93 protein-coding genes, 7 tRNA genes and 1 pseudogene are annotated in these 98,673 nt (G+C 71.7%); 27 read left to right on the forward strand and 74 right to left on the reverse strand.

Annotated features, from left to right (window positions below):
• Window positions 1-93: 93 nt before the first annotated feature.
• From nusB to ACFVYX_RS32385, 15 genes are all read right to left on the reverse strand, one after another.
• Complete coding sequence (gene nusB, locus ACFVYX_RS32315; RefSeq protein WP_030204495.1) at window positions 94-531, reverse strand: transcription antitermination factor NusB; 438 nt, start codon at window positions 529-531, stop codon at window positions 94-96.
• Window positions 532-533: 2 nt separating this feature from the next.
• Window positions 534-1,100 (reverse strand): elongation factor P, encoded by a 567-nt coding sequence (efp, locus tag ACFVYX_RS32320; protein ID WP_073818654.1) that lies wholly within the window; start codon window positions 1,098-1,100, stop codon window positions 534-536.
• A 49-nt stretch (window positions 1,101-1,149) separates the two neighbouring features.
• Window positions 1,150-2,262: an aminopeptidase P family protein gene (locus ACFVYX_RS32325; protein ID WP_389685043.1), complete on the reverse strand. Its 1,113-nt coding sequence runs from the start codon at window positions 2,260-2,262 to the stop codon at window positions 1,150-1,152.
• Window positions 2,263-2,331: 69 nt separating this feature from the next.
• Window positions 2,332-3,261, reverse strand: coding sequence for an AAA family ATPase (locus tag ACFVYX_RS32330; RefSeq protein ID WP_389685044.1), 930 nt, complete (start codon window positions 3,259-3,261; stop codon window positions 2,332-2,334).
• Window positions 3,262-3,690: 429 nt separating this feature from the next.
• The gene (aroQ, locus tag ACFVYX_RS32335; RefSeq protein ID WP_389685045.1) at window positions 3,691-4,137 is read right to left on the reverse strand and encodes a type II 3-dehydroquinate dehydratase; all 447 of its coding nucleotides are present in this window, start codon (window positions 4,135-4,137) and stop codon (window positions 3,691-3,693) included.
• A complete protein-coding gene (gene aroB, locus ACFVYX_RS32340; protein ID WP_389685046.1) occupies window positions 4,134-5,231 on the reverse strand; it encodes a 3-dehydroquinate synthase in 1,098 nt (365 codons plus the stop codon). Before aroB ends, aroQ begins: the two co-directional genes overlap by 4 nt.
• Entirely contained in the window at window positions 5,228-5,749 is a 522-nt protein-coding gene (locus ACFVYX_RS32345) for a shikimate kinase (RefSeq protein ID WP_389685047.1), read from the reverse strand. The genes aroB and ACFVYX_RS32345 overlap by 4 nt, the downstream gene beginning before the upstream one ends.
• Window positions 5,746-6,930: a chorismate synthase gene (gene aroC, locus ACFVYX_RS32350; RefSeq protein WP_389685048.1), complete on the reverse strand. Its 1,185-nt coding sequence runs from the start codon at window positions 6,928-6,930 to the stop codon at window positions 5,746-5,748. The genes ACFVYX_RS32345 and aroC overlap by 4 nt, the downstream gene beginning before the upstream one ends.
• 113 nt (window positions 6,931-7,043) lie before the next feature.
• Entirely contained in the window at window positions 7,044-7,313 is a 270-nt protein-coding gene (locus tag ACFVYX_RS32355) for a hypothetical protein (RefSeq protein ID WP_389685049.1), read from the reverse strand.
• A gap of 58 nt (window positions 7,314-7,371) precedes the next feature.
• Window positions 7,372-8,199: a shikimate dehydrogenase gene (locus ACFVYX_RS32360; protein ID WP_389685050.1), complete on the reverse strand. Its 828-nt coding sequence runs from the start codon at window positions 8,197-8,199 to the stop codon at window positions 7,372-7,374.
• Window positions 8,196-9,977 carry an endolytic transglycosylase MltG gene (mltG, locus tag ACFVYX_RS32365; RefSeq protein WP_389685051.1) on the reverse strand — a complete coding sequence of 594 codons (1,782 nt, stop codon included), beginning with the start codon at window positions 9,975-9,977 and terminating at the stop codon, window positions 8,196-8,198. Before mltG ends, ACFVYX_RS32360 begins: the two co-directional genes overlap by 4 nt.
• Window positions 9,978-10,079: 102 nt before the next feature.
• Window positions 10,080-10,544 (reverse strand): Holliday junction resolvase RuvX, encoded by a 465-nt coding sequence (ruvX, locus tag ACFVYX_RS32370; protein ID WP_389685122.1) that lies wholly within the window; start codon window positions 10,542-10,544, stop codon window positions 10,080-10,082.
• A 2-nt stretch (window positions 10,545-10,546) separates the two neighbouring features.
• Window positions 10,547-13,216 carry an alanine--tRNA ligase gene (gene alaS, locus ACFVYX_RS32375; RefSeq protein WP_389685052.1) on the reverse strand — a complete coding sequence of 890 codons (2,670 nt, stop codon included), beginning with the start codon at window positions 13,214-13,216 and terminating at the stop codon, window positions 10,547-10,549.
• Window positions 13,216-13,563 (reverse strand): DUF6167 family protein, encoded by a 348-nt coding sequence (locus ACFVYX_RS32380; RefSeq protein ID WP_389685053.1) that lies wholly within the window; start codon window positions 13,561-13,563, stop codon window positions 13,216-13,218. The genes alaS and ACFVYX_RS32380 overlap by 1 nt, the downstream gene beginning before the upstream one ends.
• A gap of 6 nt (window positions 13,564-13,569) precedes the next feature.
• Entirely contained in the window at window positions 13,570-14,007 is a 438-nt protein-coding gene (locus ACFVYX_RS32385; RefSeq protein WP_389685054.1) for a DUF948 domain-containing protein, read from the reverse strand.
• Window positions 14,008-14,163: 156 nt separating this feature from the next.
• Here ACFVYX_RS32385 and ACFVYX_RS32390 point away from each other — a divergent pair, with 156 nt between their 5' ends.
• Window positions 14,164-16,338: an ATP-binding protein gene (locus tag ACFVYX_RS32390; RefSeq protein ID WP_389685055.1), complete on the forward strand. Its 2,175-nt coding sequence runs from the start codon at window positions 14,164-14,166 to the stop codon at window positions 16,336-16,338.
• A 10-nt stretch (window positions 16,339-16,348) separates the two neighbouring features.
• Here the strand turns inward: ACFVYX_RS32390 and rpsD are convergent, their stop codons facing one another.
• The 5 genes from rpsD to ACFVYX_RS32415 form a co-directional block, all read right to left on the reverse strand.
• Window positions 16,349-16,963 (reverse strand): 30S ribosomal protein S4, encoded by a 615-nt coding sequence (rpsD, locus tag ACFVYX_RS32395; protein ID WP_015032311.1) that lies wholly within the window; start codon window positions 16,961-16,963, stop codon window positions 16,349-16,351.
• A gap of 378 nt (window positions 16,964-17,341) precedes the next feature.
• Complete coding sequence (locus tag ACFVYX_RS32400) at window positions 17,342-18,694, reverse strand: replication-associated recombination protein A (RefSeq protein WP_389685123.1); 1,353 nt, start codon at window positions 18,692-18,694, stop codon at window positions 17,342-17,344.
• A gap of 42 nt (window positions 18,695-18,736) precedes the next feature.
• Window positions 18,737-19,363: a vitamin K epoxide reductase family protein gene (locus ACFVYX_RS32405; RefSeq protein ID WP_389685056.1), complete on the reverse strand. Its 627-nt coding sequence runs from the start codon at window positions 19,361-19,363 to the stop codon at window positions 18,737-18,739.
• 153 nt (window positions 19,364-19,516) lie between these two features.
• Window positions 19,517-20,779: a histidine--tRNA ligase gene (gene hisS / locus ACFVYX_RS32410; RefSeq protein WP_389685057.1), complete on the reverse strand. Its 1,263-nt coding sequence runs from the start codon at window positions 20,777-20,779 to the stop codon at window positions 19,517-19,519.
• Between the two features lie 8 nt (window positions 20,780-20,787).
• Window positions 20,788-21,495, reverse strand: coding sequence for an MBL fold metallo-hydrolase (locus ACFVYX_RS32415; protein ID WP_389685058.1), 708 nt, complete (start codon window positions 21,493-21,495; stop codon window positions 20,788-20,790).
• 164 nt (window positions 21,496-21,659) lie between these two features.
• Between ACFVYX_RS32415 and ACFVYX_RS32420 the strand changes: the two genes are divergently transcribed.
• Entirely contained in the window at window positions 21,660-22,460 is an 801-nt protein-coding gene (locus ACFVYX_RS32420; protein ID WP_389685059.1) for a peptidylprolyl isomerase, read from the forward strand.
• A gap of 199 nt (window positions 22,461-22,659) precedes the next feature.
• Window positions 22,660-23,889 (forward strand): DUF349 domain-containing protein, encoded by a 1,230-nt coding sequence (locus tag ACFVYX_RS32425; protein WP_389685060.1) that lies wholly within the window; start codon window positions 22,660-22,662, stop codon window positions 23,887-23,889.
• 69 nt (window positions 23,890-23,958) lie between these two features.
• Here ACFVYX_RS32425 and ACFVYX_RS32430 read toward each other — a convergent pair whose 3' ends face one another.
• The 16 genes from ACFVYX_RS32430 to pgsA all read right to left on the reverse strand — a co-directional run bounded on the left by ACFVYX_RS32430 (window position 23,959) and on the right by pgsA (window position 40,142).
• A complete protein-coding gene (locus tag ACFVYX_RS32430) occupies window positions 23,959-26,439 on the reverse strand; it encodes a RelA/SpoT family protein (protein WP_389685061.1) in 2,481 nt (826 codons plus the stop codon).
• Window positions 26,440-26,610: 171 nt separating this feature from the next.
• A complete protein-coding gene (locus tag ACFVYX_RS32435) occupies window positions 26,611-27,015 on the reverse strand; it encodes a hypothetical protein (RefSeq protein WP_389685062.1) in 405 nt (134 codons plus the stop codon).
• 121 nt (window positions 27,016-27,136) lie between these two features.
• Window positions 27,137-27,688: an adenine phosphoribosyltransferase gene (locus ACFVYX_RS32440; RefSeq protein WP_389685063.1), complete on the reverse strand. Its 552-nt coding sequence runs from the start codon at window positions 27,686-27,688 to the stop codon at window positions 27,137-27,139.
• Window positions 27,685-28,767, reverse strand: a complete 1,083-nt coding sequence (gene secF / locus ACFVYX_RS32445; RefSeq protein WP_389685064.1) for a protein translocase subunit SecF — start codon at window positions 28,765-28,767, stop codon at window positions 27,685-27,687. Before secF ends, ACFVYX_RS32440 begins: the two co-directional genes overlap by 4 nt.
• Before the next feature lies 1 nt (window position 28,768).
• A complete protein-coding gene (gene secD / locus ACFVYX_RS32450) occupies window positions 28,769-30,547 on the reverse strand; it encodes a protein translocase subunit SecD (RefSeq protein WP_389685065.1) in 1,779 nt (592 codons plus the stop codon).
• A gap of 144 nt (window positions 30,548-30,691) precedes the next feature.
• On the reverse strand, window positions 30,692-31,156 hold the full coding sequence (yajC, locus tag ACFVYX_RS32455; protein ID WP_389685066.1) for a preprotein translocase subunit YajC: 465 nt from the start codon (window positions 31,154-31,156) through the stop codon (window positions 30,692-30,694).
• A 165-nt stretch (window positions 31,157-31,321) separates the two neighbouring features.
• Window positions 31,322-32,410, reverse strand: a complete 1,089-nt coding sequence (gene ruvB / locus ACFVYX_RS32460) for a Holliday junction branch migration DNA helicase RuvB (RefSeq protein ID WP_389685067.1) — start codon at window positions 32,408-32,410, stop codon at window positions 31,322-31,324.
• A 46-nt stretch (window positions 32,411-32,456) separates the two neighbouring features.
• Entirely contained in the window at window positions 32,457-33,089 is a 633-nt protein-coding gene (gene ruvA, locus ACFVYX_RS32465; RefSeq protein WP_389685068.1) for a Holliday junction branch migration protein RuvA, read from the reverse strand.
• Window positions 33,086-33,649 carry a crossover junction endodeoxyribonuclease RuvC gene (ruvC, locus tag ACFVYX_RS32470; protein ID WP_389685069.1) on the reverse strand — a complete coding sequence of 188 codons (564 nt, stop codon included), beginning with the start codon at window positions 33,647-33,649 and terminating at the stop codon, window positions 33,086-33,088. Before ruvC ends, ruvA begins: the two co-directional genes overlap by 4 nt.
• Window positions 33,650-33,779: 130 nt before the next feature.
• A complete protein-coding gene (locus ACFVYX_RS32475; protein ID WP_389685070.1) occupies window positions 33,780-34,532 on the reverse strand; it encodes a YebC/PmpR family DNA-binding transcriptional regulator in 753 nt (250 codons plus the stop codon).
• Window positions 34,533-34,594: 62 nt separating this feature from the next.
• Entirely contained in the window at window positions 34,595-35,188 is a 594-nt protein-coding gene (gene pdxT, locus ACFVYX_RS32480) for a pyridoxal 5'-phosphate synthase glutaminase subunit PdxT (RefSeq protein WP_389685071.1), read from the reverse strand.
• 6 nt (window positions 35,189-35,194) lie between these two features.
• Window positions 35,195-36,109 (reverse strand): pyridoxal 5'-phosphate synthase lyase subunit PdxS, encoded by a 915-nt coding sequence (gene pdxS / locus ACFVYX_RS32485; protein WP_317874515.1) that lies wholly within the window; start codon window positions 36,107-36,109, stop codon window positions 35,195-35,197.
• A gap of 116 nt (window positions 36,110-36,225) precedes the next feature.
• Window positions 36,226-36,768 (reverse strand): hypothetical protein, encoded by a 543-nt coding sequence (locus ACFVYX_RS32490; protein ID WP_389685072.1) that lies wholly within the window; start codon window positions 36,766-36,768, stop codon window positions 36,226-36,228.
• Between the two features lie 607 nt (window positions 36,769-37,375).
• Window positions 37,376-38,527: a glycosyltransferase family 4 protein gene (locus ACFVYX_RS32495; protein WP_389685073.1), complete on the reverse strand. Its 1,152-nt coding sequence runs from the start codon at window positions 38,525-38,527 to the stop codon at window positions 37,376-37,378.
• On the reverse strand, window positions 38,524-39,474 hold the full coding sequence (locus tag ACFVYX_RS32500) for a phosphatidylinositol mannoside acyltransferase (RefSeq protein WP_389685124.1): 951 nt from the start codon (window positions 39,472-39,474) through the stop codon (window positions 38,524-38,526). Before ACFVYX_RS32500 ends, ACFVYX_RS32495 begins: the two co-directional genes overlap by 4 nt.
• 5 nt (window positions 39,475-39,479) lie before the next feature.
• Window positions 39,480-40,142 carry a phosphatidylinositol phosphate synthase gene (gene pgsA / locus ACFVYX_RS32505; RefSeq protein ID WP_389685074.1) on the reverse strand — a complete coding sequence of 221 codons (663 nt, stop codon included), beginning with the start codon at window positions 40,140-40,142 and terminating at the stop codon, window positions 39,480-39,482.
• A 454-nt stretch (window positions 40,143-40,596) separates the two neighbouring features.
• On the opposite strand from pgsA, the gene ACFVYX_RS32510 reads away from it, so the two are divergent.
• Complete coding sequence (locus tag ACFVYX_RS32510) at window positions 40,597-42,813, forward strand: elongation factor G-like protein EF-G2 (protein ID WP_389685075.1); 2,217 nt, start codon at window positions 40,597-40,599, stop codon at window positions 42,811-42,813.
• A 177-nt stretch (window positions 42,814-42,990) separates the two neighbouring features.
• A complete protein-coding gene (locus tag ACFVYX_RS32515) occupies window positions 42,991-44,649 on the forward strand; it encodes a hypothetical protein (RefSeq protein ID WP_389685076.1) in 1,659 nt (552 codons plus the stop codon).
• Between the two features lie 111 nt (window positions 44,650-44,760).
• Here ACFVYX_RS32515 and ACFVYX_RS32520 read toward each other — a convergent pair whose 3' ends face one another.
• A complete protein-coding gene (locus ACFVYX_RS32520; protein WP_389685077.1) occupies window positions 44,761-45,324 on the reverse strand; it encodes an HIT family protein in 564 nt (187 codons plus the stop codon).
• A gap of 65 nt (window positions 45,325-45,389) precedes the next feature.
• Here ACFVYX_RS32520 and ACFVYX_RS32525 point away from each other — a divergent pair, with 65 nt between their 5' ends.
• Window positions 45,390-46,079, forward strand: coding sequence for a potassium channel family protein (locus tag ACFVYX_RS32525; protein WP_389685078.1), 690 nt, complete (start codon window positions 45,390-45,392; stop codon window positions 46,077-46,079).
• Window positions 46,080-46,091: 12 nt separating this feature from the next.
• On the opposite strand, the gene thrS is transcribed toward ACFVYX_RS32525, so the two are convergent.
• The 3 genes from thrS to ACFVYX_RS32540 all read right to left on the reverse strand — a co-directional run bounded on the left by thrS (window position 46,092) and on the right by ACFVYX_RS32540 (window position 50,092).
• Window positions 46,092-48,068 (reverse strand): threonine--tRNA ligase, encoded by a 1,977-nt coding sequence (gene thrS, locus ACFVYX_RS32530; protein ID WP_389685079.1) that lies wholly within the window; start codon window positions 48,066-48,068, stop codon window positions 46,092-46,094.
• Window positions 48,069-48,203: 135 nt separating this feature from the next.
• Window positions 48,204-49,517, reverse strand: a complete 1,314-nt coding sequence (locus tag ACFVYX_RS32535; RefSeq protein ID WP_389685080.1) for a hypothetical protein — start codon at window positions 49,515-49,517, stop codon at window positions 48,204-48,206.
• Window positions 49,517-50,092 (reverse strand): DUF4365 domain-containing protein, encoded by a 576-nt coding sequence (locus ACFVYX_RS32540; protein WP_389685081.1) that lies wholly within the window; start codon window positions 50,090-50,092, stop codon window positions 49,517-49,519. The genes ACFVYX_RS32535 and ACFVYX_RS32540 overlap by 1 nt, the downstream gene beginning before the upstream one ends.
• Window positions 50,093-50,213: 121 nt before the next feature.
• On the opposite strand from ACFVYX_RS32540, the gene ACFVYX_RS32545 reads away from it, so the two are divergent.
• A complete protein-coding gene (locus tag ACFVYX_RS32545) occupies window positions 50,214-50,942 on the forward strand; it encodes a 3'-5' exonuclease (protein ID WP_389685082.1) in 729 nt (242 codons plus the stop codon).
• 48 nt (window positions 50,943-50,990) lie between these two features.
• Here ACFVYX_RS32545 and ACFVYX_RS32550 read toward each other — a convergent pair.
• Window positions 50,991-51,062 (reverse strand) — tRNA-Val (locus ACFVYX_RS32550).
• A gap of 39 nt (window positions 51,063-51,101) precedes the next feature.
• Complete coding sequence (locus tag ACFVYX_RS32555; protein ID WP_389685083.1) at window positions 51,102-51,548, reverse strand: SRPBCC family protein; 447 nt, start codon at window positions 51,546-51,548, stop codon at window positions 51,102-51,104.
• A gap of 93 nt (window positions 51,549-51,641) precedes the next feature.
• Here ACFVYX_RS32555 and ACFVYX_RS32560 point away from each other — a divergent pair, with 93 nt between their 5' ends.
• Window positions 51,642-54,131: an SCO7613 C-terminal domain-containing membrane protein gene (locus ACFVYX_RS32560; RefSeq protein ID WP_389685084.1), complete on the forward strand. Its 2,490-nt coding sequence runs from the start codon at window positions 51,642-51,644 to the stop codon at window positions 54,129-54,131.
• 49 nt (window positions 54,132-54,180) lie between these two features.
• Here the strand turns inward: ACFVYX_RS32560 and ACFVYX_RS32565 are convergent.
• Window positions 54,181-54,255 (reverse strand) — tRNA-Val (locus ACFVYX_RS32565).
• 54 nt (window positions 54,256-54,309) lie between these two features.
• A complete protein-coding gene (locus tag ACFVYX_RS32570; protein WP_389685085.1) occupies window positions 54,310-54,732 on the reverse strand; it encodes a TIGR02611 family protein in 423 nt (140 codons plus the stop codon).
• Between the two features lie 190 nt (window positions 54,733-54,922).
• On the opposite strand from ACFVYX_RS32570, the gene ACFVYX_RS32575 reads away from it, so the two are divergent.
• Window positions 54,923-55,336 (forward strand): SsgA family sporulation/cell division regulator, encoded by a 414-nt coding sequence (locus ACFVYX_RS32575; RefSeq protein WP_015032345.1) that lies wholly within the window; start codon window positions 54,923-54,925, stop codon window positions 55,334-55,336.
• Between the two features lie 191 nt (window positions 55,337-55,527).
• A complete protein-coding gene (locus tag ACFVYX_RS32580) occupies window positions 55,528-56,085 on the forward strand; it encodes a CGNR zinc finger domain-containing protein (protein WP_389685086.1) in 558 nt (185 codons plus the stop codon).
• An 11-nt stretch (window positions 56,086-56,096) separates the two neighbouring features.
• Here the strand turns inward: ACFVYX_RS32580 and ACFVYX_RS32585 are convergent, their stop codons facing one another.
• Window positions 56,097-56,261 (reverse strand): hypothetical protein, encoded by a 165-nt coding sequence (locus ACFVYX_RS32585; RefSeq protein WP_389685087.1) that lies wholly within the window; start codon window positions 56,259-56,261, stop codon window positions 56,097-56,099.
• A gap of 111 nt (window positions 56,262-56,372) precedes the next feature.
• Window positions 56,373-56,786: a hypothetical protein gene (locus tag ACFVYX_RS32590; protein ID WP_389685088.1), complete on the reverse strand. Its 414-nt coding sequence runs from the start codon at window positions 56,784-56,786 to the stop codon at window positions 56,373-56,375.
• A 148-nt stretch (window positions 56,787-56,934) separates the two neighbouring features.
• On the opposite strand from ACFVYX_RS32590, the gene ACFVYX_RS32595 reads away from it, so the two are divergent.
• Window positions 56,935-57,450, forward strand: a complete 516-nt coding sequence (locus ACFVYX_RS32595) for a DsbA family protein (RefSeq protein WP_389685089.1) — start codon at window positions 56,935-56,937, stop codon at window positions 57,448-57,450.
• Window positions 57,451-57,460: 10 nt separating this feature from the next.
• Here the strand turns inward: ACFVYX_RS32595 and ACFVYX_RS32600 are convergent, their stop codons facing one another.
• The 3 genes from ACFVYX_RS32600 to ACFVYX_RS32610 are packed head-to-tail and all read right to left on the reverse strand — an operon-like array spanning window position 57,461 to window position 60,237.
• On the reverse strand, window positions 57,461-58,300 hold the full coding sequence (locus ACFVYX_RS32600) for a GNAT family N-acetyltransferase (protein WP_389685090.1): 840 nt from the start codon (window positions 58,298-58,300) through the stop codon (window positions 57,461-57,463).
• 42 nt (window positions 58,301-58,342) lie between these two features.
• Window positions 58,343-59,173, reverse strand: coding sequence for an aminotransferase class IV (locus ACFVYX_RS32605; RefSeq protein ID WP_389685091.1), 831 nt, complete (start codon window positions 59,171-59,173; stop codon window positions 58,343-58,345).
• Window positions 59,170-60,237, reverse strand: coding sequence for a chorismate-binding protein (locus ACFVYX_RS32610; protein WP_389685092.1), 1,068 nt, complete (start codon window positions 60,235-60,237; stop codon window positions 59,170-59,172). Before ACFVYX_RS32610 ends, ACFVYX_RS32605 begins: the two co-directional genes overlap by 4 nt.
• Window positions 60,238-60,470: 233 nt before the next feature.
• Here ACFVYX_RS32610 and ACFVYX_RS32615 point away from each other — a divergent pair.
• The 5 genes from ACFVYX_RS32615 to ACFVYX_RS32635 all read left to right on the forward strand — a co-directional run bounded on the left by ACFVYX_RS32615 (window position 60,471) and on the right by ACFVYX_RS32635 (window position 60,956).
• Window positions 60,471-60,543, forward strand: a tRNA-Gly gene (locus ACFVYX_RS32615).
• Window positions 60,544-60,582: 39 nt separating this feature from the next.
• Window positions 60,583-60,656, forward strand: a tRNA-Cys gene (locus tag ACFVYX_RS32620).
• A 1-nt stretch (window position 60,657) separates the two neighbouring features.
• Window positions 60,658-60,729 (forward strand) — tRNA-Val (locus tag ACFVYX_RS32625).
• Window positions 60,730-60,768: 39 nt separating this feature from the next.
• Window positions 60,769-60,840, forward strand: a tRNA-Val gene (locus ACFVYX_RS32630).
• Window positions 60,841-60,881: 41 nt separating this feature from the next.
• Window positions 60,882-60,956, forward strand: a tRNA-Val gene (locus tag ACFVYX_RS32635).
• 51 nt (window positions 60,957-61,007) lie between these two features.
• On the opposite strand, the gene ACFVYX_RS32640 is transcribed toward ACFVYX_RS32635, so the two are convergent.
• From ACFVYX_RS32640 to ACFVYX_RS32650, 3 genes are all read right to left on the reverse strand, one after another.
• Entirely contained in the window at window positions 61,008-61,301 is a 294-nt protein-coding gene (locus ACFVYX_RS32640; RefSeq protein ID WP_389685093.1) for a zf-TFIIB domain-containing protein, read from the reverse strand.
• A gap of 47 nt (window positions 61,302-61,348) precedes the next feature.
• A complete protein-coding gene (locus ACFVYX_RS32645) occupies window positions 61,349-62,323 on the reverse strand; it encodes a phosphotransferase family protein (protein WP_389685125.1) in 975 nt (324 codons plus the stop codon).
• Between the two features lie 182 nt (window positions 62,324-62,505).
• Entirely contained in the window at window positions 62,506-62,673 is a 168-nt protein-coding gene (locus ACFVYX_RS32650) for a hypothetical protein (RefSeq protein ID WP_041662151.1), read from the reverse strand.
• A 501-nt stretch (window positions 62,674-63,174) separates the two neighbouring features.
• Here ACFVYX_RS32650 and ACFVYX_RS32655 point away from each other — a divergent pair.
• Window positions 63,175-64,359: a serine/threonine-protein kinase gene (locus tag ACFVYX_RS32655; protein WP_389685126.1), complete on the forward strand. Its 1,185-nt coding sequence runs from the start codon at window positions 63,175-63,177 to the stop codon at window positions 64,357-64,359.
• A gap of 167 nt (window positions 64,360-64,526) precedes the next feature.
• On the opposite strand, the gene ACFVYX_RS32660 is transcribed toward ACFVYX_RS32655, so the two are convergent.
• The 8 genes from ACFVYX_RS32660 to ACFVYX_RS32695 all read right to left on the reverse strand — a co-directional run bounded on the left by ACFVYX_RS32660 (window position 64,527) and on the right by ACFVYX_RS32695 (window position 75,728).
• A complete protein-coding gene (locus tag ACFVYX_RS32660; RefSeq protein WP_389685094.1) occupies window positions 64,527-65,345 on the reverse strand; it encodes a TrmH family RNA methyltransferase in 819 nt (272 codons plus the stop codon).
• 90 nt (window positions 65,346-65,435) lie between these two features.
• Window positions 65,436-66,689 carry a uroporphyrinogen-III C-methyltransferase gene (gene cobA, locus ACFVYX_RS32665; RefSeq protein ID WP_389685095.1) on the reverse strand — a complete coding sequence of 418 codons (1,254 nt, stop codon included), beginning with the start codon at window positions 66,687-66,689 and terminating at the stop codon, window positions 65,436-65,438.
• 292 nt (window positions 66,690-66,981) lie between these two features.
• Window positions 66,982-70,575 carry a nicotinate-nucleotide--dimethylbenzimidazole phosphoribosyltransferase gene (gene cobT / locus ACFVYX_RS32670; protein WP_389685096.1) on the reverse strand — a complete coding sequence of 1,198 codons (3,594 nt, stop codon included), beginning with the start codon at window positions 70,573-70,575 and terminating at the stop codon, window positions 66,982-66,984.
• Between the two features lie 306 nt (window positions 70,576-70,881).
• On the reverse strand, window positions 70,882-72,144 hold the full coding sequence (gene cbiE / locus ACFVYX_RS32675) for a precorrin-6y C5,15-methyltransferase (decarboxylating) subunit CbiE (protein ID WP_389685097.1): 1,263 nt from the start codon (window positions 72,142-72,144) through the stop codon (window positions 70,882-70,884).
• Between the two features lie 70 nt (window positions 72,145-72,214).
• A complete protein-coding gene (locus ACFVYX_RS32680; protein ID WP_389685098.1) occupies window positions 72,215-72,850 on the reverse strand; it encodes a GNAT family N-acetyltransferase in 636 nt (211 codons plus the stop codon).
• Between the two features lie 209 nt (window positions 72,851-73,059).
• Window positions 73,060-73,914, reverse strand: coding sequence for a MetQ/NlpA family ABC transporter substrate-binding protein (locus tag ACFVYX_RS32685; protein ID WP_389685099.1), 855 nt, complete (start codon window positions 73,912-73,914; stop codon window positions 73,060-73,062).
• A 93-nt stretch (window positions 73,915-74,007) separates the two neighbouring features.
• Window positions 74,008-74,676: a methionine ABC transporter permease gene (locus ACFVYX_RS32690; protein ID WP_030204624.1), complete on the reverse strand. Its 669-nt coding sequence runs from the start codon at window positions 74,674-74,676 to the stop codon at window positions 74,008-74,010.
• Window positions 74,673-75,728 carry a methionine ABC transporter ATP-binding protein gene (locus ACFVYX_RS32695; protein WP_389685100.1) on the reverse strand — a complete coding sequence of 352 codons (1,056 nt, stop codon included), beginning with the start codon at window positions 75,726-75,728 and terminating at the stop codon, window positions 74,673-74,675. Before ACFVYX_RS32695 ends, ACFVYX_RS32690 begins: the two co-directional genes overlap by 4 nt.
• 563 nt (window positions 75,729-76,291) lie before the next feature.
• Between ACFVYX_RS32695 and ACFVYX_RS32700 the strand changes: the two genes are divergently transcribed.
• Window positions 76,292-76,654 (forward strand): hypothetical protein, encoded by a 363-nt coding sequence (locus ACFVYX_RS32700; RefSeq protein ID WP_389685101.1) that lies wholly within the window; start codon window positions 76,292-76,294, stop codon window positions 76,652-76,654.
• 2 nt (window positions 76,655-76,656) lie between these two features.
• A complete protein-coding gene (locus ACFVYX_RS32705; RefSeq protein WP_389685102.1) occupies window positions 76,657-77,085 on the forward strand; it encodes a hypothetical protein in 429 nt (142 codons plus the stop codon).
• A gap of 1 nt (window position 77,086) precedes the next feature.
• Here the strand turns inward: ACFVYX_RS32705 and ACFVYX_RS32710 are convergent, their stop codons facing one another.
• The 3 genes from ACFVYX_RS32710 to ACFVYX_RS32720 all read right to left on the reverse strand — a co-directional run bounded on the left by ACFVYX_RS32710 (window position 77,087) and on the right by ACFVYX_RS32720 (window position 79,576).
• Complete coding sequence (locus ACFVYX_RS32710; RefSeq protein ID WP_389685127.1) at window positions 77,087-77,581, reverse strand: GNAT family N-acetyltransferase; 495 nt, start codon at window positions 77,579-77,581, stop codon at window positions 77,087-77,089.
• 37 nt (window positions 77,582-77,618) lie between these two features.
• Complete coding sequence (locus tag ACFVYX_RS32715) at window positions 77,619-78,215, reverse strand: sigma-70 family RNA polymerase sigma factor (RefSeq protein WP_389685103.1); 597 nt, start codon at window positions 78,213-78,215, stop codon at window positions 77,619-77,621.
• A 173-nt stretch (window positions 78,216-78,388) separates the two neighbouring features.
• Window positions 78,389-79,576, reverse strand: coding sequence for a glycerophosphodiester phosphodiesterase (locus ACFVYX_RS32720; protein WP_389685104.1), 1,188 nt, complete (start codon window positions 79,574-79,576; stop codon window positions 78,389-78,391).
• 220 nt (window positions 79,577-79,796) lie between these two features.
• On the opposite strand from ACFVYX_RS32720, the gene ACFVYX_RS32725 reads away from it, so the two are divergent.
• Entirely contained in the window at window positions 79,797-80,468 is a 672-nt protein-coding gene (locus tag ACFVYX_RS32725; RefSeq protein WP_389685105.1) for a lysophospholipid acyltransferase family protein, read from the forward strand.
• Window positions 80,469-80,643: 175 nt separating this feature from the next.
• Here the strand turns inward: ACFVYX_RS32725 and ACFVYX_RS32730 are convergent.
• Window positions 80,644-80,787 (reverse strand): annotated as a pseudogene (locus ACFVYX_RS32730) (helix-turn-helix domain-containing protein); the annotation flags it as partial.
• 157 nt (window positions 80,788-80,944) lie between these two features.
• On the opposite strand from ACFVYX_RS32730, the gene ACFVYX_RS32735 reads away from it, so the two are divergent.
• Window positions 80,945-81,820: an IS5 family transposase gene (locus ACFVYX_RS32735; protein WP_389685106.1), complete on the forward strand. Its 876-nt coding sequence runs from the start codon at window positions 80,945-80,947 to the stop codon at window positions 81,818-81,820.
• Window positions 81,821-81,845: 25 nt separating this feature from the next.
• Here the strand turns inward: ACFVYX_RS32735 and ACFVYX_RS32740 are convergent, their stop codons facing one another.
• From ACFVYX_RS32740 to argH, 5 genes are all read right to left on the reverse strand, one after another.
• Window positions 81,846-82,187, reverse strand: a complete 342-nt coding sequence (locus tag ACFVYX_RS32740; protein ID WP_389685107.1) for a DUF5713 family protein — start codon at window positions 82,185-82,187, stop codon at window positions 81,846-81,848.
• 110 nt (window positions 82,188-82,297) lie between these two features.
• The gene (locus ACFVYX_RS32745) at window positions 82,298-82,756 is read right to left on the reverse strand and encodes an SUKH-3 domain-containing protein (protein ID WP_389685108.1); all 459 of its coding nucleotides are present in this window, start codon (window positions 82,754-82,756) and stop codon (window positions 82,298-82,300) included.
• Between the two features lie 429 nt (window positions 82,757-83,185).
• Complete coding sequence (locus ACFVYX_RS32750; protein ID WP_389685109.1) at window positions 83,186-84,730, reverse strand: MFS transporter; 1,545 nt, start codon at window positions 84,728-84,730, stop codon at window positions 83,186-83,188.
• The gene (locus ACFVYX_RS32755) at window positions 84,727-85,278 is read right to left on the reverse strand and encodes a TetR/AcrR family transcriptional regulator (RefSeq protein ID WP_389685110.1); all 552 of its coding nucleotides are present in this window, start codon (window positions 85,276-85,278) and stop codon (window positions 84,727-84,729) included. Before ACFVYX_RS32755 ends, ACFVYX_RS32750 begins: the two co-directional genes overlap by 4 nt.
• A 107-nt stretch (window positions 85,279-85,385) precedes the next feature.
• Window positions 85,386-86,813, reverse strand: coding sequence for an argininosuccinate lyase (gene argH, locus ACFVYX_RS32760; protein WP_389685111.1), 1,428 nt, complete (start codon window positions 86,811-86,813; stop codon window positions 85,386-85,388).
• 633 nt (window positions 86,814-87,446) lie between these two features.
• Here argH and ACFVYX_RS32765 point away from each other — a divergent pair.
• From ACFVYX_RS32765 to ACFVYX_RS32785, 5 genes are all read left to right on the forward strand, one after another.
• Window positions 87,447-87,557: a keywimysin-related RiPP gene (locus ACFVYX_RS32765; protein ID WP_389685112.1), complete on the forward strand. Its 111-nt coding sequence runs from the start codon at window positions 87,447-87,449 to the stop codon at window positions 87,555-87,557.
• A 75-nt stretch (window positions 87,558-87,632) separates the two neighbouring features.
• Window positions 87,633-89,474 carry a lasso peptide isopeptide bond-forming cyclase gene (locus tag ACFVYX_RS32770; protein ID WP_389685113.1) on the forward strand — a complete coding sequence of 614 codons (1,842 nt, stop codon included), beginning with the start codon at window positions 87,633-87,635 and terminating at the stop codon, window positions 89,472-89,474.
• A 12-nt stretch (window positions 89,475-89,486) separates the two neighbouring features.
• Complete coding sequence (locus ACFVYX_RS32775) at window positions 89,487-89,807, forward strand: lasso peptide biosynthesis PqqD family chaperone (protein ID WP_389685114.1); 321 nt, start codon at window positions 89,487-89,489, stop codon at window positions 89,805-89,807.
• A complete protein-coding gene (locus ACFVYX_RS32780) occupies window positions 89,804-90,235 on the forward strand; it encodes a lasso peptide biosynthesis B2 protein (protein ID WP_389685115.1) in 432 nt (143 codons plus the stop codon). The genes ACFVYX_RS32775 and ACFVYX_RS32780 overlap by 4 nt, the downstream gene beginning before the upstream one ends.
• Window positions 90,236-90,333: 98 nt before the next feature.
• Window positions 90,334-92,010 (forward strand): ABC transporter ATP-binding protein, encoded by a 1,677-nt coding sequence (locus ACFVYX_RS32785; protein ID WP_389685116.1) that lies wholly within the window; start codon window positions 90,334-90,336, stop codon window positions 92,008-92,010.
• 189 nt (window positions 92,011-92,199) lie between these two features.
• On the opposite strand, the gene ACFVYX_RS32790 is transcribed toward ACFVYX_RS32785, so the two are convergent.
• Genes ACFVYX_RS32790 through argC form a run of 5 tightly spaced genes read right to left on the reverse strand, consistent with a single transcriptional unit; the run spans window position 92,200 to window position 97,060 of the window.
• Entirely contained in the window at window positions 92,200-92,730 is a 531-nt protein-coding gene (locus ACFVYX_RS32790) for an arginine repressor (RefSeq protein WP_389685117.1), read from the reverse strand.
• A 7-nt stretch (window positions 92,731-92,737) separates the two neighbouring features.
• Window positions 92,738-93,952: an acetylornithine transaminase gene (locus ACFVYX_RS32795; protein WP_389685118.1), complete on the reverse strand. Its 1,215-nt coding sequence runs from the start codon at window positions 93,950-93,952 to the stop codon at window positions 92,738-92,740.
• Window positions 93,952-94,872: an acetylglutamate kinase gene (gene argB, locus ACFVYX_RS32800; protein ID WP_389685119.1), complete on the reverse strand. Its 921-nt coding sequence runs from the start codon at window positions 94,870-94,872 to the stop codon at window positions 93,952-93,954. Before argB ends, ACFVYX_RS32795 begins: the two co-directional genes overlap by 1 nt.
• Window positions 94,869-96,035 carry a bifunctional glutamate N-acetyltransferase/amino-acid acetyltransferase ArgJ gene (gene argJ, locus ACFVYX_RS32805; RefSeq protein ID WP_389685120.1) on the reverse strand — a complete coding sequence of 389 codons (1,167 nt, stop codon included), beginning with the start codon at window positions 96,033-96,035 and terminating at the stop codon, window positions 94,869-94,871. Before argJ ends, argB begins: the two co-directional genes overlap by 4 nt.
• Complete coding sequence (gene argC, locus ACFVYX_RS32810; protein ID WP_389685121.1) at window positions 96,032-97,060, reverse strand: N-acetyl-gamma-glutamyl-phosphate reductase; 1,029 nt, start codon at window positions 97,058-97,060, stop codon at window positions 96,032-96,034. Before argC ends, argJ begins: the two co-directional genes overlap by 4 nt.
• 1,075 nt (window positions 97,061-98,135) lie before the next feature.
• On the opposite strand from argC, the gene ACFVYX_RS32815 reads away from it, so the two are divergent.
• On the forward strand, window positions 98,136-98,270 hold the full coding sequence (locus ACFVYX_RS32815; RefSeq protein ID WP_281392946.1) for a hypothetical protein: 135 nt from the start codon (window positions 98,136-98,138) through the stop codon (window positions 98,268-98,270).
• Window positions 98,271-98,673 lie beyond the last annotated feature (403 nt).

Raw genomic sequence — 98,673 nt, forward strand, 5'->3', positions numbered from 1 at the left:
GCCCCCGCTGCGCCACGGGCCCGCCGAAGGGCCCCGCAGCACGAGTGCTGCGGGCCCCTTCGGCCGCCGGTGACGTCTGCGGACGCAGACGGCTCAGGCGTCGGTGTCCCGGCGCAGACGCGGCTTCAAGTCCTTGAAGCGCGCCAGCAGACCGTTGACGAAGGTCGGGGACTCGTCCGTGGAGAACTCCTTGGCGAGCTGCACCGCCTCGTCGATCGCGACCGCGTCGGGCGTCCCGTCCTCCCAGATCAGCTCGTACGCGCCGAGGCGCACGATGTTCCGGTCGGCGACGGGCATCCGGTCGAGGTCCCAGTCCACCGCGTAGGTCGCGATGAGCTCGTCGATCCGCGCCACGTGGGCCGCGTACCCCTCGACCAGCTGCATGGTGAAGTCGTTCACCGGCGGCTGGCGGTCGTCCGACCGCGCGTGCCGGACCTGGTCGGCGAGGACCTCCTGGACGGAGGCACCACGCTGGTCGGCCTCGAAGAGGATCTGGAAGGCGCGCTTGCGGGCCTTGCTCCGAGCGGCCACGGTTAGTCGTTCACCCGGCCGAGGTAGTCGCTGGTGCGCGTGTCGACCTTGACCTTCTCACCGGTGGTGATGAAGAGCGGGACCTGGATCTCGTGGCCGGTCTCCAGCTTGGCGGGCTTGGTGCCGCCGGTGGAGCGGTCGCCCTGGACGCCCGGGTCGGTGTGCTCGATCGTCAGCACGACGGCGGCGGGGAGCTCGACGTAGAGCACCGAGCCCTCGTGCTGGGCGACGGAGGCGGTGAAGCCCTCGATCAGGAAGTTGGCGGCGTCGCCGACGGCCTTGCGCTCGACCATCAGCTGGTCGTAGGTCTCCATGTCCATGAAGACGAAGTAGTCGCCGTCCATGTAGGAGAACTGCATGTCGCGGCGGTCGATGGTGGCCGTCTCGACCTTCACGCCGGCGTTGAAGGTCTTGTCGACGACCTTGCCGGACAGCACGTTCTTGAGCTTGGTGCGCACGAAGGCCGGGCCCTTGCCGGGCTTGACGTGCTGGAACTCGACGACGGACCAGAGCTGGCCGCCTTCGAGCTTGAGCACCATGCCGTTCTTGAGGTCGTTCGTGGAAGCCACGGTTGCGGAATCTCCTGGACTGACGTGGGACCGGGGAGGCGTACGCGCCCTACAGCGCGAGCAGCTCCTTGGTCGTGATGGTGAGTAGCTCGGGTCCGCCGTCCGCCTCCTGGCGTACGACGAGCGTGTCATCGATCCGGACTCCGCCCCGGCCCGGGAGGTGGACCCCCGGTTCGACGGTGACCGGCACACAAGCGTCCAGTTTACCCATGGCCGAGGGTGAGAGCTGCGGGTCCTCGTCGATTTCGAGCCCGACCCCGTGCCCGGTGAGGGGTACGGCGGTCTCCGCGTGCCCCGCCGCGTCCAGGATCTGGCGGGCCGCCCGGTCCACGTCCCGGTACTCGGCGCCGGGTACGAGGGACTCCCGTCCGGCCCGCTGAGCGGCGAAGACGAGCTCGTACAGCTCGATCTGCCAGTCGGCGGGGGTCGTGCCGATGACGAAGGTCCGGCCGATCTCGCACCGGTAGCCGCGGTAGTCGGCGCCGAGACAGACGGAGAGGAAATCACCCTCCTCGACCCGGCGGTCGGTGGGCCGGTGCCCGCGCCGCCCGGAGTGCGGGCCGGTCGCCACCGTGGTGGGGAAGGCGGCCCCGTCGGCCCCGTGGTCGACGAGCCGCCGCTCCAGCTCCAGGGCGAGATGACGCTCGGTCCGCCCCACCAGGATCGACTCCAGGAGCTCCCCGAGCGCCTGGTCGGCGATCTCGGCGGCGATCCGCAGGCAGGCGATCTCGTCCTCGTCCTTGACGATCCTGAGCTGTTCGACGGCGCAGGCGAGATCGGTCAGGCGGAGTCCGGGCACGACGGAGCCCATGGCCCGGTGCCGGGCCACGGTCAGGTCGTGTTCCTCGACGGCGAGGGCGTCGGCGCCCGCCCGGCGGGCCAGGTCGACAGCGGCGACGGCCGGATCACCGCCGCCGACGGGCTGGACCTGCCGGCGGAGCAGTTCGTCGAGCCGTCCGTCGGCCGGATCGGCGCCGGGAGCGACGGGGCAGAGCAGGACGTCCGCGTCCGGCTCCGGTCCGACGAGGAGGACGGCGCCCGGGGGCGAACCGCCGGCGAGATAGCGGACGTTGGCGGGGCGGGAGACCAGGGCCGCCGGGCTGCCCGCGGCGGCGCACCGGTCGCGCAGCCGTACACGGCGGTCCGCATACACCTCTGACATGCTCCGAGCGTACGAGGAGCACGCCGAAGCGGCCTGTTCAGGACGGCCGTCCGGGAGGTCCGGACGGGGTCACCAGGTGGGCGGGCTGGCTATCGCGCGGGCCAGGACGTCGTCGAGGACCCGGGCGGTGGTCTCGACGTCGTACGTGGAGTTGTCGATGATCGGCAGACCCGAGCCGTACCAGCCGGCCATCCGGCCGTGGATGGCGGCGACCTCCTCGTCCGAGAGGCGCCGGTTGCCGCTGCGCTCGGCGTTGCGCTCCAGGACGATCTCCAGACCGGGCAGGAGCACCACGGGCAGCAGGCCGGGGCCGACATGGCGCTTCCACCCGCCGAGGCCGACCACGGGCCGGTCGGGGAAGACCGCGTCGTCGACGATGCAGGAGATGCCGTTGGCGAGGAAGTTGCGCGCGGCGAAGCCACAGGTACGGCGGGCGAGCCGGTACTGGGCCTCCGAGTGCTCGTTCCACCCGGACTGCGGGTCGGCGAAACCGGAGCAGACCCACTCGCGCACGTCGTCGAGGCTGATGTGCGCGGTGGGCACGCGACGGCGCTGCGCCCAGTGCCGGGCCACGGTCGTCTTGCCGGCGCCCGCGGGGCCGATGAGCAGCACGGCGAGGGTCGCCGTGCCCGTACCGGCGCCGTGCTCCACGGAGGCCGCGAGCGGGGCGCACACGGGCGGCAGCGGCACATGCCCGGTGGGATCCGCGCGGTGGGGACCTCCAGCGGGGTACTGCGAAGCGCCGGAGTGCGGCGGTACGGCTCCGGGGGCGCCCCAGCCGGGCGCTCCCGGCTGCGCGGGGGGCGCGGAGGGCGGTGACGGGGCCGGGTGCGGAGGCCTGGGGGCCCCGGCCCGCACGGCCGGGTGCACACCGAGCCGGGGCCCGGCCGGCGGTCCCTGAGGGGGAGAGCCCGGCGGAGGCGGCGGCAGGGGCGGGCGTGCGCCGCCGACACCGCCTTCGGCGCGGGAGGCGGCGGGGGGCCGGCCAGGACTGGGCATCTGTCCGGGGCCGGCAGCCGGGCCGGGACCGGGAAGCAGGCCGGAGCCGGGAACCTGGCCAGGGCCGGAAGCCGGGCCGAGACCGGCAGCATGGCCTGAGCCAGCAGCCTGGCCAGGGCCGAGACCGGAAGCATGGCCTGAGCCGGGGACGTGGCCGACGCCAGGGCCCTGACCGGGGCCGGTCAGCGGGCCCGGGCCGGGGCCCTGAGTGAGGTCAGGGCCGGGCCGGCCGGGGACAGGGGCCTGGCCCTGGACAGGGCCCTCGCCCGGCGCCTGGCCCGATCGCTCGGGCGGTGGCAGCGGACCCCCCACTGCGTGCTGCATCCGGTGCCACTCCGTCTCGTACGCCTGATGTATGCGGTGACGCCGGAACGTTACCGTCCCCGGCCCCCACAGGGGGAACGGCCGGGGACGTCTCCTGGTGCCCTGTCAGTCGTTCAGTTCCTCGGCGAGCGCCCGGAGCGCCAGCCGGTAGGAGCCGATCCCGAACCCGGCGACCGTCCCGGTCGCCACCGCCGCGACGACCGAGGTGTGCCGGAACTCCTCCCGGGCGTACGGGTTCGAGATGTGGACCTCGATCAGCGGGGCGGTCCGCTGAGCGGCCGCGTCCCGCATCCCGTACGAGTAGTGCGTGAACGCCCCGGGGTTGATGACCACCGGCGTCGAGGCGTCCGCCGCCTCGTGGAGCCAGCGGATCATCTCGCCCTCGTCGTTCGTCTCCCGCACCTCGACGTCGAAGCCGAGCTCCGCGCCGAGGGCCTTGCACGACTCGACGAGCCCCTTGTAGGAGGTCGCGCCGTAGATGTCGGGCTCGCGGGAGCCGAGCCGGCCCAGGTTGGGGCCGTTGAGCACCAGAACCGGACGCGGTTCGCTCACGCCGACACCTCGCCGTAGGCCGCGATCAGGACCGCCGGGTCGGGGCCCTCCAGGACGGTCGGCTTGCCGATCCCGTCGAGGACGATGAAGCGCAGCAGGTCACCGCGGGACTTCTTGTCGACCCGCATGGTCTCCAGGAGCTTGGGCCACTGGTCGCCGCGGTAGGTGAGCGGAAGACCGACGGACTCCAGGATCGCGCGGTGCCGGTCGGCGGTGGCGTCGTCGAGGCGCCCCGCGAGCCGGCCGAGCTCCGCGGCGAAGACCATGCCGACGGAGACGGCGGCGCCGTGGCGCCACTTGTACCGCTCGTTCTTCTCGATGGCGTGGGCGAGGGTGTGGCCGTAGTTGAGGATCTCGCGGCGGCCGGACTCCTTGAGGTCGCCGGAGACGACCTCCGCCTTCACCTTGATGGAGCGGACGAGCAGTTCGGCGGTGTGGGGACCGGCCGGGGTACGGGCGGCCTCCGGGTCCTCCTCGATGAGGTCGAGGATCACCGGGTCGACGATGAAGCCGGCCTTGATGATCTCCGCGAGACCGCTGACGTAGTCGTGCACCGGCAGCGAGTCGAGCGCCGCCAGGTCGCAGAGGACCCCGGCGGGCGGGTGGAAGGCGCCGACGAGGTTCTTGCCCTCGGCGGTGTTGATGCCCGTCTTGCCGCCGACGGCGGCGTCGACCATGGCGAGCACGGTGGTCGGTACGGCGATCCAGCGCACGCCCCGCAGCCAGGTGGCGGCCACGAAGCCGGCCAGGTCGGTGGTGGCGCCGCCGCCGACGCCCACGATCACGTCGCTGCGGGTGAAGCCGGTCTGGCCGAGCGCCTTCCAGCAGTAGGCGGCGACCTCGACGGTCTTGGCCTCTTCGGCGTTCGGCACCTGGATGGCGACCGCCTCGTAGCCCTGCTCGGCGAGGTCGGCGCGGAGCGCCTCGCCCGTGTCGGCGAGCGCCTCCGGGTGGATCACGGCGACCCGCGTGGCCTGGGTGCCGATCAGGGCCGGGAGCTCACCGAGCAGCTGCCGGCCGACCAGCACCTCGTACGGATCCGTGCCCGCGCTGCCCGCGACCTGGATACGGGTGACTTCCTGGTCCGTCGTCATGCGTCCTTCTTCAGATCCAGTGCCGCGAGGACCGCGTCCGCGACCTCTTCGGGGGTGCGGTCGTCGGTGGTGACGACGGCCCGCGCGACTTCGGTGTACAGATGGCGGCGTGCCTCCATCAGCTCGCGCCACTGGCGGCGCGGGTTGACGGCGAGCAGCGGCCGGGCGGTGTTGAGGCCGACGCGCCGGACCGCCTCGTCGACGTCCATCGAGAGGTACGCGACGGGCCGGCCGGCGAGCAGGGCGCGGGTTCCGGCGTCGAGGACGGCGCCGCCGCCGAGAGCGAGGACGCCCTCGTGCTCGGCGACGGCCGTGGCGACGGCGGCCCGTTCCAGGGCGCGGAAGTGGTCCTCGCCGTCCTCGACGAAGATGTCGGAGATCTCGCGTCCCTCGGCGGCGACGATGTCGGCGTCGGTGTCCCGGTAGGGCGCGCCGAGCCGTTCGGCAAGGAGCGCGCCCACCGTGGACTTGCCGGAGCCCATCGGCCCGACGAGGACGACCAGGGGACCGACGTTCACCGGATGGTCAGGTTGTCGAGGTACGACCGCACGTTGCGGCGGGTCTCGGGCACGCTGTCGCCGCCGAACTTCTCGACCACGGCGTCCGCGAGGACCAGGGCCACCATGGCCTCGGCGACGATGCCGGCGGCGGGAACGGCACACACGTCGGAGCGCTGGTGGTGGGCCTGGGTGGCCTCGCCGGTGACGACGTCGACGGTGGCGAGGGCGCGCGGGACGGTCGCGATGGGCTTCATCGCGGCGCGGACGCGCAGCAGCTCACCGGTGGTCAGTCCGCCCTCGGTGCCGCCGGAGCGGCCGGAGGTGCGCCTGAGGCCCTCGTCGGTCTTCACGATCTCGTCGTGGGCCTGGGAGCCGGGCACGCGGGCGAGGTCGAAGCCGTCGCCGACCTCGACGCCCTTGATGGCCTGGATGCCCATGAGCGCGGCGGCGAGCCGGGCGTCGAGGCGCCGGTCCCAGTGGACGTGCGAGCCGAGGCCGACGGGCACGCCGTACGCGAGGACCTCGACGACGCCGCCGAGGGTGTCACCGTCCTTGTGGGCCTGGTCGATCTCGGCGACCATCGCCTTCGACGCGTCGGCGTCGAGGCAGCGGACCGGGTCGGCGTCGAGCTTCTCGACGTCGGCGGGGGTCGGGTAGACGCCGTACGGCGCCTTGGCGGCGGCCAGCTCGACGACGTGCGAGACGATCTCGATGCCCGCGGCCTCCTTGAGGAAGGAGCGGGCGACGGCGCCGAGGGCGACCCGGGCCGCGGTCTCCCGGGCGCTGGCGCGCTCCAGGATCGGCCGGGCCTCGTCGAAGCCGTACTTCTGCATACCGGCGAGGTCGGCGTGACCGGGCCGGGGCCGGGTCAGGGGCGCGTTGCGGCCCGTCTCCTTGAGCTCCGAGGGGTCGACCGGGTCGGCCGACATGACCTTCTCCCACTTCGGCCACTCGGTGTTGCCGACCATGACGGCGATCGGGGAGCCGAGGGAGAGTCCGTGGCGGACGCCGCCGAGGAAGGTGATCTCGTCCTGCTCGAACTTCATGCGGGCGCCGCGCCCATAGCCGAGACGCCGCCGCGCGAGGTGGTCCGCCACCAGCTCAGTGGTGACCGGGACGCCGGCGGGAAGACCCTCCAGTGTCGCGACCAGCGCGGGTCCGTGGGATTCCCCAGCGGTCAGCCAACGCAACCTGCTCAACGATGCTCCTCATGCTCGCGCCTGGCACTGCGACGGCGCGACCGGGTGCGCGGCCCTGGCCCGCCACCCCCGATCCTCCCACGTCCGGGGCGCTCACTCGGCCGCCGGTCCAGCTATCGGACGCGCGTCCCGTTCTCCTGGACGGTCTCGTCGTCGTCCGGGGCGGTCTCATCGACCTCCTGGGCGGTCCCCTCGCCCTCCGGGACGGCGGACGAGCGGTTCCGCAGCCAGGAGAGGAAGCCGTACGCCACGGTCAGGCCGAAGAGGGCGAGCACCGTGTAGCGCGCCCACGCGGGCAGGCTGCTGAAGAACCCCACCCAGAGAAAGCGCACCACGTCGACGCCCGCGTCCCACTTCGACGCCAGCTCTGTCTCCCCGCCCATGTCCCTCGCCCCCGTGTTCACCCTGCTCCCGTGCCGGTCCCTCGGGCACGGTTCCGATCTATCGGGCGGCCAGCGCCCGTTCCCCGGCCGCCCGCATCGCCGCCAGCGGCGCCCTCGGGACGCCTGTCATCTGTTCGACCTGGAGGACGGCCTGGTGGACGAGGAGGTCGAGGCCGCCGACCACCTTGCCGCCCCCGTCGGACCAGGCCGCGGCCAGCGCCGTCGGCCAGGGGTCGTACAGGACGTCGAAGAGCGTGCCGACGGCGTCGGGTACAGCGCTCGCCAATGCGTTGGTGGTGCCGGCCGGGGTGGTCGCGATGACCAGCGGGGACGCGAAGGCCTCCACCGCGTCGTCCCAGTCGGCGGTACGGACGTCCACGCCGAGCCGCTCGCCCCAGCCGCGCATCTCCTCGGCGCGCGCCTCGCTCCGTACGTACGCGGTGACGGGCCCCGCGCAGATCCGGGCGAGCGCGGCGAGCGCGGAGGAGGCGGTGGCGCCGGCGCCGAGGATCGCCGCCGACTCGACCTTCTCCACACCCCGCTCCCGCAGGGCGGCGATCATCCCGGGGATGTCGGTGTTGTCGCCGACCCGCCGCCCGTCCTCACGGAGGACGACGGTGTTGACGGCCTCCACGGAGGCGGCCGTGTCGCTGATCTCGTCGAGCAGCGGGATGATCGCCCGCTTGAGCGGCATGGTCAGCGAGAGACCGGCCCAGGTCCCGTCGAGCTCGGCCACGAAGCCGGGCAGCGCCGCCTCGTCGACCTCGAAGCGGTCGTAGGACCACCCGTCGAGGCCGAGCTCCGCGTATGCGGCCCGGTGCAGGATCGGGGAGAGCGAGTGGGCGATGGGCGAACCGAGGACGGCCGCACGGTGCTGCCTGCTCACTGGCCTTGCTCCCGTTCCTTCTCGTACTCCGCGACGTTCTGGTTGTGTTCCTTGAGGGACACGGAGAAGACGGTCTTGTTCTCGTTGATCGACACGAAGTAGTACCACGGGCCGTCGGCCGGGCTCATCGCCGAGTTCAGCGCCTCGATGCCGGGGTTGCTGATCGGACCGGGAACAAGGCCCTTCACGTCGTACGCGTACGTGTTGTACGGGTCCTTGATCTTGCGCATCTCCTCGACCGAGCCGACGTCGAGGGTGCTCGTGCCCCTGAGGTAGTTCACCGTCGAGTCGAACTCCAGGCGACCCACGGTCTCCACGTTGTTCGGCTTGAGCCGGTTGTAGACCACGCGCGCGACCTTGTCGAAGTCGTGCTTGTACTTGCCTTCGACCTGCACCAGACTCGCGACGGTCAGCAGCTCCCAGGGTGAGCTCAGACCCACACCCTTCGCCTTCCCCTCCAGGTCCAGCTTCGCGTACTCCTGGTTCGCGCGGGACACCATCTTGCGGAGCGCGTCCTCGGGCTTGCTGTTCTTGGCGACGGGGTAGCTCGCCGGGAAGAGGAATCCTTCCAGCGGATCCTTGACGTTGCCGTGGTTCTTGGCCCAGTCGGGCAGCCCGAGGGAGTCCGCCTTCGCCTGCGCGATGTCCTTGGTGGTGCCCGCCTTGAGGTCGAGGCGCTTGTCGAGCTGGTCGTACACCCAGGCGTTCCGCTTGCCCTCGGGGATGACGAGGTTGGCCTGGCTCACCGGGTTGAGCATGAGGGAGACCGCGCTCTCGGCCGACATCTCCTTCTTCAGCGTGTAGACGCCGGCCTGGATCGAGAGACCCTTCGGGTTCTGCCCCTGCGCCGAGACGAAGGCGTCGACGCTCTTGACGACACCCGCCTTCTTCAGGATGTTGCCGATCTCGTAGCCGCCCGCGTCCTTCGGGATCTCGACCTGGACCTCACCGCTGCCGGTGCCCGCGAAGTCCTCGGCCGCGCCGAACTGGCCCTGCCAGAACTGGTAGCCGAAGTAGCCGACGCCGCCGACACCGCCCGCCAGGACGAGCGCGACGACCAGGCAGGCCACACCGTTCTTGCCTTTGCGTTTCTTCGCCTTGTTGCGGCGTTCGCGGTCGTCACCGCGCGAGCCGCGGCCGGCGGCCGGCTCGTCGTCGTACTCGTCGTCCCGGTCGTCCTCGCCGGTGAAGAAGGGGTGCTTCTCCTCCTCGGGCTCCGGGCGTGTCTCTTCCTCCGGCGCCCAGTCGATCACCGGCTCCGGCGGGTTCTGCCGGTGGCCGGGAGGCTGGGGCGGGGGGTACGCCTCGGGAGTGCCGTAGAGGTCGGGGTTCTGGCCGCCGTACGGATCGCCGGGGGGCGTGCCGTAGGCCATCGCCGCCTGGCCGGTCTCCCAGCTGCCGTCGTACTGCTGTCCGAGGTTCCCGGGCGTGTCGTAACCGTCGTAACCGCCCGGGTACCCCGTCCCGTACTGCTGCTGCTCGTACGCCTGCTGGTACTGCTGCTGAGGCTGGGGCGCCTGCTGCTGGTACTGCGGGTCGACGTACCCCTGCTGCTGAGGCTGCTCGTACTGCTGCGCGTGCTGCTGCTGGTACGGGTCACCCTCGTACCCCTGGACGCCCTGACCGTACGGGTCCTGGTAGCCCTGGCCGTCCTGCCCGTACTGGCTCGCCTGCTGCGGGTGCGGGTACTGCTGCTGGCCCTCCCACCCCTGGTCCCCGTAGAGCGGGTCCCCGGGGTGCCACGGTTCGGAGCCGGGGCTCCGGCCATACTCAGTCATCGATCCCCAAAACAGCCGCGAGGCTTCCGGACGATCCGCCTCTACGTAGTGCGGCAGCTGTTCGAACACCGCCGCATCGCGCGGAACGTTACCGTATCGCGATCAGATGACCACTTCGACGCCCTCACCGGGCGGATTACCTGATACCCGTTCGGACTCAAGAGCGTTCTGCAGGATGATCACAGCGGCGGCCTGATCGATGACGGACCGCCCCTTCTTCGATTTCACTCCCGAGGCCCGCAGGCCCTGCGTGGCCGTCACGGTCGTCATGCGCTCGTCGACCAGGCGGACGGGCACGGGAGCGATTCCGCGCGCCAACTCCCCGGCGAAGGCGCGGACCTTGGTCGCGGCCGGGCCCTCCCGCCCGCTGAGCGAGCGGGGCAGGCCCACGACGACCTCGATCGGCTCGTACTCCTCGACGATCTGGCGAAGCCGCCGGTGGGCGGCCCGGACGTCACGTCCCGGCACGGTCTCCACCGGCGTGGCGAGGACCCCGTCGGGGTCGCACGAGGCGACCCCGATCCGGGCGTCCCCGACGTCCACCGCGAGACGGCGGCCGCGGCGCATCGTCACGCCGTCTCCGTCACGAGGCGCTCGACGGCGGCGATGGCCTCACCGATGGCCTCCGGGTTCTGACCGCCGCCCTGGGCGACGTCCGGCTTGCCGCCGCCACCGCCACCGAGGGTCTTGGCGGCGGCGCGGACCAGCTCGCCGGCCTTGAGACCGCGCTCGCGGGCGGCCTCGTTGGTGGCGATGACCGTCAGCGGCTTGCCGTTGGCCGTGGTGAACAGGGCGACGACGGCCGGGCGGCCGCCCGAGATGCGGGCCCGCACGTCGAGGACCAGCCTGCGCAGGTCGTCGGCGCCGGTACCGTCCGGGACCTGGCCGGTGACGACGGCGACACCGCGGATGTCCTGGGCGGAGTCGACGAGACCGGCGGCGGCCTGGAGGACCTTCTCCGCGCGGAACTTCTCGATCTCCTTCTCGGCGTCCTTCAGCTTGCCGAGCATGGCGGAGATCTTCTCCGGCAGCTCCTCGGGGCGGCCCTTGACCAGCTCCTGGAGCTGGGCGACGACCGTGTGCTCCCTGGCGAGGAAGTTGTACGCGTCGACGCCGACGAGGGCCTCGATACGGCGCACGCCGGAGCCGATGGAGGACTCACCGAGCAGCTTCACCAGGCCCAGCTGGGCGGTGTTGTGGACGTGCGTACCGCCGCACAGCTCCTTGGAGAAGTCGCCGATGGTGACGACGCGCACCTTCTCGCCGTACTTCTCGCCGAACTCGGCGATGGCGCCCTGGCGCTTGGCCTCGTCGATCGGCATGACCTCAGCGTGGACCTCCAGCTCGCGCGAGAGGACCTCGTTGATCTTCTGCTCGACGTCGGTGAGGACGGCGCCGGGGACGGCGTTCGGCGAACCGAAGTCGAAGCGGAAGCGGCCGGGCTGGTTCTCGGAACCGGCCTGGGCGGCCGTCGGGCCGAGGGCGTCGCGCAGCGCCTGGTGGGTGAGGTGGGTGGCCGAGTGGGCGCGGGCGATGGCCCGGCGGCGGCGCACGTCGATGGCGGCGTAGGCGGTGGCGCCCACGGTCACCTCGCCGACCTGCACGGAGCCCTTGTGGACGGAGACGCCGGGGACCGGCTGCTGGACGTCACGGATCTCGATGACGGCGCCGCTGTGCAGCTTGATCCGGCCCTGGTCGGCGATCTGGCCGCCGCCCTCGGCGTAGAAGGGGGTGCGGTCGAGGACGACCTCGACCTCGTCGCCCTCGGAGGCGGCCGGCGAGGGGACACCGTTGACGAGGAGACCGACGACCGTGGTCTCGCCCTCGGTGTTGGTGTAGCCGGTGAACTCGGTGGCGCCGTTGCCGTCGGCGATCTCCCGGTACGCCGTCATGTCGGCGTGGCCGGTCTTCTTGGCCTTGGCGTCGGCCTTGGCGCGCTCCCGCTGCTCCTTCATCAGACGGCGGAAGCCGTCCTCGTCCACGGAGAGGCCCTGCTCGGAGGCCATCTCCAGGGTGAGGTCGATCGGGAAGCCCCAGGTGTCGTGGAGCAGGAACGCCTTGTCGCCGGAGAGGACCGTGCCGCCGGCGGCCTTGGTCTCGGTGACGGCGGTGTCGAGGATGTTGGTGCCGCCCTTGAGGGCCTTGAGGAAGGCGGCCTCTTCGGCGAGGGCGACGGTCTCGATGCGCTTGCGGTCGGTGACGAGCTCCGGGTACTGCTCGCCCATCGTGTCGATCACGGTGTCCACGAGCTCCTGGACGACCGGACCGGTGGCGCCGAGCAGACGCATGTTGCGGACGGCGCGGCGCATGATGCGGCGCAGGACGTAGCCACGGCCCTCGTTGCCGGGGGTGACGCCGTCGCCGATGAGCATCACGGAGGTCCGCATGTGGTCGGCGACCACGCGGAGCGAGACGTCGCTCTCGTGGGACGTGCCGTAGTCGACGCCGGTGAGCTCGGTGGCCTTGTCGATGACGACCTTGAGGGTGTCCGTCTCGTACATGTTCTGGACGCCCTGGAGGATCATCGCCAGGCGCTCAAGACCGAGGCCCGTGTCGATGTTCTTCGACGGCAGCTCGCCGAGGATCGGGAAGTCCTCCTTGTCGGAGCCCTCACCGCGCTCGTACTGCATGAAGACCAGGTTCCAGATCTCCACGTACCGCTCGTCGTTGACGGCCGGGCCGCCCTCGACGCCGAAGTCGGGGCCCCGGTCGTAGTTGATCTCGGAGCACGGGCCGCAGGGGCCGGGGACGCCCATCGACCAGTAATTGTCCTTCTTGCCGAGGCGCTGGATGCGCTCGGCGGGGACACCGACGACATCGCGCCAGATCTGCTCGGCCTCGTCGTCCTCCTGGTAGACGGTGATCCAGAGCTTCTCCGGGTCGAGCCCGTAGCCGCCGTGCGCCACCGATGTGGTCAGCAGCTCCCAGGCGAGCTTGATGGCGCCTTCCTTGAAGTAGTCGCCGAAGGAGAAGTTGCCGCACATCTGGAAGAACGTGCCGTGGCGGGTCGTCTTGCCGACCTCTTCGATGTCCGGCGTACGCACGCACTTCTGCACGCTGGAGGCGCGTGAGAAGGGCGGCTTGACCTCGCCCAGGAAGTAGGGCTTGAAGGGCACCATGCCGGCGGGGACGAGCAGCAGAGTCGGGTCGTCCGCGATGAGCGACGCCGAAGGGACGACGGTGTGCCCGCGCTCCTCGAAGAAGCTCAGCCAGCGGCGGCGGATTTCAGCCGACTCCATCAGTGGTCCTCATTCCGGTTGTACGAGATCGTGGGGATTGAATACGTCGTGGTCGGGCGCGCGGAGGGATCGAGCGCGGCCCTGCGGCGGGGCGGCGGAAGCTCACGGTCCTGGCCGTCGGCGGCGTCCAGGCCGAGCGCCTCGCCCAGTTCGGCCTCCCGCTGGACCATGCCCGCCCTCACGTCGAGGGCGAAGTCCTTGAGGCGGTGGCCGGCCTCGATCGCCTTGTCCGCCGCCTGGGCCGCGAGGCTCTCGGGGGTCAGCTGCTTGAGCTTCCGGTTGACCTTGGTGGTGGCCCACACGCCGGCGGCTGCGCCGGCCGTGAACCAGAACGTGCGGCGGAACATCGCGGCTCAGCCCTTCTGCTTCCGGCGTCGCGAGGACGGCAGGGTACGGCCGACGATCACAGTACGGCGCGAGGAGGCCCGCGGCGCGTCCTCCCCGTCCCCGCCCCGGCCGAGCGCCTTGCGCACGCCGTAGCCGAAGGCGGCGACCTTGACGAGGGGGCCGCCGAAGGCGGTGGCGACGGTGGAGGAGAGCGCGGAGGCGTTGGAGGTGACCTCCTGGACGTCCGAGGCGATCGCGTCGACCCGGTCGAGCTGGGTCTTCGCCGAGCGCACGGTCGCGGAGGCGTCGGCGAGCAGGGGAACGGCCTGCTCGGTCACGTCCGCCACCAGCTGGGTGGTCGCCCTGAGCGTCTGCGCCAGCCTCACCAGCACCACGGCGAGGAAGGAGACCAGGATCGCCCAGAAGACGGCCACCAGGATCCCGGCAACCTCTCCACCGGTCACGCTGCACCGCTCTCTGCTCGTTGGGCCCTTGCGAAAAGTCGTTCCCCGACCCTATCGCGCCCGGGCTGTCCTGCCGTACCGCATTACCGCCCGTACCACGGGGGTCACGAGAACTGATTGTACGGAGAGCGCGTGGGTGAGTACGCTCCGTGTCCCATGCGACGCAGCAATCTCCCGGCGGAGCTGAACGGGTTCGTCGGCCGGGCCGCCGAGCAGGCCGCACTGACGGCGCTCCTCGAAGAATCACGCCTGGTCACGGTGGTGGGCGTGGGCGGGGTCGGCAAGACCCGGCTCGCGCTGCGGGCTGCCACGCGAGCGCAGAAACGCTACGGCGACGGGGTCCGGCTCGCCGAGCTCGCGCCGCTGCGCGACCCGGGCCTCATCGAGTACGCCCTGGCCGAGGCGCTCGGCCTGACCGACCACACCCACAGGGACCCGCGCGAGGTGCTCCTCGACCACCTCGCGGAGCGGCGGCTGCTGCTCGTCGTGGACGGATTCGAGCACCTCGTGGAGCACTGCGCGCCCCTGGTGAGGGAGGTCCTCGCGTACGCTCCCGGGCTCACCGTCCTCGCGGTCGGCCGCCGGCCGCTGCGAGTGGCGGGCGAGACCGTGTTCCCCCTGGCGCCGCTCGGCGAGGCGGACGCGGTGACGCTCCTCGCGGGGCGGGCCGCGGAGGCGGGCGCGCCCGCTCTCCCGGCCGGTGAGGACGCCACACGCGAGCTGTGCCGACGGCTCGACGGGATTCCGCTCGCCCTGGAACTGGCGGCCGGACGGCTCCCGCTCCTCTCCGTCGAGCAGATGCTGTGCCGCCTCGACGACCGCTTCCGGCTGCTCACGGACGGCGCGCGCGGGGCACTCCCCCGCCATCAGACCCTGCGCACGGCCATCGGCTGGAGCCACGAGCTGTGCACCCCGGAGGAGCGGCTGCTCTGGGCGCGGCTCTCGGTGTTCCCCGGCCCCTTCGACCTGGACGCGGTGGAGTACGTGTGCGGGGGCCGGGAGCTGTCGCCGGAGCGGATCCTGGAGCTGCTCGGCGGGCTGCTCGCGCAGTCGCTGCTCACCAGGGAGGACTCCCCCGCGGGTCCCGCGTACCGGATGCTCGACACGGTCGCCGCCTACGGGGCGGAGTGGCTGGCGGCGCTCGGCGACACGGAGCGGATGCGGCGGCGGCACCGCGACTGGTACATGGGTCTTGCCACCTGGTGCGAGCTGGAGTGGTTCAGCCCGCGCCAGCCGGAGGTGGCGGCCCTCACGGAAGCGGCGCTGCCCCATCTGCGAGCCGCCCTCGACCTCTGTCTCGAACGACCGGAGGACGCCCATCTCGCCCAGCACCTGGCGGGCACCCTCTGGTTCGCGTGGGTGGGCTGCGGGCGTCTCGCGGAGGGACGGCACTGGCTGGACCGGGCGCTCGCGCTCGAGTCCGGGCACGAGGAGGCGCGGCTGAAGGCGCTGTGGGTGCTCGGTTATGTGGCGGTGCTCCAGGGGGACGGTACGGCCGCGGTGGCCGCGCTCCACGAGTGCGGGGAGCGGGCCAGGTCCTCGGGGAACGCCCTGGCGGAGGCGTACGCGACGCACCGGATGGGCTGTCTCGCGCTGCTCACCGACGACATGGCGCGGGCCGAGGAGCTGATCGGGCGGGCGCTCGACGCGTACCGGGAGCTCGGCGAGCTGAACAGCAACGTGCTGATGGGGCAGGTCGAGGTGGCGATGGCCCGGGCCTTCAGGGGCGACCTGGAGGGGGCGGTCGTCCTGTGCCGGGAGGTCCGGGAGATCTGCGAGGAGCGGGGCGAGCTCTGGACCCGGGCGTACGCCCTCTATGTGCTGGCGTACTCGGCGTGGACCCGGGGCGCGTACGGGGAGGCGCGGGAGCTGCTCACCGAGTGCGTCCTGATCAACCACACGTTCCGTGACCTGGTCGGGCTCGTGCTGGCCATCGAGGTGCTCGCCCTGGTGACGGTGAGCGAGGGCGACCCGGTGGAGGCGGCGGTGCTCCAGGGGGCGACGGTGCCGGTGTGGGACACGGTGGGCGTCCGGCTCTTCGGCTCGGAGGCCTTCGACGGGCCCAGGTCGCTCTGCGCGCGGCAGGCGGAGGAGGCGCTGGGGGCGGAGGCGTACGGCGCCGCTTTCCTGGAGGGGCAGGGGCTCTCGGCGGCGGAGGCCGTGGAGCGCGCGCTCGCGGCCGGCCGGAGTCCGGCCGTCGGCGGCCGGGCGGAGCCGTCCACCCCGCGCCCCTTCCGTACGGCCGGGTCGTCGGCGGTCCCGGGAACGCGGAAGCCCGCCGGCTCCCCCACCGGAAAGGGCGGGGAAGCGGCGGGCCGTGAACCGCGGTAGTACGCCTGGATCAGCGGGCGTAGTACTCGACGACCAGCTGCTCGTCGCAGATGACCGGGATTTCCTTGCGGTTCGGGTCGCGGTCGAGGCGGAAGGCCAGGGCCTTCAGGTTGACCTGCAGGTAGCGCGGGGTCTCGCCGTCGGCGGCGAAGCCACCCTCGCGGGCCATCTCGAACAGCGGCTTGGTGCGGCTGCGCTCGCGGACCATCACGACGTCGTCGGGACGGACGCGGAACGACGGCTTGTCGACCTTGCCACCGTTGACCTGGATGTGGCCGTGGACGACCATCTGACGGGCCTGGTAGATGGTGCGGGCGATGCCCGAACGCAGGACCAGGGCGTCGAGGCGACGCTCGAGCTCGACGACCAGCGCCTCGCCCGTCTTGCCCTCGGCCTTCTTGGCGCGGTCGTAGGCGCGCGCCATCTGGCGCTCGCTGATGTCGTACTGCGCGCGCAGACGCTGCTTCTCGAGCAGACGGACCTTGTAGTCCGAGTTCTGCTTGCGGCCACGACCGTGCTCGCCCGGCGGGTAGGGGCGGGCCTCGAAGTACTTGACAGCCTTCGGGGTCAGCGCGATGCCGAGGGCACGCGACTTCTTGACCTTGGGACGGGACTGGTTCGGCATGAACCAACCTCTCTACTGGTACGAAACGGCTTCACCAGGGTTAGGGGAGGTCGCATCCGCAGCCGGGAAACCCGCCGGGTCCGTACGGGACGGACCTGTCGGGCAGCCGCTCCCAGGTCTGGGCACATACGTGCAGCACGCGAACGGCCCACCGCCGGTCCCGGGATTCCGGGTGGTGGTGGGTTGCCCGCGACACCTTCGAAGGTGCGCGACGCTCCTGGAGACCTGACCCGAGGGTCGGGTCTCCGGCTGACTGTCCCGTTCTGGTGGTGCCGGCCGGAGCCGGGCACGGGACGCAGCGATCCCGACCAGTGTACCGGCTCCGCGGTGCGCTCACGCACGCGGTCCGACGGCCCGGCCAGTCCGGCGGGCGCCGTCCTACTCGGCGCCCTTCAGTCTCGCCCTCACCCGGTCCACCACGTCCGCGTAGCGGGCTTCCGCGCCGTAGCGGGTCGGCTCGTAGTACTGCCTGCCGTGGATGGTGTCCGGCGCGTACTGCTGGGCCGCGATGCCGCCCGGGACGTCGTGCGGATAGACATAGCCCTGGGCGTGGCCGAGCTTGGCCGCGCCCTTGTAGTGGCCGTCGCGCAGATGCGGCGGTACCGATCCGGCGAGGCCGTTCCGCACGTCCGCGAGGGCGGCGCCGATCGCGGTCGTCGCCGCGTTCGACTTCGGGGCCAGGGCCAGGGCGATGGTGGCGTGGCTGAGGGTGAGGGCCGCCTCGGGGAAGCCGATCATGGCGACGGCCTGCGCCGCCGCGACGGCGATCGGCAGCGCGTTCGGATCGGCGAGCCCGATGTCCTCACTCGCCGAGATCATCAGCCGGCGGGCGATGAACCGCGGGTCCTCCCCCGCCTCGATCATCCGCGCCAGGTAGTGCAGGGCGGCGTCCACGTCCGAGCCGCGGATCGACTTGATGAGCGCGCTCGCCACGTCGTAGTGCTGGTCGCCGTCCCGGTCGTACTTCACGGCCGCACGGTCCACGGTCTCCTCGACCGTCTGCAGGGTGATCTCCGGCTCGCCCTTGGCGATGGCGGCTCCGGCCGCCGCCTCCAGGGCGGTCAGGGCGCGCCGGGCGTCACCGCCGGCGACGCGGAGGAGGTGGGCCTCGGCGTCCTCCGGGAGGGTCACCGCGCCGCCGAGCCCGCGCTCGCCGGTGAGGGCCCGCGCCATCAGACCGCGCAGGTCGTCGTCGGTGAGCGGCTCCAGGGTGAGGAGCAGGGAGCGGGAGAGGAGCGGGGAGATGATGGAGAAGTACGGGTTCTCCGTGGTGGCGGCGATCAGCGTCACCCAGCGGTTCTCGACGGCGGGCAGGAGCGAGTCCTGCTGTGCCTTGGAGAAGCGGTGGATCTCGTCGAGGAAGAGGACGGTCTCCTTGCCGTAGCCCCCGACCGCGCGGCGGGCGCCGTCGATGACGGCCCGGACCTCCTTGACGCCCGCGGTGATCGCCGACAGCTCCACGAACCGCTTGTTGGTCGCCTTCGAGACCACGTACGCGAGGGTGGTCTTGCCGATGCCCGGCGGGCCCCAGAGGATCACCGAGGATGCCCCCGCGGGGCCGCCGTCCCCGTCCCCCACCAGTCGGCGCAGCGGCGATCCGGGCTTGAGCAGGTGCTGCTGGCCCACCACCTCGTCGAGGGTGCGCGGGCGCATCCGGACGGCCAGCGGGCTGCTGGACGGGTCCTTCTCCTGGCGGTCTTCGGCTGCTGCGGTAAAGAGGTCGGGCTCCACAGTCATGAAGCCTAGGTCACCGCACTGACAGTGCGGTCGCCGTCAGGAGGTCCAGAAGTCCCACCAGCGGGTCAGGATCAGCATGCCGATGATCCCGATGTGCAGGACGGGCAGGACCCAGGTGAACTCGTCGAAGAAGGTCCTGAGGCCGCGGGGGGCGGGGATGACGCCGTGGCGGACGTTGTGCGAGGTCACGTACCAGAACATGACGATGGTCGCGACCCAGGCCAGGCAGCACCACAGGCAGAGCGAGTTGATCTCGTACAGCGACTGGTACATCAGCCAGGTGCAGAAGCCGACGCCGAAGAGCGTCCCGGCGTTGAGGCCCAGCCAGTACCAGCGGCGGTAGCGGGCCCCGGCGAGCAGGGCCAGACCGATCGCGACCACCATCGCGTACGTGACGAGGCCGAGCATCGGGTTGGGGAAGCCGAAGACCGAGGCCTGGTCGCTCTTCATGATGTTGCCGCAGGAGACGATCGGGTTGAGGCTGCACCCCGGCGTGAAGTTCGGGTCCTCGAGAAGCTTGAACTTGTCGATCGTGATGACCCAGGCGGCGAGCACGCCGGCCGCTCCGGTGATCACGAGCAGCCAGGCGAAAGCCCTGCTCGCGCCGATCGTGCCGGCGCCGCCCGGGCCGGACGCGGTCTCTTCCACCGCTGCCTTCGTCATGTCGCCTTGTCCCTCGATCGTCCGCCTGTCGGGCACCGTCATTCTGCCGCACCGCCCCCCGCGTCCGCCGTTCGCACGGGATAAGGAGGACACGCGGAAGGGGCCCGGACCACGCGCGCGCGTGGTCCGGGCCCCTCGGCGTTCCTACGGCCCTCAGGCCAGCTTGGCCCGCACCGCGTCCAGGAGACCGTCGACGGGGACCGCCTGCTGCTCGCCGGACTCCATGTCCTTGAGCTGGACGACGCCCTCGGCGAGATCGCGCTCACCGGCGACCACGGCGAGGCGGGCGCCCGAGCGGTTCGCGTCCTTCATGGCGCCCTTGAGGCCCTTGCCGCCGAAGGAGAAGTCCGCGGCGATGCCCTCCCTGCGCAGCTCGGTGACCTTGCCGAAGAGGACGCGGCGCGCCTCCTCGCCGATGGCGACCGCGAAGACGCTGGTGGCGGCGGGGATGTCGAGCTCGACGCCCTCCGCCTCCAGGGCGAGGACCGTGCGGTCGACGCCGAGCGCCCAGCCCACGGACGGCAGCGCGGGGCCGCCGATCATCTCGGAGAGGCCGTCGTAACGGCCGCCGCCGCCGACCGCCGACTGCGAGCCGAGACCGCCGTGGACGAACTCGAAGGTGGTGCGGGTGTAGTAGTCGAGGCCTCGCACCAGCTTGTCGTCGTCCTCGAAGGCGACGCCCGCCGCGGTGATCAGGGCGCGCACCTCCTCGTGGTACGCCTTGCACGCGTCGCACAGGTAGTCGCGCAGGAGCGGTGCGCCGACCAGCTGCTTCTGCACGGCCTCGCGCTTGTCGTCGAGGACGCGCAGCGGGTTGATCTCGGCGCGGCGGCGGGTGTCCTCGTCGAGGTCGAGGCCGCGCAGGAAGCCCTGGAGCGCCTCGCGGTAGACGGGACGGCACTCCTTGTCGCCCAGCGAGTTCAGCAGGATGCGGAAGTTCCGCAGGCCGAGCGAGCGGTACGCCTGGTCGGCGAGGATGATCAGTTCCGCGTCGAGCGCGGGATCCTCGGCGCCGATGGCCTCGGCGCCGACCTGGGAGAAGTGGCGGTAGCGGCCCGCCTGGGCACGCTCGTAGCGGTAGTACGAGCCGGAGTACCAGAGCTTGACCGGCAGGTTGCCGAGCTTGTGCAGGTTGCCCTGGAGTGCCGCGCGCAGGACGGACGCGGTGCCCTCCGGGCGCAGGCCCAGCTCCTCGCCGCCCTTGGTGGTGAGGGTGTACATCTCCTTGCTGACGATGTCGGTGGACTCGCCGACACCGCGGGAGAACAGCTTCACGTCCTCGAAACCGGGGGTCTCGACGTAGCCGTAGCCGGAGTTCTGCAGCGGTGTGGAGATCGCCTCGCGCACCGCGAGGAACGTCGCGGAGCGGGGCGGCAGCAGGTCGTACGTGCCCTTGGGGGCCTTGAAGGTGCTCACGTGGGTCGTCACATTCCTCGTCGGGGAGCCTTCGCGCTCCCGAGGCCGGCGGCCACGTCCCGCAGATAGGGGTTCGTGGCGCGCTCCTGGCCGATGGTCGTCTGGGGACCGTGTCCCGACAGCACCACGGTCGAGTTGTCGAGCGGCAGGCACACACGGGCCAGCGAAGCGAGCATCTCGTCCATGTCACCGCCGGGAAGGTCGGTGCGTCCGATGGAGCCGGCGAACAGCAGGTCCCCGGAGAAGAACACGGAGGGGATCTCCGTGGTCTCCGGCATCCTGAAGGTCACCGACCCCTTGGTATGACCGGGCGCGTGGGCGACGGAGAACTCCATACCGGCGAGCTTCAGCTCGGCGCCGTCGGTGAGTTCCCGCACGTCGTCGGGCTCCCCGACGGTCAGCTCGCCCATGAGGGGCATCCCGATGGAGCGGCCGAGGGCCTTCTCCGGGTCGCTCATCATGTAGCGGTCGGACGGGTGGATCCACGCGGGGACGTCATGGGCGCCGCACACCGGGACGACGGAGGCGACGTGGTCGATGTGTCCATGGGTGAGGACGACGGCGACGGGCTTGAGCCGATGCTTCTTCAGCGTCTCCTCGACACCCTGGGCGGCCTGGTGGCCGGGGTCGATGATCACGCACTCCTCGCCTGCGGCGGGGGCGACCAGATAGCAGTTGGTCCCCCAGGCCCCGGCGGGGAACCCGGCAATCAGCACGTTTCGTCCTTGGATGTCGTCCGGCACAGGGCGCGGAAATCACGGGAATCACGAGATTCGGCAGATCAGAGCCTACCGGCGGTGCCGGTTCCACAGCCAACCCGTATACCGTACGGGCACATCCGGCCAGAACAGGAACAGACGAGCGACAAGGAGCGGACCCGGTGGTCACCAGCGATCAGCGGCGGCGGCAGCTTGCCAGGGAGAAGTACGCGCGGCAGCAGCAGCGGCGGGAGGAGAACCGGCGCAAGGCGAAGCGCCGCAACACCGTCGTCGCCGCGGCCCTCGCGGTGGTGCTCGCGGCGGGCGGCGCCGTGTACGCGTCCGTGGCGCTGACGGACGGCTCCGGCAAGGGCTCCGACAACGCGGCCGGCGACACGCCGAGCAGCTCCGCGCCCACGCCCTCGGAGAGCGAACAGGCAAGCCCGGAGCCGAAGCTGTCCGTGGACCCGAAGGCCACGTACACCATGGCGCTGAAGACCAACGAGGGCGACATCACGATCACCATGGACGCGGCCAAGACCCCGCGCACGGTGAACTCCTTCAAGCACCTCGCCGACAAGAAGTACTTCGACGGGACCAAGTGCCACCGGCTCACCACCGACGGCATCTTCGTGCTCCAGTGCGGTGACCCCAAGGGCGACGGCACCGGCGGCCCCGGCTACAACATCCCGGACGAGAACCTGGACGCCCTCGGCAAGGCCGGCGCGGACGGCAAGGTGACCTTCCCGGCCGGCACCGTGGCCATGGCCAACACCGGGCAGCCGGGGACGGGCGGTTCGCAGTACTTCCTCGTGTACAAGGACACCAAGCTGCCGCCGACCTACACCCCGTTCGGGAAGATCGACGCGGCCGGCCTGAAGGTGGTCCAGGACGTGGCCGAGGCAGGTGTCGAGGGCGGCGCCACGGACGGCGCCCCGAAGAAGGCCGTCACCATCGAGAAGGCGACCGTCGCGAAGAAGTGAGCCGGGCGTCCGCACGCGCGCGTACCGTCGAATCTCGGTCGTGCTGAGTGCGGACAGCCGGGCCGCCGTTCGCCTAGATTGGCGTTGTGCAGCGTTGGGCCGTCGGCCGCGCTGCGGAAGGCGGGCGAGGCCCGCCGGGAAACTGTGGACGATGCCCGGGGGGTACGACCCCGCGACGGCATCATGGTGAGGAGGCGCTGTGAGCAGCGACCCGTGGGGCCGCGTCGACGAGACGGGCACCGTGTACGTGCGGACGGCCGAGGGTGAGAAGGTCGTCGGATCGTGGCAGGCCGGCACCCCTGAGGAGGCCCTGGCCTACTTCGAGCGCAAGTACGAGGGCTTGGTGGTCGAGATCGGCCTCCTCGAGAAGCGGGTGAGGACCACCGACCTCTCGGCGAAGGACGCCACGGCGGCGATCGAGCACATCCGGCAGCAGGTCACCGAGCACCACGCCGTCGGCGACCTGGCCGCGCTCGCGACCCGGCTCGACAAGCTCGTCGAGACGGTCGACTCGCGCCGCGAGGAGCGGAAGGCCCAGAAGGCGAAGCAGACCGACGAGGCGCGCGCCGCGAAGGAGAAGCTCGTCACGGAGGCCGAGGAGCTGGCCCAGAGCGAGCAGTGGCGCTCCGCGGGCGAGCGGCTGCGAGCGCTCGTGGACACCTGGAAGGGCCTCCCCCGGCTCGACCGCAAGTCCGACGACGAGCTGTGGCACCGCTTCTCGCACGCCCGCTCGGCGTTCTCGAAGCGCCGCAAGGCCCACTTCGCCTCGCTGGACGCCCAGCGTGAGGACGCCCGCAAGACCAAGGAGCGCCTGGTCGCCGAGGCGGAGTCGCTGTCGAACTCCACCGACTGGGGCACCACGGCGGCCCGCTACCGCGAGCTGATGGCGGACTGGAAGGCGGCCGGCCGTGCCCAGCGCGAGCACGAGGACGACCTGTGGAACCGCTTCCGCGGTGCCCAGGACGTCTTCTTCGCGGCGCGCGGCGAGGTCTTCGCCGAGCGGGACGCGGAGCAGACCGAGAACCTCAAGCTGAAGGAGGAGCTCGCGACCGAGGCCGAGAAGCTCCTGCCGGTGACGGACCTGAAGGCGGCGCGCGCGGCCTTCCGTTCCCTCAACGAACGGTGGGAGGCCGTCGGTCACGTTCCGCGGGACGCCCGTCCCAAGGTCGAGGGCCGGATGCACGCGGTGGAGCGGGCGATCCAGGAGGCCGAGGAGACCGAGTGGCGCCGGACGAACCCGGAGGCGCGCGCGCGTGCCGCGGGTCTGACCGGGCAGCTCCAGGACGCGGTCGAGAAGCTGCGCAAGCAGATCGACGCGGCCCGTGCCGCCGGCAACGACGCCAAGGCCGACAAGCTCTCCCGCGAGCTTGAGGGCCGCCAGGCCCTGCTCGACCAGGCCATGAAGGGCCTGGAGGAGTTCGGCGGCTGACACGGACGCCGTGACCGTACGACGAAGGCCCCCCGGCTCGCCGCCGGGGGGCCTTCGTCGTGCCCGTGGTTACGGTCGGCGGGCCGAGGTCACGCGGTAGACGTCGTAGACGCCCTCCACACCCCGTACGGCCTTCAGGACGTGGCCCAGGTGCTTCGGGTCGCCCATCTCGAAGGTGAAGCGCGAGGTGGCCACCCGGTCGCGGGAGGTCTGCACGGCCGCCGAGAGGATGTTGACGTGCTGGTCCGAGAGGACCCGGGTGACGTCCGAGAGCAGCCGGGACCGGTCGAGCGCCTCGACCTGGATGGCGACGAGGAAGACCGAGGACTGGGTCGGCGCCCACTCGACCTCCAGGATCCGCTCCGGCTCCCGGGAGAGCGACTCCACGTTGACGCAGTCGCTGCGGTGAACCGATACGCCACTGCCACGGGTGACGAAGCCGATGATCGGGTCGCCCGGCACGGGGGTGCAGCAGCGGGCCAGCTTCACCCAGACGTCCTCGACGCCCTTGACGACGACGCCGGGGTCGGCGCTCGAGCGGCGCTTGGAACGGCCGCGGGCGGGCGGCGAGGCCTCGTCGATGTCCTCGGTGGCGGCCTCCTCGCCGCCGAGCGCCTGGACCAGCTTCTGCACGATGGACTGGGCGGTGACATGGCCCTCGCCGATCGCCGCGTACAGCGAGGAGATGTCGCTGTAGCGGAGCTCGTGGGCGAGGGTGACGAGCGAGTCGCCGGTCAGGATCCGCTGGATCGGCAGGTTCTGCTTGCGCATCGCCCGCGCGATGGCGTCCTTGCCCTGCTCGATGGCCTCGTCCCGGCGCTCCTTGGAGAACCAGGCACGGATCTTGTTGCGGGCGCGCGGGGACTTGACAAAGCCCAGCCAGTCCCGTGAGGGCCCGGCGCCCGCGGCCTTGGAGGTGAAGACCTCCACCAGGTCGCCGTTGTCGAGGGTCGATTCGAGCGGGACGAGCCGGCCGTTGACCCGCGCCCCTATGGTGCGGTGGCCGACCTCGGTGTGGACAGCGTAGGAGAAGTCGACGGGGGTGGCGCCGGCGGGGAGCGCGATCACGTCGCCCTTGGGCGTGAAGACGAAGACCTCGTTGCGGGAGAGGTCGAAGCGCAGGGACTCCAGGAACTCGCTGGGGTCCTCGGTCTCCTTCTGCCAGTCGAGGAGCTGGCGCAGCCAGGCCATGTCGTTGAGGTGGTCGTCCTTGCCGGCCTTCTTCGGCACGTCGGCGCGCACCTTGGAGGCCCCGGCGACCGCCTCCTGCTTGTACTTCCAGTGGGCGGCGATGCCGTACTCGGCGCGCCGGTGCATGTCGAAGGTGCGGATCTGGAGCTCGACGGGCTTGCCGTTGGGTCCGATGACCGTCGTGTGCAGCGACTGGTACATGTTGAACTTCGGCATCGCGATGTAGTCCTTGAACCGGCCGGGGACCGGATTCCATCGCGCGTGGACGGTGCCGAGGGCGGCGTAGCAGTCCCGCACCGTGTCGACGAGGACACGGATGCCCACCAGGTCGTAGATCTCCGCGAAGTCCCGGCCGCGGACGATCATCTTCTGGTAGACGCTGTAGTAGTGCTTGGGGCGGCCGGTGACGGTCGCCTTGATCCGGGCGGCCCGCAGGTCCGCCTGGACCTCGTCGGTCACTATGGCGAGGTACTCGTCCCGCTTGGGGGCGCGCTCCGCGACGAGCCGGACGATCTCGTCGTACATCTTGGGGTAGAGGATCGCGAAGGCGAGGTCCTCCAACTCCCACTTGATGGTGTTCATGCCCAGCCGGTGCGCCAGCGGGGCGTAGATCTCCAGGGTCTCGCGGGCCTTCTTCTCCTGCTTCTCCCGCTTGAGGTACCGCATGGTACGCATGTTGTGCAGGCGGTCGGCGAGCTTGATGACCAGGACGCGGGGGTCCTTGGCCATGGCGACGACCATCTTGCGGACGGTCTCGGCCTGGGCGGCCTCGCCGAACTTGACCTTGTCGAGCTTGGTGACGCCGTCGACGAGGAGCGCGACCTGGTCGCCGAAGTCCCGGCGCAGGGTGTCGAGGCCGTACTCGGTGTCCTCGACGGTGTCGTGGAGCAGACCGGCCATCAGGGTCGCCGGGTCCATGCCGAGCTCGGCGAGGATCGTGGTGACGGCGAGCGGGTGCGTGATGTACGGGTCGCCGCTCTTGCGCTTCTGGCCACGGTGCCAGCGCTCGGCGACCTGGTAGGCCCGCTCGATCTGGCGGAGCGTGGCCGTCTCGATCTTGGGGTCGTTGGAGCGGACGATCCGCAGCAGCGGTTCGAGGACCGGGTTGTACGGGGAGGAGCGCTGGACGCCGAGCCGGGCGAGGCGGGCGCGGACGCGGTTGGACGAGCCGCCCGAGCGGGCGGGCGCGGCCGGTGCGGGCCGGGCCGGGGCCGGGGCCTCGGGGGCCGGCTGCGCGGACGCGGCAGGCGCGGTCCCGGTCTCCGCCGGCTTGTTCTGGGGCGTGCCGGTCCCCGGCGCGGCCTTGTCGGCCTTCGGGTCGGGCTGCGCGGCGGAGAGTGGCTGGGCCTCGTCTGGCAAGAGCGCTCCTCTGGCGGTCCCCCCGGACGGAGTCTGGGGGAGATACCGGGTCCCCCGGTCAGGCCCGGAAAGCCCATGGTATCGAGCCGGGAGTCGCGATGCGCACGCGGTGGCCGTCACCTGCGAAGGGGCCGGCGGGAGCGGTGCCCGCGGCCGGGCCGGTCGCTCTCGTCAGTTCCAGCGGAGCAGGGAGGGGCCACCCTTCACCTGGATCTCCTTGGTGGCGGCGACATTGCCCCAGTGGACCTTGAGGGAGCCGCTCTTCCCGCACAGCGGGCTCGACCAGAACTCCTTGCGCCGTGCGTCGAAGCCCTTGGCCCGGAGGCAGATGCTGCCGCCCTTGTAGACCTTCCAGGCGTACGCCATCTTCATGCCCTCGGCCCCGAAGTGACCGCAGCCGTCGCTGACCTCGGACCACTTCAGGGGCACGCTCCCGGCGTTCTTCCAGCCGGCGCAGACGCCGGCCGCCGGCGCCTGGGCGGGCCGGTCCGCGCTCGCGGGGTTCGCGGCGGTCCCGAGAGCGGCGAGCGCGATCAGGGAGACGGCCCCTGCGACGGTCTTCCGCGACATGTTCATACGACTTCCTCCTGGCGGCGCGTGACGGTCGGGAACGGCGAAGGGCGCCTCGGGAGAACCCGGGCGCCCTTCGCCGTATCCCTCGACCGTTATCGGGCGGGAGATCGTCGGACTTGAACGATCACACTCGGATGAGTGCCGTGAGCGGAGCGCCGTTCAGGGCCGGCTCCAGGCGACTGCGGCCCGGGAGGAAGCCCAGCTCCATCAGGACCGCGACGCCCGCCACCTCGGCGCCGGCGCGGCGGATGAGCTCGATGGAGGCCTCGGCCGTGCCGCCGGTGGCGAGGACGTCGTCGATGACCATGACGCGGTCGCCCGCCGCCAGGTCCTCGGCGTGCACCTCGATCTCGGCGGTGCCGTACTCCAGCTCGTACGCCTGGCGGAGCGTCGCCCCGGGGAGCTTGCCGGCCTTGCGGACCGGGATGAATCCCAGGCCCGCGCGGACGGCCACCGGGGCGGCCAGGATGAAGCCGCGTGCCTCGAGACCGACGATCTTCGTGGCGCCGTGCGCGGAGCACAGCGCCGCGAGGGCGTCGGTGAGAGCCGTGAACGCCTCCGGGTCCGCGAGCAGCGGCGTGATGTCCTTGAACAGCACGCCCGGCTTCGGGTAATCGGGGACGTCGCGGATGCGGCTCAGCAGGAGCGCGGTCACGTCCTGGGTGTCGGCGGTCATCCTCGGTGCTCCTGCGCGCGGCCGCGACGGCTCGCGCGCTGACCGACGACGGCGGTCTCCGCGTCGTCGGCGTACGCGCCGTCCGTCCCGTCCGCCGACTCGCCCTTGGCCGCGGCACCGGCCCGCTTGACGAGGATGCGCTTCTTGAGCGCCTTGATCGCCGGCTCGCGCTCCTTGAGGTCGGCGACGAGCGGGGTGGCGATGAAGATCGACGAGTACGCGCCGGCGGCGAGACCCACGAACAGCGACAGCGAGATGTCGTTGAGCATGCCGGCGCCGAGGACGCCACCACCGATGAAGAGCAGACCGGCGACCGGCAGCAGCGCCACGACGGTGGTGTTGATCGAACGGACCAGGGTGCCGTTGATCGAGCGGTTCGCCAGCTCGCTGTAGGTGAAGCGGGTCTGCTTCGTGATGTCCTTCGTCTGTTCCTTGAGGGAGTCGAAGACGACGACTGTGTCGTACAGCGAATATCCGAGAATGGTCAGCAGACCGATCACCGTACCGACCGTGACCTCGAAGCCGACCAGCGAGTAGATGCCCACGGTGATCGTGAGGTCGTGGATGAGGGCGATGAGTGCCGCGACCGCCATTCTCCACTCGAAGGCGATGGCCAGATAGATCACCACGAGGATCATGAAGACCCCCAGGCCCGTCCAGGCCTTGGTGGCGATCTGCTCACCCCAGCTGGGGCCGACGAGCTCCGCCGCGATCTTGTCCTCGGGGACGTTCAGGTCCTTGGCGAGCTCCGAGCGGACCTGGTCGGACTGCGCGGTGTCGAGGCCGCCGACCTGGATGCGCAGGGAGCCGTTGCCGAGCTGCTGGACGATCGCGTCGTGGCCGGAGGCCTCTTCCGCGTACTCCTGCGCCTGGCTGACGGAGACTTCCGACTTCGGGGTGGTGAAGACCGCGCCGCCCTGGAACTCGATGCCCATGTTCAGGCCGCGGACGGCCAGGGCGACGATGGCGGTGATGGTGATCAGGATGGACAGGCCGTACCAGATCTTGCGGTTGCCGATGAAGTCGTAGCCGACCTCACCGCGGTGGAGCCGGGCTCCGAGATCGCCGAGCTTCGACATCTCACGCCTCCTTCGGGTCGACAGGGCCAGCGGCAGAGGCGGTGGCACGACGGGAGCGGCGCAGCGGCGGCTTGGCGCCGAGTCGCTTCGGGTCGAGGCCGGACCAGGGGTGACCGTCGCCGAAGAACTTGGTCCGCGCGAGGAGCGTCATGACCGGCTTGGTGAAGAGGAACACCACGACGACGTCGAGCAGGGTGGTCAGGCCGAGCGTGAACGCGAAGCCCTGGACCTTGCCGACGGTGACGATGAACAGCACGGCCGCGGCCAGGAACGACACGAAGTCGGAGACCATGATGGTGCGGCGGGCACGCGGCCAGGCGCGCTCGACGGCCGGGCGGAGCGTGCGGCCCTCGCGCAGTTCGTCCCGGATGCGCTCGAAGTAGACGATGAACGAGTCCGCGGTGATACCGATGGCGACGATGGCTCCACAGACCGCCGGCAGGTTCAGCGCGAAGCCGATGGCCGGGCCGAGGAGCGACATGATCACGTAGGTGAGGAGCGCGGAGACGCCGAGGCTGAGGATGGCGATCAGCGACAGGCCGCGGTAGTAGGCGACCAGGTAGATGATGACCAGACCGAGGCCGATGGCGCCGGCGATCAGGCCGGCCTCCAGCTGGTCGCCGCCGAGCGCGGCGGTGACGGTGTCGACGCTCTGGGTCTCGAAGGAGAGCGGCAGGGCACCGTAGGACAGGATGTTGCCGAGGTCCTGGGCGGACTGCTGGTTGAAGCTGCCGGAGATCTGCGCGCTGGCGCTGAGCGTGGTCTGCACGCGGGGCGCGGAGACGACCTCGCCGTCAAGGACGATCGCGAACTGGTTCTGCGGCTCGGTCTGCTGCGAGAGCTTGCTGGTGATCGACTGGAACTTCTTCGAACCGGCGCCCGTGAACTCCATGTCCACGATCCACTGGCCGGTCCGCTGGTCGATCGCGGCCTGGGCGTCGTCGACGTCCTTGCCCTCGACCTCGGCCGGGCCGAGGAGGTACTTCTCCCACTGGTCGATGGCGTTCTTGCCGCAGGCCACGGTCGGCTCGCCGGGCTTGACGCCCTGACCGGCGGCGGAGCGCTGCTTCGGGTCGAGGCAGTTCAGGGTGGCGAACTTCTTCTCGAGCGCCGCGGTGGAGGCGTCGGGCGTCTGGCTCGGCTTCGGGGGCTCCGTCGCCTTGGGGGGCGCGGAGGAGGACGCCGAAGCGCTCCCGGTGGGCGTGGGCGTCGGGGCCTTGAGGGCCTCGGTGAGCGCACGGCCCTGGGTGGAGGCGGTGGCCGTCGGGGTCGCCGGCTTCTCGCCCACCGTCGCGCCGGAGGCGGAGGCGGACGGCTTCGGCGAGGCCGAAGGGGAGCCGGAGGAGGCGCTGGGCACCGGCTGCGGCGCGGCGGCCGCGACGGCGAGCACGGGCCGGAAGTAGAGCTGGGCGGTGGTACCGACCTGCTCCCGGGCCTGCTTCTCGTTCGTCCCGCGAGGGATGTTGACGATGATGTTCTCGCGGCCCTGCGTCTGGACCTCGGCCTCGGAGACACCGAGACCGTTGACACGGCGCTCGATGATGCCGACGGCGGTGTTCATGTTGGTCTCGTTGACCGCCGACTCCTGGCCGGGCTCAGCCTTGGCCTTGAGCGTGATCGAGGTACCGCCGGCGAGGTCGATGCCCAGGCGCGGGGTGGTGTGCCCCGACCAGAACATGCCGCCGGTGAGCGCGACCATGGCGATCAGGATGAGTGCCAGGGCGCGGCCCGGCCGGCTCTGTCCCCCCGCCGGCCTTCGGCCCTTCTTCGGTGCTGCCACCTGTCGTATCTCCCTGTCCAACCGTCTTCCGCCGGGTATGCGTGAGACGGCCACGAAGTGTGTGTGGGGACCTTCCCCCGCAGACGTGGAACCGTTCCGGGTACCGCGCGCGCCGGTGGGCGCGCGCGGTGTACCCGGCCGCGACTACTTCGCGTCGGTCTCGCCGTCGGCCTTGCCGTCCTTCTGGCCCTCGGCCGCGTCCGCCTTCTTCGTCAGGTCGGCCTTCGGCTCCGCGTCCTCGGCGGTCTCCGTGCCCTCGGTGGCCTCGGTGGCCCCGGTCAGCGACGAGGCGTCGTCCGGGACGACGGTGTCGGAGTCCGACTCGTCGTCACCGTGGACGATGCGGTTGTACTCGGAGTCCTCGAGGACGGCGCCGATGGCGTTCTTCGCGTAGACGGCGTGCACGCCGGGCGCGACCTCGAGGAGGACGGTCTCGTCGCCGATCTCCTTGACGGTGGCGTACATCCCCCCGATCGTGCGGACGCCGGTGCCGGGCTGCATCTCGTCGCGCATCCGCGCCGCCGCCTGCTGCTTCTTCTTGGCAGAGCGGGTCATCAGGAACATGGCCCCGATGAGGACGATGAAGGGGAGGAGGGTCACGATGCTCACGGGACGGGTTTCCTTCGCACGGTCGCGGAGAACCCGCGGCCTGATCTTCGGGGGTGGGCGCGCCGACCAGAAAGGGCGGCAACGGCGGAGTCTAGGCGAGTCCGCATCGATGGAACAACGTCCAGCATCGCACCCCGGTTCCGGTCCGGGCGAGTGTCAGCACCGTCACGCCCCGAAGAGCCCCTGTTGTCCGCTTCCTGGCGCCCCCGGGCCCGCTGCCTGCGGCGGAACGAGCCCCAGGTGCGCCCAGGCCGCCGGGGTGGCGACCCGGCCACGGGGGGTGCGCGCCAGCAGACCTTCGCGTACGAGGAAGGGTTCGGCGACCTCCTCGACGGTCTCGCGCTCCTCCCCGACGGCGACCGCGAGGGTGGAGAGACCGACCGGTCCGCCGCCGAAGAGCTTGAGCAGCGCTTCGAGGACGCCGCGGTCGAGGCGGTCGAGGCCGCGGCCGTCGACCTCGTACACGCTGAGGGCGGCCTCTGAGATCTCGCGGGTGATGACTCCGTCGGCCCTGACCTGCGCGTAGTCCCTGACGCGGCGCAGCAGGCGGTTGGCGATGCGGGGCGTGCCGCGGGAGCGGCCGGCGATCTCGGCGGCGCCGGCCGGGTCGATCTCGACGTCGAGGAGTCCGGCGGAGCGGTGGATCACGCGCTGGAGTTCGGCGGGGTCGTAGAACTCCATGTGGCCGGTGAAGCCGAAGCGGTCGCGCAGCGGGGGCGGCAGGAGTCCGGCCCGGGTGGTGGCGCCGACCAGGGTGAAGGGCGGGAGCTCCAGGGGGATGGCGGTGGCGCCGGGGCCCTTGCCGACGATGACGTCGACGCGGAAGTCCTCCATCGCCATGTAGAGCATCTCCTCGGCGGGCCGGGACATGCGGTGGATCTCGTCGAGGAAGAGGATCTCGCCCTCCTGGAGGGAGGAGAGGATCGCCGCGAGGTCTCCGGCGTGCTGGATGGCGGGGCCCGAGGTGATGCGGATCGGCGCGTTCATCTCGGCCGCGATGATCATCGAGAGGGTGGTCTTGCCGAGGCCGGGGGCACCGGACAGCAGGACGTGGTCGGCGGTGGCGCCGCGCTGGCGGGCGGCCTTGAGGACCAGGTCGAGCTGCTGGCGGACCTTCTCCTGGCCGACGAACTCGCTGAGGTCCTTGGGGCGCAGGGCGGCTTCGACGGCCTGGTCGTCGCCCTCGGCGGAGGCGCCGACGATGCGCGCCTCGGCGTCCGGTGCCTCGGCGGTGGAGTCGTCGTCCCAGTTCACGGTGGATGCCTTCTCGTTCGTACGGCGGGTCGGGCCGGGTGGGGGGTCAGCGGGCGCGGTTGAGGGTCTGCAGGGCGGCGCGAAGGAGCTGCGGCACGGGCGCGGTGCCGGTCTCGGCGATCGCGGCCTCGGCCTGCGGGGCGACGGCGCCGACGGCCTCCTCGGCCTCGCGGCTCTGGTAGCCGAGGCCGATCAGGGCGGCGGTCAGCTGCTCGGTCCACGGCGCGGGTCCGGAGGCCGCGGCGCGCTGGGCGCCGACCAGGCCGCTGCTGCCGAGGGGGGCGCCGAGCTTGTCCTTCAGTTCGAGGAGGAGTTTCTGGGCGCCCTTCTTGCCGATGCCGGGGACGGCGGTGAGGGCCTTCTCGTCTCCGGTGGACACGGCGAGGCGCAGGGCATCGGGGCTGTGGACCCCGAGCATGGCCTGCGCGAGGCGGGGGCCGACGCCGCTCGCGGTCTGGAGCAGCTCGAAGACCTGCCGCTCGTCGTCGTCGGCGAAGCCGTACAGCGTGAGGGAGTCCTCGCGGACGACGAGGGAGGTGGCGAGCCGGGCGTCCTGTCCGATCCGCAGTCCCGCGAGGGTCCCCGGGGTGCACTGGACGGCCATGCCCACCCCGCCGACCTCGATCACGGCCGTGGTGGGGGCGAGGGCGGCGACCGGGCCGCTGACGAAGGCGATCATCGGGTTCGGCCTTTCACTGCGGACGCCTGCTGGGCGACCGCCTGCTGGAGACGGTTCTGGGCGACGGCCTGCTGGAGGCGGTTCTGGGCGGGGGCCCGCCAGATGTGACAGATGGCGAGGGCGAGGGCGTCGGCGGCGTCGGCCGGCTTGGGCGGGGCGGAGAGCCGGAGCAGCCGGGTCACCATGGCGCCGACCTGCGCCTTGTCGGCGCGGCCGCTGCCGGTGACAGCGGCTTTGACCTCGCTCGGGGTGTGCAGGGCGACGGGGATGCCGCGGCGCGAGGCGCAGAGCATGGCGACGGCGCTCGCCTGTGCGGTGCCCATCACCGTACGCACGTTGTGCTGGCTGAACACCCGCTCCACGGCGACGAGTTCGGGCGAGAAGCGGTCGAGCCACTCCTCCATGCCGCGCTCGATGCCGACAAGGCGTACGCCGATGTCGTCGTCCGCTGCCGTCCGCACCACTCCCACGCCGAGCATGGTCAGCGGCCGTCCCGCGACCCCCTCGACGACGCCGACACCGCACCGGGTCAGACCCGGGTCCACCCCGAGAACGCGCACTGTGCCCCTCCCGGCCCGCTGTCGCTCAACTGTTTGTGCAGGCTATCCGCTCCCACTGACAACGCCGTACGAACGACAGCGGGCCGACGGGGGTGTGTCCCCGTCGGCCCGCTGTGCGGAGCGGCCGCGATCAGGCGTCGACCTTCTCCATGACCTCGTCGCTGACGTCGAAGTTGGCGAAGACGTTCTGCACGTCGTCGCTGTCCTCCAGCGCGTCGATCAGCTTGAACATCTTGCGCGCGCCCTCTTCGTCGAGCTCGACCTGCATGGTCGGGACGAAGCTGGACTCGGCGGAGTCGTAGTCGATGCCGGCCTCCTGGAGCGCGGTGCGGACCGCGACCAGGTCGGTGGCCTCGCTGACGATCTCGAAGGACTCGCCGAGGTCGTTGACCTCCTCGGCGCCCGCGTCGAGGACCGCGCCCAGGACGTCGTCCTCGGTCAGTTCGCCCTTGGGGAGCACGACGACGCCCTTGCGGTTGAACAGGTACGAGACGGAGCCCGGGTCGGCCATGGAGCCGCCGTTGCGGGTCATGGCCACGCGTACGTCGGAGGCGGCGCGGTTGCGGTTGTCGGTGAGGCACTCGATGAGCACCGCGACGCCGTTCGGGCCGTAGCCCTCGTACATGATCGTGGCGTAGTCGACGCCGCCGGCCTCGAGGCCGCCGCCGCGCTTGACCGCGGAGTCGATGTTCTTGTTCGGGACCGAGCTCTTCTTCGCCTTCTGGATGGCGTCGTAGAGCGTCGGGTTACCGGCCGGATCGTCGCCGCCGGTCCGGGCCGCGACCTCGATGTTCTTGATCAGCTTCGCGAAGAGCTTGCCGCGCTTGGCATCGATCACGGCCTTCTTGTGCTTCGTCGTAGCCCATTTAGAGTGGCCGGACATCTGCCTGTCTCCTTCGCGTAACCCATTTCTGAACGAACCCCAGAGATCCTACCGGGATCGGATCACCGCGCGGCGCGCACCATGTCGACGAACAGGGCGTGGATGCGGTGGTCCCCGGTGAGCTCGGGGTGGAACGAGGTCGCGAGCGCGCGGCCCTGCCGTACGGCGACGACGTGGCCCTCGTGCTCGGCGAGGATCTCGACCTCGGCGCCGACGGACTCCACCCAGGGGGCGCGGATGAAGACGCCCTCGACGGGGCCGTCCTCGATGCCCGCGACGGTGACGCCGGCCTCGAAGGACTCGTTCTGCCGCCCGAAGGCGTTGCGGCGGACGATCATGTCGATGCCGCCGAAGGTCTCCTGGCCCGAACGCGGGTCGAGGATCTTCTCCGCGAGCATGATCAGACCGGCGCAGGTGCCGTAGACCGGCAGGCCGGCGGCGATGCGCTCGCGCAGCGGCTCCGCCATGCCGAAGAGGTCGGCCAGCTTGGAGATGGTGGTGGACTCACCACCGGGGATGACGAGGCCGTCGATCTCGGCCAGCTCCTCGGGGCGCCTCACCGGCCTGGCCACGGCGTCCGCCGCGGCCAGGGCGATCAGGTGCTCCCGTACGTCGCCCTGGAGAGCCAGGACACCAATCACGGGAGTGCTGCTCATCGGTGCTTACCAGCCCCGGTTGGCGTAGCGCTCGGACTCGGGGAGGGTGTCGCAGTTGATGCCGACCATGGCCTCGCCCAGGTTGCGGGAGGCGTCCGCGATGATCTTCGGGTCGTCGTAGAAGGTGGTGGCCTTCACGATGGCGGCGGCGCGCTTGGCCGGGTCGCCGGACTTGAAGATGCCGGAGCCGACGAAGACGCCCTCGGCGCCGAGCTGACGCATGAGCGCGGCGTCGGCCGGGGTGGCGACGCCACCGGCGGAGAACAGCACGACCGGCAGCTTGCCGAGCTCGGCGACCTCCTTGACGAGCTCGTACGGCGCGCGCAGGTCCTTGGCGGCGGCGAACAGCTCGTTGTTGTCGAAGCCGCGCAGCCGGGCGATCTCGTTCTTGATCTGGCGCAGGTGGCGGACCGCCTCGACGACGTTGCCGGTGCCGGCCTCGCCCTTGGAGCGGATCATGGCCGCGCCCTCGGCGATGCGGCGCAGGGCCTCGCCCAGGTTGGTGGCACCACAGACGAAGGGGGTCGTGAAGGCCCACTTGTCGGAGTGGTTGACCTCGTCGGCCGGCGTGAGGACCTCGGACTCGTCGATGTAGTCGACACCGAGGGACTGCAGGACCTGGGCCTCGACGAAGTGACCGATGCGGGACTTGGCCATGACCGGGATGGACACCGCGCCGATGATCTCTTCGATCATGTTCGGGTCGGACATGCGGGCGACGCCGCCGTCCTTGCGGATGTCCGCGGGGACCCGCTCCAGGGCCATGACGGCCACGGCGCCGGCGTCCTCGGCGATCTTCGCCTGCTCGGCGTTGACCACGTCCATGATCACGCCACCCTTGAGCTGCTCGGCCATGCCGCGCTTCACACGGGCGGTGCCGGTCTCGGGGGACTGGGGGGAGGGGGAAGGCGTGGTGGACACAAGTACCTCACTCGTGACAAGAGCGATTGACGACAACAGCGAGGAAACAGTCCACCTACGGTCCACAGCAAGGGCCAATGTGGACCCGGTGGATCGTTTTCACAGGTTACGGAGCGTCAGGTGGGGCGATCGGCAAGAGCCACCGGCGGCTCGTCGTCCATTTCGAAGGCCAGAGGGAAGGGCGCGTGGCCCGCGAGCCGGAACCAGCGGACCTTCCGGTGGCGGCGCAGGGCGCGGGCGGCCCGTACGGCGTCGTTGTGGAAGCGGCGGGCCATCGGCACCCGGCGGACGGCCTGCGCGAGCTCTTCCGCGGCCTCCTCACCGCCGACGGCCTCCCGGACCACCTCCACCTGCTGCGGCTCGCCGAACACGGCCCGCAGCGCCTGGCTGAGTTCGCTCTCGGCGACCTCCCGGTGATCCTCCTCGGCCTGCCGGGCGGCGTGCGCGGCCTCGTACAGCACGATCGAGGCGGCCGGATCGAGAACACCGGAGGTGGCCAGCTCCTGGGTGACCGAGGCCCGGCGCAGCAGCTGCGCGTCCAGGGCGGCGCGGGCGGCGTCGATACGGGAGTGCAGCCGGTCGAGCCGGCCGGCGGTCCAGCTGAGATACACGCCGATGAGAATCAGCGCGACGACGGTCCAGATCAGGGTTTCGGTCACGGGCGCACAGGCTACCGGGGCGGTGGCGGCACGCCGTCCCAAAGGTCACGGTCGTGGGCGAACAGGACACGGACGGGACGGGTGTCCGGCTCGGCCGGGGGCGGTACGGGGTGCGCGAACCCGACCGCGAAGCCGCATGCCTGACGCCCGTTGCGGGCACCGTTCCGCCGACGCGGTGTCCACCCCCGTTGCGGGCACCGTTCCACCGACGCGGTGTCCACCCCCGTTGCGGGCACCGTTCCACCGACGCGGTGTCCACCCCCGTTGTGGGCATACGTTCCGCCGGGGCGGAACGGGTGGGCACAACGGACGGCGCCCCCTGCCGGGCCCAGGCATCCGCGCCCGAACCCGCACCCGGGGCACGTCGCACGGTTCGTGCGGCCCGCACCCCGGGTGCACCGCCCAAGTGGGTGCGGGTCCGGGCACAAGGGGCGCAGGCGCCGCCGAGGGCGCCGTCCCGTGTGCCCACCCGTCCCACCCGGCGGGACGATTGCCCACACGGGGGGGCGGCCTGCCCAGCAGGCCGGTGGTCCGCATCGGGCTGGGCGACGGCCCACGCGGGGCACGGCAGGGGCGGGGCCCTTGGTCCGCGAGGGCCGGCCGGGGCCTAAAGGCCCAGGCGGGCCCGGAGGCCCACTCGTTCGTCCGTGTCGACCGCCGCCGCCCCGTCCGCCACCGTCTCGTACACCGCCAGGATGTCCGCGCCGACGGTCGTCCAGTCGAAGCGGCGTACATGGGCCGAGCCCCGCGCGCTCAGTTCGTCGCGGCGCTCCTCGTCCCCCAGGAGCCGGATCGCCGCGTCCGCGAGGGCGTCCGCGTCCTCGTTGGTGAAGAGTTCTCCCGCCGCCCCCTGGTCGAGCACCTGGGCGAAGGCGTCCAGGTCGGAGGCGAGGACCGGCGCGCCGGCCGACAGCGCCTCGACGAGGATGATGCCGAAGCTCTCACCGCCGGTGTTGGGCGCCACGTACACGTCGACGCTGCGCAGCAGCCGCGCCTTGTCCTCGTCGCTGACCATCCCGAGGAACTCGACCCGGGAGCGCAGCTCACGCGGCAGCGACGCCACCGCCTCCTCCTCGTCCCCGCGCCCGGCGACGAGGAGCCGCGCGCCGGGCCGTTCGGTGAGGATCCTGGGCAGGGCCCGCATGAGGACCGGCAGGCCCTTCCTCGGCTCGTCGATCCGGCCGATGAAACCGAGGGTCTCGCCCTGCCACTCCTTCTTCGGCTCGGCGCGGGCGAAGAAGTCCACGTCGACCCCGTTGGGGATGACGACGGCGTCACCACCGAGGTGCTCGACGAGCGTGCGGCGCGCGTACTCGCTGACGGCGATCCGGGCGCTGATCTTCTCCAGCGCGGGCTGGAGGATCGGGTACGCGGCGATCATCGCGCGCGAGCGCGGGTTCGAGGTGTGGAAGGTGGCCACGATCGGCCCCTGCGCCGCCCAGCAGGTGAGCAGGCCGAGGGAGGGCGAGGTCGGCTCGTGGATGTGGACGACGTCGAAGGTGCCGTCGTGCAGCCAGCGGCGGACCCGCGCGGCCGAGAGGAAGCCGAAGCTGAGCCGGGCCACCGAGCCGTTGTACGACACGGGCACGGCCCGGCCGGCGGAGACCACGTACGGCGGCAGCGGGGTGTCGTCGTCGGAGGGGGCGAGGACGGACACCTTGTGGCCGAGCCGGACGAGGTGCTCGGCGAGGTCGCGGATGTGGAACTGGACGCCGCCCGGCACGTCCCAGGAGTACGGGCAGACGATCCCGATCTTCACGCGCCGCGCTCCCCGTCCCGCTCCGCACCCGCGGTCTCGGCACCCGCGACGGGCTCCGGGCGTTCGTCCAGGTCCGAGAGCCACAGTCGTTGCAGCATGTGCCAGTCCTCCGGGTGGTCCGCGATGCCCGAGGCGAAGGCATCGGCCAGCGCCTGTGTCATCACGGACGTCTTCTCGGCCCGCGTGCCTGACTCGGGTACGTCGACGGGCGGGTGGATCCGCCCCTGCATGACGGACGTACCGTCGTACCAGAGCGTCACCGGCAGCAGCAGCGCCCCCGTCTGCTGGGCGAGGATCGCGGGCCCCGCGGGCATCCGCGCCGTGTCGCCGAAGAAGGTGACCTCGGTGCCGGAGGCCGACAGGTCGCGGTCGGCGACGAGGCAGACCAGGCCGCCCGCACGCAGCCGCCGCGCGAGGGTGCCGAAGGCGGAGCCCCCGGTGTGCGGGAGGACCTCCATGCCGAGGGACTCCCGGTAGGCGACGAAGCGGTCGTACAGCGTCTCCGGCTTGAGCCGCTCGGCGACCGTCGTGAAGGGCACGCCGAGTGCGCGGGTCACCCACACACCGGCCAGGTCCCAGTTCGCCAGGTGCGGCAGGGCGAGGACGACCCCGCGCCCGGCGGCCAGGCCTTCCTTCAGGTAGTGGGCGTCCTTGATGTCGACACCGCGCTCGACCCGCTCCTTGTCCCAGGTCGGCAGCCGGAAGGACTCCATCCAGTACCGCATGTACGAGCGCATGCCGGCCTTCGACAGCTCGGCCAGCCGCTCGGGCGTGGCGTCGGGCACCACGCGCGCGAGGTTGGCCTCAAGGCGCAGGACGCTCTTGCCGCGCCGTTTCCAGGTGAGGTCGGCGATCCGTCGGCCGAGGCCGGCGGCCACCGGTTCGGGGAGCTTCTTGACGGTCGCCCAGCCGGCGCCGTACAGCCCGTCGCTCAGTCGTTCCTTCAGCGCGCTCACGTCGTCGCCCCGCTCCCCCCGGCCGCGGCGGCGTCCGCCTCGGCCGATTCACGCCGCACGGTCACGACCCGCTGTCCCAGGGTCACGGCACTGCCGACCGCGACGATCCACAGGGCGATCGGGAGCAGGACGTCGACGCCGGGCACCCCGAACGCGTGCAGGCCGGCGAGACCCGCGGCGACCAGCGAGATCACCAGACGCTCGGCGCGCTCGATCAGGCCGTTGACGGCGACGGGCAGGCCAATCGATTCGCCGCGTGCCTTGGTGTACGAGACGACCTGCCCGCTCGCCAGGCAGAAGATGGCCACGGCGCACAGCACGTTGTCGTCGCCCGTGCCCGCGTACCAGAGCGCGAAGCCGCCGAAGATGGCGCCGTCGGCGACGCGGTCGAGCGTCGAGTCGAGGAAGGCGCCCCAGCGGCTGGAGATCCCCGCCTGCCGGGCCATGTTGCCGTCGACGAGGTCGGAGAAGACGAAGAGGGTGATGACGATGGTGCCCCAGAAGAATTCCCCGCGGGGGAAGAAGACCAGCGCGCCGGCCATCACTCCCGCTGTGCCGATGAGCGTGACCGCGTCGGGGCTGACGCCCCGGCGGAGCAGAAACGCGGCGAACGGTGTGAGGACACGCGTGAAGAATGCACGCGCGTACTTGTTCAGCATGGCCTTCCCGAGGTTCGGTGGGCCGCGCGGCCCCTATGACCACCGGCTCACCCATCGTAGCCACGAGCGCCCCGGCCTACCGGCGGGCACCCGCCCCGCCGCGTCGGCGTCCCCCCGGCGGGCCCGCCCCGGGTACGACGTTCGGACGTGTCCCGGCGGCCGTACGCGTCCCCGGAGACGGCTCTCCCGGGCCGTACGAGACATCGCGCGTCCCGGCCCGTCCGTACACCGCGCCGACGCGCCGTACACGCCGCACCGCCGTGCGACGCGGGCCCCCGGCTCGCACCGCCGTGCGGCGCGGGGCCCCCGGCCGTGCGACGTATGGACGCGTCCCCGCGTCGGTGCAAAGCTCGAAGGACCACTGCGGGCACCGCAGGAGCCGTCACCGCGGCACATCACTCCCCCGCGGCACCCGCCGTACCGCCGCACCGTGCGAGCAGCCGGGAGGAACATCATGGGTGACAAGGCGAACACGCCCGCCGGGGCCGCCGGCAGGGCTCTGACGGCCGACCGGCCCGCAGCCGTGCGGAACGTGGTGCTGGTCGGCCACAGCGGATCCGGCAAGACGACCCTCGTGGAGGCGCTCGCGCAGACCGCCGGGGCGCTCAACCGGGCGGGCCGGGTCGAGGACGGCGCCACCGTCTCCGACTACGACGAGATCGAGCACCGCCAGCACCGCTCCATACAGCTCTCCCTCGTCCCGGTCGGCTGGGACGGGTACAAGATCAACCTCCTCGACACCCCCGGGTACGCGGACTTCGTCGGGGAGCTGAGGGCCGGTCTGCGCGCGGCGGACGCGGCCCTCTTCGTCGTATCGGCCGCCCAGGAGGCCGACGCCGTCGCCGCCTCCACCCGGATGATCTGGGAGGAGTGCGCGGCCGTCGGCATGCCCCGCGCCATCGTCGTCACCCATCTCGACACGGCCCGCACCGACTTCGGTGAGCTCACCGCCGTCTGCGCCTCCCTCTTCGGCCGCGACGACCCCGACGCCGTCCTCCCGCTCTATCTGCCGGTGCGCGGCGACGAGGCCGCCGACGGGCACGCGCCCGCGACCGGCCTGGTGGGGCTGCTGTCGGAGCGGATCTTCGACTACTCCACGGGGGTACGGCGGGAGAGCCCGCCCGACGAGAGTCAGCGGGAGCTCATCGCGGAGGCCCGCGCCCGGCTGATCGAGGGGATCATCGCCGAGAGCGAGGACGAGACCCTGATGGACCGCTATCTCGGCGGCGAGCGGATCGATGTGAAGACGCTCGTCGACGACCTGGAGAAGGCCGTCGCCCGGGGCGCCTTCCACCCGGTGCTCGCGGCCGCCCCGGCAGCCGACGGCGGTACGCAGGGCCTGGGCACCCTCGAACTCCTGGAGCTGATCACCGGCGGGTTCCCCTCCCCGCTGGAGCACGAGCCGCCCGCCGTCACCACCCCCGACGGCCGACCCCGGCCCTCCATCAGCTGCGACCCCGACGGTCCCCTGGTCGCCGAGGTCGTCAAGACCGCCGCCGACCCCTACGTGGGCCGGGTGTCGCTCGTCCGGGTCTTCTCCGGCACCCTGCGCCCCGACGAGACCGTCCACGTCTCCGGTCACGGACTGGCGGACCCGGGACACGAGGGCCGTGCCCTCCATGAGGCAGACGAGCGGATCGGCGGCCTCACCTCGCCCTTCGGCAAGCAGCAGCGGCCGATGGCGTACTGCATCGCCGGGGACCTGGCCTGTGTGGCCCGGCTGGGCCGGGCGGAGACGGGCGACACGATCTCCGCGAAGGACGATCCGCTCCTGATCGAGCCGTGGAGCATGCCCGAACCCCTGCTCCCGCTCGCGGTCGAGGCCCACAGCAAGGCCGACGAGGACCGGCTCTCGCAGGGCCTCTCCCGGCTGGTCGCCGAGGACCCGACCCTGCGCCTCGAACCGAACCAGGACACCCGGCAGGTGGTGCTGTGGTGCCTCGGCGAGGCGCACCAGGACGTCGCCCTCGAACGCCTCAGGGGCCGGTACGGGGTGCGGGTCGACGCCGTGCCGTACAAGGTGTCGCTGCGCGAGACGTTCGGCGGCCCCGCGGAGGGCCGCGGCCGGCACGTCAAACAGTCCGGCGGCCACGGCCAGTACGCGATCTGCGAGATCGAGGTGGAGCCGCTCCCGCCGGGCAGCGGCATCGAGTTCGTCGACAAGGTGGTCGGCGGCGCGGTCCCGCGCCAGTTCATCCCCTCCGTGGAGAAGGGGGTGCGGGCCCAGGCCGCGCGGGGCGTCGCCGCCGGCTACCCGCTCGTCGACATCCGGGTCACCCTGCGGGACGGCAAGGCCCACTCGGTGGACTCCTCCGACGCCGCCTTCCAGGCGGCCGGGGCGCTCGCGCTGCGCGAGGCGGCCGCCGATGTCGCCGTCCACCTCCTGGAGCCGGTCGCCGAGATGCAGGTCCTCGTACCGGACGAATACGTCGGTCCCGTGATGAGCGATCTGTCGGGGCGGCGCGGCCGGGTCGTCGGCACCGACCAGGCCGGACCCGGGCGGACCGTGGTACGGGCCGAGGTGCCGGAGATCGAGATCGGGCGGTACGCGATCGACCTGCGGTCCGTGTCGCACGGCACCGGCAGGTTCGACCGCTCGTACGCCCGGCACGAGCCGATGCCCCCGCATCTCGCCGAGAAAATGCGCGAACAGGCCGGAAAGAGCTCCTGACTGACGGGATGACAGCCCTGGCCTCCCGCCCCGCCACCGCGGAGCGGGCGGCATTCGGCCGACCCGTCACACTCCGGTGACGCATCAGGCGGCACCCGGTTACGCTGTGGTGCCCAGCTCAGAAGGTGTGCGGGGCGCGGCAGTTGGGAACAGCCCGCACAGGGGTACTCGCGCGCGATGGGGGCGGCAGTGGCGATCGACGGTTTCGGACCCGGGGCACAGATCCCCCTCCAGGGCTCCGGCGGCGGTACGGGGGCGACGAACGCGCTCGCCTCCGCCGCGTACCGGGACAGCCCCCTGGACACGATCAAGGAAGCCGACAACGAGCTCTACAAGTCGACGGTCAAGGAAGGGAAGTGGCACAAGCTCTTCCACCCCGACCTCGGCGAGGCGTTCTCCCGCGCGGTCCAGGTCCGCATGCTCGGCGGCGCCCGCAAGGCCCTCATCCAGTCCTTCGGCGCCGAGCCCCAGCCGGTCGTCGAGCACTGTCTCGCCGCCTCCCGCCTCCGCAGGCAGCGGGACATCAAGCTGACCCTGGTCACCCTGGTCTGCGGGGTGCTCTTCCTGCCGGGGCTGCTGCTCTGGCTGGGAGTCATCCAGCTCCGCCGGATGGCCGCGGGCTCCGACAAGAAGCGCACCAGCGCCATCGGCACCGCGCTCCTCGTCGCGGCCGGTCTGTTCGCCCTGCTCGTCCTCCTCAAGCTGCCCTTCGACGGGATCCTGCCGAACTACCTGCGCGCCATGATCGTGGCGCCGGTCGTGGGCTGGTTCCTCGCGCACCGCATCTGCGAGACCACCGCCGTCGATCTCCGCGAGCGCTGGACGGCGCTGCTCAGCGGCGGCGGCATCGGCGCGAAGATCCCGGAGGCCGCTCCGCGGGACCCGGGCGAGAAAGCCGCCGAGGAGCTCCGGCAGAACCTGGAGAAGCTCTCGGCCGAGCAGCAGTCCAACATCGTGTTCTACGCGGGCGCCAAGGGCGTCCTCGGCCTCGGCACCCGTTGGGGCAGCTGGACACTGGCGGAGGAGCTCGTCCCCCTGCCCGGCCGCGAGATCCACGACTTCCGCGCCTGGGACGTCGTCCGGAAGATCCACGACCAGCTGACCCTGCTGGAGCGTGGCTCGATGAAGACCGGGTTCCCCAAGCCGACCGTCAAGCACTGGATCGTCTCGCCCGTCGGTGAGGGCGCCGACGAGGTCGCCCGCCCCGAGGGCGACAGCATCGTCCACTACCAGGTCAAGCCGCACGAGATACAGCGCATCTGCAACGACCAGCAGTTCGGCGCCGGCAACCGTCACTACCTCGGGGTGCAGTTCACTCTCTGGGACGGGAACCTGGTCCTGACAATGATGGTGACGGTGACGTCCCTCCTCCACACCCTCCGGATCGAGGTGACCGGGCACGCCCTCGGTCCCGTGCACGGCCTCTTCACGACGAAGCCGAAGGCGAAGACCAAGGAGGTCTCCAAGACCGTCCGCTTCTGGGAGACCAAGGAGATCAAGCAGCCGCTGATGACGACCGACGAGGTCGTCCGGCTCGCGGTCCGCGCCCCGCTCACCTGGTACCCGCCGGTCCTGGACTTCCTCGGCGGCAAGCTCGTCCTGCCCGAGCCCTTCGGACTGCGGCACGTCTGGGCCGGGCCGCTCTGGAAGAACCGCTTCATGGCCGACGACGCCATCCGCATGGCGACGCCGGTGCTGCGCGCGGTCCACTCTGCGACCCTCAAGATGCTCGACGAGCACGGCGTGGACACGGAGCGCTTCACCAACCGCTCGCTGTTCCTCAGCGGCGGCGTCCAGGACCCGGGCCCCAAGAAGGCCGACGTCTACGACGCCTGACGTCCGTCCATGTCCGTACGGATCATGTCGGTCGGTTCATGTCGACACGGATCATGTCCGTACGGATCGTGTCGGCACGGATCATGTCGGCACGGATCGTGTCCGTACGGATCAGATGGTGGCCGGCCAGGCGTCGGCCAGCATCTTCCGGGTGTCCGCGAGCAGCTGCGGCAGCACCTTGGTGTGACCGACGACCGGCATGAAGTTGGTGTCCCCGCCCCAGCGCGGCACCACGTGCTGGTGCAGATGGGCGGCGATGCCGGCGCCGGCGACGGCGCCCTGGTTCATGCCGATGTTGAAGCCGTGCGCACCGGAGGCCGCCCGCAGCGCCACCATCGCGCGCTTGGTGAGGTCGGCGAGCTCCGCCGTCTCCGCCACGTCCAGATCCGTGTAGTCGGCGACGTGACGGTAGGGGACGACCATGAGGTGTCCGCCGTTGTACGGATACAGGTTGAGGACCGCGTAGACGCTGCCGCCGCGGGCGATCACCAGGCCGTCCTCGTCCGACTTCGACGGGATCGAGCAGAACGGACAACCGTCGTCGGCTCCCGGCCCGGTCGGCTTGTTCTCGCCCTGGATGTACGCCATCCGATGAGGCGTCCACAGGCGCTGGAACGCGTCCCGCGTCCCCACTCCGATCTGCTGCTCCGGCTCAGTCGTCATGCTGTGCAGCATATTGCGTCGCCCGTTCGGAACGTGTCGCCGGGGCGGAAGATCCATGCGGCGGCCATGCTGATCCGATGAGCGACAGGCCCCCGAAACCGCCACGGCAGGAACGCTGGGACCACCGCATGGAGACCCCCCTGGCCGTGGCCTCCCTTGCCTTCCTGACCGGCTACGCGGTCCGCGTCCTCGCCCGCCACGGCCTCCCCCAGGCCTGGCTCGACCTCTGTCTCGCCGTCACGGTCGCCGCCTGGGCCCTGTTCGCCGTGGACTACGCGGTACGGCTCCGCGTCAGCGGCCTGCGTCCGCTCCGCTTCGTCCGCGCCCATCTCCTCGACACGGTCGTCCTGGTGCTGCCGCTGCTGCGGCCGCTGCGCATGGTCACCCTCTACGACCGGGTCCAGCGCCGTCGCGACAAGCCGCGCCTCGGCCTCTACGCGCGCGTGATGCTCTACGCCGGAATGAGCGTGGCCCTGCTCGGCTTCGCGGGCGCCCTCACCGTCTACCACCACGAGGCCGACGCCCCCGGCGCCACGATCCTCACCTTCGGCGACGCGATCTGGTGGACCTGCGCCACGCTCGCGACCGTGGGGTACGGGGACGTGGCGCCGGTGACACCGCTGGGCCGGGTGACGGCTGTCGGCATGATGGCCTGCGGTCTCGCGCTCCTGGGGGCGGTGACGGGTTCGTTCTCGTCCTGGCTGGTCCAGTCGTTCACGCGGGAAGACGACAAGAGGCCCCCGGGGGCTTCCCCGGGGGCCTCCTGAACACTCGGGCCGTCACACCTGGACGCGGTCCTCGACGATCTTGGCGATCTTGGCGATGGCCTCGTCGACGGGGATGCCGTTCTCCTGCGAGCCGTCGCGGTATCGGAAGGAGACGGCGCCGGCGGCCATGTCCTCGTCACCCGCGATGATCATGAACGGGACCTTCTGCTTCTGCGCGTTCCGGATCTTCTTCTGCATCCGGTCCGAGGAGGAGTCGACCTCCACCCGCAGGCCCTGCTTCTTCGCCTTGGCGGCGAACTCGTACAGGTAGTCGACGTGCGCGTCGCCGATCGGGATCCCGGTCGCCTGCACAGGCGCCAGCCACGGCGGCATCGCACCCGCGTAGTGCTCCAGAAGCACCGCGAAGAAGCGCTCGATCGAACCGAACAGCGCGCGGTGGATCATGACCGGGCGCTGCTTGGTGCCGTCCGGGGCGGTGTACTCCAGGTCGAAGCGCTCCGGCAGGTTGAAGTCGAGCTGCACGGTCGACATCTGCCAGGTACGGCCGATGGCGTCCCGCGCCTGCACCGAGATCTTCGGGCCGTAGAACGCGGCGCCGCCCGGGTCGGGGGTCAGCGGGAGGCCCTGCTTCTCCGCGACCTGCTGGAGGACCGCGGTGGCCTCCTCCCACACCTCGTCGGAGCCGACGAACTTCTCCGGGTCCTTGGTGGACAGCTCCAGGTAGAAGTCGGTCAGACCGTAGTCGCGGAGCAGGTTGAGGACGAAGGTGAGGGTCTTGTCGAGCTCCTCCGCCATCTGCTCCTTGGTGCAGTAGATGTGCGCGTCGTCCTGGGTGAAGCCGCGGGCCCGGGTCAGGCCGTGCACGACGCCGGACTTCTCGTACCGGTACACGGTGCCGAACTCGAAGAGACGCAGCGGCAGTTCACGGTACGAACGCCCGCGCGCGTCGAAGATCAGGTTGTGCATCGGGCAGTTCATGGGCTTGAGGTAGTAGTCCACGCCCTCGTCGAGCTGCATGGGGGGGTACATGCCCTCGGCGTACCAGTCGAGGTGGCCCGACTTCTCGAACAGCTTGCCCTTGGTGGCGTGCGGCGAGTAGACGAACTCGTAGCCCTCCTCCTCGTGCCGCTTGCGCGAGTAGTCCTCCATGACCCGGCGGATGATGCCGCCCTTGGGGTGGAAGACCGCGAGGCCGGAGCCGATCTCGTCGGGGACGGAGAAGAGGTCCAGCTCGTTGCCGAGCTTGCGGTGGTCGCGCTTCTCGGCCTCGGCGAGGAAGTCGAGGTGGGCCTTCAGCTCCTCCTTCGACGGCCAGGCGGTGCCGTAGATGCGCTGGAGCATCGGGTTCTTCTCGCTGCCGCGCCAGTAGGCGGCGGCGTTGCGCATCAGCTTGAACGCCGGGATGTTCCGGGTGGTCGGCAGGTGGGGACCGCGGCAGAGGTCCTTCCAGCACAGGTCGCCGGTCTTGGCGTCGAGGTTGTCGTAGATGGTCAGCTCGCCGCCGCCCACCTCGACGTTCGCGCCGTCGTCGGTCGAGGCGGAGCCCTTGATGCCGATGAGCTCCAGCTTGTACGGCTCGTCCGCCAGCTCGGCGCGGGCGTCCTCGTCGGTCACCACGCGGCGGGCGAAACGCTGGCCGCGCTTCTGGATCTCCTGCATCTTCTTCTCGATGACCTTGAGGTCCTCGGGGGTGAAGGGCTTCTCGACGTCGAAGTCGTAGTAGAAGCCGTCCCGGACCGGCGGGCCGATGCCCAGCTTGGCCTCGGGGAAGATCTCCTGCACGGCCTGGGCCATGACGTGCGCGGTCGAGTGGCGCAGGATGTCGAGACCGTCCGGGGAGGAGATCTCGACGCCCTCGACGACATCGCCGTCGGAGAGCTCGTACGACAGGTCCTTCAGCTCGCCGCCGACGCGGGCGGCGATGACGGTGCGGTCGTCGGCGAACAGGGCGCCGGCGGTGGTGCCCGCGCTCACCGCCCTCTCCTCTGCTTCCGAGGCGGACTGGACGGTCACACGGACATCAGACACGAATGTTCTTCTTCCTTTGGGGCGCGGGCAGACACGAGGTGCCGGCGCCGGCGGTGCGCAACAGAGACGAGGTGCCGCGCATCGCCGATGTTACCGAGGTGACCGTCCCACCCGCGAAACGGTTTCCCTCGCGCCTCATCCCTCGTCCGGGCCGCAGACCTCCTCGAAGAAGTCGAGGTTCTCCTGGAGGGCCTTCATCAGCCGGTCCCGTTCCGTCTCGTCGACCTGTACGGGGACGACCCCGGACGCGTCGGTGAGGCGGCGGAAGCCGCCCCGGCTCTCCAGGCGGCCCACCACCCGGATCGGGAGCCCCACGAGGTGGGCCTGGCCCGCGGTGCGGTACGCCTCCTCGTCGAGGGTCACGCGGACGTGCGGGACCTCCGCCCCGGCGAGGACCCGGAGGCGTACGGTGCCGTCGCCGCGCGGGCCCGAGCGGCGCATGCGGACGACGGCGCCCGTGAGCCGGACCGGCACGGACGGCTCGCCGGTGAGGTAGCGGGCGCTCGCCTCCCGCAGGGCCGGCAGGTCGCCGGGCGAGAACTCGACCGGTTCGGGCCGGGGGGCGCAGCCCTCGGGCGCCCCGGCGGACGGCGCCCACTCCAGGGCGACGCGGGCCCCCTCGGTGCCTCGGACGAGGGCGACGAGGGCCTCGGTGAGCTCGCGGCTGACGCCCGCCGCGACGGCCGCGTCGAAGGCCTCCATGCCGCCGGTGGCCCGCTGGTAGTCGGTGGCCTCGCGGGCCGCGTGGAGCGCGTGGTAGAGCCGCACGGCGATGGGGCGGCCCGGGTCGACGGGCAGGAAGGCGGTCAGGCCGCGCCCGCCTGGTGCCGCGCCGACGACGACGGTCTCCAGGGAGGCCTGCGCCGGGCGCCGGTGCCGGGCCCCGTAGTAGCCGGCCCGGCCGCGCACGGCGAGGGCGCCTGCCAGGAGCAGCTGGCGGGCGGCGGACCTGAGCTGTTCCTGCACGGGCCAGGGGACGGTGCCGGCGGGGCCCGGCGGCACGTCGCGCCACCAGCGGATCTCGTCGCTCGGCACGGCCAGGCCGGTCAGGACCTCCCGGGCGGAGGGCGTGGCGCTGCGGGCCAGGGCGGTGAGCGCCTCGCCGAGCAGGTCCTCGCAGTCCGGGAAGGCGCGGCTCTCCGGGACGAGGAGGCTGGTGCCGGTGCCGCTGCCGGGCGGGGTCCAGCGGCTGTAGCGGCCGGCCGCCCCGCCGCGCCGCCGCCATCCGTGGCGGGCGAGGAGGGCGCCGAGGACCCGCGGGTCGACCCTGCCCGGGTCGGGTGTGCCCTGGCTGTCGGCCCAGGGTCCGGCGGGCGGCGCGGGGACGCCCGTCCAGGGTCCGGGGAGGTCGCCCGGGGCCGGGTGGGGCCGGTAGGGCGGGGGAACGGAGACGGGGCCGTCCCCGGCCCCCTCGTCCCCGAACCTCGGTTCGTCGATCGGTCGGTGCATCAAGGTCTCCCTCCCACGCCGACCCGGGTCATGATCTCGCAGAGTGCCCGGTCGTCGAAGATCCGCGCCGTCGGGACGCGCACGGTGGTGCGGCGCCGTCCCGTGACCGGGTGTCCGGCCAGGTTGATCCAGTAGCAGCTGTGCCGCAGGTCGAGCCGGTCGTGGCTCGCTCTCAGCCAGTCCTCCTGTGACCTCGGGACGAGCATCACGACGAGGATCTTGTGCACGGACACCGGGGTCCTGGCGAGTTTCACCAGGTGGTCGTTGTCGAGGGTGAACGAGAACGTCCCGGACGTGCTCCCGGGCGTTCGTGGCGGTATCTGGTAGGTGCACTTGAGCTGCACCTTGATGGTCACCTCGTCGTCGACGGTGTGGCCGGGTGAGCCGTGACTGACGTGCCAGTCGATGCCGTTGTCCGGAAAGGGCTGGGACAGCGAGCAGCCGGCCGCGGCGGCGACGGCGTGCAGGTATCCCACCTGAAGGGTCTCCATGCAGGCGGTGGTGGCGAGTGAGCCGCGCGTCGGTGCCAGCCGCTGGGGCGGCAGCCCTCCCGACTCGGGCTGGGCGAGCGCCATGTCGATTTCCTTCCCCGTCCCTTGTGTTGTGACCGGTCCGCGTACGGCGCAAACAGTCCGGGTATCACCGTTTCGGGGCAGGGGGTTGGCCATCTGCCGCACGTGTGCAGGGAGTTCAGGGATGACGATGCACTGGTACGAAGGGCCCCTGGCCGCTTTCGACACGGAGACCACCGGAGTTGACGTCGAGGGCGACCGGATCGTCTCGGCCGCTCTGGTGGTGCAGGACACCGCGGGGGCACGGCCGCGGGTGACGCGCTGGCTGGTCAATCCGGGCATACCGGTGCCCGAGGGGGCCACCGCCGTGCACGGCCTGACGGACGATCACCTCCAGCGGTACGGCCGCTGGCCGGCTCCGGTGATGGAGGAGCTGGCGCGCGCGCTGGCCGAGCAGGTCGCGTCGGGCCGGCCGCTGGTGGTGATGAACGCGCCGTTCGACCTGACGATCCTCGACCGGGAGCTGCGCAGACACCGGGCGTCCACGCTCGGCGACTACCTGCCGGGCACCCCGCTGTGCGTGCTCGATCCGCGGGTCCTGGACAAGCACCTGGACCGCTACCGGAAGGGCCGCCGGACGCTCACGGACCTCTGCGCGCACTACGAGGTCGAACTGACGGGGGCGCACGACGCGGCGGCGGACGCGACGGCGGCGCTCGATGTCGTACGGGCGGTCGCGCGGCGCTTCTCGTCCCGGCTCGAGCGGCTGACGCCGGCGGAGCTGCACACGCTGCAGGCGGTGTGGCACGCGGCGCAGGCCCGGGGTCTCCAGGCGTGGTTCTCGCGTCAGGGGACGCCGGAGACCGTGGACCCGGCGTGGCCGCTGCGGCCCGAACTGGGCACGGCGGCGTGACACATGACAGAGGCCGGTCCGTCTTTCGACGGACCGGCCTCTACCCGGTGGGCGATACTGGGATCGAACCAGTGACCCCTTCGGTGTGAACGAAGTGCTCTCCCGCTGAGCTAATCGCCCGGGAACGGGTTGAACCATACAGGCCCGCGCGCCCTTCGTTCAAACCGATAGGAGGTGGGCGGCGAGTCCCCGCCGCCCTCCGCGCATCATCAGGGCGTGGTTGACGCGGAAGACGGGCCGTCCGGGTACGGCGAGGACCCGCAGGAGGCGGGCGCGGACCTCGACCTCCTGCTCGTACACGACGCGGGTCCCGGACCGTTCGGGGGCGACGGTCCAGCGGGCCCAGCCCTCCAGGTCACCGCCGAGGCCGACCTCCAGGACCCGGGCGGCCGGATCGCGGCGCACCGCGCGGGCGGTGACGACGAGCTCGTACGGGAGGAACGAGCGGAAGCGCGCGGTGCCGGTGGTGTCGTCGAGCGGGACGACCTCGCGGACCTGGGGCCACCAGCGGGGGTACTCCTCGGCGCGTTCCAGGACGGCGAAGACGGCGTCGGGCGGGGCGGCGAGCCGCCAGACGCTGCGGAAGCGGTACCTGCACCAGTCCATGCCCCCAGTGTGGAGGTACTCAGGCGGCGCCGGCCGGAAAGATGAGTACGGGGACGCATTCCCGCCAGGTGGGGCCGGGGCCACACTCCGGATATGAACACCTCACTGCCGCCCGCCGACGAGCTGGTGCTCGTCGACCGCGAGCTGGCGCGACTCGACGCCCGCAGGTCCCAGTTGCTGGCCCGGCGGGCCTGGCTGCTCCAGGTGCTGTACGCGCCGGCCAGGTCGGTGGCGGCGTCGCCGCCCCGGCCGCCGGTGGCGGACTCGACACCGCGGAGCGCGCAGAACGTCCTGCTGACGCTGGGCGGCACCCTGCTGACGATCGCGGCGGTCGCCTTCACCCTGGTCAGCTGGGGCTCGATGGGCATCGGCGGCCGGGCCGCGGTCCTGTTCGTGGTGACCTCGGCGGCCCTGGCGGCTCCGGTGGCGCTCCTCCGCAGGAGCCTGGTCTCGACGGCCGAGTCGGTGGCGGCTCTCGGACTGGTCCTGATGGTGCTCGACGCGTACGCGCTGCACCGGGTGGCGCTGTCGGAGACGGACGGCCTCGGGTACACGGCGGTGGCGTCCGCGGTCCTCGCGGGCGCGTGGGCGGCCTACGGCGCGGCCCTGTCCCGGCTGCGGATCCCGCTGCCGGCGGCCGTGGTCGCCGGGCAGCTGCCGCTGCCGCTGGGGGCGCTCGCGGCGGGAGGCGGGCCGACGGCCTTCGCGTGGGCGGCGCTCGTCACGGCCGCGGCGGACGGGGCGGTGGTGCTGTGGACCCGGCCGGCGCCGGTCCGGATCACGGCGGTCTCGGGTGCGACGCTGCTCGGCGGCTGGGCGCTCCTGACGGGCGGCTGGCTCTCGTTCACCGCGCCGTGGAGCGGCGCGCCGCTGCTCCTCGCGGGCGCGGCGGTGACGCTGTACGTGGCCTGGCGTACGCCGGCGCTCGCGGTGGCGGCCTCCGCGGTCGCGGGTCTGGCGGCGGTGACGGCCCTTGGCGGCCTGCTGCGGGCCGCCGTCCCCGCGGAGTGGACGGTACCGGGGTACGTGCTGTGCGCCCTGGTCCTGGCCTCGGTGTGGCCTCTGACCGCGCGGAGCGGGGCGCCGGCGGATGGCATGACGCCGGGCACGGGCGCGGTGCCCCCGCGTGGGGTGCGGCTCGGGCTTGCCTCCGCCGGTGCGGGTGTGGCGGCGCTCGGGGTCGTATGGGCGCTGCCGCCGGTGGCGGCCGGGCTGCTCGGGCCCATGGCGCGGACGACGGACGTGTGGTCGGGCGAGCACACGGCGCGGGCGCTGAGCTCGTACCCGGCGACGGCGGTCCTGGTGGTGGCGGTGGCCGTCGCCGCTCTCGCGGCCGTCCCCCGGCTCTGGGCCCGGTGCGGGGCCCTCGCCCTGGCCTGGGCGCTCCTCACCGCCCTGCCGGTCTCCCTCGGCCTGCCGTACGCGGCGACGCTCGTCCTGCAGCTCCTCACGGCCGCGCCGGCCCTGTGGATCGCCGTCCGTCCGGCCCCGCTGACACGCGGTCTGCGCGCGGGCGCGGCGCCCGCCGCCCCGTCCGCGCCGCCGGCCGGGCCGGCGACTCCGTGGGCCTCCTGGGCGCCGAAGCCGCCCGGGCAGGGTTCTGCCGCCGTGGAGCCCGGGACCGTCCTGGGGTGGTGCGCGTACGCCGGTGGACTCGCGTCCGCCGTGAGCGCCCTGGCGCTGGCCCTGGACGTACGGGGAGCCACGTTCGCCGTGCTCGCGGTGGTGCTCGGGCTCCTCACGGGCGTGGCGGTTCTCGGGACCGGCGCCCGCAGGGTGGTCTCGGCCTGCGGCACGGTCCTCGCGGCGACCGGACTCGTGTGCGCCGCCGCGGCCGCCGGCGGGTTCGAGGACCACTGGACGGCCCTGGCGCTCCTGCTGGTCTCGGCGGCCACCGCCGCCGTGGGGGCTCGGACGCGCCCGCGTGCGGTGGCCCTGGCGACGGAGATCACCGGTGCGGCGGTGGCGCTCCCGGCGTTCGGCCTCGCCGCGTCCCGGCCGGCGTTCCTGGCGCTCGCCCTGGCCCTCGGCGGGGTGATCGCGGCGGCGACGGCGGTGCGGCCGGAGCGGCGGCGGTTCGCCTCGTGGACGGCGGCGGTGCTGTTCCTCCTCGCCACCTGGGTGCGCCTGGCCGGCTGGGAGGTGACGACCCCGGAGGCGTACACCCTGCCGGTGACCGTGCCCGCTCTCGTCGTCGGGTTCCTGCGGCGGCGCCGGGACGCCGAGGCCTCGTCCTGGACGGCGTACGGCCCGGGGCTCGCGGTGACGCTGCTGCCGAGCCTCCTCGCGGCCTGGACGGACCCGGAGTGGGTCCGCCCGCTGGTCCTCGGGGTCACGGCCCTGGCGGTGACGCTGCTCGGCGCGCGGTCCCGGCTCCAGGCACTCCTGGTCCTCGGTGGCGCGGTCCTCGCCCTGGACGGGCTGCACGAGCTGGCGCCCTACGTGGTGCAGGTGGTGGGCGCGCTGCCGCGCTGGCTGCCGCCGGCCCTCGCGGGGCTCCTGCTGCTCGCGGTGGGCGCCACGTACGAGCAGCGGCTGCGGGACGCCCGGAGGCTCCGGGACCGGGTCGCGCGGATGCGGTGAACGCCGAAGGCCCGGAGACGGTGTTCCGTCTCCGGGCCTTCGGACCGGGTGGTGGGCGATACTGGGTTCGAACCAGTGACCCCTTCGGTGTGAACGAAGTGCTCTCCCACTGAGCTAATCGCCCCGGTGCACCGCAAACATTACCGCATGTCAGCGGGGCTCCCGAACCATCCGAAGGTCACTGGTCGATCTTCCACGGCATGACGAAGCCGAACTTCCAGAGGTAGATGCCGAGCAGGACGGCGATGATCACCAGGCCCACGGTGGTCAGGATGATGTTCCGGCGGCGGACCTTGGGGTCGAGGGCGCGCTGGGCGGCCTCGGTGACCTTGCGCTTGGTCCAGCGGAGCACGAGCTGCGCCCAGACGAACTCGGTCGCCCAGATCGCCATGCCGCCGAAGATGACCAGCCAGCCGGGGCCGGGCAGCGGCAGCATCACCACTCCGGCGCCGACCACGGCGAGTCCCACGATGAAGACGCCGACCTGCCAGCTCAGATGCAGGCCTCGCCGGGACTTGATGAACTCCGGTGCGCGGGATCCCAGTTCGGCTTCCTGGCCGTCTGCGGACTCCCCGGCGCGCTCGTCACTCTCCGCATTCATGTCCCCCAACTTACCGGACGGGGAGCCGCCACCGGAACGGTCGTATTACCGCAGGTCACAGACGCCCATACGAGCTACCTGAACGCTCACAAAACCGACAGAGGGGTTTACAACGGCACCGCAGGTGGCATGTCGATTTCGCCGACGTGCGAATCCCCGAGCGCACACTGAGCGAAAGGCCCTGGCGCTTATGAACACCACGGTCAGCTGCGAGCTGCACCTGCGCCTCGTTGTGTCGAGCGAGTCCTCACTGCCTGTACCCGCGGGCCTGCGGTATGACACGGCCGACCCCTATGCCGTGCACGCCACCTTCCACACCGGAGCCGAGGAGACGGTCGAATGGGTCTTCGCCCGCGACCTTCTCGCCGAGGGGCTGCACCGGCCCACCGGCACGGGCGACGTCCGCGTCTGGCCGTCGCGTAGTCACGGTCAGGGAGTCGTCTGCATCGCGTTGAGCTCCCCCGAGGGAGAAGCCCTGCTCGAGGCCCCGGCGAGGGCCCTGGAGTCGTTCCTGAAGAGGACCGACGCCGCCGTGCCACCGGGCACCGAGCACCGGCACTTCGATCTCGATACGGAGCTCTCCCACATCCTGGCCGACAGCTGAGCCAGGCCGAGAGCCGCACGGCGCCGTCCGACTCGGGGCGACGGCGCCGCGCGGGCAGCCACAAAGGCACGACACCGGCGTCCCCCACCGCGCAGCCGGCGCGGTGGTGGGCGCCGTTGTCCTTTTCCCGGTCGCGCTAAAGTCAGCGCCATTCCGCGGGCACCCGCCCGCGGCCGGCCAGGGAGCGAATCGTGCTGATCCCCCACGACACCCGGATCGCCCTCGACACCGTCGTCGATCTGATGAACACCGCGCCGCAGGGCGACCGCGGCGACGAGCTCGCCGACCTCCCGGGACTGCGGACCTTCGTCCACGCGCACAAGATCAGCGACGTGGGCGATCTCGACGCCGCCGACCTGCGGGCCGTCCGCGAGGTGCGCGAGAAGTTCGCGGCCGTCTTCTCCGCGCCCGAGGCGCGGATCGCGGCCCCCCTGATCAACCAGCTGGTGGCCGGCGCGGGCACCACGCCGCAGCTCACCGACCACGACGGCTACGACTGGCATGTGCACTACTTCGCGCCGGGCGCCTCGGTGGCGGACCATCTCGCGGCCGACTGCGGCATGGCCCTCGCGTTCATCGTGGTGGCGGGCGAGCAGGAGCGGCTGCGGCGCTGCGAGGCACCGGACTGCGGCCGGGCCTTCGTCGACCTCTCCCGCAACCGCTCACGCCGCTACTGCGACAGCCGCACCTGCGGCAACCGTCTGCACGTGGCCGCGTACCGGGCGCGCCGCAAGGAAGCGGCGGGCTGAGAAGGAGGCCGTCACAGGACGAAGAGATCGTGCACGGCCGCCATGAGCAGCAGACAGCCGATCACCCCGAGGGAGATCATCAGCGGGGGCTGAGAGAGCGCGAACAGACAGCCGCGCGGCTCTTCGGCAGGGACATCGGGGGCGGCGGGGACGGTGTCCCGCGAGGTATCCAGCATCTCGGGGGGATGATCGCGCACACGGGCGCCGGGAAATCACGCAACACGCCCCACGGGAAAGGCCGTTCACCCCTTCCCGTGGATCATGGGAACCCGAACCGCCAGAAGCGGTCAGATTCCGTGCTTCTTCAGAATCGCCTCGATGTCGCTGAAGTCGTCCCCCGCCGCCTGGCCGGCCCCCGGCTTCGCCGTCACGGCCCGCGAGGGCGCCGACGCCCCCGGGGCCACCGCTCTCGACTCGGTCCCCCCGGTGGTCTCCTTGCGGCCGCCCCGGCGGCGCTCGACGGCCCGCGTGGACAGGAAGAGCAGCCACGCGGCACCGAGGACACCGAATCCCGCCCAGGCGACCGGGCTGAACGCCGTGCCCGCGATCCACTCGACCGCGCCGGTCATCACCAGGCCGACCGGCACCAGGGCGTAGGCCGCGATCCGGGCAGCGGTCAGGAAGCGCTTCCGGTACGCCGTGATCGCGGCGATGCCCAGGCCCGCCGCGGACACCGCGGAACAGATGGTCTCGGCCAGCATGCGGTCCTCCAGGTCCCGGGTGATACGTCCCTTCCATCCTGCACCGGCGGGCCCGTCCGGGGCCATGTCCCGAGGCCGGTCTCAGGGAGATCTCCGGGTCGTCCCGGCCGGATCTCCTCCCCAGGTCCCGGTGAGGGAGACTGCTTCCATGAGTGACTCCACCACCGCGCCCGCCTCCCCCGTCGTCCTCGAGGCGTGGTTCGACCTCCAGTGCCCCGACTGCTTCCAAGCCCTCGACGACGTCCGCGCGCTCCGCGAGAAGTACGGCGACCGGCTCGACGTACAGCTGCGCCACTTCCCGCTGGCGAAGCACAAGCACGCCTACGCGGCGGCCCAGGCCGCCGAGGAGGCCGTCGAGCAGGGCAAGGGCTGGCCGTACGTGGAGGCGCTGCTCGCCAGGACCGCCGAGCTCGGCGAGCGGGGCGAGCCGGTGCTCATGGAGATCGCGAGCGGACTGGGACTGGACGCCGAGGAGTTCGACACCGCCCTGATCGACGGCCGGCACCTCCTGACCGTCGACGCGGACGAGGCCGAGGGCAAGGCCATCAAGGTCACCGGCACGCCGACCTATGTGATCGGCGGCGAGCGCCTGGACGGCGGCCAGAGCCAGGACGGCCTGCGCGAGCGCGTCGAGGAGATCGCCGACCGCCTCCTGAACGCCTGACACCCCTCCCCTACCGCAGCACCTTGGCGCTGTTGACATAGGTGGTGCGGTAACCGAGCGACTCGTAGAGACGGATCGCCGGGGTGTTGCCCGCGAAGACGTGCAGTCCGAGCAGGGTCTCCCCGGCCTCCCGGGCGACCCGCTCGGCTAGCAGCATCAGCGCCCGCCCGTAGCCGCGGCCGCGCTGCTCCTCGTCGACCTCGATGTCGTACACGAAGCCCGCCCACCGCCCCGGTTCCAGCTCGATCCGGCCGGTCCACAGATGACCGGCGGCCCGGCCCTCGCGGACGACCACGTGGATCGCGACGCCGGGCGTGGCCAGGCCCTCCGGCAGGTAGGTCCGGTGACTGTTCTCCGCCTTGGTACGGGCCTGGTCCTCGGGGACCCCCCGGTCGATCCAGCTCCGCGCGAAGCCCTCCTTGGCGCGTGCCTCCCACCCCGAGTACTCGGCCTCCGTCATCGGCCGGACCTCGACGCCCTCCGGCAGCGCGGGCGGCTCGGCGGGCAGTTCCTTGACCATGTTCCGGCTGCGCTCGGTGTAGCCGAGGGAACGGGCCATCCGCAGCGCCGCACCGGCGTCCGCGGGCACCGATATCTGTACCTCGGCGCAGCCCCAGTTCCGCAGGACCTCCTCGGACGCGAGCGCCGCGACCGTGCCCCGGCCACGCCCCCGGTCGGGCTCGTCGACGCCGAGACGGCTGATGACGCCGGAGGCGGCGCCGAAGCCGGGGTCGGTGGAGAGATGGACGGAACCGACGCGGCGGCTGTTCACGCACACGTCGTAGGTACGGGAACGGCCGCCGTCGGGCGTCTGCTGAAGCGGCCCGGCCGGCCGCAGGGTGGTGGTCATCAGAGGTGTTCTACCCACCCCGGGGCCGTACGTCATCAGGATTTACCCGAGGCGCGGGTCCCGGTCCTCCGCGGCCCGCTCGTCGAAGATCCGCATGGCCTTCGCGGTGACCGGGCCGGGCGCCGGCGACAGCTCGCGGCCGTCGACCCGGTGCACGGCCTGCACATCCCGGAGGGTCGAGGTCAGGAAGATCTCCTCGGCGCTCTCCAGGACGTCCAGCGGCAGGTCGGTCTCCCGCGCGCCGGTCCACTCCACGGCCAGGGCGCGGGTGATGCCCGCGAGGCAGCCGGAGGAGACGGGCGGGGTGAGGATCTCGCCGTCGACCACGACGAAGACGTTGGAGCCGGTGCCCTCGCAGAGCTGCCCGACGGTGTTGGCGAAGAGCGCCTCGGATGCCCCCCGCTCGCGCGCCCTGGCGAGGGCGACGACGTTCTCGGCGTACGACGTGGTCTTGAGGCCGGTGAGGGCGCCGCGCTCGTTTCGGGTCCAGGGCACGGTGATCACGGCGGTGGAGTCGGGACGGCGGCCGGTCCCGCCGAGCGCGACGACGAGGCTGGCCCCGGCGTCGCCGCGCTCGGAGCCGAGCGGGGAGAGACCGCCGGTGTACGTGATGCGGAGCCTGCCGAGTTCCATCGGGTTCGCCTCGAGGACCGCGGCACAGGCCCGGCGGACCTCGTCGAGGTCCGGGTCCGGCAGGCCGAGGCCCCGGGCGGAGCGGGTGAGCCGCTCCAGGTGAAGCGTCAGGGCAAACGTTCCGCCCCGCTCGGCCTTGACCGTCTCGAAGACACCGTCGCCGACGGTCAGTCCGTGGTCCAGTACGGAGACCAGGGCGGTCTCCGCGTCGCGCAGCCCGCCGTTGACCCAGAGTTTCATCGAGAAGTGGCCTTTCCGCTCGCCTCAAGGGCGCCTGACTCGTAGGTTCCCGACGCTATCGCGACGAGCCGGGCCGCCTTGAGCTCGGTCTCCTCCCACTCGCGCTCCGGGTCGGAGCCCCAGGTGATCCCTGCGCCGGTGCCGAAGCGGAGCACGCCCTCCGGGCGGTCGATCCAGAAGGTGCGTATGCCGACGGCCAGCTCGGCGGTGTCCACGTCGGCGTCGACCCAGCCGATGCCTCCGCAGTACGGGCCGCGGGGGGCGGTCTCCAGGGCCTCGATGATCCGCAGGGCGCTGGACTTGGGGGCGCCCGTGACCGAACCGGGCGGGAAGGTGGCGTCGAGCAGCTCGGGCCAGCCGACGTCCTCGCGCATCAGTCCGGTGACGGTGGAGACGAGGTGCACGAGCCCGGGGTGCTCCTCGGTCGCGCAGAGGGCGGGGACGGCGACCGAGCCGGTCTCGCTGACGCGTCCCAGGTCGTTGCGGACCAGGTCGACGATCATCACGTTCTCCGCGTGGTCCTTGGGGAGGAGGTCGGCGGCGGTGCGGCCGGTTCCCTTGATGGGACCGGAGGTGATCGTCGCCCCTGCCTTGCGGAGGTAGAGCTCCGGGGAGGCGGTGGCGACCTCCACGCCGTGCGCGGGCAGCCGAATCGTTCCGGCATAGGGGGCGGGGTTCCCCCTGGCGAGCAGCGCGGTGAGGGCGTCGACGTCGGCGGCGGCCGGCTCCGGCAGCGGCGCGGTCAGCACCCGGCAGAGGTTCGCCTGGTAGACCTCGCCGCGCGCGATGTGCTCGCGCACGCGCCGGACGCCCGCGATGTACGCGGCGCGGTCGAGGGAGGACGTCCAGTCACCCGCGGCGGGGCCGCGCCAGGCGCCCGGGACGGGCGGGTGGACGGGGTCGAGCCGCACGTCCCCGAAGCGGGCGCAGGTCAGCCGCCCTTCGAAGTCCGCGCAGACGGCCCAGAAGCCGGAGGAGTCCAGGGCTTCGGGGTCATGGGTGACGTCCCGGAGGTCGGTCGCGACGAGGCCGCCGAAGCGGGCCAGAGGAGCAAGGTCGTGCACGCATCGAGTCTAGGTCGGCCGGGGGAGGGACACCGGACACTTGTCCGGTGGCGGCTCGGTGCCACCCGGAGAACACGGCGAGTGAACGTGCCGCGAAGCCTCCGGGACCCCCTGCCGGTCACCGGGGTCGGCGCGCAGGTCAGCACGCTGCGGAAACGCGTTTTTGTGCTGGCCCAGGAATCCGCTAGAGTTCAACACGTCGCCGGGACGCGCAAGCGAAACGGAAACGACAAGCGGACGTGGCTCAGTTGGTAGAGCATCACCTTGCCAAGGTGAGGGTCGCGAGTTCGAATCTCGTCGTCCGCTCGATGTGGGGGATCTTCCCGAACCCCTGTATTCACTCCTGGTGGAGTGGCCGAGAGGCGAGGCAACGGCCTGCAAAGCCGTCTACACGGGTTCAAATCCCGTCTCCACCTCCAAGCGCGATTAGCTCAGCGGGAGAGCGCTTCCCTGACACGGAAGAGGTCACTGGTTCAATCCCAGTATCGCGCACGCAGAACAACCGAAGATCCGGTCCGTATGGACCGTCCCGCGCGATTAGCTCAGCGGGAGAGCGCTTCCCTGACACGGAAGAGGTCACTGGTTCAATCCCAGTATCGCGCACGCAGTACGCAGTGCCCTTGGGTACGACGTGTGCACACCCCGCGCGATTAGCTCAGCGGGAGAGCGCTTCCCTGACACGGAAGAGGTCACTGGTTCAATCCCAGTATCGCGCACCACCAAGAAGCCCCCGGCCGCATCTCGCGGCCGGGGGCTTTCTCGTGCCCGCGTCAGGAGGAGAAGAGCATCCGGCCGAAACCGCGCTGACGGTAGTGGCCGCCACCGTGGTGGCCGCCGTGGTGCGGGGCGCCCCACGCGGGAGCGGCGGGGGCGGGCTGCGCCGGGTACGCCTGCGGGGCCGGCGGCGCGGGCGGGGCCGGCTGGGCCCACTGGGACTCCAGGCGGGTCAGGGCCTCCAGCTCGCCGTAGTCCAGGAATATCCCGCGGCAGCCGCTGCACTGCTCGATCTGGACACCGTTGCGGTTGTAGGTGTGCATGGCCGCATGGCACTTGGGACACTGCATGGGTCGGGTCAACTCCCTGACTTCGCCGTTCGTATGGTGGCTTCACCTTATGTGGACGCCGAAGGGGTCGAGTCGGTTCGGTGCCCGGCGATGCGGGCGCAGGTGTCGATCATCACGTCCTCCACCTCGTCGAGCGGTCTGCGCTCGGCCGTCGACTTGGCGAGGGCCAGGGCCGCGGTCTGGACCGTCAGGGCGCGGGCGGGCCCGTCGAGTTGGAGCCAGGGGTCGGCGCCCACGGCCGGGCCGCCCGCCTCCTGGTACGCGCCGAGGAAGCGGGCCCATATCGCCGGGGGCAGGATGCCGGCGGCGAACCAGGCCGCGGGGCGGGCCAGATCCCAGGCCGGGTCCCCGAGGCCCAGGTCGTCGATGTCGATGAGCCGCCAGGGGCCGGCGTGCGCGGGCCGGGAGCCCGGGGCCGGCTCCGGTCCGGTGGCGCGGACCAGTTGGCCGAGGTGGAAGTCGCCGTGGCAGAGGAGCCGGGGGCCCGGTGCGGCACGGTCGGGGACGGACCGCCAGGCGGCGAGGACGGTCGGGGCGGCCGGGTGATCCGGGGCCGTCCGGCGCATCCGGTCCACGGCGAGGGCCGCCTTGGCGGGGGCCCGCATCTCCGGAAGCCGGCCCGCCCGCCCCTGCGGGGGCGGAGTGCGGTGGAGCAGGGCGAGCAGCCGCGCCGCGTCCTCCCAGGGGGCGGCGTCGGGGTCCGCCGGGTCGACGGGCGGGCCGTACGGCCAGACGGTGACCGGGCGGCCATCGACGTCCACGGGGCCGGGCGTCGGGAGGGGCGAGAGGAAGACACCGGCGACGTCCGGGTGGGCGGCGAGCGCCAGCCGCGCGCGGTGCGCCTCCGGGTCGGTGCCGGGGGCGTGGGCCTTGGCGACGAGCCGTCCGTGCCGCACGACGGTGCCGTCGTCCCGGTCCGCGAGCACCCCGACGAGGCCGCTCGCACAGCGGCAGGGCGCACCGGAGCGGTGGGCGGCGGTGCGCGCGAGGTCGGCGAGTCGGTCGAGCGGGGGCCGGTCGATGGAGTCCACGGGGGGAGCGTACGGGGAGGGGATGCGGGGGCGTACCCGGGACGGGGAAGCGCGAGGGCCGGTCAGCTCCCCAGCTGACCGGCCCCACGCTGCCGTCCGCCACACCCCCGTCCCCACGGGGTTGATGGCCGGATGTCCCGACCCGGGCCGCTCTCCCGGGTCCGGGGCGCTGTTCAGCGCCCCAGCATCACGCCCACGGACGACGCCTGTGTGACCACCGCTTCCCAGCCGCCGAAGACGACCACGAGCAGGGCCGCGAGAGGGAGGACCATGGCGGTGGCCACGAGGGGGTGACGCCGGCTCGAAGGCCGGGTGCTCGTCCGCGATGCCGTGAAGGCCATGGTTCCTCTCCTGTCGTGTCTGGCGCGGCGGGTGCGTAACCTCGGGGGACGAGTGCTGCACCCGCCGCTTGACCTCAACAGTAGGGAGCCGGGAGCGCCGGGACGTCATGCCCTCGTACCGACTTCCGGGCCTCCCGGAGGATGAGGGCCGCCCGCGCGGCGTACTCCCCTGGGTGGAGACGGGGACGTGGAACCCCGGGTCTTACCCCCAGGGGTCCCGGAAGAGCCGCCGGGGGCGTGACATGGCTCACTTCGTCTGCCGCCCGTGAACGCCCTGCCCCGAAGGCCCCCGAGTCCGCCTCGCGGGGCCTCCGGCGGGGCTCTCGACTCCTCGTCAAGTGGATTGCGCGACAAGGGGGTTGGAGCAGGACCGTGCCGCGCGTCTCAGGCTCCCCTCCCCCTCAGCACTGACAATCGATCGCGGTGCGAGGGCGCGGCCTATGAGCACGTGCGGGCGCCACTACGTAAGCTGTGCCACGTCGAACGGACGAGGGGACGGACATGGCGATGATGCGGCTCCGGCGCGAGGATCCGCGGATCGTCGGGTCGTTCCGGCTCCACCGCAGGCTGGGGGCCGGCGGGATGGGCGTCGTGTACCTGGGGTCCGACCGGCGCGGCCAGCGGGTGGCACTGAAGGTGATCCGGCCGGACCTGGCCGAGGACCAGGAGTTCCGGTCGCGGTTCGCCCGCGAGGTGTCGGCCGCCCGGCGGATCCGCGGCGGTTGCACGGCCCGGCTCGTCGCCGCCGACCTGGAGGCCGAGCGCCCCTGGTTCGCCACCCAGTACGTGCCCGGGCCCTCGCTGCACGACCGGGTCGCCGAGGAGGGCGCTCTGCGCGCCGCCGACGTCGCCTCGATCGGGGCGGCCCTCTCGGAGGGCCTCGTCGCCGTCCACGAGGCCGGGGTGGTGCATCGGGACCTCAAACCCTCGAACATCCTGCTCTCCCCCAAGGGCCCGCGCATCATCGACTTCGGCATCGCCTGGGCCACCGGTGCCAGCACCCTGACCCATGTGGGCACCGCCGTCGGCTCGCCCGGCTTCCTCGCGCCCGAGCAGGTGCGCGGAGCGGCCGTCACCCCCGCCACCGACGTGTTCTCGCTCGGCGCCACCCTGGCGTACGCGGCGATGGCCGACTCCCCCTTCGGGCACGGCAGTTCCGAGGTCATGCTCTACCGCGTGGTGCACGAGGAGCCGCAGCTGCACGGCGTGCCTGACGCGCTGGCGCCGCTGATCCGGGCCTGTCTCGCGAAGGACCCCGAGGATCGCCCCAGTACGCTCCAGCTGTCGATGCGGCTCAAGGAGATCGCGGCGCGCGAGGCGCAGGGGCTGCCGGTCTCACGGCCGCCCGTGCAGCGGGAGCGGGCAGAGGAGCGGAACGCCGTACGGCCGACCGAGCGGTACACCGACCGGGACATGCCCGGTCGTGGAGCGGAGCGGGGCGCCGAGCGCGTGACCGAGCGGGGTACCGACCGTGGCGCCCAGGGCCGCGGTCCCGGACCGTCCTCCCGGCCCTCCGCCGGGCCGCGCACCGGGGGCCGTCCCGCGACCCGGCCGGGCGTGCGCACCACGTCGACGGGCCGCCGCCCCGCCAACCCCCGGCTGCTGCGGCAGCGGCTCTTCGTCTTCGTGGTGGTGACCCTGGTGGTCGCCCTGGGCATCGCCGCCGCCCAGGCCCTCCAGGGCTAGGGCCTGTCTGACAATTCGCGCCGGATCAGGCCGGGTCGTTCGGTGCGTGCGATCGGCGTGCGGCCGGGACGCCCTCGTAGCGGAGCTGCTCGACCGTGCCGGCTGTGCGGCGATCGCGCGGGCCGGACCCGGCGGGAAGGGTCCGACAGGTCCCAGGGTCCGGGCGGTCAGGACTCCGGTCGGCCCGTCGCCACCGCGTAGAAGGCGACCGCCGCGGCCGCGCCCACGTTCAGCGAGTCGACGCCGTGGGCCATCGGGATCCGGACCCATTCGTCGGCGGCGCGCAGGGCCTGCGTGGACAGACCGTCGCCCTCCGCCCCCAGCATCAGGGCCACCCGCTCCAGTCGGTGCGGCGCGGCCTCGTCGATCGAGGTGGCCTTCTCCGCGGGGGTGAGGGCGAGGAGCTTGAAGCCCGCCTCCCGTACGGTCTCCAGACCGCGCGGCCAGGTGTCGAGGCGCGCGTACGGGACGGAGAAGACCGCGCCCATGGACACCTTCACCGAGCGCCGGTACAGCGGGTCCGCGCAGTCGGGCGAGAGCAGCACGGCGTCCATGCCGAGGGCCGCCGCGCTGCGGAAGATGGCGCCGATGTTGGTGTGGTCGTTGACCGACTCCATCACGACCACCCGGCGGGCGCCGACCAGCAGTTCGGCGGCGTCGGGGAGCGGCTTGCGCTGCATGGAGGCGAGGGCGCCCCGGTGCACGTGGTAGCCGGTGACCCGTTCCGCGAGGTCCGGCTGGATCGCGTACACCGGCGCCGGGACCTCGTCGATGACGTCCCGCATGACATCGACCCACTTGGCGGACAGCAGCATCGACCGCATCTCGTACCCGGCCTGCCGCGCGCGGCGGATGACCTTCTCGCCCTCCGCGATGAACAGGCCCTCGGCAGGCTCGCGTCTGCGGCGCAGCTCGACGTCGGTCAGACCGGTGTAGTCGCGCAGGCGCGGGTCGTCGGGGTCGTCGATCGTGATGAGTTCGGCCACGAGGTGATACTGCCTTGTCCGGGGTGTGGTGCCAATGTGTGCGAGGTGCCTGTTACCGCTGGTTACTTGCGCCGCCGGGCGCTTCCCCGGTCACTTCACCGGTTCGCCGGGGCCCTCGGTGACGACGTCGCCGATGACGATGACCGCAGGGGGGCGCACCTCCCGCGTCCTCACGGTCTCCGCGACCGTCGCGAGGGTGGCGTCCACCCGGCGCTGGGACGCCGTGGTGCCCTCCTGCACCAGGGCCAGTGGCGTCTCCGGGTTCTTGCCGTGCGCGACGAGCGCCTCGGCGATCTTCCCGATCTTGTCGACGCCCATGAGGACGACCAGGGTGCCGGTGAGCTTCGCGAGGGACGCCCAGTCGACGAGGGAGCGGGGGTCGTCGGGGGCCACATGACCGCTGACCACCGTGAACTCGTGCGCGACCCCGCGGTGCGTGACCGGGATGCCGGCGGCGCCCGGCACCGAGATCGAGCTGGAGATGCCCGGGACCACGGTGCACGCGATGCCCTCGGCGGCCAGCGCCTGGACCTCCTCCATGCCCCGGCCGAAGACGAACGGGTCGCCGCCCTTCAGACGCACGACGGACCTGCCCGCCTTCGCGTGCTCGATCAGCGCGTTGTTGATGGCCTCCTGGGCCATGAAACGGCCGTACGGGATCTTCGCCGCGTCGATCACCTCCACGTGCGGAGGCAGCTCGTCCAGGAGGTCACGGGGGCCCAGGCGGTCCGCGATGACGACATCGGCCTCCGCGAGCAGCCGGCGGCCGCGCACCGTGATCAGGTCCGGGTCGCCGGGGCCGCCGCCGACCAGGGCGACGAACGGGGTACGGGCGCGGTGCGCGGGGGCCGCGATCGAACCGTCGCGGAGTCCCTCCACGATCGCGTCGCGCACGGCGGCGGAACGCCGGGGGTCATGGCCGGTGAGCACGGCCACCGTGACGCCCGCGTCCCGGCCGGTCGCCGGGGTCCAGGCGGTGGCCGCCTCGGCGTCGTCCGCGCGCACGCACCAGGTCCTCGTCCGCTCGGCCTCGGCGGAGGCGGCGGCGTTCGACGCCGGGTCGGTGGTGGCGACCAGGGCGTACCAGGCGTCCGCGAGGTCGCCTTCCTCGTACCGCCGCTTGATCCAGGTGATCTCGCCGGCCTCGGCCATGGCGTCCACGGAAGGGGTGGCGGACGGGGAGATCAGCGTGATGTCGGCACCCGCGGCGATCAGGGCGGGCAGCCTGCGCTGGGCGACCTGGCCGCCGCCGAGGACGACGACGCGGCGGCCGGCGAGGCGGAGGCCGACGGGGTAGGCGGGGTGCGTCGCCGCTTGCGCGGTGGGGTCGGCGTGCTCGGCCATGGCGGGCGGCTCCTCGGAAGGACGTGTACGGGGCCGCTGCTGCGGTGGAGCGGCTGGTGGGGCGGGGTTTCGGTTGCCCACCCCCACGATATCGGTGACGGGGCCCTGTCACGCTGTGACGGATCTCCCCGTGGGTTCGAGCGCGGGACCGCTCCGGGACCGCGCGGTCCGACGGTGGAGGCCGGGCCGTGGCACGTGCGGCTCTGTCGCCGCGCCGCACCTCACGCACTCCGTCCCGGCCGGGGCCCGCGTGTCCCCCCACCCTCCGCGGGCGGGGGGACACGTCTCGGTCCTACTTCTCGGTGACGCCCGCCGAGTCGAACGTGGCCACCTCGTGCATCGCGCGGGCCGCGCTCTGCACCAGCGGCAGGGCGAGCAGCGCGCCCGTGCCCTCGCCGAGGCGGAGGTCCAGGTCGACCAGGGGGCGCAGGCCCAGCTTGTTCAGGGCGGCGACATGGCCCGGCTCGGCGCTGCGGTGGCCCGCGATGCAGGCCGCGAGCGCCTCCGGCGCGATGGCCCGGGCGACGAGCGCCGCGGCGCCGGTCGACACGCCGTCGAGGATGACCGGGGTACGCAGCGAGGCCGCGCCCAGGATCAGGCCGACGAGGGCCGCGTGCTCCAGGCCGCCGACCGCCGCGAGGACGCCGATCGGGTCCGCCGGGTCCGGCTGGTGGAGGTCGAGGGCGCGTCGGACCACGTCCACCTTGCGGGCGTGCGTCTCGTCGTTGATGCCCGTGCCACGGCCCGTGACCTCGGTCGGGTCCACGCCGGTGTAGACGGAGATGAGGGCAGCGGACGCGGTGGTGTTCGCGATGCCCATCTCACCGGTGAGCAGCGCCTTGTTGCCCGCGGCGACCAGGTCCCTGGCCGTCTCGATGCCGACCTCGATCGCGGCCAGGACCTCGTCACGGGTCATCGCGAGACCCGTGGTGAAGTCGGCGGTCCCGGGGCGGACCTTGCGGGGCAGCAGACCGGGGGTGGCCGGGAGTTCGGAGGCGACGCCCACGTCGATGACGCAGACCTCGGCGCCGACCTGGTTGGCGAACGCGTTGCAGACCGCTCCCCCGCCGAGGAAGTTGGCCACCATCTGACCGGTGACCTCCTGCGGCCAGGGGGTGACGCCCTGGGCGTGCACGCCGTGGTCGCCCGCGAAGATCGCGACGGCCGCGGGCTCCGGGATCGGCGGCGGGCACATCCGGGAGAGGCCGGAGAGCTGTGCGGAGATGATCTCCAGCATGCCCAGGGCCCCCGCGGGCTTGGTCATGCGCTTCTGGCGCTCCCAGGCCTCGCCGAGCGCCTTGGCGTCCAGCGGGCGGATGTTGGCGACGGTCTCCTGGAGCAGGTCGTGCGGCTCCTCGCCAGGCAGGGCGCGGCGACCGTACGTCTCCTCGTGGACGACCCAGGCGAGCGGGCGGCGCTTGGACCAGCCCGCCTGCATCAGCTCGGGCTCCTCGGGGAACTCGTCGACGTACCCGACGCAGAGGTACGCGACGACTTCGAGGTGCTCGGGAAGGCCGAGGGTGCGGACCATCTCGCGCTCGTCGAAGAAGCTGACCCAGCCGACGCCGAGGCCCTCGGCGCGGGCGGCGAGCCAGAGGTTCTCGACGGCGAGCGCCGAGGAGTACGGGGCCATCTGCGGCTGCGTGTAGCGGCCGAGGGTGTGGCGGCCGCCCCGGGTGGGGTCGGCGGTGACCACGATGTTGACCGGGGTGTCGAGGATGGCCTCGATCTTCAGTTCCTTGAACTGCTTCGCGCGGGCCTTCGGCAGCGACTTGGCGTACGCCTCGCGCTGCCGCTGGGCCAGCTCGTGCATCGTCTGCCGGGTCTCGGCGGAGCGGATGACGACGAAGTCCCAGGGCTGCGAGTGGCCGACGCTGGGGGCCGTGTGGGCGGCCTCGAGGACGCGGAGCAGCACCTCGTGCGGGATCGGGTCGGAGCGGAAGCCGTTGCGGATGTCGCGGCGCTCGCGCATCACGCGGAGGACGGCCTCGCGTTCGGCGTCGGCGTAGCCGGGCGCGGGGGCCGACGCCGCCACCGGCTCGTCGTCGTCCGCGTCCGCGCTCGGGTCGGCTACGGCCTGTTCCTCCGCCGGGTCGGCCTCGGGGGCGGCGGTCTCCTGCGGGAGCGCCTCGGGGGCGTCCGTGGGAGCGGCGGCCTCGGCAACCTCCGCGACCTCCGCGACCTCGGTGGTCTCGACGGTCTCCGCGGCTTCGACGGGCTCGGGGAGGGCCTGCGCCGGCTCGTCGGCCGGGGGGGCCTCATCGGCGGGAGCCGGCTGCTCCGCGGGGAGCGCGGCTTCGGCTTCCGGGGCCGGCTCGGGCAGGGCCGCGGGGGCCTCCTCCGGAACGAACGGGACGTCGTGGGCGAACGCTTCCACCGGGGCCTCTTCGGGAACCGCGTCAGGGGTCGCGTCCGGGGTCGCGTCCGGAGCTTCCTCCGGGGCCGCCTCCGCGGTCCGCTCCTCCAGCGGAAGGTCCGCGGCCACGGCCGGTTCGGCCGGGGCCTCGGTTGCGGCTGCGGGCTCCTCGGCGGGCTCGGGCCGCGCCTCGGCCTCCGAAGCGTGGTCGGCCTCGGGCTCCTCGGCCGCCGGGGTCACCGGCTCGGCGCCGGGCTCGCCCTCGCGCGGGCCGGGGACGGTCGCCTGAGGCTCCGTCGTCTCGGCCGGGGCCTCGGGGGCGGTCTCCCCGGGGCCGGCCGGGGCCTCGGCGGCCGGCACGGCCTCGGGCTGCTCCGGCTCGGCGGCCGGGGCCGGCTCGGTCACGGGAACCGACTCGGTGACGAGGACCGGCTCGGCCACGGGGGTCGGCGCCAGATGGGGGGTCGTCGGGACGGTGCCCTCGACCTGGACGAACTGACCGGTCCCCGGGACGACCGTTTCTGCGGGGAGGGCCTCGGCCGTCGGCGCCACGGGCTCCTGCGGCTGCGCGGCCCACGGCTCGGCGCCCTGCGGAGCGAGCTGCTGGTCCTGCGCGATCTCGAAGTATTCGGGGCCGGTGGTCGGCGGACCCGGGTTCCGCACCGGCGTCGGCGCGGGGCCGGTGGCCACGAGCGACTCGGGGGCGGGGGCCGGCGCGGGCTGCGGGACCGCGGCGGCGGGGCCGCGGTCGGCCAGCGAGAGCACGATGCCGCCGGCCTCGGGGACGGGCGGCCCCATGTGCAGCGGGCGGCGCGCGGTCGGCGGGGCCGGGGCCGCGGCCGGCGGGGGCATGCGGACGCCGCCGAGGTCGACGGAGCCGGAGTCGCGGCCGGCGGCCTCGTGGGCGCCGGTGTCGAGGATGCCCGGTTCGTAGCCGTGGCCGGTGTGGACCGGCTCGTGCGGGGCTGCGGGGACGCCGTGCGCCGGAGTGCCGGTGAACTCGTCGGCGGGGACACCGTGCGCCGGGGTGCCGGTGAACTGGTCCACCGGCATGCCGTGCGCGGGAGTTCCCGCGTGCTGGTCGAGCGGGACGCCGTGCGGCGGGGTGCCGGCGGGCGGGGTGAGCGGGACCCCCTGCGGCGGGGTCTGGCTCTGCGGGGCCGTCAGCACATCGCCCAGGGCGACGGAGTCCAGCGGGCCCGGCAGCGGGTCGGTGAGCGGGTCACCCGCCGGCGCCTGCGCTTCCGGGGCCGGCGGCTGCGGCACGCCCTGCTGCGGCGCCGCCTCGCCCGGCGCGGCGGGTGCCGCCGGCGGGGGCGGTACGGCGACCGGGGGCGCGGGCGCGACACCCGGCGGATGCTCGCTCCAGGCGCCCTGGGCGCCCGGCATCAGCAGCACGTCGTCGTCCTCGGTGGTCTGGCCGGAGGGGTCCAGGAAGGTGTACGCGCCCGGAGCGGGGATGCCCGGCTGCTCTACCATGCCTGCGTTCTCCGGCAGTCCCTCGCCCGGGACCTGGCCGGTGTCCGTCATGCGTACCCCTCGCCCATCGCTTGTGCTTCCTTCAGACCTGCGCCCGTCGACAAGAACGAGCGCGCGCGCCGCGCGGCACGAAGGACACGCGGACACCCACACATTGTCGCGGCCCCCCGCCATCGTGGCAGGGAGATTCGCCACGGCGGGCTGTGGACTGCGCCACGTCGCGCGGTCCCCCCTTTGTCGAGTACCACGTCAGCGGCACAAAGTGGCCACCAATTCAGGACATTGACGAACGAAGCGCCGAACATCCGGATGCGGTACAACAATCGGCCAGCCTACCTGGCCCTGCGGGCGGCACCGTCACGGGTGGGGGACGTCGGTCCTGCGGCCGGACAGCAGGAAGACGACCGACCGCTCGCGTTCCGACCAGTCGTCCGGGTCGAGTCCGACGGTCTGGAGGAGGAGGCTCTCGACGGTGTAGCCGCCGTCGGAGAGGGCGGCGCCGATCGCCTCGGCCTCGTCACGGGTGGAGGCGTGGGCGACGATGCGTTCGGGACGCCGGTCGGTGCAGGCGGTGACGACGGGCACCCCGCCGGCCGCGATCCGTACGACATCGGGCTCGGGCAGGCTCTCCAGGACGTGCGGGGCGCGGCCCGGGACGGTCTGGAGCGGTACGCCGTGGCGGCGGGCGGTCTGCTCGGTACGGGCGCAGGCCGCGGGGTCGATGTCCACGGCGATGACGGCGGCGCCGAAGCGGGCGGCCTCGACGGAGAAGGCGCCGCGCGCGCAGCCGATGTCCCAGACGAGGTCGCCGGTGCGGGGCCCGAGGCGGGCGAGCTGGGCGGCGCGCAGGGACGGGTCCTCCCCCGCGCCGGTCCGGATCCGGCCGAGGGTGCCGGGGCCGGCGGCGGAGCCGTACGCCTGGACGTCGTACTCCTCCGTGGGCAGGCCCCAGCCGCGTACGGGACGGGCGGTCGGGTCCTGGCCCATCAGCCAGGGTGCCGCCGGGGGGCCGCCCGCGGTGCCGCCGATGACGAGGACGACGTTCGGGTCGCGCCAGGAGTGGTCGGCGGCCTTGTCGGAGGTGAGGACGGAGACCTGTTCGCGGCTGGTGCCGAGTTCCTCGCAGACCACGAACGTGCGGTGGACGCCGTCGAGGAGGAGCGCGAGTTCGGCGGGGCCCGCGCCGGGCGAGGTGAGGACGGCGACCTTGGGGTGGGCGCGGCAGACGTTGACGGCCCGGCGCAGGGTGCGCTGCTGTGCGACGACGATCCGGGCGTCCTCCCAGGGCATCCCGGCCCGTGCGAACGCGGCGGCGACGGAGGAGACGGCGGGGACGACCTCGACCTCCAGGCCGTGCTCGGGGGCGCGCAGGGTGCGGACGACGCCGAAGAAGCCGGGGTCGCCGTCGGCGAGGACAACGGCGGTGCCGCGGTGGCCGGCGATGCGGCGGGCGGCGAGGTCGACACTGCCGAGGCGGACGCGTTCGGCCGCGGCCGGCACTTCCGGCAGCGACAGATGGTGGGCCGCCCCGGCCACCAGGGTGGCGGCGGAGAGCGCGGACCGGGCCGCCGCGGTGAGAGGTGAACCGTCCCAGCCGATCACCGTGACGCGGTCGGCCATCGTCGTCTGTCTCCTGGTGTCGTCGCAGGTCGGGGGCGTGTCGAGCGTACCCCGGGTCCGGTGCCGGGGCTCAGCTCCAGTCGGTGTACGAGGAGTAGCCGGCCTCGGCCATCTGGTCGGCGACGCCGTCGAGGTCCTCGGGGAGGAGGCCCCAGAGGATGAAGTCGGTGCGCAGTTCGGTCCAGTCGCCGTCCTCGGTGCGGGTACGGGCTATGCACGCGTTGCGCAGGACGCCTTCGCTGATGCAGCCGATCTTCTGGGCGACCTGCTGGGAGGCAGTGTTGTCGGCGGCGGTGCGCAGTTCGAGGCGCTCGAACTTCTGGTCCCCGAAGAGCCACTGGGCGGTGGCGAGCGCGGCCTCGGAGGCGTACCCCTCGCCGCGGGCCCAGGGGGCGACGATGTAGGAGAGCTCGGTGGAGCGGACCCGCCAGTCGGTTCTGCCGAGCTGGATGACGCCGACCAGGCGCTGGGTGAGGAACTCGGTGACGGCGAGGTCGATGCCCCGGCCCGCGGCGCGTTCGGCGGGCGCGTACTCGGTGATCCAGGTGCGGGCGGCCGCTTCGGTGAAGGGCTGAGGCACGGTCGTCCAGGCGCCGACGAGTTCGTCGTTCATCATCGCGGTGAGGGCGGGGGCGTCCGCCTCCTCGAGCGCGCGCAGCACCAACCGGTCCGTGTTGATGGAGATGTCCGGAAAGGTGGTAGTCATGCGCAGCTCCATGCCGTGGACCGTCCGAATCGACCGTGAAGGCACAGCATGCAGCATGCGGCCGCCGGTTCGCATGGCCGGGTGGGTGTGGCGAAGGCCCCTCGCACCGGACGGGGTGCGGGGGGCCTTCTGCGCAAGGACTGTACGGGGGAACCGGTCTGACGGCCCCTCGGACGGCCGGCCTGACAGGCCTGCCGGGCGCCGCGGCCTTACTGGGCGGCGCCGAAGGCCGGGATGACCGAGCCCTTGTAGGTGTCCTCGATGTACTTCTTCACCTCGGGAGAGTTGAGGAGCTCGGCGAGCTTCTGCACGCGGGCGTCCTTCTCGTTGCCCTCCTTGACGGCGAGGAAGTTGGCGTACGGGTTGCCGTCGGCCTTCTCCAGGACGAGGGCGTCCTTCGCGGGCTGCAGCTTGGCCTCGATGGCGTAGTTGCCGTTGATGACGGCGGCGTCCACGTCGTTCAGGGCGCGGGGCACGGTGGCGGCCTCCAGCTCCTTGAACTCCAGCCCCTTCTTGTCGGTGATGTCGGAGAGCTTGGCGTTGGTGCCGACACCCGGCTTGATGGTGATCAGGCCGTTCTCGGCGAGCAGCTGGAGGGCGCGGCCGCCGTTGGTGGTGTCGTTGGGGACGGCGACGGTCTGGCCGGCCTTGATGTCCTTCACCGACTTCAGGCTCTTGGAGTAGAGGCCCAGCGGCTCCAGGTGGACGTCGACCACGGGGACGATGGTGGTCTTGTTCTTCTTGTTGAAGTCGTCGAGGTACGGCTTGTGCTGGAAGAAGTTGGCGTCGACCTGGCCGGACTGGGTGGCGGTGTTCGGCAGGACGTAGTCCGTGAACTCCTTCACCTCCAGCTTCAGGCCGGCCTTCTCGGCCAGGTTGTCCTTGACGTAGTTGAGGATGTCGGCGTGCGGCGTCGGGGACGCGGCGACGACGAGGGGCTTGTCGGCGGAGCCGGCCGTGTCCTTGGAGGACGACGGGTCCGAGGAGGTGCCGCAGGCGCTGAGCCCGAGGGCGAGGGCGGCGGTGGCGGCGATACCGGCGGTGAGCCTGATGTTCTTACGCACGAAGAGTGCCTCTTTCCGGTGGTGCGGTGGACGCCTGGACAACAAGTCCGGGCTGTTTCGTCGAAGGACGAAGTCTGGGTGGCCGGGAAGCCGTTACGCGGTGCGGCCCCGGCGGGCGAGGAGTCGTACGACTCCGTCGCCGATGAGCTGGACGACGGTCACGATCAGGACCAGGACGACGACGGTGACCAGCATGAAGGTGGTGTCGAAGCGCTGGTATCCGTAGGTGACGGCCTTGGAGCCGAGGCCCTCGCCGCCGACCGCGCCGGCCATCGCCGAGTAGCCGATGAGCACGATGACCGTGGTGGTGACGCCCGAGACCAGCGAGGGCAGGGCCTGCGGGAGCAGCACCTTGCGGACGATGGTGGGGATGCCGCCGCCCATGGCCTGGACGGCCTCGACGAGCCCGTGGTCGACCTCGCGGATCGAGGTCTCGACGAGGCGTGCGAAGAAGGGGATGGCGCCGATGGCGAGCGGCACGATCATCGCGGTCGGGCCGATGAAGGTGCCGACGACGAAGGTGGTGAAGGGGATGAGGGCGATCAGCAGGATGATGAAGGGCAGTGAACGCCCCACGTTCACGATCGCACCGACGATCTTGTTCACCGGCCGGTTCTGCAGCAGTCCGCCCTTGTCCGTGAGGACGAGGAGGATGCCGAGGGGCAGGCCGCCGAGCACGGTGACGACGGTGGCCCAGAGGACCATGTAGAGGGTGTCGACGGTGCCCTGCTCCAGCAGGGGCTGCATCTCGGACCAGGTCACTTGGCACCTTCCTTGGCCAGTACGGGCGCGGTCTCGGCCGGCGCGGTGTCCTCTTCGACGAGCTCGACCTGGAGCCCCTGTTCGCGCAGGAAGCCGACCGGGACGACGTTGTCCTCGTACCGCCCGGGCAGCTCGATCCGCATCCGGCCGATCTGCCGGCCGCCGACGGTGTCCATCGCCGCCCCGAGGATCGATATGTCGATGTTGTACGTGCGGGAGAGCTGCGAGATGACCGGCTGGGTGGCGGACTCGCCGTGGAAGGTGACGTCGACGACCGTGCGGTCGGGGCCGGTGGCGGCGCCGCTGACCGGGAAGAGCTCGGCGGCCAGCTGGGAGCCGGGGGTGGCGAGCAGCTCGGCGACGGTGCCGGACTCGACGACGCGGCCGTGCTGCATCAGGGCGGCGGAGTCGCAGATCGTCTTCACGACGTCCATCTCGTGCGTGATGAGCAGGACGGTCAGGCCGAGCTGCCGGTTGAGGTCGCGCAGCAGCTGGAGGATGGATCGGGTGGTCTCCGGGTCGAGGGCGCTGGTGGCCTCGTCGGAGAGGAGGACCTTGGGCTCGCCTGCGAGGGCGCGGGCGATGCCGACGCGCTGCTTCTGGCCGCCGGAGAGCTGGCCGGGGTAGGACCTGGCCTTGTCGGCGAGGCCGACGAGGTCGAGGAGTTCCAGGGCGCGGCGGGAGCGCTCGGCGCCGGGGACGCCGAGGATCTCCAGGGGAAGCTCGATGTTGTCCTGCACCGTGCGGGAGGACAGCAGGTTGAAGTGCTGGAAGACCATGCCGATGCTGCTGCGCGCCCGGCGCAGGTCCTTGCCCGCGCGGCGGCCCTTCCCGGCGAGGGCGGTGAGGTCGACGCCGTCGACGGTCACGGTGCCGGAGGTGGGGCGTTCCAGGAGGTTGACGCAGCGGATGAGCGAGGACTTTCCGGCGCCGCTCTGGCCGATCACGCCGAACACCTCGCCCTCGCGGACGTGGAGGTCGACACCGTCCAGAGCGGTGACCTGCCGGCCGCGCGACTCGTAGACCTTGGTCAGGCCCGAAGTGGTGATCACAGGGGTTTCCGTCACTGTCGAGTGCGCGACGCGGGGTCCGTCACGCACGGGGCATTCGTCTTCGGACAGTCAGGCGCACGGAGGCCGGTCCGGCGGGTGGCCGGGCGCCGGTGGTGCGCGGGGCGGGCACGGTCCACCGCCTGTCGGCGGGAGGCACGGCGCGGCCGTCGGGTCTCGCTTCGGGGCGCGAAACTCAGGCGGGGGCCCTCAGAAGGCGCACATTCGACACATACAACGAGCACCGGGCGTCGTGATCGCCTCGGTCGCAAGGATGCGGCTGCTCGTCGTGGTCATGTCTGCAAGTAAAGCATGCGCAGTCGCGAACAAAAGGAGGCCGTCCGAATAGCGGACGCCGTTGAGATGCCATACGGACACTCCGGAGGCCACCGTTCCGCCCCGGTTCTCCGTGGAGGGCCCGCGCGGAAGGGCCCGGCCGACCGGCGGCCGGGAAGGGCGGACGGGTCAGACGCGGGCGCGGGGTGTGGCCAAGGCCACGGTCCGTGAACCGGCCGCCGGAGGGGGCCCGCGCATCAGGCCTTGTCGACCGTAATACCCTCGGGCGCATGCTTGACGCCCTGACGGTCGCGGTCTCCGTGGCCGCGCTCGCCCTCGCCGCCTGGTGCGGCTTCGCCGCCTTCCGCGACCAGCCGACGAAGGACTGGCACTTCATCGGCATGGCCGTGGTGACCTTCCTCGTCCTCGTCCAGCTGATCGTCGGCATCGTGCAGCTGGTGCGCGGCGAGAAGGCGGAGGAGGGCGCGACGATCTTCGTCGCGTATCTGCTGGGGGCGCTGTGCGCGGTGCCCATCGCCGGTTTCATGTCGCTCGCCGAGCGCAGCCGGTGGGGTACGGCGACGGTGGCGGCCGGCGCGGTCGTCCTGGCCGTACTCGAAGTGCGACTCCATGACATCTGGACGGTGGGCTGACCATGACGACGACGCGGGAGAAGGCGGCACCGGGGACGAGGACCCGCCTCGTCACGGGCCCGGGCATTCTGCTCGTCTGGCTGTACGGCGTGATGTCGGTCGGCGCGGTCTCCCGCTCGATCTACCAGATCGCCACGGAGTTCGACCGGGCGCCGCTCGCCTACGCGCTGTCCGCGGTGGCGGCCGTCGTCTACGCCTTCATCACCTACACGCTGGTACGCGGTGGGGAGACGGCCCGCAGGGCGGCGCTGGTGTGCTGCGCCGCCGAGCTCGCGGGCGTGCTGATCGTCGGGACCTGGACGCTGGTCGAGCCGTCCGCCTTCCCTGACGCGACGGTCTGGTCGGACTACGGCTACGGCTACCTCTTCATCCCGGTGCTGCTGCCGCTGACCGGGATCTGGTGGCTGCGCACGTCGCGGACGGCCGGCTGACTCAGGCGGCCTTCTCCAGGGTCACCAGGGTGAGCCTGGGGCCGAGCTCGCGGGTGGAGACCTGTGCGTACCCCTTGCTGCGGTAGAGGCGCAGATTTCCCTCACTGCGGTGGCCGGTGAAGAGCTGGAAGCGCTTGGCGGGCGGCGTCGCCACCTCTTCGGCGGTCTCCGCGAAGTGGCGCTCGATGCCGTCGAGGAGCCGGCCGCCGAGTCCGTGCCGCCTCATGCGGGGGTGCACGATGAGCTTGGCGATCCGTACCGTGCCGTCCTCGTCGAGGCGGGCCCGCACGGAGGCGACGACCTCTTCGCCGAGCCGGGCCACCAGGCCGTGGCCCTCGTCGAGTTCGGCGCGCAGGTCGGCGAGCGACTGGGTGAGCGGTTCGATGGACCAGTCCCCGTACAGCTCCGCCTCGCTCTGGTAGCAGAGGTACTGCAGCTTCAGGATGTGCTCCGCGTCCCGCGCGTCCGCCGCCGAGATGGTCACGCTCAGGCCCATGTGTGCACGCCTCCCGCTCATCTGGTCGATCATCGGTTTACCGCACCCTTCCCCGTCGGCCGGGGGCGGGAACCTCTGCAGCCAGCATTCTGCGCAGGCATCCCAGGCAACGGGAACGCATCGGCCCCAGACTGCCCTGTGAGATACCCAACTCTCCTGCGATTTCCCGGTAGGTGGGGTCCTCGGGGTCGAGCATCGCGGTCAGTACGCGGGGGCAGCGGCCGGGCGTCCGGGTGACGGCCGCGCGCAGCGTGCGCCGGCCCTCGGCCTCGAGGAGCGAGTGTTCCGGTGAGCCGCCGGGCCCGGAGCCGCCGGGGTCGTGGGCGGGCTCGTCGCGGTAGGGGCGTTCCCGGTCGCTGGTCCTGCGGGCGCGGCGGGCCTCGGCGCGGACGGCCCGGCGCAGCCATTCGGCGGGCCGCTCGGGGGCGGCGCCCGTCTCCTGGAGCTGTTCGAGGAGACGGAGCCAGACGGCCTGTTCGAGGTCGCCGGGTTCGACGCCGGCGGCCGGTGCCTCGGCGTCCGACTCGGCGGCGAGCAGCGGGGCGAGGGCGGCGAGGAGACCGGGGGCGGGGTCCGGGTCCGTCTCGGGAGCGGTCGCGCGGAAGGGCGGGGGCAGCGTCTCGGGGGTGGTCATGACCGGCACGATGCCGGGGCACGCGGGCGCGGTTGCGGCGCGGGACGTAAACCACCCGGGAGGAGGTCGTGGGCGCCCGGTCGTGGCCCTCGGTCGTGGGGCCTCGTGCTCGTCGCGCGCTTTCGTCGTGGGCCTCGTGCGGGCCCGGTCGTCGGGCCCGCACGTATACGGGATCAGTCGCGGGCGGTGTGGTCCGCCGCGCCCAGGAGCGCGGTGTCCGGGTTGTCGGAGAAGATGCCGTCGATCCCCGTCCCCAGGTACCGCTTGAGGGCGCCGAAGGAGTCCCCGTACGCCGCCGGGTCCGTGCCCCGGCGGAAGTCCACGGGCAGGAAGGCGTTCTCGTTGCGGTGGGTGTACGGGTGGAGGATCAGGCCCTGGGCGTGCGCGTCGCGGACCAGGGTGGTCGGGTCCCCGAGCCGGCCGCTCGCGTCCTTGGGGATCACCAGGTCGAGGGTGGGGCCGATGCCCTTCGCGTACGAGGCGATCCAGCGCAGGCCCTCGGGCGTGACCAGGTCGGCGACCGTGCGCGGGTCCCCCGCCTGGACGAAGTCCCAAGGGCGGCTGGTCGCGCCGGAGAGCAGGACGACGCCGGGCGAGTCCACGAGCTTCGCCAGCCGCTGGATGCTGCTGGGCTCGAAGGACTGGAGGAAGACCGGGGAGTTCGCGCGGTGGCGCCCGTACCGGCGCAGGAGCCTGGCGAGCCGCTCCTCCAGGCCGAGGCCGAGGGAACGGAAGTAGGTGGGGTGCTTGGTCTCGACGTGCAGCCAGATCTCGCGGCCCCTGCGGCGGCCCTCGTCCTCGGCCCAGCGCAGCACCTCCTCGAAGGTGGGCACCGTCCAGCGGCCGTCGTAGAGGGTGTTCTCCTGGCGGGTGCCGGGGATGCGCTCCTTGGCCCGCAGGGTCTTCAGCTCGGCGAGCGTGAAGTCCTCGGTGAACCAGCCGGTGTACGCGGTGCCGTCGACGGTCTTGGTCGTCTTCCGGGAGGCGAACTCGGGGTGGTCGGCGACGTCGGTGGTGCCGGTGATGTCGTTCTCGTGGCGGCAGACGAGGTGCCCGTCCTTCGTGGGGACGAGGTCCTGTTCGATGACGTGGGCGCCGAGGTCGAGGGCGTGCCGGTAGGAGCCGAGGGTGTGCTCGGGGCGGTAGCCGCTGGCACCGCGGTGGGCGATGACGGTGGGGACGGGGAGGGAGCGGTAGCCGCGGCCTCCGCCGTGCGTACGGCCCGCACCCGTGGCCCGCTCGTCGGCGGCCTGTGCGGCGCCGGTCCCGGCCGCGAGGGCCGTGGACGCGCCGAGGACGGTGGCGCCCGCCGCTCCGAGAACCGTGCGCCGTGCCGGGGTCCGGCGTTCGCCCTGGGTCATGAGGTGTCCTCCTGTGTCATGTCCCGCACCTGTCGACGGGTGCCCCCGACGCTAGGCACCAACCCCCTCCGCACGGCAGACCTCGGCCGAACATGGCGGAAACACACGTCAACACTGCGTATCCACTCGGTGAACCCGATGTGCGTACGGAGGTGACCCGCGAGTATCGTCGCCAGCTGCACCGTCAGCTCGACTGACCCGCGTCCCACCGGAGGAACCGTTGTCCCGTCTCGCGATCATCAAGGCAGTGCTCGGGCCGGTCATGCGCCTGATGTTCCGCCCCCGCGTGGAGGGCGTCGAGAACATTCCGGGGACCGGCCCCGTCATCCTCGCGGGGAACCACCTGACCTTCATCGACTCGATGATCATGCCGATCTGTCTGGACCGTCCGGTCTTCTTCATCGGCAAGGACGAGTACGTGACGGGGAAGGGCCTCAAGGGCCGGGCGATGGCCTGGTTCTTCACGAGCGTCGGCATGATCCCGGTGGACCGGGACGGCGGCCGCGGCGGTGTGGCGGCGCTCATGACCGGCCGCCGGGTCCTGGAGGAGGGCAAGGTCTTCTCGATCTACCCGGAGGGCACCCGCTCCCCCGACGGCCGGCTGTACCGGGGCCGTACGGGCATCGCGCGGCTCACCCTGATGACCGGGGCGCCGGTGGTGCCGTTCGCGATGATCGGCACCGACAAGATCCAGCCGGGCGGGGCGGGCTTCCCGCGTCCGGGCAAGGTGACGGTCCGCTTCGGCGAGGCCATGGAGTTCTCGCGGTACGACGGGATGGACCGCGACCGCTATGTGCTGCGGGCGGTGACGGACTCGGTGATGGCCGAGGTCATGCGGCTCTCGGGCCAGGAGTACGTGGACATGTACGCCACCAAGGCGAAGGCGGCGTAGGGCCTGTCCGACCCTGATCCGCCGGACAGGCCCTAGGTGTGCTGTCTGGGGAGGTTGGTGCCGCGGCTGGTGGGTGTTTGGCCGCCGATGCCGGTGTGGGGTCGAATGAGTGACCGCTCCAGCCGGCCCCACCACCAGCCCCGCAGGACACCGGCCGAGACCGAGACGGAAGTGGGTAGCGGCCGGCCCAGCGGGCCGCGGTGGTGTGGCTGACCTGGAAACGCTCCGCTGCCCGGCGCAGCGGCCAGCCGGCGTCGACGACGCAGCGGGCCAGGCAAAGACGCCCGGTCTCGGTCAGCGGGGCATTACGGTGGGGCACGAGGGCCTCCTCGGATCGGTGCAGATGTCGCAATCCACACCGAACCCGGAGGCCCTCACCCGTTCAAGAACCCAGCACGCGTGTCACCAACGTTCCCGGACAGCACACCTAGGCCGTGTATCGAAAGTGGATCTTGGGCTGTGAATGATCACGGTTCATGGGTCGAGGAGATCTCACGGACGAGCAGTGGGCGGTGCTGGAGCCGCTGCTGCCGAAGGGCACGAAGGCGGGGCGACCGCCTGTCTGGCCCCGGCGGCGGCTGATCGACGGCATACGGTTCCGGATCCGGACCGGAGTTCCCTGGCGGGACGTGCCCGTCGAGTACGGGCCGTGGAGCCGGGTCTACAACCTGTTCCGCCGGTGGCAGCGCAACGGCACCTGGCACCGGATCCTCACCCCGCTGCAGTCCCTGGCCGACGCGAAGGGCGCGATCACATGGGACCTGAACGTCGACTCCACGGTCTGCCGCGCCCACCAGCACGCGGCCGGAGCCCGCAAGCGGGGCGACCTGCAGAAGGAACCACCGGGTGGCGTCTCCACCGAGCCCCGTGATCACGGACTGGGACGTTCGCGCGGCGGGTTCACCACCAAGCTGCACCTGGCCGTCGAGCAGGGCCAAAAGCCCATGGCGATCTTGATCACGGCAGGACGGCGCGGGGACTCACTGCAGTTCGAACCCGTGCTGGCAAAGGTCCGCGTGCCCCGCATCGGGCCGGGCCGGCCACGTGTCCGCCCCAACCGGGTGCGGGCTGTCAAGGCGTACGCCTCCCGAAGAAACCGTGCCTACCTGCGCCGCCGCGGGATCCGCTGCACCATCCCGGACAAGGCCGACCAGGCGCGCAACCGCCGAAAGCTCGGCTCTCACGGCGGCCGACCCCCGCACTTCGACCCGGCCGACTACCGCCAGCGCCACGCGGTCGAGTGCGGGATCAACCGCCTCAAGAGACACCGCGCCGTCGCCACCCAGTACGACAAGCTCGCCGTCCGCTACGAGGCGACCGTGCTGATCGCGGCTCTCAACGAATGGCTCTGATCGGAGGAGACCTTCCCGTCGTCGTTCACCAGTCCCGGCCGGAGGTCAGCTCCTCCGCATCCGCGTCCGTGAACCCGTACGCCGACGCGACAAAGCAAAACTCGTCACAGATCCGCTCCCGCGCCACCGTCTCGATCCCGCTTCCGGCCGCCACGAACTCCCTGTCCAGCAGGTTGAACTCCTCCGTCGCAGCCTGGGTGAGTGCGTACAGACTCTCCAGATCCAACGGCTGCTCGGCCTCTACGCGTTCGCACAGCCGCAGCAGAATCGCCTTCCCCTGATCGACCACACGATCAGGGAAGTACGAGTCGTCGTACATCTGCCGCAGGAACGCGTGTCCCGCTACCTGCTGGTTTGTGATCGGCATGATGCTTCCCTACCTCCGCGAAAAGCTGACGCGCCGATCATGCACAGCACCACTGACAACGACGCCCCCCATCGACGCCAGACCCCACGCGACCAGGACTTTCACAAGTCCTAGAAAAACGTCATGTCCCAGTCGCCCAAGATCAGGGCCCGCACGGCTTCCTCGAACCCGTGCGCGACCCGCTGAACTCCTGCGTCACCACCGAGGACGATGTCACCGTTCTCTGCGAGGAGAACCATTTCCTCGGTCTCGAAGGCGATGCCCACCGGCAGGGCGGACATGCCGAGACGCTTCTCGAAGTACCGCACGTTCGGCGCAAACGCCTCAGCGGCCTCCTCGACCGAGACCGTCAGCGACGTCTCGTCCCCGGTGACATGCGACGGCCAGAAGACCGTCGTCTCGCCGTACGTCCCGAGGAACTCCACGAGCTCGTCGGTGACATCGAAACCCGCCTCCTCATAGGCCAGACGGGCCGCCTCGACGTCCACAGGGCTGCACGCGACGCGCGAGGCACCGGCGAACACCCTGCCGAAGGACTCCTCCCTCGCCCTGCTGTGCTCGTCACTCATCCGGTGTCCACCTTTCTGACCATGCCCGGCACCCACGTCTCGCAGTTCTTGCACAGGGTGAATCCCCTGCCCTTTTGATTGCCGGTCACGATATCGAGGCTACTCAGATGGTCCCCCATCGTTCAGGGCCTTCGGGCACATGCGAGGCTCGCCGCACATGCCCGCCGGCCAGCCGTTGGCATACAGGACGGATGGGGCAGGACGTCCAGCAACCGGCGCCGAGGCCAGACGGGTACTTGCCCTGCCCTGGCCCCCTTCGGGAACAGCGGCTCCAGTGCCACCCACTGCTCGTCCGTGAGATCTCCCCGACTCATGAATCGTGATCATCCACAGCCCAAGATCCACTTTCGATACACGGCCTAGTCCCCCAGGTCATGACCGGGCCCCGTACAGCCGTGCTGTACGGGGCCCGGTCGTGTGCGCGGCGCGTCAGTGCTCGGCGCCGCCCTCCAGCTTCTGGCCCCTGAGCAGGAACCAGGCCGCGACCGCCGTCGCGAGGAGGACCGCCGCGCCGACGCCCGCCGCGATCCGCAGACCGTCGACGAAGGCCTCCTGCGCGGCCGACACCAGGGCCGTCGCCGTGTCCGGGGCGAGGCCGCCGGAGGCCTCGACCGCGCCGCCGAGCGACTCGTGGGACGCGGACGCGATGTCGGAGGGGACACCCGCCGGAGTGGCGAAGCCCCGGTAGACACCCGTCACGATCGAGCCGAGTACGGCGATGCCGAGCGCGGCGCCCAGCTCGTACGCGGTCTCGGAGACCGCCGAGGCCGATCCGGCCTGCTCCTTGGGGACGCTGGAGAGGATCACGTCGGCGGTGACGGTGAAGGCGAAGCCGGCGCCCACACCGACGACGAGCAGGGCGGCGCCCAGCAGCGGGTATCCGGTGTTCTGGTCGAGCGTCGTCAGGACGGCGAGGGAGAGGCCGACCGCCGCGAGACCGCCGGCCACCACGGACCGTACGGAGAAGCGGCGGGCCACGACGCCCGCGATCAGACCGGCCGTGACCGCGCCGACGGCTGCGGGCAGCTCGGCGAGTCCGGCTTCGAGCGGCTGACGGCCCTGGACCAGCTGGAAGAACTGGGACAGGAAGAACACCAGGCCGGAGAGGCCGAGGATGGTCAGCAGGTCGGCGAGGACGGCGCCCGAGAAGCCGCGGTGGCGGAACAGACGCATGTCCAGAACGGGCGTGGGCAGGGTCAGCTGCCTGCGGACGAACCAGGTCAGGGCGGCGGCGCCGGCGAGCGCGGCGAGGCCGGCGTCGAGGGAGGGGCCGTGGGAGGCCAGTTCCTTGATCGCGTAGACGACGCCGATCATGCCGACGAGGGAGAGCGCGACGCTGGGCAGGTCCCAGGGGCCGGGGTTCGGGTTCTTCGACTCGGGGATCAGCTTGATGCCCACGAGGACCAGGACGGCCATGACGGGCAGGTTGATGAGGAAGACCGAGCCCCACCAGAAGTGCTCCAGGAGGAACCCGCCGACGACCGGCCCGACGGCGGCGCCGGCCGAGGCCATGGCGCCCCAGATGCCGATGGCGAGGCTGCGCTCGCGCGGGTCGTGGAAGAGGTTGCGGATGAGCGCCAGGGTGGACGGCATCAGGGTCGCGCCGGCGATTCCGAGCAGCGCGCGGGCCACGATCATCATCTCGGGGCTGGTCGCGTAGGCGTTCAGGACGGAGACGGCGCCGAAGGCGGTGGCGCCGATCAGCAGCAGCTTCTTCCGGCCGATGCGGTCGCCCAGGCTGCCCATGGAGACCAGGAGTCCGGCGATGACGAAGGAGTAGACGTCACCGATCCAGAGGAGCTGGCTGCCGGAGGGCTTCAGGTCCTCGGAGAGGAAGGGGGTGGCGAGGCCGAGCACCGTGGCGTCGACCGCCACGAGGAGGACGGCCAGGACGAGGACGGAGAGGGCGAGCCACCGGCCGGGGCGGCGCACGCCCTCGGTATGGCCGGGGTTCCTGACGGTACTGGTGGTCACTTCTCCACGCTCCTGCGCGCTCCGCCGAGCAGCAGCTCGGCGATCATGTACTGGAAGTCCTTGGCGGCGACCCGGCCGTCCTGCACGGCCCAGGCGCCGGAACCGACGAGCCCGTAGAAGGCCTCGGTGAGCCAGGCGGGGGTCAGATCGATCCGGAAGACGCCGTTCTCCTGTCCGCGCCGGAAGAGCGCGGAGACCCGGGCGTCGAGGCGGGCCCAGCCCTCGTTGAGCTGGTCGCCCTCGAAGAGCTGGTTCTCGGTGACGAGGAACGACAGCAGGGGTGCGACGTGCTCCACCTCGGCGACGAGCCGGCGAACGGCCTCGTCCTCGGGGCCCTCGTCGAGCCCGGCGCTGTCGATGGCCGCCTCCATCTCCTGGAGCCCGAGCTCTTCGAGCGCCCGCACCAGGGCGTCCCGCCCGGCGAAGTGCCGGTGCAGGGTGGCGCGGCCGATGCCGGCGGCCCGTGCGACCTCGTCCATGGTGGCGGTCGCCTTGCGGGAGAGCAGGGCGGCGGCGGCGCGGAGCACCTGGGTGCGATCGACTGACATGAGACAACCCTACACCGAATGAGACATCAATGTCTCACTCGGGAGCCGAAAAGGGCGCCGCCGCCCTCCCTGAACGGAGGGCGGCGGCGCCGCGAGGGTCGTACGGCCTACTTCTTGGCCTCGGCCCAGGCGTGCTGGATGACCAGGTCGGCCTTGACCTCGATGAGCTGGGTGGCGACCGCCGAGGGGGCGGTGCCGCCGCGGCCGTCGCGGGAGGCGAGGGCGCCCGGGACGTTGAGGACCGTGCGGACCTCGGGGGTGAGGTGCTCGGAGATCTTGGCGAACTGCTCGTCCGTCAGTTCGTCCAGCTCCTTGCCCTCCGACTCGGCGACCTTCACGCACTCGCCGGCCACCTCGTGCGCCACCCGGAACGGCACGCCCTGCTTGACCAGCCACTCCGCGATGTCGGTCGCGAGCGAGAAGCCGGCCGGGGCCAGCTCCTCCATGCGCTCCCGGTTGACGGTGAGCGTGGCCATCATGCCGGTGAAGGCCGGCAGCAGGACCTCCAGCTGGTCACAGGAGTCGAAGACGGGCTCCTTGTCCTCCTGGAGGTCCCGGTTGTAGGCGAGGGGAAGCGCCTTCAGGGTGGCGAGGAGGCCGGAGAGGTTGCCGATGAGGCGGCCGGACTTGCCACGGGCCAGCTCGGCGATGTCCGGGTTCTTCTTCTGCGGCATGATCGACGAGCCGGTGGAGAAGGCGTCGTGGAGGGTCACGAAGGAGAACTCCTTCGTGTTCCAGATGATGATCTCCTCCGCGATCCGGGAGAGGTTGATCCCGATCATCGCGGTGATGAAGGCGAACTCGGCGACGAAGTCACGGGAGGCCGTGCCGTCGATGGAGTTGCCGACCGAGCCGCGCTCGAAGCCCAGGTCCCTGGCGACCTCCTCCGGGTCGAGCCCGAGCGAGGACCCGGCGAGGGCGCCGGAGCCGTACGGGGAGACCGCCGTCCGGGTGTCCCACTGCCGCAGCCGCTCGGCGTCCCGGGAGAGGGACTGGGCGTGGGCCAGGACGTGGTGGGCGAAGAGCACGGGCTGGGCGTGCTGGAGGTGCGTACGGCCGGGCATGGCGACGTCCGGGTGCGCCTCGGCGAGGCCGACCAGGGCGTCCTGGAGGTCGGCGACGAGGCCGCCGATGATCCGGGCGTGGTCGCGCAGGTACATCCGGAAGAGGGTGGCGACCTGGTCGTTGCGGGACCGGCCGGCGCGCAGCTTGCCGCCGAGGTCCGGGCCGAGGCGCTCCAGGAGGCCGCGCTCCAGGGCGGTGTGGACGTCCTCGTCGGCGATGGTGCCGACGAAGGAGCCGTCGGCGACGTCGGCCTCCAGGAGGTCGAGGCCGGCGAGCATGCGGGTCAGCTCGTCCTCGGTGAGCAGCCCGGCCTTGTGCAGCACGCGCGCGTGGGCCCGGGAGCCGGCGATGTCGTAGGGCGCGAGCCGCCAGTCGAAGTGGACCGACGCGGACAGCTTCGCCAGGGCCTCGGCGGGACCGTCCGCGAACCGTCCGCCCCAGAGCCGGACATCACCGTTGTTGCTGCTCACTGCTGTGCTCCTCAGGAGGTAGATGTACCGAATGGCGGCCGTGGAACGACTACCGCGTGCGCGAGGTCACGCTCGGCGGCGATCGCCCTGGCCGTCGTCCACGGCGTCGGCGACCTCGGCACCCGCCTCCTCGGCGATCCAGCCGATGGCGACGGTGGTGCCCGGTCCGTCGGAGTACGCGGTACGACACGCTCGACCACGGGGCGATGGGCATAAGTATGCAGTGCTCCGTATGTTTCGTCAATCTGTTCGCGCGGTCGCAGCGTGACGCGGGACACAGGCGGTGCCGGCGCACAGGGGCGCTGTGCCCGGCGCCGCCCCGGCAATCCGGCTGACGTTGAACACCGAATTGTCAGAAAATCAATTGTCTAAGGCCGCATCATCACCCGCGAATTCTCCACAGTCCCGCTTTAAACAGCGGGATATCACACCGCGCGGACCGACTCCGGAGCCCGACCCATTCCATTGCAAAAGAATCGTGCGCAAATGGCTGGAGAAGTCTAGGCTGGAATCACAAGGAACTCGCACTCCCCTCTCCAAGGCAGTTGAAGGCCAGGACAGTTGAAGAGGCAAGAGTGGGCTCCGCATTTACTGCCGACGCACCACCCGCGTGCGGAGAAGAGGTGAGACGACATGCGTGCCTATGAGCGTCCGACGCTGACTATGGTCGGCTCTTTCCGCAAGACCGGCCTGGGTACCGACAGGGGACCCGAAAAGCTCCTTGTCCTCAGGTTTAGCTTCTGAGGAACATTCCCGGGTGGCGGTGAGGGTCCGGCGTGATCCCGCCGCCTCCCGTCCGGTCTCCAGGAAGGGCTACTCATGGCCGGTATTCCTGCCCCCGGCGAGGTTCCGGGCTGGCTCGTCGCCCTCCCCGACTCCCCCGCCGCGGACCGGATGAGCGCCGCCCTGCGCGACCGGACGGCGGTGAGGGCGCTTCAGGAGGTCAGTCACCCGTCGGGGCGCCCCTGGCTGCTCGGCCGCTGGTCTCCCGGCACCATGGCCGTCGGTGAGACGGGCCGGGCAAAGATCGCGGTGGTCGGTGAACACGCGGTCACCGTCGACAGGCTGGCCGGAGCAGCGGGCCGCCTGAAGACGGTCGCCGACCTCGACGGGCTTGCCGAGTCCCTGGTCGGAAGTTCGCACCTGGTCGCTTCGGTCGCCGGGTGCGTTCGCGTCCAGGGCAGCGTCACCGGCCTCCGGCGCGTGTTCCACGCCAGGATCGGCGGTGCCGTGCTGGCCGCCGACCGAGCGGACGTGCTGGCCGATCTGCTCGACGCGGAGGTCGACGAGCAGCGGTTGGCGGTCCGGCTGTTGAATTCGTTCTCGCTGTACCCGCTCGCGGGCGACCCGGTGTGGCGGGAAGTGAGCGCTGTGCCGACCGGCCACTACCTCCTGCTCGAAGGCGAAGGCCGGAGTCGGACCGTCCCGTGGTGGACCCCTCCCGAGCCGGTGGTGCCCATGGCCGAGGGGGCACCGGCGCTGCGCGAGGCGTTGTCCGCCGCGGTCGACGCCCGGGTGCGCGGCCGGTCCGTCGTGAGCTGCGACCTCGGTGGTCTCGACTCGACCTCGGTGTGCTCTCTCGCGGCCCGCGGCAGCGCCGAGGTCATCGCCTACACGGCCGACGGCCGGGACCCCATGGGCGACGACGTGATCTGGGCCCGCCGCACGGTCGACGGCCTGGAGGGCGTCGAACACCACGTCATCGCCGGTGACCGATATCCGATGGTGTACGAAGGCCTGGCGGACGTGGACACCCTCTTCGACGAGCCGTGCCCCGCCGCCGCCTTTCTCAGCCGGTGGCTGGCCATCCCACGGCTGGCCGCCGAGCGCGGCTCGGCGCTGCACCTGACCGGCTTCGGCGGGGACGAGTTGCTCGCCGGATCGCCGGCGCACCTGCATGACCTGATGCGTACACACCCCAAGCTCGCGTTGCAGCGCGTGCGTGGTTTCGCCGCCCAGCGCCCGTGGCCGTACCGCGCAACGCTGCGGCAGCTGTGGGACAACCGCCCCTACCGGGCCTGGCTCGCCGGGGCCGGCGACCAGCTCACCGACGCGCCGCCCCCGATGGAGAGCCCCTCACTCGACTGGGGAGCACCACCGCGGCTGCCACCGTGGGCGACTGAGGATGCCGTCGAGGCGGTGCGAGGTCTGATCCGCACCGCGGCCCGTGCCACCGAGCCCCTGGCTCGAAGTCGTGGACAGCACGTCGAGCTGGCGGGCATGGCGGCCATTTCCCGCACGGTCAGACAGCTGGGCGAGGTGGCCGGCCGATTCGGGCTCGCGATCTCCGCGCCGTACTACGACGACCGGGTGATCGAAGCGGGCCTCGCGGTACGGCCACAGGACAGGATCACCCCTTGGCGGTTCAAGCCGCTCATCGTCGAAGCGATGCGCGGCATCGTTCCTGAGGAGAGCCTGACCCGCCACACCAAGGACGAGGGGTCCCATGAGGTCGAGGTGGGGCTGCGGGAGCACCGTGCCGAGTTGCTGGCGCTGTGCGAGGACTCCCGGCTGGGCCGGTTGGGCCTGATCGACGCGCACGCGTTCCGCGAGGTGTGCAGCCGGCCACTGCCCCCGACCCTGCCCTTTGACGGGTTGTACCAGACAGCCGCGTGCGAGATGTGGCTCCGCGCGCGGGAAACCGCCACCGTTCCTGGCTGAGGGAGATGGCTCATGACGTTCAAGTTGCGTGACGGCGTCCACACGGCCGAGACCGACTACGGGATCGCGCTCCTCGACGAGGACCACGACCGGTACTGGACCCTCAATCCCACCGCCGCCGTCGTCCTGCGGACGCTGTTGGACGGCGGCACCCCGTCCGATGCCGTTCGCACGCTCACCGAAGAATTCGACGTGGACGCCGACAGCGCGGACCAGGACGTCCGGGAACTGGTGGGTGAGCTGTGCGCGTCCGGTCTGGCCGAACAGAACGGCGAACGGCCCCCGATGCGGCAACGCCTGCGCCGGCGGCCGCCGGAGAGGAACGCCCCGTGAGCACGTCGGAAGCCATTGCCCACGACCCGCGCTCGGTGCCGCTGCGGCGCCGGATCCTCGTCCGGCTCGTCGTGGGCGCCGCGCGGCTCCTGGCCACGCAGCGCCCCCGGCGCATCCGGACCGTGTTGTGCCGGCTCCGCCGGGGAGCCCGTCCGGCCACCGTCGACGAGGCTCGGGCGGCCCGGGACACGGTGGTCTCGGTGAGCCTGGCGTGCGGCGGACGGGAGGGGTGCCTCCCCCGGTCCCTCGCGACGGCCCTGCTGTGCCGGGTGCACGGCCAGTGGCCCACTTGGTGCGTGGGCGCGCGGCGGCTGCCGCCCTTCGGGGCGCACGCGTGGGTGGAGGCGGAGGGGGTACCGGTGGGCGAGGAGTACCCGCCTGACTACTTCCGCACCCTGCTGACCGTGCCGTCAGCCCGTAACCCCTGAGCCGCGAGCAGTGAGCCGTGAAGCCGCACGCGACACCTGAGCCCCGCCGGGCCGGGCCCCGGGACGTCCTTCGCCTGCTCGACGGGCACCGGCGATGGGTGAGCCTCGCCGTGCTGCTGACGCTGGGCGCGTCCGCGCTCGGCCTGGCCCAGCCCCTGCTGGTGAAAGAAGTGATCGAGGCGACCTCGTCCGGAAGCCCGATCGGGTTCCTCGTCGTGCTGCTCGTGACCTTGTTCCTGGCCCAGGCACTGGTCCAGGGCTTCGCCCAGTACGTCCTGACCCGTACGGGCGAAGGCATCGTCCTGGGCGTCCGGCTCGGTCTCGTCGAGCATGTGCTGCGGCTGCCCATGGCCGTGTACGACCGCCACCGCATCGGAGATCTGATCTCTCGCACCAGCAACGACAGCACCGCGCTGCGGCTGCTGATCGCCCAGGGTTTCACGGACGCGGTGACCGGCGCCATCGGGCTGGCCGGCGTCATCGCCCTGATGATCTGGCTCGACTGGACGCTCTTCCTCATCGTGGCCGCCGTGATCACCTTCGGCGCACTGGCCGTCGCCTCGGTACTGCGGGGCATCGAAACGGCGTCGTTCCGCGCTCAGGAGGCGACCGGCGCCATGACGGCGGAGCTGGAACGGGCGCTCGGCGCCATTCGTACCGTCCGGGCAAGCCGGGCCGAACGGCGGGAGGCCGACCGCATCGCGGCGCGGGCCACGCAGGCGTACACGGCGGGCGTGCGGATGGGTCGGCTCGACGCGGTGGTGGCGCCGGCCATCGGCCTCGCGCTCAACGGCTCGTTCCTGGTGGTCCTGCTCATCGGTGGCGTACGGGTCGCCGGGCGGGAGGGCTCCGTCGCCGATCTGGCGGCGTTCCTGCTCTACATGCTGTATCTGGTCGGGCCCGTCGGCGCCCTCTTCCAGGCCATGAGCACCATGGAGCAGGGCATGGGTGCGCTGCGCAGGATCAACGAGGTCCTCGGCCTGCCCGGCGAGGAGGACACCACCCGCCCGGTGCGCAGGCCGCCCGGACCCGTCGGCGACGGAACGCCCGTCCTCGAGTTCGACGACGTGTGGTTCGGGTACGACGCGCGTCGGCCGGTGCTTCGCGATCTTTCGTTCCGGGTGCCGCCGCACGGCCACATCGCGCTGATCGGCAGCTCGGGCGCCGGCAAGTCCACGGTCTTCGCGCTCATCGAACGCTTCTACGACCCGGATCGTGGGCGGGTGCTCCTCGACGGCCAGGACATACGGGCCGTGAACCGGGCGGAGCACCGGGGGCGCATCGGTCTCGTGGAGCAGCACTCCCCGGTCCTGTACGGAACGCTGCGCGAGAACCTGCTGTACGCGGCGCCCGACGCGGACCCGGACGAGCTGGCGCGGGTGATCGAGCTGGCGCACCTGACCGCCCTGGTGGCCAGGCTGCCCCACGGTCTGGACACGGAGGCCGGCGAGCACGGCGCGGCGCTGTCGGGCGGGGAGCGCCAGCGGATCGCGCTGGCACGCGCGCTGCTCACGCGGCCCCGACTGCTGCTGCTCGACGAGCCGACAGCCCATCTGGACGCGGTGAGCGAGGAGGCGTTGCGCCGTTCGATCCGGCGTGTGTCACGTGAGTGCGCCCTGCTGGTCATCGCGCACCGGTACTCCACCATCCGGGCGGCAGACGTCATCGTCGTCCTGGAGGGCGGACGGGTCGTCGCCACCGGTACGCACGACGAACTCCTGGGCACGAACGACCATTACCGCTTCCTGTCCCGCGCGCAACGGGTGGGCCGATGATCCACCGCACGGGACAGGCAGACGAACGCGTCGAAGGCCGGATACGGGACTTCATCGAGCAGCAGCCCGTCTTCTTCAGCCCCGTACCGCGCGCCCCTCCCCGCGGAAGAGCCCCCTGCCGCGCGCGAGCACATCGCCGTCGGAACGCGGGGCGGTCCGACGGCGATCACGCGCTTCTGAGGTCGCGCCCTACTGCTGCGCCAGCTTCAGCAGGTGGTCGGCGAGCGCCTGACCGCCCACCGGATCGCGGCTGATGAGCAGCAGGGTGTCGTCACCCGCGATCGTGCCGAGGATGGCGTGGAGTTCGGCCTGGTCGATGGCCGACGCGAGGAACTGGGCGGCGCCCGGCGGGGTCCGCAGGACCACCAGGTTCGCGGACGCCTCGGCGGAGATCAGCAGTTCGCCGGAGAGGCGCCGCATGCGCTCCTCCTTGGCGGACTCGCCGAGCGGGGCCTGCGGCGTGCGGAAACCGCCCTCGCTGGGCACCGCGTAGATCAGCTCGCCGCCGGTGTTGCGGATCTTCACCGCGCCCAGCTCGTCGAGGTCGCGGGAGAGCGTCGCCTGCGTGACGCTCAGCCCGTCGTCGCTGAGGAGCTTGGCGAGCTGGCTCTGCGAGCGCACCGGCTGCCGGTTGAGGATGTCGACGATCCTGCGGTGGCGTGCGGTACGGGTCTGCGGAACGGACGGCCCGCCGTGCTCATTTTCCTGCGCGTCGGTCATCGTCGTCTCATTCTCCGGTTCGTCCTTGCCCGTTCGCCACGTCGAGGACCCCGGGCAGGGCCTGGAGGAAGGCGTCCGCCTCGGCGTCGGTGAGGACCAGCGGAGGCATGATCCGTACGACATCGGGGGCGGGCGCGTTCACCAGGAGGCCGGCGTCCTGAGCCGCCTGCTGCACCTGGGGTGCGAGGGACTCCGTGAGCACGATACCCAGCAAGAGGCCCGCACCACGGACGTGGGAGACCAGCGGGTGCCCGAGACCTTCGATTCCCTGCCGCAGCCGCTCCCCGACCGCCTTCACGTGGTCGAGGGCCGCGTCGGCGCCGAGGGTGTCGAGAACGGCGATGCCCGCGGCGCAGGCGACCGGGTTGCCGCCGAAGGTGGTGCCGTGGTGACCGGGCGCGAAGAGGTCGGCCGCGGGACCGAAGGCGACGGTCGCGCCGAGCGGGAGTCCGCCGCCGAGGCCCTTGGCCAGGGTGACGACGTCAGGCTCGACGCCCTCGTGGGCCTGGTGCTCGAACCAGTGGCCGCAGCGGCCGATACCGGTCTGCACCTCGTCGAGGACGAGGAGGGTGCCGGTGGCACGGGTGATCTCGCGGGCGGCCTTCAGGTAGCCGGGGGGCGGGACGACGACGCCGTTCTCGCCCTGGATCGGCTCGATGATCACAAGCGCGGTGTCCTCGGTGACCGCGGCGCGCAGGGCTTCCGCGTCGCCGTACGGGACGTGGGTGACGTCGCCGGGCAGCGGCAGGAAGGGGGTCTGCTTGCCGGGCTGGCCGGTGAGCGCGAGGGAGCCCATGGTCCGGCCGTGGAAGCCGCCGTCGGTGGCGACCATGTGGGACCGGCCGGTGAGCCGGCCGAGCTTGAACGCGGCCTCGTTGGCCTCGGCGCCCGAATTGCAGAAGAAGACCTTGCCGGGCCGGCCGAAGAGGGCGAGGAGCTTCTCGGCGAGGGCGACGGGCGGCTCGGCGACGAAGAGGTTGGACACGTGGCCGAGGCTCTGGATCTGCCGGGTGACGGCCTCGACGACCGCCGGGTGGGCGTGGCCGAGGGCGTTGACGGCGATGCCGCCGACGAAGTCCAGGTACGTGTTGCCGTCGGCGTCCCAGACCTTGGCACCCTCACCGCGGACGAGGGGCAGCCGGGGGGTGCCGTAGTTGTTCATGAGCGAGCCCTGCCACCGCTGGGTCAGCTGCTCGTTGCCGGGCTCCGTGGTGCCGCTCATCAGTCCCCCTGTCCGTCCGGCACGACCATCGTGCCGATGCCCTCGTCGGTGAAGATCTCCAGCAGGATGGAGTGCTGGACCCGGCCGTCGATCACGCGGGCCGTGGTGACCCCGTTCCGTACGGCGTGCAGGCAGCCCTCCATCTTGGGGACCATGCCGCTGGAGAGCTCGGGCAGCAGCTTCTCCAGCTGGCTCGCGGTGAGCCGGCTGATGACCTCGTCGCTGTTCGGCCAGTCCTCATAGAGGCCTTCGACGTCGGTCAGGACCATCAGCGTCTCGGCGCCCAGCGCCGCAGCGAGTGCCGCAGCCGCCGTATCAGCATTGACGTTGTAGACATGTCCGTCGTCCTGGGAGCGGGCGATCGAGGAGATGACCGGGATCCGGCCGTCGTCCAGGAGCGCCTGGATGGCGCCGGTGTCGATGGAGGTGATCTCACCGACCCGGCCGATGTCGATCTGTTCGCCGCCGATGACCGGCCGGTGCTTGGTGGCGGTGATGGTGTGGGCGTCCTCGCCGGTGAGGCCGACGGCGAGCGGGCCGTGCTGGTTGAGGAGCCCGACGAGCTCGCGCTGGACCTGGCCGGCGAGGACCATCCGTACGACGTCCATGGCGTCCTCGGTGGTGACCCGCAGGCCCGCCTTGAACTCGCTGACGATGCCGTGCCGGTCGAGGGCGGCGCTGATCTGGGGGCCGCCGCCGTGCACGACGACCGGCTTGAGGCCGGCCTGGCGCAGGAAGACGACGTCCTGGGCGAAGGCGGCCTTCAGGTCCTCGTCGATCATGGCGTTGCCGCCGAACTTGATGACGACGGTCTTGCCGTTGTGGCGGGTCAGCCAGGGCAGGGCCTCGATGAGGATCTGGGCCTTGGGGAGCGCGGTGTGCTTCCGGGTCGTGCTCTCGGGGTTCTGGGGGTCGCTCATGACGAGTACGCGCTGTTCTCGTGGACGTAGTCGGCGGTGAGGTCGTTCGCCCAGATGACGGCGGACTCGGTGCCGGCGGCGAGGTCGGCGGTGATGGTGACCTCCCGGTAGCGCATGTCGACGAGGTCCCGGTCCTCTCCGACGGAGCCGTTCCTGCAGACCCAGACGCCGTTGATGGCGACGTTGAGCTCGTCGGGCTCGAAGGCCGCCGCCGTCGTGCCGATGGCGGAGAGCACCCGGCCCCAGTTGGGGTCCTCGCCGTGGATGGCGCACTTGAGGAGGTTGTTACGGGCGATGGACCGGCCCACCTCGACCGCGTCGTCCTCGGTGGCCGCGTTGACCACCTCGATGCGGATGTCCTTGCTGGCGCCCTCGGCGTCGCCGATCAGCTGCCGGGCGAGGTCGTCGCAGACGGCCCGTACGGCCTCGGTGAACGCGTCCCGCGCCGGGGTGACGCCGGAGGCGCCGGAGGCGAGGAGGAGCACGGTGTCGTTGGTGGACATGCAGCCGTCGGAGTCGACCCGGTCGAAGGTGACGCGGGTGGCACCCCGGAGGGCGTCGTCGAGACCCTTGGCGTCGACGTCCGCGTCGGTGGTGAGGACGACGAGCATGGTGGCGAGCCCGGGGGCGAGCATGCCGGCGCCCTTCGCCATGCCGCCGACCGTCCAGCCGTCCTGGGAGACGACCGCCGTCTTGTGGACGGTGTCGGTGGTCTTGATGGCGATGGCGGCCTTCTCGCCACCGTGCTCGGAGAGTTCGGCCGCGGCCTTCTCGACGCCGGGGAGGAGCTTGTCCATGGGGAGCAGGACGCCGATGAGGCCGGTGGAGGCGACGGCGACCTCGCCGGCGCCGACGTCCGTGCCCTGCGCGCTCAGGACCTCGGCGACCTTCTCGGCGGTGGCGTGGGTGTCCTGGAAGCCCTTCGGGCCGGTGCAGGCGTTGGCTCCGCCGGAGTTGAGGACCACGGCGGTCAGTTCGCCGTCGGCGAGGACCTGCTGGGACCAGACGACGGGGGCGGCCTTGACGCGGTTGGAGGTGAAGACTCCCGCGGCGGCGCGGCGGGGCCCGGTGTTGACCACGAGGGCCAGGTCCGGGTTGCCGTTCTGCTTGATCCCGGCGGCGATGCCCGCTGCCGTGAATCCCTTCGCTGCGGTCACGCTCACGGCGCAACTCCAATCGTGGAAAGACCCGTGTCCTCGGGGAGACCGAGGGCGATGTTCATGCTCTGCACCGCGCCGCCGGCGGTGCCCTTGGTGAGATTGTCGATGGCGCTGATCGCGATGATCCGGTTCGCCGCCGCGTCGTAGGTGACCTGTACCTGAACGGCGTTGGAACCGTAGACGGACGCCGTCGCCGGCCACTGCCCCTCGGGAAGCAGGTGGACGAACGGCTCGTCCGCGAAGGCCTTCTCGTAGGCGGCCCGTACGGTCTCGGCGGTGACGCCGGGCTTCGCGGCGGCCGTGCAGGTGGCGAGGATGCCACGGGGCATCGGCGCCAGGGTCGGCGTGAAGGAGACGGTGACCCGCTCCCCCGCCGGTCCGCTGAGGTTCTGGATCATCTCGGGGGTGTGCCGGTGGCCGCCGCCGACGCCGTACGGAGACATGCTGCCCATGACCTCGCTGCCGAGGAGGTGCGGCTTGGCCGCCTTCCCGGCGCCGGAGGTGCCGGAGGCGGCGACGATCACGGCCTCGGGCTCGGCGAGACCGTTCTCGTACGCCGGGAAGAGGGCGAGCGAGACGGCGGTGGGGTAGCAGCCGGGCACCGCGACGCGCTTGGAACCCGCCAGCGCGGCGCGGGCGCCCGGGAGTTCGGGGAGCCCGTAGGGCCAGGTCCCGGCGTGCGGGGAGCCGTAGTACGTCTCCCAGTCCGCGGGCTCCTTCAGCCGGAAGTCGGCCCCCATGTCGACGACGAGGGCGTCGGGGCCGAGCTGCTCGGCGACGGCGGCGGACTGTCCGTGCGGCAGGGCGAGGAAGACCACATCGTGCCCGGCGAGCTCGTCGGCGGTGGTGGGCACGAGGACGCGGTCGGCGAGCGGCAGCAGATGGGGCTGGAGCGCCCCGAGCCGCTGGCCGGCGTTGGAGTGGCCGGTCAGGGCACCGATCTCCACGTGGGGGTGAGTGAGGAGAAGACGCAGGAGCTCTCCGCCCGCGTATCCGCTCGCACCCGCCACTGCTACTCGTACCGTCATCGAAACCCTCCTCATGGATGGCATGACTATACGTCGCTCCGCAGTTTTATGCAACGACGTACGGAGGGGGCCCGCACCCCGGTTGTGACCGAGAATTTTTGTTGGCACATGGAGAGTGCTAGTTGGCACACCTTGGCCACGTAGCGCTGTGTAGCCAGAGCAGCTGTGCAGCCGGAGAGCCTTGCGCGAGGAAGTCGTACGCGGTGGTGCGCAACGGAGTCGTACACAACTGGGGACGATCGGCGGTACATCCCAGGCCACCGATACGTGAAACCGGACTCCCGGTCCGCCCCCGGCCACCACGGCTCCACTCCCGGCCGCCCACGGAGGCCGGCAGTGTCTTCAAGTTGCGCGCTGATCGGTGTCCGCGGCGTCGGCACGGCGCCGACCGACAGGGCCTGAAAATGGGCTGCGGCCGAATGAGACCAGGGCCCACACGTCACTGACCTGGCGACCGGAGGGCCAAATGCTAGTGGTCTGCGCCCTGAACGGGATCACTGCGACGTTCTGGGCGGCGAACAGGGCAGAGTCGCGATAGCCCATGCCGCCGGTCCCGCACAGATACGCGCGAGCGGATCTTCCCGGCTCGTGATGCGGACCGTACTGGCCCCGGCCACGCGCACCCCGAGCGCCACAACCGGCTCAAGGGCGATCTAGCTTGCAGCGTCCACCGGGGCAAGCGGCTCGTCCGCCAGCAGATCGAGATGACCACCGGCGACTGCATCTGGCACGTATTCAACACCGAGCGCCGTACGGTCTGGATCGACAGCAACCCATGACCAACGCCGTGGCCGATTGGAGCGCCCGGCCCGCCCGGCCCTCCTCGCTCGGAATCTAACCAAGATCACTGGCTCGGCGCCGAGACCGTAACCGGAACCACGCCGAGACTTGCCCGGAGCGCGAGCCAGCTATTACCCACGCCTCGGCGCCGCCGGACAGCTCTCACTATTAGCCGCGTCGCATGGGTGCCGCATTCAGGGAGCCGCTTTTCAGTAGGCGTGATTCTGCTACTGTCGAGACACCCCTCCAAGAATTCCGGTGGATTTCAGCTGGTCTACCGGGAGGAGGTGATTCGGTGTCCGGCAGGAACCCCGACGAGGGAACCAAGCCGGACCGGACCAAGCGGCAGTCAGCCGTCCAGATATGCATCCTGATCGCGCGCGCCAGCCAGGCCGCGTACTGGGTGTACAAGCTCTGGCAGCTGAACTAGCAGAAACGATGGGCCCGGCCGATGCCACGGCCGAGCCCATCCCAGGTCCGGAACCGGGGGCCCCACGATCTCGTGCAACAGAGGCGTGGGGCCCGACTCTTTTATGGACCGAGCGATCTGTCCGGCTTCCCGGAACTGGCGATCAGCTGCCAGCATACATCCCTCTCCTATTTGCGGAACCCGATGAATTCCGGATCCCGATTCCCGAATCGGGAAACTGTCGAATCTCGGGTCCCTCCAATTCTCGCGAATGTTGGCATTTCATTCTTTCGATTCACCCCTGCCGTATGTCTTCATTTCCTCATCCCGTGTGGTGTTTCGAGGGCATGGCCATCGGCTTCGGGGGGTGTCCCCGTTCGTTTCGGAGATGCGGCCGTCGACTTCGGGGGCGTCCCCGTTCGCT

The organism is Streptomyces sp. NPDC058326 (genome assembly GCF_042879855.1).
In the GTDB taxonomy this organism is placed as follows: domain Bacteria; phylum Actinomycetota; class Actinomycetes; order Streptomycetales; family Streptomycetaceae; genus Streptomyces.

Excerpts from the sequence above, each read along its gene's own strand:
- cobA (WP_389685095.1), bottom strand. The coding sequence starts at position 66,689 with ATGGCCGAGCACGCCGACCCCACCGCGCAAGCGGCGACGCACCCCGCC.
- ACFVYX_RS32710 (WP_389685127.1), bottom strand. The coding sequence starts at position 77,581 with ATGGGCCTGAGCGTGACCATCTCGGCGGCGGACGCGCGGGACGCGGAG.
- ACFVYX_RS32355 (WP_389685049.1), bottom strand. The coding sequence starts at position 7,313 with ATGGGCGGGGAGACAGAGCTGGCGTCGAAGTGGGACGCGGGCGTCGAC.
- ACFVYX_RS32380 (WP_389685053.1), bottom strand. The coding sequence starts at position 13,563 with ATGTTCCGCCGCACGTTCTGGTTCACGGCCGGCGCAGCCGCCGGCGTG.
- ACFVYX_RS32590 (WP_389685088.1), bottom strand. The coding sequence starts at position 56,786 with ATGCTGGCCGAGACCATCTGTTCCGCGGTGTCCGCGGCGGGCCTGGGC.
- ACFVYX_RS32650 (WP_041662151.1), bottom strand. The coding sequence starts at position 62,673 with ATGGCCTTCACGGCATCGCGGACGAGCACCCGGCCTTCGAGCCGGCGT.
- rpsD (WP_015032311.1), bottom strand. The coding sequence starts at position 16,963 with ATGCCGAACCAGTCCCGTCCCAAGGTCAAGAAGTCGCGTGCCCTCGGC.
- ACFVYX_RS32640 (WP_389685093.1), bottom strand. The coding sequence starts at position 61,301 with ATGCAGTGTCCCAAGTGCCATGCGGCCATGCACACCTACAACCGCAAC.
- ACFVYX_RS32680 (WP_389685098.1), bottom strand. The coding sequence starts at position 72,850 with ATGACTACCACCTTTCCGGACATCTCCATCAACACGGACCGGTTGGTG.
- ACFVYX_RS32605 (WP_389685091.1), bottom strand. The coding sequence starts at position 59,173 with ATGAAACTCTGGGTCAACGGCGGGCTGCGCGACGCGGAGACCGCCCTG.
- ACFVYX_RS32735 (WP_389685106.1), top strand. The coding sequence starts at position 80,945 with ATGGGTCGAGGAGATCTCACGGACGAGCAGTGGGCGGTGCTGGAGCCG.
- ACFVYX_RS32525 (WP_389685078.1), top strand. The coding sequence starts at position 45,390 with ATGAGCGACAGGCCCCCGAAACCGCCACGGCAGGAACGCTGGGACCAC.
- ACFVYX_RS32325 (WP_389685043.1), bottom strand. The coding sequence starts at position 2,262 with ATGTCAGAGGTGTATGCGGACCGCCGTGTACGGCTGCGCGACCGGTGC.
- cbiE (WP_389685097.1), bottom strand. The coding sequence starts at position 72,144 with ATGGCCGACCGCGTCACGGTGATCGGCTGGGACGGTTCACCTCTCACC.
- ACFVYX_RS32545 (WP_389685082.1), top strand. The coding sequence starts at position 50,214 with ATGACGATGCACTGGTACGAAGGGCCCCTGGCCGCTTTCGACACGGAG.
- cobT (WP_389685096.1), bottom strand. The coding sequence starts at position 70,575 with ATGACGGACACCGGCCAGGTCCCGGGCGAGGGACTGCCGGAGAACGCA.
- ACFVYX_RS32720 (WP_389685104.1), bottom strand. The coding sequence starts at position 79,576 with ATGACCCAGGGCGAACGCCGGACCCCGGCACGGCGCACGGTTCTCGGA.
- ACFVYX_RS32540 (WP_389685081.1), bottom strand. The coding sequence starts at position 50,092 with ATGGCGCTCGCCCAGCCCGAGTCGGGAGGGCTGCCGCCCCAGCGGCTG.
- ACFVYX_RS32390 (WP_389685055.1), top strand. The coding sequence starts at position 14,164 with ATGCGACGCAGCAATCTCCCGGCGGAGCTGAACGGGTTCGTCGGCCGG.
- ACFVYX_RS32510 (WP_389685075.1), top strand. The coding sequence starts at position 40,597 with ATGGGTGACAAGGCGAACACGCCCGCCGGGGCCGCCGGCAGGGCTCTG.
- ACFVYX_RS32790 (WP_389685117.1), bottom strand. The coding sequence starts at position 92,730 with ATGACCGACGCGCAGGAAAATGAGCACGGCGGGCCGTCCGTTCCGCAG.
- ACFVYX_RS32520 (WP_389685077.1), bottom strand. The coding sequence starts at position 45,324 with ATGCTGCACAGCATGACGACTGAGCCGGAGCAGCAGATCGGAGTGGGG.
- ACFVYX_RS32515 (WP_389685076.1), top strand. The coding sequence starts at position 42,991 with ATGGGGGCGGCAGTGGCGATCGACGGTTTCGGACCCGGGGCACAGATC.
- ACFVYX_RS32755 (WP_389685110.1), bottom strand. The coding sequence starts at position 85,278 with ATGTCAGTCGATCGCACCCAGGTGCTCCGCGCCGCCGCCGCCCTGCTC.
- mltG (WP_389685051.1), bottom strand. The coding sequence starts at position 9,977 with ATGACTGAGTATGGCCGGAGCCCCGGCTCCGAACCGTGGCACCCCGGG.
- pgsA (WP_389685074.1), bottom strand. The coding sequence starts at position 40,142 with ATGCTGAACAAGTACGCGCGTGCATTCTTCACGCGTGTCCTCACACCG.
- ACFVYX_RS32440 (WP_389685063.1), bottom strand. The coding sequence starts at position 27,688 with ATGACCGCCGACACCCAGGACGTGACCGCGCTCCTGCTGAGCCGCATC.
- ACFVYX_RS32405 (WP_389685056.1), bottom strand. The coding sequence starts at position 19,363 with ATGACGAAGGCAGCGGTGGAAGAGACCGCGTCCGGCCCGGGCGGCGCC.
- ACFVYX_RS32795 (WP_389685118.1), bottom strand. The coding sequence starts at position 93,952 with ATGAGCGGCACCACGGAGCCCGGCAACGAGCAGCTGACCCAGCGGTGG.
- ACFVYX_RS32715 (WP_389685103.1), bottom strand. The coding sequence starts at position 78,215 with ATGACCACCCCCGAGACGCTGCCCCCGCCCTTCCGCGCGACCGCTCCC.
- ACFVYX_RS32705 (WP_389685102.1), top strand. The coding sequence starts at position 76,657 with ATGACGACGACGCGGGAGAAGGCGGCACCGGGGACGAGGACCCGCCTC.
- ACFVYX_RS32600 (WP_389685090.1), bottom strand. The coding sequence starts at position 58,300 with ATGACCACCACCCTGCGGCCGGCCGGGCCGCTTCAGCAGACGCCCGAC.
- ACFVYX_RS32700 (WP_389685101.1), top strand. The coding sequence starts at position 76,292 with ATGCTTGACGCCCTGACGGTCGCGGTCTCCGTGGCCGCGCTCGCCCTC.
- argB (WP_389685119.1), bottom strand. The coding sequence starts at position 94,872 with ATGAGCGACCCCCAGAACCCCGAGAGCACGACCCGGAAGCACACCGCG.
- ruvA (WP_389685068.1), bottom strand. The coding sequence starts at position 33,089 with ATGATCGCCTTCGTCAGCGGCCCGGTCGCCGCCCTCGCCCCCACCACG.
- ACFVYX_RS32775 (WP_389685114.1), top strand. The coding sequence starts at position 89,487 with ATGACGTTCAAGTTGCGTGACGGCGTCCACACGGCCGAGACCGACTAC.
- ACFVYX_RS32770 (WP_389685113.1), top strand. The coding sequence starts at position 87,633 with ATGGCCGGTATTCCTGCCCCCGGCGAGGTTCCGGGCTGGCTCGTCGCC.
- ACFVYX_RS32595 (WP_389685089.1), top strand. The coding sequence starts at position 56,935 with ATGAGTGACTCCACCACCGCGCCCGCCTCCCCCGTCGTCCTCGAGGCG.
- pdxT (WP_389685071.1), bottom strand. The coding sequence starts at position 35,188 with ATGAGCAGCACTCCCGTGATTGGTGTCCTGGCTCTCCAGGGCGACGTA.
- secF (WP_389685064.1), bottom strand. The coding sequence starts at position 28,767 with ATGTCGAAGCTCGGCGATCTCGGAGCCCGGCTCCACCGCGGTGAGGTC.
- ACFVYX_RS32765 (WP_389685112.1), top strand. The coding sequence starts at position 87,447 with ATGCGTGCCTATGAGCGTCCGACGCTGACTATGGTCGGCTCTTTCCGC.
- ACFVYX_RS32555 (WP_389685083.1), bottom strand. The coding sequence starts at position 51,548 with ATGGACTGGTGCAGGTACCGCTTCCGCAGCGTCTGGCGGCTCGCCGCC.
- ACFVYX_RS32570 (WP_389685085.1), bottom strand. The coding sequence starts at position 54,732 with ATGAATGCGGAGAGTGACGAGCGCGCCGGGGAGTCCGCAGACGGCCAG.
- ACFVYX_RS32435 (WP_389685062.1), bottom strand. The coding sequence starts at position 27,015 with ATGAACATGTCGCGGAAGACCGTCGCAGGGGCCGTCTCCCTGATCGCG.
- ACFVYX_RS32535 (WP_389685080.1), bottom strand. The coding sequence starts at position 49,517 with ATGCACCGACCGATCGACGAACCGAGGTTCGGGGACGAGGGGGCCGGG.
- ACFVYX_RS32585 (WP_389685087.1), bottom strand. The coding sequence starts at position 56,261 with ATGCTGGATACCTCGCGGGACACCGTCCCCGCCGCCCCCGATGTCCCT.
- ACFVYX_RS32745 (WP_389685108.1), bottom strand. The coding sequence starts at position 82,756 with ATGAGTGACGAGCACAGCAGGGCGAGGGAGGAGTCCTTCGGCAGGGTG.
- ACFVYX_RS32560 (WP_389685084.1), top strand. The coding sequence starts at position 51,642 with ATGAACACCTCACTGCCGCCCGCCGACGAGCTGGTGCTCGTCGACCGC.
- ACFVYX_RS32575 (WP_015032345.1), top strand. The coding sequence starts at position 54,923 with ATGAACACCACGGTCAGCTGCGAGCTGCACCTGCGCCTCGTTGTGTCG.
- argC (WP_389685121.1), bottom strand. The coding sequence starts at position 97,060 with ATGACGGTACGAGTAGCAGTGGCGGGTGCGAGCGGATACGCGGGCGGA.
- aroB (WP_389685046.1), bottom strand. The coding sequence starts at position 5,231 with ATGACGACGGACCAGGAAGTCACCCGTATCCAGGTCGCGGGCAGCGCG.
- ruvX (WP_389685122.1), bottom strand. The coding sequence starts at position 10,544 with ATGCGCCGCGGCCGCCGTCTCGCGGTGGACGTCGGGGACGCCCGGATC.
- ACFVYX_RS32740 (WP_389685107.1), bottom strand. The coding sequence starts at position 82,187 with ATGCCGATCACAAACCAGCAGGTAGCGGGACACGCGTTCCTGCGGCAG.
- alaS (WP_389685052.1), bottom strand. The coding sequence starts at position 13,216 with ATGGAGTCGGCTGAAATCCGCCGCCGCTGGCTGAGCTTCTTCGAGGAG.
- ACFVYX_RS32330 (WP_389685044.1), bottom strand. The coding sequence starts at position 3,261 with ATGCCCAGTCCTGGCCGGCCCCCCGCCGCCTCCCGCGCCGAAGGCGGT.
- ACFVYX_RS32655 (WP_389685126.1), top strand. The coding sequence starts at position 63,175 with ATGGCGATGATGCGGCTCCGGCGCGAGGATCCGCGGATCGTCGGGTCG.
- ACFVYX_RS32475 (WP_389685070.1), bottom strand. The coding sequence starts at position 34,532 with ATGTCCGGCCACTCTAAATGGGCTACGACGAAGCACAAGAAGGCCGTG.